This window comes from [Clostridium] celerecrescens 18A, assembly GCF_002797975.1.
Taxonomy (GTDB): domain Bacteria; phylum Bacillota; class Clostridia; order Lachnospirales; family Lachnospiraceae; genus Lacrimispora; species Lacrimispora celerecrescens.
On record NZ_PGET01000001.1, the window covers coordinates 3,114,261 to 3,229,603 of the forward strand.

Annotated in this window: 95 protein-coding genes and 1 riboswitch (2 of these 96 cut by a window edge); of the genes, 13 read left to right on the plus strand and 82 right to left on the minus strand. The window is 45.4% G+C overall.

Translation table 11 applies throughout. From position 1 onward, the window contains the following. Positions 1 to 227, plus strand: partial view of a MurR/RpiR family transcriptional regulator gene (locus tag H171_RS14295; protein ID WP_166433622.1) — the 3' end only. It extends 559 nt beyond the left edge of the window; 227 of the gene's 786 nt are visible here — the last part of the coding sequence; its start codon lies beyond the left edge, outside the window; it ends in the stop codon at positions 225 to 227. 62 nt (positions 228 to 289) lie between these two features. Here the strand turns inward: H171_RS14295 and H171_RS14300 are convergent, their stop codons facing one another. The 9 genes from H171_RS14300 to H171_RS14340 all read right to left on the minus strand — a co-directional run bounded on the left by H171_RS14300 (position 290) and on the right by H171_RS14340 (position 12,422). Beyond that, the gene (locus H171_RS14300; protein WP_100307537.1) at positions 290 to 1,813 is read right to left on the minus strand and encodes a PTS transporter subunit EIIC; all 1,524 of its coding nucleotides are present in this window, start codon (positions 1,811 to 1,813) and stop codon (positions 290 to 292) included. A 109-nt stretch (positions 1,814 to 1,922) separates the two neighbouring features. Further along, entirely contained in the window at positions 1,923 to 3,248 is a 1,326-nt protein-coding gene (locus H171_RS14305; protein WP_100305753.1) for a 6-phospho-alpha-glucosidase, read from the minus strand. Positions 3,249 to 3,581: 333 nt separating this feature from the next. Continuing rightward, on the minus strand, positions 3,582 to 4,991 hold the full coding sequence (locus tag H171_RS14310; protein WP_100305754.1) for a L,D-transpeptidase family protein: 1,410 nt from the start codon (positions 4,989 to 4,991) through the stop codon (positions 3,582 to 3,584). An 84-nt stretch (positions 4,992 to 5,075) separates the two neighbouring features. Next, positions 5,076 to 5,960, minus strand: a complete 885-nt coding sequence (locus H171_RS14315) for a DMT family transporter (RefSeq protein ID WP_100305755.1) — start codon at positions 5,958 to 5,960, stop codon at positions 5,076 to 5,078. A gap of 497 nt (positions 5,961 to 6,457) precedes the next feature. Next, complete coding sequence (locus tag H171_RS14320; protein ID WP_100305756.1) at positions 6,458 to 7,495, minus strand: NAD(P)H-dependent amine dehydrogenase family protein; 1,038 nt, start codon at positions 7,493 to 7,495, stop codon at positions 6,458 to 6,460. 110 nt (positions 7,496 to 7,605) lie between these two features. Next, on the minus strand, positions 7,606 to 8,460 hold the full coding sequence (locus tag H171_RS14325) for a MerR family transcriptional regulator (RefSeq protein ID WP_100305757.1): 855 nt from the start codon (positions 8,458 to 8,460) through the stop codon (positions 7,606 to 7,608). Positions 8,461 to 8,731: 271 nt separating this feature from the next. Further along, the gene (locus tag H171_RS14330; RefSeq protein ID WP_100305758.1) at positions 8,732 to 9,460 is read right to left on the minus strand and encodes a ChbG/HpnK family deacetylase; all 729 of its coding nucleotides are present in this window, start codon (positions 9,458 to 9,460) and stop codon (positions 8,732 to 8,734) included. A 17-nt stretch (positions 9,461 to 9,477) separates the two neighbouring features. Next, on the minus strand, positions 9,478 to 10,803 hold the full coding sequence (locus tag H171_RS14335; protein WP_100305759.1) for a family 4 glycosyl hydrolase: 1,326 nt from the start codon (positions 10,801 to 10,803) through the stop codon (positions 9,478 to 9,480). 5 nt (positions 10,804 to 10,808) lie between these two features. Then, positions 10,809 to 12,422, minus strand: coding sequence for a PTS transporter subunit EIIC (locus H171_RS14340; protein WP_100305760.1), 1,614 nt, complete (start codon positions 12,420 to 12,422; stop codon positions 10,809 to 10,811). A 183-nt stretch (positions 12,423 to 12,605) separates the two neighbouring features. On the opposite strand from H171_RS14340, the gene H171_RS14345 reads away from it, so the two are divergent. After that, positions 12,606 to 13,379 (plus strand): MurR/RpiR family transcriptional regulator, encoded by a 774-nt coding sequence (locus H171_RS14345; RefSeq protein ID WP_100305761.1) that lies wholly within the window; start codon positions 12,606 to 12,608, stop codon positions 13,377 to 13,379. Between the two features lie 148 nt (positions 13,380 to 13,527). On the opposite strand, the gene H171_RS14350 is transcribed toward H171_RS14345, so the two are convergent. The 21 genes from H171_RS14350 to H171_RS14455 form a co-directional block, all read right to left on the minus strand. After that, entirely contained in the window at positions 13,528 to 14,271 is a 744-nt protein-coding gene (locus H171_RS14350) for an ABC transporter ATP-binding protein (protein ID WP_100305762.1), read from the minus strand. Between the two features lie 68 nt (positions 14,272 to 14,339). Beyond that, on the minus strand, positions 14,340 to 15,350 hold the full coding sequence (locus H171_RS14355; protein WP_100305763.1) for an ABC transporter substrate-binding protein: 1,011 nt from the start codon (positions 15,348 to 15,350) through the stop codon (positions 14,340 to 14,342). Positions 15,351 to 15,372: 22 nt separating this feature from the next. Next, positions 15,373 to 16,134, minus strand: a complete 762-nt coding sequence (locus H171_RS14360; protein WP_100305764.1) for an ABC transporter permease — start codon at positions 16,132 to 16,134, stop codon at positions 15,373 to 15,375. After that, a complete protein-coding gene (locus H171_RS14365; protein WP_025231669.1) occupies positions 16,103 to 16,399 on the minus strand; it encodes a thiamine-binding protein in 297 nt (98 codons plus the stop codon). Before H171_RS14365 ends, H171_RS14360 begins: the two co-directional genes overlap by 32 nt. 63 nt (positions 16,400 to 16,462) lie before the next feature. Beyond that, a riboswitch (TPP riboswitch) is annotated at positions 16,463 to 16,575 on the minus strand. A 23-nt stretch (positions 16,576 to 16,598) separates the two neighbouring features. Then, positions 16,599 to 17,201 (minus strand): HD-GYP domain-containing protein, encoded by a 603-nt coding sequence (locus H171_RS14370; protein WP_100305765.1) that lies wholly within the window; start codon positions 17,199 to 17,201, stop codon positions 16,599 to 16,601. Between the two features lie 52 nt (positions 17,202 to 17,253). Continuing rightward, positions 17,254 to 17,745, minus strand: a complete 492-nt coding sequence (locus H171_RS14375; protein WP_100305766.1) for a transcriptional repressor — start codon at positions 17,743 to 17,745, stop codon at positions 17,254 to 17,256. A 39-nt stretch (positions 17,746 to 17,784) separates the two neighbouring features. Further along, positions 17,785 to 17,922, minus strand: coding sequence for a FeoB-associated Cys-rich membrane protein (locus H171_RS14380; protein ID WP_100305767.1), 138 nt, complete (start codon positions 17,920 to 17,922; stop codon positions 17,785 to 17,787). 58 nt (positions 17,923 to 17,980) lie between these two features. Further along, positions 17,981 to 20,164 (minus strand): ferrous iron transport protein B, encoded by a 2,184-nt coding sequence (feoB, locus tag H171_RS14385; protein ID WP_100305768.1) that lies wholly within the window; start codon positions 20,162 to 20,164, stop codon positions 17,981 to 17,983. A gap of 70 nt (positions 20,165 to 20,234) precedes the next feature. Continuing rightward, entirely contained in the window at positions 20,235 to 20,453 is a 219-nt protein-coding gene (locus H171_RS14390) for a FeoA family protein (RefSeq protein WP_100305769.1), read from the minus strand. A gap of 15 nt (positions 20,454 to 20,468) precedes the next feature. Next, on the minus strand, positions 20,469 to 20,684 hold the full coding sequence (locus tag H171_RS14395) for a FeoA family protein (RefSeq protein ID WP_025231665.1): 216 nt from the start codon (positions 20,682 to 20,684) through the stop codon (positions 20,469 to 20,471). A 252-nt stretch (positions 20,685 to 20,936) separates the two neighbouring features. Next, the gene (locus tag H171_RS14400; RefSeq protein ID WP_100305770.1) at positions 20,937 to 22,997 is read right to left on the minus strand and encodes a M13 family metallopeptidase; all 2,061 of its coding nucleotides are present in this window, start codon (positions 22,995 to 22,997) and stop codon (positions 20,937 to 20,939) included. Between the two features lie 89 nt (positions 22,998 to 23,086). Further along, the gene (gene rpsA, locus H171_RS14405) at positions 23,087 to 24,184 is read right to left on the minus strand and encodes a 30S ribosomal protein S1 (protein WP_100305771.1); all 1,098 of its coding nucleotides are present in this window, start codon (positions 24,182 to 24,184) and stop codon (positions 23,087 to 23,089) included. Beyond that, complete coding sequence (gene ispH, locus H171_RS14410; RefSeq protein ID WP_100305772.1) at positions 24,165 to 25,016, minus strand: 4-hydroxy-3-methylbut-2-enyl diphosphate reductase; 852 nt, start codon at positions 25,014 to 25,016, stop codon at positions 24,165 to 24,167. The genes rpsA and ispH overlap by 20 nt, the downstream gene beginning before the upstream one ends. Beyond that, complete coding sequence (gene cmk / locus H171_RS14415; protein ID WP_100305773.1) at positions 25,007 to 25,702, minus strand: (d)CMP kinase; 696 nt, start codon at positions 25,700 to 25,702, stop codon at positions 25,007 to 25,009. The genes ispH and cmk overlap by 10 nt, the downstream gene beginning before the upstream one ends. Then, positions 25,699 to 26,955: a BaiN/RdsA family NAD(P)/FAD-dependent oxidoreductase gene (locus H171_RS14420; protein ID WP_100305774.1), complete on the minus strand. Its 1,257-nt coding sequence runs from the start codon at positions 26,953 to 26,955 to the stop codon at positions 25,699 to 25,701. Before H171_RS14420 ends, cmk begins: the two co-directional genes overlap by 4 nt. Positions 26,956 to 27,099: 144 nt before the next feature. Continuing rightward, entirely contained in the window at positions 27,100 to 28,599 is a 1,500-nt protein-coding gene (gene pap / locus H171_RS14425) for a polyphosphate:AMP phosphotransferase (RefSeq protein WP_100305775.1), read from the minus strand. 26 nt (positions 28,600 to 28,625) lie between these two features. After that, positions 28,626 to 29,747, minus strand: a complete 1,122-nt coding sequence (locus tag H171_RS14430) for an aldo/keto reductase (RefSeq protein WP_100305776.1) — start codon at positions 29,745 to 29,747, stop codon at positions 28,626 to 28,628. Positions 29,748 to 29,978: 231 nt separating this feature from the next. Continuing rightward, a complete protein-coding gene (locus H171_RS14440; protein ID WP_100305778.1) occupies positions 29,979 to 31,310 on the minus strand; it encodes a 6-phospho-alpha-glucosidase in 1,332 nt (443 codons plus the stop codon). A gap of 11 nt (positions 31,311 to 31,321) precedes the next feature. Further along, positions 31,322 to 32,929, minus strand: coding sequence for a PTS transporter subunit EIIC (locus H171_RS14445; protein ID WP_100305779.1), 1,608 nt, complete (start codon positions 32,927 to 32,929; stop codon positions 31,322 to 31,324). 248 nt (positions 32,930 to 33,177) lie between these two features. Continuing rightward, positions 33,178 to 34,842, minus strand: coding sequence for an alpha-glucosidase (locus H171_RS14450; protein ID WP_100305780.1), 1,665 nt, complete (start codon positions 34,840 to 34,842; stop codon positions 33,178 to 33,180). Between the two features lie 86 nt (positions 34,843 to 34,928). Then, a complete protein-coding gene (locus tag H171_RS14455) occupies positions 34,929 to 35,843 on the minus strand; it encodes a helix-turn-helix transcriptional regulator (RefSeq protein WP_100305781.1) in 915 nt (304 codons plus the stop codon). A gap of 212 nt (positions 35,844 to 36,055) precedes the next feature. Between H171_RS14455 and H171_RS14460 the strand changes: the two genes are divergently transcribed. The 6 genes from H171_RS14460 (at position 36,056) to H171_RS14485 (ending at position 44,164) form a co-directional block, all read left to right on the plus strand. Continuing rightward, entirely contained in the window at positions 36,056 to 37,873 is a 1,818-nt protein-coding gene (locus tag H171_RS14460; RefSeq protein WP_100305782.1) for a sensor histidine kinase, read from the plus strand. A gap of 1 nt (position 37,874) precedes the next feature. Beyond that, a complete protein-coding gene (locus tag H171_RS14465; RefSeq protein WP_166433623.1) occupies positions 37,875 to 39,410 on the plus strand; it encodes a response regulator in 1,536 nt (511 codons plus the stop codon). A gap of 107 nt (positions 39,411 to 39,517) precedes the next feature. Then, positions 39,518 to 40,795: an ABC transporter substrate-binding protein gene (locus H171_RS14470; protein WP_242976965.1), complete on the plus strand. Its 1,278-nt coding sequence runs from the start codon at positions 39,518 to 39,520 to the stop codon at positions 40,793 to 40,795. A gap of 24 nt (positions 40,796 to 40,819) precedes the next feature. Continuing rightward, positions 40,820 to 41,698 carry a carbohydrate ABC transporter permease gene (locus tag H171_RS14475; RefSeq protein ID WP_330404250.1) on the plus strand — a complete coding sequence of 293 codons (879 nt, stop codon included), beginning with the start codon at positions 40,820 to 40,822 and terminating at the stop codon, positions 41,696 to 41,698. Next, the gene (locus H171_RS14480; RefSeq protein ID WP_100305785.1) at positions 41,698 to 42,528 is read left to right on the plus strand and encodes a carbohydrate ABC transporter permease; all 831 of its coding nucleotides are present in this window, start codon (positions 41,698 to 41,700) and stop codon (positions 42,526 to 42,528) included. Before H171_RS14475 ends, H171_RS14480 begins: the two co-directional genes overlap by 1 nt. A gap of 16 nt (positions 42,529 to 42,544) precedes the next feature. Beyond that, positions 42,545 to 44,164, plus strand: a complete 1,620-nt coding sequence (locus H171_RS14485; RefSeq protein ID WP_100305786.1) for a glycoside hydrolase family 13 protein — start codon at positions 42,545 to 42,547, stop codon at positions 44,162 to 44,164. A gap of 117 nt (positions 44,165 to 44,281) precedes the next feature. Here H171_RS14485 and H171_RS14490 read toward each other — a convergent pair whose 3' ends face one another. From H171_RS14490 to H171_RS14505, 4 genes are all read right to left on the minus strand, one after another. Beyond that, the gene (locus H171_RS14490; protein WP_100307539.1) at positions 44,282 to 45,019 is read right to left on the minus strand and encodes a MurR/RpiR family transcriptional regulator; all 738 of its coding nucleotides are present in this window, start codon (positions 45,017 to 45,019) and stop codon (positions 44,282 to 44,284) included. Positions 45,020 to 45,194: 175 nt separating this feature from the next. Continuing rightward, on the minus strand, positions 45,195 to 46,514 hold the full coding sequence (locus tag H171_RS14495) for an aspartate kinase (RefSeq protein ID WP_100305787.1): 1,320 nt from the start codon (positions 46,512 to 46,514) through the stop codon (positions 45,195 to 45,197). A gap of 121 nt (positions 46,515 to 46,635) precedes the next feature. Next, complete coding sequence (locus tag H171_RS14500) at positions 46,636 to 47,217, minus strand: hydrolase (RefSeq protein ID WP_100305788.1); 582 nt, start codon at positions 47,215 to 47,217, stop codon at positions 46,636 to 46,638. Positions 47,218 to 47,262: 45 nt separating this feature from the next. Beyond that, positions 47,263 to 47,730, minus strand: coding sequence for a DUF523 domain-containing protein (locus tag H171_RS14505; protein WP_100305789.1), 468 nt, complete (start codon positions 47,728 to 47,730; stop codon positions 47,263 to 47,265). Positions 47,731 to 48,200: 470 nt separating this feature from the next. Between H171_RS14505 and xdh the strand changes: the two genes are divergently transcribed. The 4 genes from xdh to H171_RS14525 all read left to right on the plus strand — a co-directional run bounded on the left by xdh (position 48,201) and on the right by H171_RS14525 (position 54,381). After that, complete coding sequence (gene xdh, locus H171_RS14510; protein WP_100305790.1) at positions 48,201 to 50,819, plus strand: selenium-dependent xanthine dehydrogenase; 2,619 nt, start codon at positions 48,201 to 48,203, stop codon at positions 50,817 to 50,819. A gap of 86 nt (positions 50,820 to 50,905) precedes the next feature. Further along, positions 50,906 to 51,937, plus strand: coding sequence for an XdhC family protein (locus tag H171_RS14515; RefSeq protein ID WP_100305791.1), 1,032 nt, complete (start codon positions 50,906 to 50,908; stop codon positions 51,935 to 51,937). Positions 51,938 to 52,079: 142 nt separating this feature from the next. Next, entirely contained in the window at positions 52,080 to 53,285 is a 1,206-nt protein-coding gene (locus tag H171_RS14520) for an FprA family A-type flavoprotein (protein ID WP_100305792.1), read from the plus strand. A 187-nt stretch (positions 53,286 to 53,472) separates the two neighbouring features. Further along, entirely contained in the window at positions 53,473 to 54,381 is a 909-nt protein-coding gene (locus H171_RS14525) for a LysR family transcriptional regulator (protein ID WP_100305793.1), read from the plus strand. Positions 54,382 to 54,415: 34 nt separating this feature from the next. Here the strand turns inward: H171_RS14525 and H171_RS14530 are convergent, their stop codons facing one another. The 28 genes from H171_RS14530 to H171_RS14665 form a co-directional block, all read right to left on the minus strand. Beyond that, positions 54,416 to 55,453, minus strand: a complete 1,038-nt coding sequence (locus H171_RS14530; RefSeq protein ID WP_100305794.1) for an ABC transporter ATP-binding protein — start codon at positions 55,451 to 55,453, stop codon at positions 54,416 to 54,418. After that, positions 55,450 to 56,421: an ABC transporter ATP-binding protein gene (locus H171_RS14535; protein ID WP_100305795.1), complete on the minus strand. Its 972-nt coding sequence runs from the start codon at positions 56,419 to 56,421 to the stop codon at positions 55,450 to 55,452. The genes H171_RS14530 and H171_RS14535 overlap by 4 nt, the downstream gene beginning before the upstream one ends. A gap of 20 nt (positions 56,422 to 56,441) precedes the next feature. Continuing rightward, the gene (locus tag H171_RS14540; protein WP_100305796.1) at positions 56,442 to 57,296 is read right to left on the minus strand and encodes an ABC transporter permease; all 855 of its coding nucleotides are present in this window, start codon (positions 57,294 to 57,296) and stop codon (positions 56,442 to 56,444) included. An 11-nt stretch (positions 57,297 to 57,307) separates the two neighbouring features. Then, the gene (locus H171_RS14545) at positions 57,308 to 58,228 is read right to left on the minus strand and encodes an ABC transporter permease (RefSeq protein ID WP_100305797.1); all 921 of its coding nucleotides are present in this window, start codon (positions 58,226 to 58,228) and stop codon (positions 57,308 to 57,310) included. Between the two features lie 36 nt (positions 58,229 to 58,264). Next, complete coding sequence (locus tag H171_RS14550; protein WP_157803165.1) at positions 58,265 to 59,851, minus strand: ABC transporter substrate-binding protein; 1,587 nt, start codon at positions 59,849 to 59,851, stop codon at positions 58,265 to 58,267. A gap of 30 nt (positions 59,852 to 59,881) precedes the next feature. Further along, on the minus strand, positions 59,882 to 61,240 hold the full coding sequence (locus H171_RS14555) for an enolase C-terminal domain-like protein (protein ID WP_100305799.1): 1,359 nt from the start codon (positions 61,238 to 61,240) through the stop codon (positions 59,882 to 59,884). Between the two features lie 138 nt (positions 61,241 to 61,378). After that, the gene (locus H171_RS14560) at positions 61,379 to 62,707 is read right to left on the minus strand and encodes an enolase C-terminal domain-like protein (protein WP_100305800.1); all 1,329 of its coding nucleotides are present in this window, start codon (positions 62,705 to 62,707) and stop codon (positions 61,379 to 61,381) included. A gap of 191 nt (positions 62,708 to 62,898) precedes the next feature. Continuing rightward, positions 62,899 to 64,797, minus strand: coding sequence for a sigma-54-dependent Fis family transcriptional regulator (locus tag H171_RS14565; protein WP_100305801.1), 1,899 nt, complete (start codon positions 64,795 to 64,797; stop codon positions 62,899 to 62,901). A 259-nt stretch (positions 64,798 to 65,056) separates the two neighbouring features. Beyond that, positions 65,057 to 65,956: a dihydrodipicolinate synthase family protein gene (locus tag H171_RS14570; protein ID WP_100305802.1), complete on the minus strand. Its 900-nt coding sequence runs from the start codon at positions 65,954 to 65,956 to the stop codon at positions 65,057 to 65,059. A gap of 45 nt (positions 65,957 to 66,001) precedes the next feature. Next, positions 66,002 to 66,892, minus strand: a complete 891-nt coding sequence (gene garR, locus H171_RS14575) for a 2-hydroxy-3-oxopropionate reductase (protein WP_100305803.1) — start codon at positions 66,890 to 66,892, stop codon at positions 66,002 to 66,004. 187 nt (positions 66,893 to 67,079) lie between these two features. After that, positions 67,080 to 68,942, minus strand: coding sequence for a PrpR N-terminal domain-containing protein (locus H171_RS14580; protein WP_100305804.1), 1,863 nt, complete (start codon positions 68,940 to 68,942; stop codon positions 67,080 to 67,082). A 114-nt stretch (positions 68,943 to 69,056) separates the two neighbouring features. Beyond that, the gene (locus H171_RS14585) at positions 69,057 to 71,093 is read right to left on the minus strand and encodes a beta-galactosidase (protein WP_100305805.1); all 2,037 of its coding nucleotides are present in this window, start codon (positions 71,091 to 71,093) and stop codon (positions 69,057 to 69,059) included. A 77-nt stretch (positions 71,094 to 71,170) separates the two neighbouring features. Then, positions 71,171 to 71,977, minus strand: coding sequence for a carbohydrate ABC transporter permease (locus H171_RS14590; protein ID WP_242976966.1), 807 nt, complete (start codon positions 71,975 to 71,977; stop codon positions 71,171 to 71,173). Further along, on the minus strand, positions 71,970 to 72,863 hold the full coding sequence (locus H171_RS14595) for a carbohydrate ABC transporter permease (RefSeq protein WP_100305806.1): 894 nt from the start codon (positions 72,861 to 72,863) through the stop codon (positions 71,970 to 71,972). Before H171_RS14595 ends, H171_RS14590 begins: the two co-directional genes overlap by 8 nt. Before the next feature lie 24 nt (positions 72,864 to 72,887). Beyond that, positions 72,888 to 74,204 carry an ABC transporter substrate-binding protein gene (locus tag H171_RS14600; protein WP_100305807.1) on the minus strand — a complete coding sequence of 439 codons (1,317 nt, stop codon included), beginning with the start codon at positions 74,202 to 74,204 and terminating at the stop codon, positions 72,888 to 72,890. A 120-nt stretch (positions 74,205 to 74,324) separates the two neighbouring features. Continuing rightward, a complete protein-coding gene (locus tag H171_RS14605; protein WP_157803166.1) occupies positions 74,325 to 75,254 on the minus strand; it encodes an AraC family transcriptional regulator in 930 nt (309 codons plus the stop codon). 148 nt (positions 75,255 to 75,402) lie between these two features. After that, positions 75,403 to 75,915: a ferritin gene (locus tag H171_RS14610; protein ID WP_100305809.1), complete on the minus strand. Its 513-nt coding sequence runs from the start codon at positions 75,913 to 75,915 to the stop codon at positions 75,403 to 75,405. A gap of 216 nt (positions 75,916 to 76,131) precedes the next feature. Continuing rightward, complete coding sequence (locus tag H171_RS14615; protein ID WP_100305810.1) at positions 76,132 to 77,535, minus strand: serine hydrolase domain-containing protein; 1,404 nt, start codon at positions 77,533 to 77,535, stop codon at positions 76,132 to 76,134. Then, on the minus strand, positions 77,528 to 78,913 hold the full coding sequence (locus H171_RS14620; RefSeq protein ID WP_100305811.1) for a transglutaminase-like domain-containing protein: 1,386 nt from the start codon (positions 78,911 to 78,913) through the stop codon (positions 77,528 to 77,530). Before H171_RS14620 ends, H171_RS14615 begins: the two co-directional genes overlap by 8 nt. Before the next feature lie 64 nt (positions 78,914 to 78,977). Beyond that, positions 78,978 to 80,048, minus strand: coding sequence for a dipeptide epimerase (locus H171_RS14625; protein WP_100305812.1), 1,071 nt, complete (start codon positions 80,046 to 80,048; stop codon positions 78,978 to 78,980). A gap of 26 nt (positions 80,049 to 80,074) precedes the next feature. Next, on the minus strand, positions 80,075 to 81,070 hold the full coding sequence (locus H171_RS14630) for an ABC transporter ATP-binding protein (protein WP_100305813.1): 996 nt from the start codon (positions 81,068 to 81,070) through the stop codon (positions 80,075 to 80,077). Beyond that, positions 81,070 to 82,059 carry an ABC transporter ATP-binding protein gene (locus tag H171_RS14635; RefSeq protein ID WP_100305814.1) on the minus strand — a complete coding sequence of 330 codons (990 nt, stop codon included), beginning with the start codon at positions 82,057 to 82,059 and terminating at the stop codon, positions 81,070 to 81,072. Before H171_RS14635 ends, H171_RS14630 begins: the two co-directional genes overlap by 1 nt. A 13-nt stretch (positions 82,060 to 82,072) precedes the next feature. Further along, positions 82,073 to 82,984 (minus strand): ABC transporter permease, encoded by a 912-nt coding sequence (locus H171_RS14640; RefSeq protein ID WP_100305815.1) that lies wholly within the window; start codon positions 82,982 to 82,984, stop codon positions 82,073 to 82,075. After that, entirely contained in the window at positions 82,984 to 83,916 is a 933-nt protein-coding gene (locus H171_RS14645; protein WP_025231623.1) for an ABC transporter permease, read from the minus strand. Before H171_RS14645 ends, H171_RS14640 begins: the two co-directional genes overlap by 1 nt. A gap of 68 nt (positions 83,917 to 83,984) precedes the next feature. After that, positions 83,985 to 85,613, minus strand: a complete 1,629-nt coding sequence (locus H171_RS14650) for an ABC transporter substrate-binding protein (protein ID WP_100305816.1) — start codon at positions 85,611 to 85,613, stop codon at positions 83,985 to 83,987. A gap of 264 nt (positions 85,614 to 85,877) precedes the next feature. Further along, positions 85,878 to 88,043: a protein translocase subunit SecF gene (gene secF, locus H171_RS14655; RefSeq protein WP_100305817.1), complete on the minus strand. Its 2,166-nt coding sequence runs from the start codon at positions 88,041 to 88,043 to the stop codon at positions 85,878 to 85,880. Positions 88,044 to 88,081: 38 nt separating this feature from the next. Next, entirely contained in the window at positions 88,082 to 88,510 is a 429-nt protein-coding gene (locus tag H171_RS14660; RefSeq protein ID WP_100305818.1) for a hypothetical protein, read from the minus strand. Between the two features lie 131 nt (positions 88,511 to 88,641). Then, positions 88,642 to 89,217 (minus strand): MarR family winged helix-turn-helix transcriptional regulator, encoded by a 576-nt coding sequence (locus tag H171_RS14665; RefSeq protein ID WP_100305819.1) that lies wholly within the window; start codon positions 89,215 to 89,217, stop codon positions 88,642 to 88,644. A gap of 285 nt (positions 89,218 to 89,502) precedes the next feature. Between H171_RS14665 and H171_RS14670 the strand changes: the two genes are divergently transcribed. Continuing rightward, entirely contained in the window at positions 89,503 to 89,982 is a 480-nt protein-coding gene (locus H171_RS14670; protein WP_100305820.1) for an AraC family transcriptional regulator, read from the plus strand. A gap of 149 nt (positions 89,983 to 90,131) precedes the next feature. Here the strand turns inward: H171_RS14670 and fsa are convergent, their stop codons facing one another. The 20 genes from fsa to H171_RS14770 all read right to left on the minus strand — a co-directional run. Continuing rightward, positions 90,132 to 90,785 carry a fructose-6-phosphate aldolase gene (fsa, locus tag H171_RS14675; RefSeq protein WP_100305821.1) on the minus strand — a complete coding sequence of 218 codons (654 nt, stop codon included), beginning with the start codon at positions 90,783 to 90,785 and terminating at the stop codon, positions 90,132 to 90,134. A 34-nt stretch (positions 90,786 to 90,819) separates the two neighbouring features. Further along, positions 90,820 to 91,194, minus strand: coding sequence for a VOC family protein (locus H171_RS14680; protein ID WP_100305822.1), 375 nt, complete (start codon positions 91,192 to 91,194; stop codon positions 90,820 to 90,822). A gap of 10 nt (positions 91,195 to 91,204) precedes the next feature. Beyond that, the gene (locus tag H171_RS14685) at positions 91,205 to 91,843 is read right to left on the minus strand and encodes an RpiB/LacA/LacB family sugar-phosphate isomerase (protein WP_054790654.1); all 639 of its coding nucleotides are present in this window, start codon (positions 91,841 to 91,843) and stop codon (positions 91,205 to 91,207) included. Continuing rightward, a complete protein-coding gene (locus tag H171_RS14690; protein ID WP_100305823.1) occupies positions 91,840 to 92,775 on the minus strand; it encodes a transketolase family protein in 936 nt (311 codons plus the stop codon). Before H171_RS14690 ends, H171_RS14685 begins: the two co-directional genes overlap by 4 nt. Positions 92,776 to 92,779: 4 nt before the next feature. After that, positions 92,780 to 93,592 carry a transketolase gene (locus H171_RS14695; protein WP_100307541.1) on the minus strand — a complete coding sequence of 271 codons (813 nt, stop codon included), beginning with the start codon at positions 93,590 to 93,592 and terminating at the stop codon, positions 92,780 to 92,782. A 34-nt stretch (positions 93,593 to 93,626) separates the two neighbouring features. After that, positions 93,627 to 94,634, minus strand: a complete 1,008-nt coding sequence (locus tag H171_RS14700) for an ABC transporter permease (RefSeq protein ID WP_242976968.1) — start codon at positions 94,632 to 94,634, stop codon at positions 93,627 to 93,629. After that, a complete protein-coding gene (locus H171_RS14705; protein ID WP_100305824.1) occupies positions 94,628 to 96,136 on the minus strand; it encodes a sugar ABC transporter ATP-binding protein in 1,509 nt (502 codons plus the stop codon). The genes H171_RS14700 and H171_RS14705 overlap by 7 nt, the downstream gene beginning before the upstream one ends. Positions 96,137 to 96,188: 52 nt before the next feature. Next, positions 96,189 to 97,178, minus strand: a complete 990-nt coding sequence (locus H171_RS14710) for a sugar ABC transporter substrate-binding protein (protein ID WP_100305825.1) — start codon at positions 97,176 to 97,178, stop codon at positions 96,189 to 96,191. A 533-nt stretch (positions 97,179 to 97,711) separates the two neighbouring features. Then, complete coding sequence (locus tag H171_RS14715; protein ID WP_100041241.1) at positions 97,712 to 98,407, minus strand: FadR/GntR family transcriptional regulator; 696 nt, start codon at positions 98,405 to 98,407, stop codon at positions 97,712 to 97,714. Between the two features lie 212 nt (positions 98,408 to 98,619). Then, complete coding sequence (locus tag H171_RS14720) at positions 98,620 to 101,760, minus strand: alpha-mannosidase (RefSeq protein ID WP_100305826.1); 3,141 nt, start codon at positions 101,758 to 101,760, stop codon at positions 98,620 to 98,622. A 20-nt stretch (positions 101,761 to 101,780) separates the two neighbouring features. Beyond that, a complete protein-coding gene (locus tag H171_RS14725) occupies positions 101,781 to 102,602 on the minus strand; it encodes a carbohydrate ABC transporter permease (RefSeq protein WP_100305827.1) in 822 nt (273 codons plus the stop codon). 12 nt (positions 102,603 to 102,614) lie between these two features. Further along, the gene (locus H171_RS14730; protein ID WP_100307543.1) at positions 102,615 to 103,493 is read right to left on the minus strand and encodes a carbohydrate ABC transporter permease; all 879 of its coding nucleotides are present in this window, start codon (positions 103,491 to 103,493) and stop codon (positions 102,615 to 102,617) included. 238 nt (positions 103,494 to 103,731) lie between these two features. After that, positions 103,732 to 105,153, minus strand: a complete 1,422-nt coding sequence (locus tag H171_RS14735) for an extracellular solute-binding protein (RefSeq protein ID WP_100305828.1) — start codon at positions 105,151 to 105,153, stop codon at positions 103,732 to 103,734. Between the two features lie 292 nt (positions 105,154 to 105,445). Beyond that, entirely contained in the window at positions 105,446 to 106,702 is a 1,257-nt protein-coding gene (locus tag H171_RS14740) for an ABC transporter substrate-binding protein (RefSeq protein WP_100305829.1), read from the minus strand. A 3-nt stretch (positions 106,703 to 106,705) separates the two neighbouring features. Further along, on the minus strand, positions 106,706 to 108,217 hold the full coding sequence (locus H171_RS14745; RefSeq protein ID WP_157803167.1) for a response regulator transcription factor: 1,512 nt from the start codon (positions 108,215 to 108,217) through the stop codon (positions 106,706 to 106,708). Between the two features lie 22 nt (positions 108,218 to 108,239). Then, positions 108,240 to 110,066: a sensor histidine kinase gene (locus H171_RS14750; protein WP_166433624.1), complete on the minus strand. Its 1,827-nt coding sequence runs from the start codon at positions 110,064 to 110,066 to the stop codon at positions 108,240 to 108,242. A gap of 270 nt (positions 110,067 to 110,336) precedes the next feature. Further along, positions 110,337 to 112,250, minus strand: a complete 1,914-nt coding sequence (cooS, locus tag H171_RS14755) for an anaerobic carbon-monoxide dehydrogenase catalytic subunit (protein WP_166433625.1) — start codon at positions 112,248 to 112,250, stop codon at positions 110,337 to 110,339. A gap of 95 nt (positions 112,251 to 112,345) precedes the next feature. Then, positions 112,346 to 112,966, minus strand: coding sequence for an undecaprenyl diphosphate synthase family protein (locus tag H171_RS14760; RefSeq protein WP_100305833.1), 621 nt, complete (start codon positions 112,964 to 112,966; stop codon positions 112,346 to 112,348). Between the two features lie 287 nt (positions 112,967 to 113,253). Further along, positions 113,254 to 114,951, minus strand: coding sequence for an FAD-dependent oxidoreductase (locus tag H171_RS14765; protein WP_100305834.1), 1,698 nt, complete (start codon positions 114,949 to 114,951; stop codon positions 113,254 to 113,256). A gap of 28 nt (positions 114,952 to 114,979) precedes the next feature. After that, positions 114,980 to 115,343 carry the final stretch of a cation:dicarboxylate symporter family transporter gene (locus tag H171_RS14770; protein WP_100305835.1) on the minus strand. The gene runs 1,025 nt beyond the window's last position, so the window shows 364 of its 1,389 coding nt (coding positions 1,026-1,389); its start codon lies off the right edge, out of view — the gene reads right to left on this strand; it ends in the stop codon at positions 114,980 to 114,982.

A 115,343-nucleotide genomic window follows, 5' to 3' on the forward strand; every position in this document is an offset into this window, starting at 1 on the left:
AGGCCCGCGGCACCATTACGATACTGCTCACCTGTGAGAAGGACAGTCCTCTGATCCCCTACAGCACCTTCGCACTCTGCACCAATGACAGGAATGAGGAGTACCGTCATGTAGATATCAATCCCAGACTTGGAATCCTGACGATTGTCCAGCTTCTGATTGAACTGGCCGCCAGGATCAGACAAAATTCCCAGTCAGACGGTGATCCATTAGATTCCCAGTCTTAACGAAATAAGAAAGCTGCCCCGTTCCATGTTTCCCATGGCCGGGCAGCTTCCTCTTTGTTTCTTTAATATTTTAATACTTCCCTTACATTTGATGCAATTCCTTCCACCTTCGGTCCATAAATCACCTGGATATGTGTATCACTGGTGCGGACAATTCCCATGGAACCTGTTTTCTTTAAAAGTTCATCACTCACCATTGCCATATCTTTTATATCCACACGAAGTCTGGTCAGGCAGTTGTTCACCGTTGTGATATTACCATATCCGCCAAGTCCCTCTATGATTTTCGATGCGAGGGCTTTTTGTTTTTCTTCCATAGTGCTCTCCGAAACATCCGCCTCCTGCTCTTCGTCAGATACATCGATGGAAAGCTGTTTTCTCGTCAGATAGCTTTTAAATACAAAATAATAAATGACGGAGAAGAACGGTCCGGTAATGATCACCCAATACCAGCGGGATCCTGGCTGGAATACGCCCCAGATCAGGAAATCGATCAGACCGCCGCCAGTATTGCCGATAATAACCTTAAATGCCGACATCAGCAGGAAGGACAGGCCGCCCATTAACGCATGGAACAAAAACAGCGGCGGTGCAATAAACATGAATGAGAATTCCAATGGTTCTGTAATGCCTGACACAATGCTGGCTGCAACGCCTGCAATCATAAGAGCCTTTACTTTATTCTTTTTCTCCGGAGGAGAGGTCCTGTAAATAGCCAGTGCTGCTGCAGGAAGGCCAAACATCATCATCGGCATTTTGCCCTGTCCTAAAAATACCGTAAACGGCCTCAGTTCTGAGATGTCTACCTTGTCAACGAATTGAAGGAAGATATTTAAGCATCCTTCCACTCCTTCATAGGTTCCACCAATGGAGGTGGTACGGAAAATACCGTTTAATACATGGTGCAGACCGGTAGGAATCAGCAGCCGCTCCAGGAATCCATAGCCAAATACACCGACCAGTCCTGTAGCGGATATCAAACCTCCCAATCCGTCAATGACCATGGAAACCGGTGACCATAGGATCGGCGCGGCAAGACCCACAACTGCCATAGCCATAATAACAACAATGGCAACAAAACGTTTTCCTCCATAAAAGGAGATTGCTACCGGAAATGTAACTTTATGATACCGGTTATGGAGTGAGGCAGTCATGATACCTGCAACAATACCTGCGACCGCGCCCATATCCAGGGTTTCTACTCCCAGAATCGTGGATATCTTTAAAGCGCCAAAATTCATAAAACCGGAATTAATCATACATGCCGATGCCACCAGAAATGTATAATAACCGATGAATCCTGCAAATGCCGCTATTTCCTTTTCCTCCCTCGCCATTCCAAAGGAAATGGAAATGGAGAACAGCACCGGGATCAATGTAAATACAACACCTGATATTTTATTTAAAGTAGAAATAATGAAATAAATAAGCCCCTGCTGTAAAAACGGAACAGCCGACTGTACCTGCGCTTTCATAAGCGCAGAGGTTAACCCCAAAACGATACCGCATGCGGCCAAAGCAGCAATCGGCATCAGCAAACTACGGCCGAGAGCCGAGAAAAAATTCATTGCCCTGTTTTTTTTCATGATAATATCCTCTCCCATCACAGGCTACCCTGCAACGCTACATCCTGTTTTCTTATGATTCTCCATAGGAGTACATTTCATTTCACTCCCGCCAAGTTTTTGCTTCCCCTTATTTTAACTCCGGCCACATTCCTTTATTTGCTTCAATCAAAGCATCCAGTACCTTTCTTGCTTTCTTTGCATCGCCTATCAGCCTGTTAAGGGTAAATGCCTCCAAAGCCTTCTGATAAGAATTCTCAAAATAAGCATCTACAATCAGCTTCTCACAGGATACCTGGTTCACCAAAAGCCCCAGATAGAACTGTGGAATATTTCCTACTCTCATGGGGCGTGGGCCATTTGCTCCAAGTTCGCATACAACTTCTACCATGGCATCGTCCTGCATATTGGCTATCGCACCGTTGTTCTCAACAATCAGGATATGCCTGTCATTTTTATTAAAAGCAATGGATTCCGCAACCTTAATCATCATTTCGGCATGGGCATCGGAGATCTCATCAAACTTATCTCCCAGCTTTCCTTCTTTGATCACCTGGGCACATTCCCTAAATACCCGTTTTTCTCTCCCCGCCATAACCTCATCCGCACGGGTAAAATCAGCATCCAGATGACTGGCCTTATATTCCGGATATAAGTAATACTGGTCATAGGTGTTGGGCAGAAACTCCGGGAAATCTTCCATGATTGTCTTTACCATTCCGTAAGTATCCAGCCAGGACTTATCTCTCTGTTCCGCATCCTGGGGAAGGAAACCGTTCTGGGCAACCATTTCCCTGATCTTTGGAAGTAAGTCTTCACCCGTATGAACGTCATACATATGGGTGAACCAGCCATAATGGTTCAGTCCAAAGTAAACCGGGTCTAAATCCTCCCAACTGCATTTTAAAAGTCTGCTGCAGGAACGTACCACATTCTCCGGCTGGTCGCAGATGTTTAAGATTCTCTTGTCATCCGGAAATTCTCTGCGGAGCGCTTCCGCAACAATTGCTGCGGGATTGGAGTAGTTTAATATCCATGCATCCGGTGCATAGGTGCGGATATCGTGTACGGCCTTGATCATATCCACACAGGACCTGAGACCATAGGCCATCCCTCCTGCCCCGCAGGTTTCCTGCCCGATGATTCCCATGCTCAGCGGAATGTGCTCATCCTTTGCACGCATCGGAAGCCCTCCGGAGCGCATCTGCATAAATATGAAATCCATTCCCTCATAAGCTTCCTTAACATCGGTTGTGTAAGAGAAATCCAGCTCCGGAAATCTTTCCTTAAACAGAATCTCACCATACTTCCCAATGGGTTCCTGGCGGTCGTTGTCGATGTCGAACAGCACCAGCTTCTTTAAAGGGAACTCCTCTTTAAGTCTGACAAAGGACTTTAAGAAACCCAGTGTAAAAGTGCTTCCCCCTCCAACGATGCATACGTTAAATGTTCTCATTGTTTTTCTCCTTTTCCGCTTTTTTACTTATCTTTATCTGATGGCCTTATGATACTTCATTTCATTTAACGTGTAAATAGTTTCACATGCATACGGATAAGATCCCGTATTTCAACATTTATTACTCTTGTAGTAACATCTTTCACTCCATAATAATTATGATTTCTATCAAAAATAATGCCTGCATTAAGTGACGGGGATTCTGAGCTAAGGCCATTTGGAGATAAAAAACGGACTCCGGAGAATTCTTCAGAAGTCCTATTAAAAAAGCCGGTTCGGATATAATACCCGAACCGGCTTTCGCATCGTTTCTCTCTTTTTCATGAACATGACTTAATAGTGACAGATTACGGGGATTCCGGAATAAACAAGACCATATAAAGCCTTTGCCTTATCCGGTGGAAGGTTGATACAACCATGGCTTCCCTTTGTCTGATAGATATCTCCACCAAACCTGCTTCTCCAGTTTGCGTCATGAAGACCGATCCCTCCGTTAAACGGCATCCAGTAATTCACATGGCTTTCATATTCGTAGGTGCCATCCGCTTGTCTCTTTCCCCGCAGGATTCGATCTGTCTCCTTATTGTAAAGGGTGTAAATACCCTCCGGAGTTGTGTACTTTTTAGAAACATTTCCTGTGACACACGGAGAATCCCAAACCAGAACACCACCTTTATACATATAAACATGCTGGGCCGCCATATCTACCTCCACATAATCCCCGCCCCAGGCATTGCTCCGGTTAGCCACTGTCTGAACATACTTCGGTTCTCTTTTCTGGCTTTGCCCGGATTGTATGATAGCAGCCAGTGCAGCGGTTTCTCCTGCCTGATCTATCTTCTGACCATAGGAACCTGGAAGAAGACGAGCTTTACCATCTGTAACACGAAATGCCCGTTCCTTGCCTACAGTATCATACTTGTCCGCCAGAGCCTTTATGTAAGCCGAAGTCTTGTCTCCTCTTACGTTGATCACTTCTCCCGTCATCCCCGATATCCAGGAACAGATTTCCTCTCCTTTTAAAACCTCCGACTGGTCTCCTAAGGTATAGGTGATTTCCATTTCCCTGACACGGTTGAGAGCATCCCGCTGGGCGATCAATCCGGTATCCATTGAGGTGACGGTTACGGTGTCATAACAGCCTGATTCCTCAATATTTATTTGGGGAAGTACTTCATTTAATGCAGCCTTGACGGTTGCTTCCAGTTTTTCTAGGTTTACGCTGTTCCCCTGTACTTCCGGCAGGATGGCAAAGGGGACTCCCTGCTGCCAGTCAGAAATCCGGGCATTCGTTGTAGCCATAATACCCTCACCGCTTATACATGAAAGAGAATTCAGCTTTTCCTTTAACTTCCCTTCGTCATAACTGACTGCTCCCTTTTGGCTATAGGTATTATCAGCTGCAGGGCCAGTCACCCGCCCAGAAGCGTTCTGCTCTTCTAAAACCGTCTTAAGCCCTTCCGCAAAAACTACCTGATAGCCGATATCAGGACCGTTTATGACCTCTGTCACCTCTCCCTTCTCCTTGATGGAAAGGCGATATTCCCTGCCATAAAAGCCTTCTATTTGTATCTTCGCTTCCTCGACTGTCATTCCTCCCACAGAAACTCCGTTTATTTTGGTTCCCGGGACAAATTTAGTAGTGTCATCTGCCAGTGCAGTCGTCGTCCCTGCAAACATCAATATGACTGCCAGAAGGACACCCTTTCTCATCGTACCTGCATGACTTCCTTTTCTGCTCATTTACCATGAATCCTTTACTAAATATTTGGAAATTAATTCCACAATTTCTAGGTTATCACTATTTTAATAGAATCACAAGAAAAATCATTCCCCAATTTTCTCCACCCTGGAGTACAGCAGTACACCGCCTATGGTGATCAGGCCTCCGATAATTTGTAAAAGTGCCGGAAGCTCAGCAAAAAGGAACACCGCAAATATGGCCGCAACCACCGGCTCACAGAGCTTGGATGCCGATACAAAAGAGGGAGACAGGAATTTTAAGCACCAGCTGAAAATACTGTGTCCAAGAAGGGTAGAGAATACCGCCAGAAGAAGCCCTACCACCACAGAACTCATCCCATAACCATGGAAAGGAATTCCGGCCGCTACCGTAGATATGCAAAGCACCAATGCACAGAAGAAATAGACAATATAGGTGTAAGATATTGTCGACATTCCTTTTCTCACTTCCCGGCCGATCAGGGTATAGACGGCAGAGAAAATTGCCGCTGCCAGGGCAAGCCCGTCTCCGGACAAATGATCCCCTCCTGCCGAATAATCTGAAAGAGCTATAAGCAGACTGCCGAATACGGTAATGGCAATGCTTATAAGGGCAGTTTTTCCAATCCTTCCTTTTAAGAACACGACAAATCCCAAAGCCACCCAGATGACCTCCGTACAGACGATTGCCGTCGAGCTTGCCACAGAAGTCTGCTTTAACGATTCAAACCATGACGTAAAATGAAGAGCCAGAAATATTCCACTCACTGCACATAATGCAATGGTCTTCCCATTCGTTTGTTTCAGCTCCGCCCTGACCTGGGCTTTTCCAAATACCACCGGTGTCATAAGCCCCACCGTCCACAAAAGCCGGTAAGCAGCCGTAACCACGGAGGGTGCATCGGAATATTTGACAAAAATCGCAGAAAGGGATATTCCTATGACACCGATTGCGATCATGATCATGGGATGCTTTTCAAGAACTTTCATTTTTCTTCTCCTTTGTTATCCTGTATCAATATATGCCTCCTGATTATAGCATCACTTCCGGTATTGTCAAAGCATTATAAGGAAATAGAGAAAATCCATGTTTGCTGATCCATATCATTTTTATCATGTTATTTCGATTGTCCATTAGGGTTCATTGTTGTATTCTGTTGATTATTAGGGTTTTTCAACTCTATTCATGCATAATTACTTATATTTCTACATCCATCTATTATATATCACTCATCATTCGTCACGTAAAAGGCTTACTGGGCCTTCCGTTTAAATATGGAGATGATCCACCTTGTACTCCCATAGCTTTGAGCGGCAGGAACAGCGGGCGAGAAAAGGGATAACTTTTTCCTATCAGACTACCATGCCCGTTCTGTCGAAGCCGTCTATGTTAAAGGACGCAAAGAATCCGCAGAGTCTGATTTCTCTGCGGATTCTTATTTATCTCTGATTCTTATTTATCCTTAATTCTTATTTAACCATAATTCTTAGCTTTCCAGATATAAATTCATTGGATAGGACAAGTACTGAACATCGTCAAGCTTTTCAACCGTTACAAACCCTGCAGGAGCATTCAGTATGGTTGGAATGCGGTTTACAATGTCCGCACAGGTATGCTCTACCGTAGCCGGCTTCTTTACAAAGAAGGTAGTGTCCGGCTCTCCAATGATTTTCCAGTCACACATGTCACCGTCATCCGGGCCGTAAACCTTGCCGATGCACTGGGTTTCAATGACCGGTCCCTGGAAGGTTTCCGTAGTTACAACCGCACTCATGCCAATGCAGTTTCCCTTGGGGATCGTAGCTCCCAGAGTTTCGGAATATAAGTCTTTATCATAAAAGTAAGGAACGCACTTCTGTGTCTGGGATTTGATGGTCCAACCCATCTTATTGCACAGCGCTTCGTTGGAATTCCATACGTAGGATGGCTCCAAAGTGGTTGGATGGGCAATTTTTTCTTCGAATTCCTCAGGAGTAAGGCCTGCGCCGTGAGCCTCGGCAAGAGCCAGTCCGTAGTCTTCCACGTTATAGCTGACTGCCCCCTCTATGCGGTCGATCCGATGTACACCGCCTGCCACACAGCCAATCATATTGATCCAGTAAATATCCTGCATTCCTGCTCCAACGATGGTACATCCGTTTTCTTTTGCCAGCCGGTCCAGACGGTTGGTAATGGCGGATGCAGTGGTCCATGGATAAATGGCTTCCTCACAGGTCGTCACCACATTGATTCCTCTGGAAACACATCTCTCGAAATGAGGGTATACATCATCCATAAAGCTGAACAGGGTCACGACGGCGATGTCTGCATCGCACTCGTCAAGAACCGCATCTGCGTCGCTTCGGATGGGAACACCGATTTTAAATCCAAGGCCGACAAATTCACCTACATCCATGCCTACCACATCAGGGTTCACATCAATGGCGCCTACAATTTCTGCGCCCTTTTCATATAAATATCTTAGAATATACTTTGCCATTTTTCCGCAGCCATACTGTACCACACGGATTTTTTCATTATTCATCGTCGTCGTCATCCTTTCTATATAAGAACCTGTTATGGAGCCAAGCTCCTGATGCATTTATTATAAAGGTTATAGATGGTATCAGGTCAATGGAGCATAATCACCAAATATCATGACATACGGACCGGTACCTGAAGGCGCAGAAACATACCTCTTTCCTTATAGTCAAGAGGCATCTCAACAATGACTTCGCAGATGTAATCTCCGATTACCGTGTAGTGATTCTCTTCTATGGTCGCCAGCAGACGGTCAATATATTCTTTTTCTTTAGAAAATCGGTCACAGTATATGCAAAGATAGGAATTGGCCGGTATGACGGTAATCAGTTCTTCCTCAACGTATTCCTGGTCAACGAACACGAACACCTGGGTGGAATACAGGTTTCGCTTCATAAAATTCTCCCGCTTTAATATGGTCCCTGCATTGGCAAAGTAAAAAGGAGATATCTTACGGGCTCCCATATCTTCCTTTAAGCTTCGTAAAAGACGTTCGTATTCAGCGATCTCGTAGTCATAAAAATTAGTTTTCGTCTCTTTTACATACATCCGGCGTTTTTGTATGTACTCCATAACAATGGCACCATCGGGAGGAGCCGCTTCATAGCGGTCATAGCTGTCAAGAGTCCGTTCAATGGCGCGCTTTTGAAGATTAAGTTCCACTATTTTCTGGTCAATGGCATCCCTGTTCTCCCTGAGCAGCTGTTTTACCCGCCCCATATCCCACTTTTTCATGTGAATCCGGATCTCCTTTAAGGGCATCCCTAAGGCTTTCATGTACCTGATCATGTCAAGCTGGGCGCTTTGGCGAATGTCATAGTAGCGGTATCCGGTGTTTTCATCCCTGTCTACGGGAGAAAACAGACCTTCCCGGTCGTAAAGTCTCAGGGTCTGCTCTGATATGTGATTGATTTTAGCCATTTCTCCGATCGTCATTTTTTTAACATCAAAATTTGTCAATTTTATCATATTCATCAATCTCCGTAGTCAATCATGATGGTTTCTCTCTTTATTATACAAAATTAACTTGATACTTACAATAAGGTTTTTGATATTTTCTTCACATAGTTTAAGCAAAAAAAGCGTGCTGAAAATATGAGTCTGCGAGGCCGTCCGCAGCAGACTATTTTTAAGGCGCAAAAAATCCGCAGAGTCTTATTTCTCTGCGGATTTTCATTTATCCTTAATTCTTAGCTTTCCGGATATAATGCATTGGATCGGAAAACTCTCTGTTACAAGATCACAGCTGACTGTAATTGATTAATTCGACCGAATATTTTTGCAGCATATCTTTTGTCTTTCTGCTGACCAGGAAATCCAGTTCTGCAAGGCGCTGCAAATTATAAGAGGAGGATTGAAGCAGATATGAGTCCACATAAGCCGGGTGGCTCATCAGTTCTACATATGGCCTGGAAGAGATATCATCCATATGTTCATATACATAAGACAGGCCCGGTTCCCCATGGTACGTGCGGAATTGTATAAAATCCACGTGGGGAAAGCCTGATATATCGTGGTTTCTAAGAGGCAGCCGGTATTTTTCAGCGAGTGTCCTGGCCACAGCAGCCATAACAGGATTGCTGTCTGTTGTAAATAAGTGGGAATCCAGATGGGTCGGTCTTTTCCCCATTACCTCCACAAACCGTTGGTATTGCGCCTCCAGCTCATTAAGGATATCTTCCGGCAGATAATTGTGGGAGGTGGATAGATTTCGTGGCTTAATAAAAGACCCGTCTTCTCCGGTCAGGGTTCTTCCTTTGGTAAGGGGCTGCCCAAGGGCGATGTTTAAGTGCAGGCCGACTCCCAGTGAAGGACATTCTTTTGACAGGCCGGCAGCGTGCCGGAAGCCTGGAGTATTGGTTAATAGTGTAGTGGATGTAAGTACCCCTTGCAGATGAGCATCTATGATCCCATAATTGACAGCCCGGCTATAACCGAAGTCATCTGCATTTATAATCATTTTACACATAGATACAATCCTTTCTATCAGGTAAGTTGGGGCCAATAACCTTTGTTTTCTTCCATCAGGCGGTCAAGGATCTTTCTCGCTTTCTTGGCGTCTGTGACGGTACGGTTTAACGTCAGCGCCTGCAATGCTTTTGTGTAACTGCCTTCAAAATAAGCTTCACAGGTCAGGCGTTCGTAGGCGTACTGGTTTTCCAGCAATGCTTTATAAAAAACAGAGACAGGTCCGGTATGGAATGGTTTAGGCCCGCGGCTGCCCAGCAGGCAGGTCACTTCCACGACTGCATCATCCGGCAGGTTCTCAATGATTCCTTCATTTTTAACCATTATAATATAGTACGCGTTTTTATTTAAGTATATAGCTTCCGCTATGGAAAGGATCATATCACCGTGAGCCTCATTTTTTACTACATGGATCCCTTCCAGACTGTTTTGACTGACTGCTCGGCGGCATTCGGAAAACACCTGTTTTTCACGGCCATCCATGACCTCGTTTGCTCTGGTATAATCCGGGTTTAACTTGGATGCCTTGTACTCTGGATAGATATAGTATTGGAGGTAGGTGGAAGGCACATACTCATCAAAATCTTGAACCATATCCTGAACCAGTGCATAAGTATCCAGCCAGGAAGGATCGCGCTCAGCGGCATCGGCAGGCAGAAACCCCTTATCCTTTATCCGCTCCTTTAGATGGGGCAGCAAATCCTGACCGTTCTGATTGTAAAGATGGGTAAACCATCCAAAATGGTTGAGTCCAAAATAGGTAGGTTCCAGGGATTCAGCCGGCACATCAAGCAGCTTGGCGAAAGAATGTATCAGGTTGATTGGTTGGTCACAGATATTGAGAATCCTTTTGTCATCAGGAAACTCCCGCTGCAGGCCGTAGGCTACGATGGCGGCTGGATTGGTATAATTCAGGATCCATGCATTCTGACTGTGTTTACGCACATCCTTTACAATTTCGATCATGTCTTTTAAGGAACGGATCCCGTAGGCAAAACCGCCGGGACCGCAGGTTTCCTGACCTAGCACTCCGTATTCCATGGGGATTTTTTCATCCTTTTCCCGCATATGATATCCGCCTGTACGGATCTGGACCATAACAAAATCGACGGAGTCATAGGCCACATTTTTGCTTGTTGTGTAAGTGACTTTTACATTAGGCGCGTGCAGTCGGAATAGCAGCTGTGCATATTCTCCAATAGGAGCCTGACGTTCTGCATTCATATCATAAAGAACCAGCTCTGTGACCGGGAGAGTATCCATGTGGCGGATAAATGCATTCAATATTCCGGGGGTCCATGTGGAACCGCCTCCCACGATCGTAATTTTTAACTTATGTTTCATTCTATTTAATCCTTTCCTGTATGCTTCGTGTGATACAATGCTTTCACATCTCTTGCAATGCTTTCAACCTTCAACCCGTAGATGACCTGTATTTGATTGGCAGAAGGACAGACAATGCCTGTTGCACCGGTTGACTTTAAATTGTGCTCCTGTACTAGGGACATATCCTTGATGGTAACACGCAGTCTGGTAAAGCAGTTGTTGATTTCACCGATGTTTTCTCTGCCGCCTAAGTATTCCAGTATCTGTTCCGCCAGCTTTGTACCGCTTCCGGAATTTACAAGTGCTGTTTTTTCGTCTTCTGTATCCGTCACTTCATTTCTTCCGGGAGTTGAAATATTAAACTTTCGGATCAGGTAGGTAAAGCCGTAGTAGTAGATAGCTGCCATACCGATGCCGATCAGTACCACAAGGTACCACTTGCTCTGTGCACCCCGGAAGATACCGAAAATCGTAAAATCAATCAGTCCTGCCTGAACGCCCCCAACACTGGAATGGAGCATAGCAGCCGTCATATAACCGATCCCTGTCATGATTACATGGAACAGGAAGAGCACCGGTGAGATAAACATAAAGGAAAATTCCAGCGGCTCTGTAACTCCCGTAAGGATTGAAGCAGTAACGCTTGCGGAAAGCAGTGCCTTAACTCTTTTTTTGTTCTGATCATCCGCAGACCGGTACATTGCGAAGGCAGCAGCCGGAAGGCCGAAGATAACGATAAGGGAGTGCCCCTGTCCTACGTAGCGCGCGCCCATCTGAAATACATCATTTGGGACCCGGCTGTTTGACGCAATGGCAGTATTAAAAATATTTAATGCACCCATAACAGTCTGACCATCTATGTCTGCTGTTCCGCCTACCGGTGTAAAGCGTACCACCTGGTTAAGAATATGATGAAGGCCGGTGGGGATCAAAAGCCTGTTGGCTGCACCGTATACAAATGGTCCGAATACGCCAATGGAGTTGATCCAGTTTCCAATCAGTCCGATGAATGTGTTAAAGAACGGCCAGATGAAGTAAGATGCGATTCCTGCCAGCGGAATGGTGATAATGGTAATCAGCGGGACAAAACGTTTTCCACCGAAAAAATTAACGGCACTTGGAAGTGTGATCGTGTAGAACCGGTTATGCAAAGCGTTTACAAGAAGTCCTACCAGAATGCCTCCGAATACATTCATGCGGAGTGTGAAATATCCCAGCATGGTCTCATACTTAGCATTTACAATGGTTGCATCCACCTGTGACATCCCCTGTTCCATAAGCTTAGTGATGCTGGTGGATTCAGCGGTAATGCCTTTCAGTCCCAGAATGTAATTTAACGTGTAATGAAATACAAGGAAGCCCAGGACAGCGGAAAATGCCGCGGTCGGTTTTTCATCCTTTGCCATGCCTATGGCGATAGACATACAGAAAAACAAAGGCAGGTTTCCAAATACCAGTCCAGCCAGCTTACGGATAAAACCAATAAAATTCTGGACGTAAACAAGATTCGCAAAAGTTTCCCCTACAATTGCGCTGTTCTGCATTGCTGCTGCAAGACCGCTGAATATACCGGCGACTGCTATCGTAGAAATGGGCAGAAGCAGCGATTTTCCAAATTTTTGCCAAAACTCTTTCATTTAAGACCCTCCGTCTCCTTAATGTAATGATTTCAATACCGGTATGAAATTATAGCTTTATAATAAAGGATTAATTTTGATTTACAAGTGTTTGGAAGTATATTATTATTTATATACGAAAAGTATAAATAAACACAAAATGTGTAATATTTCACATCATGAGAAAAAGGCTCCGGAGGGTGTATGATGAATTTTTTTGACCAACTGTCAAACAGGGGAATAAAGCTGAATCCTACAGAAGAAAGAATTGTAAATTATTTGCTGGAACATTACGGCATTTTACAAGATTTAAAAATTGCCAAGGTGGCGGAAGAATTATATCTTTCACCCAACTCCATTGTCAGGCTTTGTAAAAAGCTGGGCTATCACGGGTTCAGTGAGTTGAAATACCAGATCATACATGACCGGAAACAGTACGGAATAGAGGCCGCTGAGCAGCAGACCTCTGTTATGGACAGCTTAAAACAGACACTGGCCATTAATTCCCGGCAGAACATTGAGAAAACTGCAAGGCTGATTTATGAAAGCCGCCAGGTGATATTTTTTGCACTGGGCCTTTCCAGGATCGTGGCTTTGGATCTGGCTAAAAAGCTTGAACATTTGAATAAGATCATTATTGTCCCTGATGACCGCGATAACTGCATCTTGTATGCCAATAATCTGACACCAGGACAGATCGCTTTTTTCATCAGTTATTCCGGAAGCACGGATATCATATGCAAGCTCTCCTACATTGCCCAGACCAGGGGAGTTCCTATCGTTACGCTTACAGGAATGAGTCAGAACCCGATTTCCGGCAGCAGTGTGGTAAGCCTGTATGCCTATTTTAGGAAACTGAACTTCAGGGATGCCGATATTACATCACGGATTGGTTTTTACCTGGTGACGGAATTGATTCTGGAAGAATATATGAAGCTTTTTCGTTTGGAACAGCAGTTAGAGGATGAAATAGATTAAGAAACAGATTAAAATATACAAATCAGTTAATTACTATGTATATAAAAGGATACCAAGTGCTTGAAACACTCATTCACAATAAAGCTATTGATATTTTTTTCACATGATTCAAACAAAAAACAGCGGGCTTTTAAAAGCCCGCATACAATCAAATCCCTTCCAAATGCTTTAAAATCTCCCTCTTATATTCCAGAAATTCCTTAGAAATATTAAAATCCTTATTCCGTGGTTTGGGTTCCTTTATGATGATTTCCTTTGTAATTCTGCCGGGAGATCCCGTCAGCATACAGATGCGGTCTGATAAAAGAATGGCCTCATCAATATCATGGGTAATAAAAAGGGTGGAAAGATGAATGTCATCCATCACCTTTAGATACCATTCATGCACCCCACGCTTGGTCATCATGTCAAGAGCGGAAAATGGCTCGTCAAGAAGCGCGATGCGGTTGGAGAACAGATACGTCCTTAAAAGGGCTGCCCTCTGCCTCATACCGCCGGATAGCTGGGAAGGGTACTGTTTCTCCGTCCCCTCCAGTCCAAACTGCTTGAAATATTCTCCCGCCTTTTTCCTGGCCTCTGCTTTCTTCATGCCCTTAATAAGAAGGGGAAGGGCCACATTGTCCACGATGGTGCGGTATGGAAGCAAAAGGTCCTTTTGCAGCATATAGCTGACAGCCCCCGGTTTTCCGGTAATTTCTTCACCATTCAGATACACATGTCCATCATCCGGCAGTGATAGACCTGCAATGATATGAAACAGTGTGGTCTTTCCTCCTCCGCTGACTCCAAGAAGTGATACCAGCTCCCCTTCCTTAAGCTCTAAGGATACGCCTTTTAAGACCGTCTTTTCATCAAAGGATTTTGTAATGCCTTCCACCTTTAAGTGTGTCATGGTTCCTCCTTTATGTTTGCAGGCTTACCTGCATCTGACGAATGCTGCAAAAGTCAAATCCACTAAACTTACTGAGGCAGATAATCATTTGAAAATCCGGCATTTTCCGGAATCTCAGGATTTGAAAGACCATTCTCATTCAGCCAGCCATAAAACCTGTTCCACCGTTCCGGATCTATATATCCCCACGCTTTCGCATCCGCCTGATATTTATCCGCCAGATATTTCTGGCTTTCCATCACCAGCTTTTCATCAAGCTCCGGTGCTGCCTTAAGTAAGATACCGGCTGCCTCCTCCGGGTCTTTTTCTGCATCCTCATATCCTTTGCTCACAGCCCTTAAAAAAGCTCTGGCTGTCTCAGGTTCCTGCTTTAGGAAATCATTTCCTGCAATAATGACCGGCGTGTAATAATCAAACGCCGGATTTAAATCTGCAAATGCAAAGTAATCCGTATCAAGGCCTTCTACTTCCATTTTGACGCCTGCCCATGCATAAAAGATCCAGATGGCATCCACTGATTTTGATTTTAATGCGGAAACCTCATCAGTAACAGTGCTGGGTATCAGCTGCACTTTGGAAAAGTCGCCTCCACCGTCTACTACCACGTCTTTTACCATGGCCTTTTCCACCGGAATATCCCAGGTGGCATATTTCTTTCCTTCCATTCCCTTTGGAGATGCCATCCCCTCGCCTTTTCTGGAAATTATACCGGAGGTGTTATGCTGGATGACCGCTGCCACTGCCGTTATGGGAAGGGCATTTTCCCCTGCCAGAGCCGGAGCCATGGAGTCCTGAAAGGACATTCCAAACTGGGCCTTTCCGGAGGCCACCAGTACTGCCGCTCCATCCTCCGGAGGCTGAACGATTTCTACCTCAAGCCCTTCAGCTTTAAAATACCCCTTTTCCTCAGCCACATAAAGTCCGGTATGGTTGGTATTGGGAGTCCAGTCCAGAACAAATGTTACTTTTTTTAAATCCGATGAATTCGTATTTGCTGCCTGTTTCCCGGTCCCCCCGCAGGCAGTGAGAATTGCGGCAGCCGCTGCCGCCATTAAGATTGCCAAACCTGTTTTTTTCATATATTCCTCCAATTGTGTCATATCACTGATTATTCCATGGCATGCATTTTTTAGAAAGCACGTCCACCCCTTTCATAAGAAGAAGGCTGATGGCCGATATTAGAAAAATGACCGCAAACATCTTATCAAAGGCAAAGGATTTTTTCACCCGGGTCATGTATACACCCAGTCCGCCAAAGCCTCCCAGCCATTCGGAGATGACCGCCCCGACCACGGCATAGGAAACCGAGATCCGAAGACTTGCAAAAAACTGTCCCATGGCTCCGGGAAGCTTGATATAGCGAAATATTTTGACTCTCCCGGCTCCCATGGATTTTAAAAGGTTCACCGCATCCGGATTCACTGACTTAAAACCGGTAAGCATGCCCACGGTAATGGGAAAAAAGGTGGTTAAGACAATTAGGATCACCTTAGGAGCCATTCCGTAGCCAAACCACAATACCAGAAGAGGGGCAATGGCTACCGTTGGAACGGTCTGTGTAAGAACGATAAGCGGATAAAAAGCCCGGTAAAGTCCTTCAAAATGATCCATGATCACAGCGATCACAAATCCGGTTGCCACCCCCAGGAAAAGCCCGGTAAACGCCTCGGCAAGGGTGATGCCCGCATTGACTGCCAGTATCGGAAATTCCGTGGCTAATGCCCTTCCGACACTGATGGGCGAAGGGAGCAGAAAGCGGTCCACAAGACCGAAAGAACTGATCCCCTGCCACAAAACCAGAAGCGAAATAACCGCAGAGCAGGACCAAAGCTTACTTGTGATGCTTTGTGACTTTCTTTTCAATGGTTAGTACCTCCCCTTCCGGCCGGTAGGTGACTTTGATATAAGCGGCAACAGAGGGAGCACCTGCCCTTATGGCAATGTGCTGGCATTCTTTAACAATGTCCATCAGTTCATCATAATCCCCTTCAATGGCTGTTTCAAAAGGCCCTACATAATAGTTCAGTCCTGTACTCTTAATATAATCGATCACCTGGTCAACAATACGGATCAGTTCCTCATCATTCTTTGCCTCAGGCAATGTTTGGATCGCTACGCTTGCATTCATGTCTTTTCTCTCCTTTTATCATTAATAGAAATCAAAAACCCGCCCGGATATCCGGGCGGGTGAACAGGCTTAGCCTGAAAGCTTCCTACGCTGGCATTATCCAGATCAGGTTACAGGGTTTAAAGCAATGCTGCCTTATCTCAGCCGGACTTCCTCCAGCACCCCTTTTAATTTTCATTGCAAGTATACAACGGTACGGTCAGAAAGTCAAGCGCCCCCAATGCTTTAATGCCAGGGCCCCGATCACCGGATCGTACATTATTCCCAAATTCTTTTCAATTTCTTTATAACAGTGCTTCAAAGAATAAGCACTCCGGTACCCCCGGTCTGAGGTCATGGTATCGATGGAATCACAGATGGCTATGATCCTGGCTCCCAGAGGAATCTCCTCCCCCTTTAAGCCTTCCGGATACCCGTTTCCGTCAAAACGTTCATGATGGTACAGGACAATATCTTTCAGCTCCTTTAAATGACGGGATTTGCTTAAAATATCAGCTCCTATCCTTGGGTGCTTTTTCATACACTCCCACTCAGCCTCGGAAAGCTTATCCGGTTTATTTAACACAGAGTCCGGAACTCCGATCTTTCCAATGTCATGAAGGTGGGCAGCTATATGTATTTTTTCTATCTCATCTTTATCAAGCTCCAATAACTCCGAAAGGGTCAGCGCCATATCGCTCACCCTTTGGGAATGCCCTGCGGTATAGGGATCTTTGGCATCCAATGCACTCACTATGCACTCGATGATTTCATGATAATCAATGCCACCTGTGCATAACTTAAATTCTGATCCTCTATTCATAGGTTCCTAAACCCGTTCCTTTAGTTGGTTATCGTCAACTTCATATCAAATATCAGATGCAGTCTGCGTTTTCACATTCACAGGGTCTGACAATGATGGAGGATATTTTCTGACCGTCCAAGTATCCGCATGCGGCAAGGCCGGCCTGAACCACTGAGTTCCAGTTCTTTGCAGAAAGCTGATAGGTGGTCTCATCGTCTAAAACTACAGTACATGCCTCCTCCATGGGGCAGGTTTCCGAATAAACGACCTTATACATGTTCTTTCTGCTGATGGCTCCGATCTCCTCCAGGATATTGACCATCCGGTAGACGGTCGCAGCGCCGATCGTTTCGTCAACGCCTGATGCCTTATAATAAATCTCCTTGCAGCTGGAGCATTCATGCTCCAATATGATATCTAACAGCGTACTTCGCTGCTTTGTGATTCTGCAGCCCTTTTCCTTCAGCTTTTCAATGATCAGCTCTTTCTGCATTCTCGTCCTGTGATAGCTTCTGGAATCAGGCGTTTTTCTTTTCTCATTGATGTTCGTTAATTTCTCCATTTGCGCGCCTCCGCTTCCTTCTTCCAGCTGCCGCCTCTCTTAATGGCAATGGCCTCCGCAATGTTTACAATCTCCGCCGCACTGAATGGATTTTCCGTTCTTTTTGTCAATGATCATGCTTCTTACCGCCAATGACACCAGCCCGGCAACAACGATAAAAACAACCAGTGTTCCCATAAAGTACCTCCTTATATTTTGAGCCTGCAGATAAGGTGCAGGCTCTCATGGGGCAAGCCTATTTTGCTCCTGCCACTTTGTTTAAATGAATGTTTGATGCCTTTAGTTCCTTTGACGGCCTTACCAGCAGGTAAATGAATCCTGCAATCAGGGCAAAGGCAACAATAGTAAAGATTCCAAAAGTTCCTGTGAGAACCAGGGATCCAATCTGGAAAACGCAGAGGGATACTACATAAGCCAGAAGTGTCTGATATCCGACGGCAAACCAGAACCATCTGATATTGTTCATCTCTCTTTTGATGGCTCCCATAGCAGCAAAGCATGGGGCACAAAGAAGATTGAATATCAGAAAGGAATAAGCTGCCAAAGGAGTCATGCTGCTTGCAAGCGTTCCCCAGATTTCAGATCCATCTTCTGCAACTTCCGCAAAACCGAAGAGGATACCGAACGTACCAACTACGTTTTCTTTTGCAATCAGTCCGGTGATGGCTGCAACCGCAGATTTCCAGTCACCCCAGCCAAGAGGTGCGAAGATCCAGCTAATTGTGCCTCCAACTGCCGCAAGAATGCTGTGATCAAGTTCCAAAGCGTCTAACATCCTGAACTGGCCGTCAACCCAGCCGAAGTAGGAAGTAAACCAAACAAAGATAGTTGCTAAAAGAATAATGGTACCTGCTTTTTTAATAAAGGACCAGCCGCGTTCCCACATACTTCTTAAAATATTTCCAACGGTAGGCATATGGTAAGCCGGAAGCTCCATAACAAAAGGTGCCGGATCTCCTGCAAACATTTTTGTCTTCTTTAAAATAATTCCTGAGCAAACGATGGCTGCTATTCCTACAAAGTAAGCACTTGGAGCCACCCATGCTGCTCCGCCAAACAATGCACCTGCAATCAAAGCGATGATGGGAAGCTTTGCCCCGCAGGGAATAAAGGTAGTGGTCATGATCGTCATCTTACGGTCACGGTCATTTTCAATGGTACGGGAAGCCATAATTCCAGGCACACCGCAGCCGCTTCCGATTAACATCGGGATAAAAGACTTGCCGGAAAGACCAAACCGGCGGAAAATACGGTCCATGATGAAAGCAACTCTCGCCATGTAGCCGCAGGCCTCCAAAAACGCAAGGAAGATGAAAAGCACCAGCATCTGAGGTACGAAACCAAGAACAGCGCCGACACCGGCTACAATTCCGTCAAGAATCAGTCCCTGCAGCCAATCTGCACAGCCTACAGCAGTTAAAACGCCTTCTATAACAACCGGCACACCGGGAACTTCCAGGCCAAAGAAACTAAAGCCCTCTCCGAATACGCCGTCATTGGCCCAATCAGTAGCCCAGGTTCCAACGGTTGTTACAGAAACATAATATACAAGAAACATAACCAGCGCAAAGATAGGCAGAGCCAGGAAGCGGTTTGTTACGATCCTGTCGATCTTATCAGAAATTGTCAGCTTTTCTACTTTATTACGGGTAAAACACTCATGGATAATGGATGAAATATAAACATAACGCTCATTGGTGATGATGCTCTCGGTGTCGTCATCCATTTCTTTTTCGATCCGGGTGATTTCTTCGGATACATCCGGCACATGCTTCATCTGGGTCTGGATCTTATTATCTTTTTCTAAAAGCTTGATGGCAAAGAAGCGCTTCTGCTCTTCCGGAATCTCATTCCCCAGCTTATCTTCGATAGAATCCAGAACAGACTCGACTTCTGGTGCGAATTTATGGACCGGAACCGTATTGTTTTTCAGATTAGCCAGGGCTACGGCCTTTTTTGCTGCTTCCTGGATGCCGGTTCCCTTTAATGCGGAAATCTCCACGACGTCACAGCCCAGCTTCTGGCTCAACTTTTGGATATGTATCTTGTCTCCGTTTTTCTCAACAATATCCATCATGTTGACGGCCATGATCACCGGAATCCCCAGTTCCATAAGCTGTGTGGACAAGTATAAATTTCGCTCAATATTGGTTCCGTCTACGATGTTCAAAATCGCATCCGGACGGTCAGTGATCAGATAATTTCTCGCTACCACCTCTTCCAGGGTATAGGGAGAAAGTGAATAAATGCCGGGAAGGTCCATGATGATCACATCCTTATGGCCTTTCAGCTTTCCTTCTTTCTTCTCTACTGTTACGCCCGGCCAGTTCCCCACAAACTGATTGGATCCCGTAAGCGCGTTAAACAGTGTTGTCTTTCCGCAGTTTGGATTACCTGCTAATGCAATCTTAATTGACATACTCTACCTCTTTCTGCCTGTCAGCACCTGATTTATCAGATATTAGTCTAAACTAACTTATTTGCAAAAATTACTCTACAAGAATCATTTCCGCATCCGCTTTCCGCAGGGATAATTCATATCCTCTTACCGTCACTTCAACCGGATCCCCAAGGGGAGCAACTTTTCTCACGTAAATGTCAACACCTTTTGTGATTCCCATATCCATGATCCGCCTCTTGACCGGTCCTTCCCCGGTAAGCTTTGTTACCTTAACTGTTTTTCCGCATGGAATTTCCTTTAATGTCATTGTCTTCCTCCCTCTCTATTCCACCAGAATCTTATTGGCCATATCTTTGCCGATAGCCACTCTGGAATCCTTAACATTCACAATCATATTTCCGCCCATTTCAGAAACAACCGTCACAACTCCTCCGGACACAAAGCCCAGATTCTCTAAAAAGCGTCTTGTTTCCTCCTTACCGCCTACCTTGCGGATCACATTCGGTTCGCCTGTTCTCACCATTGTCAGAGGCATCATCCATCATCTTCTTTCTTTTTCATATTGCCCTTGTATTTGGGACAGGGGCCAGTTCCCCAATGCGGGACGTAAAGGTGTATCTATGAAATGTTTTTTAATATTATTAATGAGAATCATTCCCATTACGCAATAGTTAGTATACACTAACGCAGGGCAGTTGTCAAGATTTTTGTAAAATCTTTTTGTCCATCATAAAAGAAAAGCTGCAGCAAAATAACAAAACCATTTTGCTGCAGCTCCTCTTATATTGTTTTACCAGATTTTCACTCGCTTTTGGGGCGCCACGTACATGGCATCTCCCTCCTTTATTTCCGGATAAGCTTTATAAAAAGCGTCGGTAGCGCTAAGCACTGCATTAACCCTCACCTTAGCTGGAGAATGAACATCCGTGTTTAGCCTCCTGATCATGCTCTCCGGCGTATATTTCGCTGCCCATATGGTTGCAAACTGCTCAAAAACCAGTTTTAGGCTCTCTGCATCATCACCCACAATGGAGGTGATGCAGGCCATGGAGCCGAGATCCGCGATATTCTCATTTAAAGTCTGTGTTCCGTTTACGTGACGTCCTTTATAACCTTCCTGCCCTTCATAGTAGGCCACCACCTGGTCCGCCAGCTGCCGGAATTTGGCTCTGTCCTCATTGGTCCACCATACATGATAATTTCCATTTTCGTCATAAAGAGAACCGGAGGAATCAAAGGCATGGCTGACTTCATGGGCAATGACCGTTCCGATCCCTCCCAGATTTGACGCATAATCCTTGTCAGCATCATAGAAAGGAGCCTGCAATATGGCGGCCGGGAATACGATTTCATTTCCAGTAGGGTTATAATAGGCATTCACCGTCTGAGGCGTCATGCCCCATTCCGCTTTATCCACCGGTTTACGGACCTTTTCCCTGTTCACAGCATTTTGAGCCTTTGTGAGGGAAATGACATTATTGATTAAGTTCCCCCCTTTTTCAACTGGTGTAATGGTGGCTTTTACATAATCATTGGGCCATTTATCCGGATATCCGATCTTAAGGGTCATGTTATCCAGTTTTTTAATTGCAGCTGACTTTGTTTCTTCTCCCATCCAGTCAAGGCCCATAATCTGCTTTTTATAATTCTCAAGGATATGGCGTACCATCTCTTCAATGGCCGTCTTATCTTCTTTCGAAAAACGCTTTTCCACATATAGCCTGCCGAACTCAAACCCAAGCATATTCTGGGTCCTTTCACTGGCCAGCTTCTGGTCTGTCTTTCTTTCCTTAATTCCATTCTGGGTATTATTCCAGTCCTGATAATTATCTCTGATTTCAGGAGTAAGATATGGTGCAAAATCATTCACCAGGCAGAATATGGAATAATTCTTTAAAACAGGGAGATGATTGTTTGTCAGGTACTTACCGATTTTTTCCATCTGCGTCTTCTGGGTTACTATTAAGGTATCAACATCGGTCAGTCCGGCTGACGAAAGATAAGAGTCGGCTGCCCCTTCCGGAAGCAAACCCTTTATATCCTTCATGGAATAGGGGTTGTATATGATATCAGGGTCATTTTGCTGGCTTAAGGGAAGGGCACCTGCGGCCAGATCCTTCTGGAGTGCCATGAGATCAGCAGCAGCCTTCTCTGCCTCCACACGGCTCATGCCCGTATATTCCAGGGTACTTCTAATATAATCCTGGTACTGGTCCATCAGTTTTGCCTGGGTCTTATCCTCAAGCGTTTCCTTTCCCGGCCCCAGGTCCGCCCCATCCACATACAGGGCGTACCGGCTGGAATCCTTCATATCTTCCATCCACTGTACCGTAAGAATGCTGTTTACTCCAAGATCACCATAGATGTTTCCTACTGCTTTTAGATATTCATCAATGTCCGAGGCATTCCTTAATTTATCCAGATAGGGCTTAAGCTGACCAAATCCCGCTTTTTCCCGCCCTTTCATATCCAGGGCTGTTAAATACAAGTCCGCAATTTTCTGCTCCAGGGAACCTGGCTTTGCCTGTTTCCGGTTTTTTACAGCGTCTTCCAATACCCCTTCAAGAACATCATAGGAGTCCTTTTCCAGCTGATAAAAATAACTCCATCCGCTGGAATCCTTTGGTATTTCCACCTGGTCCAGAATTTGCTGGTCCACATAATCATAATAGTCATCCTCCAGCCGCACGGCCTCTGACTCATCCGCTGCAGCACTTCCCGCTTCTCCCTGAACGTTAACCGGCTGGGCTGCTGTCTGCTCCGGAGGTGTCTCCATCTTCTTCCGGCACCCGGTCAGGAGAAGAGACAGCATAAGAACGGCTGCCAGACAGAACTTGATCCTGTTTTTCATATTGTACCTCACTTCTTTCTACAGGTTTTTTTGCACTAAAAAGGAAGTGGATCTCTCCACTTCCTTATAAGTTCTATCTTCTATTATGCTTAAACTTCGTCAGAATATACTGCTCCGTCGTCTGCAGCCTCATCCTGTGACTGAAGTACTTTAATGCTTAAACTGATTTTCTTTTCGCCTTCGTTGAAATCAACCACTCTGGCTTCGATTTCCTGGCCGATTGCCAAAACATCAGCAGGTTTATCCACATGCTCCTTGGAGATCTGGGATACGTGAAGCAGTGCATCTACGCCTGGCTCCAGCTCAACAAATGCGCCGAAATCCGTCATACGTGCAACTCTTCCGCTTACTACGTTGCCTACTGCATATTTTGTAGAAGCATCCTTCCACGGATTTGTCTCCGGGAACTTTAAGCTGAGGGCGATCTTATCACCGTTGATATCCTTAACCAGGACTTTGATTTTCTCTCCTGCCTTGAAAGCTTTCTTCGGGCTCTCTACTCTGCCCCAGCTCATCTCGGAAATATGAAGCAGACCGTCAGCACCGCCAAGATCAATAAATGCACCAAAATCGGTTACATTCTTGATGGTACCTTCTACCACATCACCTGTATGGATTCTATCAAATAATTCCTTCTGCAGTTCAGCTCTTCTTGCTACCATGATCTGCTTTCTGTCGCCGATGATTCTTCTTCTCTTAGGGTTGAATTCGGTAATGACAAATTCAATCTCCTTATCTGCATACTTGGATAAATCCTTCTCATAGCTATCGGATACCAGGCTTGCAGGAATGAAGACTCTTGCTCCCTCTACAACCACACTTAAACCACCGTCAAGTACCTGCGCAACCTTTGCAATAAGTACTTCGTGGTTTTCAAATGCTTCTTCTAATCTCTTATTGCCTCTGTCTGCTGCCAATCTCTTGTAAGACAGGGCTACCTGGCCTTCGCCATCGTTTACCTTGATGACTTTGGCTTCCATCTCTTCACCAACCTGTACAACCGTTGTAAGATCTAAATTCTGGTCATCCGTGTACTCGCTACGCGGAATGATGCCGTCGGACTTGTAACCTATATTCAAGACGATTTCATCTTCCTTTACGTCGATGACTTTACCAGTGACGATCTCTCCTGTACGTATAGTTTTCAATGATTCTTCTAACATTTGTTCAAAACTTAACTCTGACATTAGTATGAACCTCCTCGATAATATAATTCGGGGTTGAAGCCCCGGCTGTAATACCTACGCTGCGCACAGAATTTCCACAATCAGGATCTAAATCACCTAGTGTCTGGATATAGTAAGTGTTCTTACATTCCCTTCGGCATATGTCGTACAGCTTCTGGGTATTGGAACTACTTTTTCCGCCTATAACAATCATGGCATCCACTTCTGAAGCTATCCGCTTTGCTTCCACCTGTCTTTCCTGTGTTGCATTGCAAATCGTATTTAAAACAAGTATATCATACCGCGTTTCAGAAATTTTTTCAACTAAATCTTGAAATTTATTGTAATTAAATGTCGTCTGTGATACAATACACAGCTTTTCCCCTTCCGTTAGAGGTAATCTTTCCACTTGCTCGGGTGTTTCCACCACTAAAGTATTGTCATTTCCCCAGCCTTTAATACCTTCCACCTCCGGATGGGATTCATTCCCGATGATAAGAAGCCGCCTTCCTGCCTGATTTTGCTCCTCGGCAATCCTGTGGATCTTCTTCACATAGGGACAGGTTGCGTCTACAATCTCGATTCCGTTTCGCTCCATGATCTCATAAATCCGCTTCCCTACACCATGGGACCTTATGACAACGACTGCGTCCCTGACCTTCTCAAGCTCCTCTTCCGAATGAATGACCTTTACTCCCTTTTCCTCTAAATCACGTACCACTTCCTCGTTATGGATGATGGGGCCATAGGTATAGATTGGTTTGTCATCTCGTTTCAGCTGTTCATAAACCTGTTCCACCGCCCGCTTTACTCCAAAGCAATACCCGGCGGATTTGGCAACAATCACTTCCATAGGTTCCCTCCTTCTGCTTTTCTTTCCTGAAAAAGTGCAAGAATCCTGTCCACTACCTGAGGAATGGTCATGGAGGAAGAATCCAAAAGGACTGCATCCTCTGCCTGCTTAAGGGGAGAATTCTCCCGGTTCATATCCCGGTAATCCCGTTCAATGATATCCTTTTCTATGTCATTAAGGCTGCATTCTTCTCCCTTTGCCTTAAGCTCCTCATACCGCCTTCTCGCCCGGACCAGGCTGTTTGCCGTTAAATAGATCTTTAAGTCCGCCTCCGGAAGCACACAGGTTCCGATATCCCGGCCATCCATAATGACATTTTCTTCTAAGGCCAGATTCTGCTGAAGCTCCACCAGTTTATTTCGCACCGGCATGTAAACGGAGACCGCAGATGCCATGGCGCTGACCTCCTCTGTGCGGATCAGTCCAGAAACGTTTTCTCCGTTTAAGATCACCTGCTGCATCCCGTCCTCATAGGAAATGGTGACCTTCACCTCTCCGGCCGACTTTGAAATCGCTTCCTCATCACCTGCCGGTATCCCATTCCTTAAAAAATGCAGTGCCATAGCCCGGTACATAGCTCCCGTATCCACGTAAACAAAATGAAGCTTTTCTGCAACAGACCTTGCAATGGTGCTCTTTCCTGCCCCGGCCGGTCCGTCGATGGCTATATTATAAACTTTTTTCATCCTTTGAATTTCTCCTCTCCGGCAGCACTTCCGGCCGCCCATCCCGTAGACCAGGCGATTTGTAAATTAAAGCCTCCGGTCACTGCATCTAAATCCAGCACTTCTCCGGCGAAATAAAGGCCGGGAAGAAGCTTGGATTCCAGGGTGGAAGGGTTAACCTCCTTAACAGATACACCGCCCTGGGTGATGATTGCTTCATTGTAGCCCCGAAGTCCTGTAAGCGTCAGAAGAAAGCCTTTGGTTGTTCGGACAAGACGCTGGCGTTCTTCCCTTGTAATCTCATTGACTTTCTTATCCGGCGGGATTTTGCTTCTATCCACCATGACCGGCACAAGCTTGGAAGGATACAAATGATCCAGGGAATTCTTAAACTGCTTGTTTGCGGCCTCTTCAAAATCCCGCAGAATCCTGGTGTCAAGTTGTTCATCGGTAAGAGCCGGCTTTAAGTCAATGGAAAGAGTCAGAGGCCCTTTCTTCAGTTCCTTTACCGCATAGCTGCTGGCGCTTAAAAGTACCGGACCGCTGACCCCGTAATGGGTAAACAGCATTTCCCCGAATTCCTTATAAACCACCTTTTTTCCGTTTAATATGGATGCCTCCACATTGCGCAGGGATAAGCCCTGCAGCTCCTTTACCACCGGCTCCTCTGCCACAAAGGGAACCAGGGCGGGAGAAAGAGGGGTAACCCTATGACCTGCTTCTTTTGCCAACTCATAACTGTCTCCTGTGGAGCCGGTGGCCTGATAGGACAATCCGCCGCAGGCTACGATCACGGAATCTCCGTACACCTTTGCCTTTTTCCCGACCTCTTTTATTACCAGCCCTAAAAGGGCGCCATCCTCTATCAAAAGATTCTCCACCTGGGTTTTGTAATGGATGGAGACTCCAAGATCTAAAAGCCTTTTTGTAAGGGCCTTAATTACATCCGATGACTTATCAGAAGCCGGAAACACCCGGTTGCCCCGCTCTGTCTTTAAGGGACAGCCAAGATCTTCTAACAGGTCCATCATCTCAAAATTGGTAAAGCCGTAAAAGCTGCTGTAAAGGAATTTGGCATTGGTTACTACGTTTCCGAACAGCTCCTCTGTATCACAGGCATTGGTCACATTGCAGCGTCCCTTGCCGGTGATATATACCTTCTTTCCAAGTTTTTCATTTTTCTCAAAAATGTGGACGGTACCGCCCTTCATGGCTGCTGCTATTCCAGCCAGCATCCCTGCAGCGCCACCGCCCACGATTAAAACCGTATTCATGCCTGTTCCTCTTTCTATCCCTGGATGGGATTTCCTCTTTTGCCCACGCTAATTGGGCATTAAGGAATAACCTACAGGGTATTTTCTCCTGCTTTCGATTACTATTTTTCTACTTTACACGAAAAAGAGCGAAAAAACAAGCGGTCATGAATTTTTCTTACTTTTTTTTATCTCTGACTCCAAAGCCTCCACAACGGTTTTTAACACCTTGATCCTGGCATAATACTTACAGTTTGCCTCCACGACCACCCAGGGAGCATAGGTGGTGGAAGTCCGTACCAGCATCTCGTTGACCGCAGACTCATACAGATCCCATTTTTCCCGGTTTCTCCAGTCTTCCTCCGTGATCTTCCACTGCTTGGACGGATTTTCCTGACGTTCCTTAAAGCGTTTTTCCTGTTCTACCTTATCGATATGGAGCCAGAATTTAATGACAACGGCTCCGGCATTTGCCATGTGGTTCTCCATTTCGTTGATCTCCTGATACGCCTGCTTCCACTCAGACTCTCTGCAAAAACCCTCGATCCGCTCAACCAGGACCCTGCCGTACCAGGTCCGGTCAAAGATGGCAATATGGCCTGCTTTCGGCACATGACTCCAGAAACGCCACAGGTAATGGTGGACCCGTTCCAGATCATTGGGAGCCGAAGTGGGATATACCTTATAGCCTCTGGGATCAAGATGGCTGGTCAGACGCCTGATCGCTCCGCCCTTTCCTGCCGCATCCCAGCCCTCAAAGCCCAGGACTACAGGGATCCTTAACCGGTATATCTGGCTGTGAAGGGATTCCAGCTTTTCCTTTAGCCGTCTCATCTCCTTCTTATACTCTTCCTTTGTCATGGTCTTTGATAGGTCCACACCGGATAAGACTCCGCTCTGGTATTTCTCCGAACGGACCGGCACCTCTTTTTCTTTTCTCTCTCCCCTAAGCTTTCTCTGCCTAATGGCATCCTCTAAGCAGTCCGCCACCTGTGTGATGATTTTTGCGGAGGCATACTCCCTGTCAGTGCCTTCAATGATGGTCCATGGGGCGTAGTCCATATCTGTCCGTTGAAGCATTTCCTCGGAGATTTCCAAAAAGCGGCCGTATTCCTTATTCCTTCTCCAGTCCTCTTCTGTCACCCGCCAGCTGGTTTCCTTCGAGGCTTCCAACCGGTTAAACCGCTTCTTTTGCTCCTCCTTAGAAATATAGAGGAACAGCTTTATGATAACCATACCGTCATCGGTCAGCTGGCGCTCAAAGGACTGAATATCCTGAAAAGCCTCTGGCAGAGCCGTTTCCGGGATCTTGCCTTCAAACCGTTCGATGGTCACCTGCCGGTACCAGCTTCTGTCAAAGAGGGCGATTCTGCCCTGGGCCGGAAGCTTGGTCCAGAAGCGCCATAAAAACGGGCGCATCCGTTCCTCTTCCGTTGATTTATCATTGGCATAAACATCAAAACCTCTGGGATCCAGCGCCTGAATCAGACGGTTGATCTGGGTGCCCTTTCCTGATGCTCCCATGCCCTCGAACACGATCATGACAGGAATTCCTGCCTCCTTGCACTCCCGCTGCAAAAGGCCCAGCCTTTCACTCTGCTTAGTTTTAGTGTCTTTATAGGTTTCTTTGTCTATTTTTTTCGATAAATCAAGTTTCTCCAGCATAAACCGTCCCTCCTTTGTTTAAACAGTTAAGCCTGAAGCTTTGCAAACACGTGAGCAACTTCTGGCATAATCTCACTGATCTTAATCATCTGCGGACATTCCTTTTCGCAGTGATGACATGCCTTACAGCCTTCCGCCTTTACAGGCATGGCCTCGTATCCGGCCTTTGCCTCACTCTCTTTATGGGCGGCTGTCATGTTATAATATGAGAAAATCTCCGGGATCTCCAGACCAAAGGGACAGGGAAGGCAATAACGGCATCCGGTGCAGCCTACCAGGGCCATGGAATCAAAGATTTCCTTTGCCTCTTTATAAACCTGTTTCTCTTCCGGCTTTACCATTCCGATATGGCTGCGGTCTGCATAAACCAGATTTTCCTCAAGCTGCTTTTCGTCGCTCATTCCGCTTAGAAGAAGGCTCACTTCCTGCTGGTCCCATAAAAAATCAAGGGCGTATTCCACAGTGGATTTTTCCTCAGGGAATACCTTTTTTACATGTTCCGCAGGATCAGCCAGCTTTCCTCCAAGAAGAGGTTCCATGACAACCACCGCAAGTCCTTTGTCTGCCGCAGCCTTCAGTCCCTTAACTCCGGCCTGATGCTCTAAATCCACGTAGTTATACTGAATCTGGCAGAAATCCCATCCATCATAATAATCTAGGATATCCTGAAATACATCATATGAATCATGGAAGGAAAAACCAAGATATTTTATTTTGCCTTCTTCCCTGGCTTTTTCCATGCGCGTTACAAGATCGAATTTTTTGACCTTATCTTCAAAACGATCCCTGCTTAAAGCATGAAGCAAATATAAATCTATGTGGTCTGTCTGAAGCTTTTTAAGCTGCTCATCTAGGACCTCATCAAAATCTTCGGGCTTTTCAAGCTTCCATACCGGACATTTGGTAGCCAGATATGTTTTCTCCCGGTAGCCATCCCTTAAAGCGTTTCCCACGATCCTTTCGCTTTCTCCCTGATGGTAAGGATATGCCGTATCGATATAGTTCACTCCTTCATCAATGGCATGGCGGATCATGGATACCGCCCGTTCTTCATCCACCGTTTCCTCCTGAAGAATCGGAAGTCTCATGGCTCCAAACCCCAGGGCCGATACCTTAATTCCTGTTTTTCCAAAATCACGATATTGCATAATCTTCCTCCGATTTATATGTATTACGGCTTTTTCTGCCCGCCGTTCTTACATTTATTGTATCATATATCAATCCTGTACCAAAGACTTTTTTCTTAATCCGAAGAATATAATGTCTGGAAAAAGGATCAAACGAAAGCGCCGCGGCAATACTGAATTTCAGTACTCCGCGGCGCAATAAATACTCCCACGTTATGCGATATCAGAGCCGGATCTGTTCTGATAATTATTTTAATTTAACTCAGGCCAGTAATCCTTGTTCGCCTCAATCATTTCATCCAGAATCTGCTTTGCGGCCATTGCTGATGGTATGGTCTTATTTAATGTAAATGCTGCCAATGCTTTGTCATAGCTTCCTTCTATTGCTGCCTCTACGATCAACTTTTCGCAAGCCTCCTGCTGCTCGATCATTCCTTTAAAGAAAGTCGGGATTTCCCCTACTCTGGTAGCTTCCGGTCCTTCGTTGGTAATATAGCAGGGAATTTCTACCATGGCATCGTCTGGTAAATTTTTAACAGCACCATTGTTCATGACCATAACCAGATGACGTTTCTTTAAATTAAATGCCAGGCTCATCGCTACTTCAACGATAAATTCCCCATGAACACCGGTAAAAAATGGAGTCATATCTATTTCTCCGGTTGATTCATACTGTTCTGCTGCCTGGAAAATCCGTTTTTCCCGTCCATCCATGACTTCATTGGCTCTTGTATAGTTCTGATCGGAATGTTTTACAATCTCATCCCCTAACAGATAGTACTGCATATAGGTGTTGGGCAGATAATCCGGGAACATTCTCATTAAATTCTTTGCATTGTCAAATGTGTGTTTCCAGGATGCATCATTATGCCGTACTTCACTTCTGTCATCCGGAGGCATATAGCCATGTTCTCTTACATAAGCCTTTAATTCTTCCGTCCGGTCCTCTTCCCCGACACGGATTTTTGTAAACCAGCCAAAATGATTCAGTCCAAAGTAATCCGGCACAATGTCTTTTCTGTCACAATCCAAAATGTTAGCCATGTTTCTCATGATCGCTACCGGCATATCACAGATATTTAAGATTCTGGCATTTGGCCGGAGTTTATGCATTGCTTTTGCAACAATGGCCGCCGGATTTGAATAGTTTACGATCCAGTAGTCTTTGCTTGCATATTTTTCACAATAATCGATGACTTCTACCATCGGATAAATGGTTCTTAAGCCATAGGCAAGGCCGCCTGGTCCGCAGGTTTCCTGACCAACTACCCCATATTTTAAAGGGATCTTCTCATCAAGCTCTCTCATATGATACAATCCGACCCTCATCTGGGCAAAGATAAAATCTGCATCCGTAAACGCTTCTTTTGGATCCGTTGTAAGAACCAATTTCACTCCCGGATCAAACATCTCAATCACCTTTTTTACCAGAACTCCAACTTTGTCCTGGCGTTCTTTGAAATTATCATAAAGTCTTAATTCGGAAAGCTTAAATTGATCCTTCTGATCCAGAAGGCTCTTAACAATCCCCGGCGTATAAGTACTTCCGCCGCCTACAATGACTAATTTAAACGTTCTGTTCATAGTGATTCCTCCTATTTTTGTGATTCCATCTTCTCTAATGCATCATCCACCAAGGTTCTCATTTTAGAGACGCTAAGACCGTAAACTACCTGGACATCATTTCCCTTTTTCATAATACCGGCTGCTCCGGTGCCCTTTAATGCCTCTTCATCAATCCTTGAATTGTCAGCAACTTCTACTCTTAACCGGGAAAAGCAGTTTTCCAGACTTAAAATATTTTCTTTCCCGCCTAATGCTTCTACGATGATCCTGCCCTGGTTCAGCCGGTCTTCCTCAGTCTCGCTGTTTCCGGACTGTTTTGCCTTTAATTCTTTTTTTACTGCTGCTGCATTGGCATTTAAATCCAAAGCCATATCCGTATCATCCTCTTCGCGTCCCGGAGTTTTTAAGTTCAGCTTTTCAATCATAAACTTAAAGACAAGGAAAATCACAAGGATCTCAACAAGGCCGACCAGCACATACAAAGGCCATAAGGTTCTGCCGATTCCTGCCGGAAGATTTAATACCAGGAAATCCAGGATTCCATTGGTGGCACAGACACGGACACCGATCAAATAAACAACCATCTGAAAAAAGCCATCCAGAACGGAATATACCAGCCATAATAAAGGAGCAGCAAAAATAAAGGTAAATTCCAGGGGTTCCGTAATTCCGGCGATCACAGCAGTTAAAGTGGCCGGGATCATCTGAGCCTTTAAGTTCGCCTTTTTCGCTTTCCTTGCTGTTACATAGAAAGCCAGTGCCACACCGATAATCCCAAAAGTCTTCATCAGGCCATAGGTCAGGAAACGGCTGGTATCCGGCATCATTCCGGCTGTGGGATCACTTAACAGTGCCAGGAAGATCGGCTTTGCACCAATCACATTTTCTCCGCCGATCACCGCCTGTCCGCCAACCGCAGAATAAAGGAACGGCGACCAGATTAAGTGATGCAGACCGGTAGGGATCAGGAATCTGTTTAAGAATCCGTAAACAAATACACCTGCTGCACCGGCAGTACTCATAAAACCGGTCAATGCGGATATTCCGTTTGCTACTCCCGGCCACACATAAGTCACGCCAATGCTTAATCCTGCAATTACCGGAATCATGATCATGTAAACAAGCTTGCTGTTGCCGTAAGGAGCGAATCCTCCCTTAAACTCGGTATCACAATGTTTGTTGTGAACAATTGCCACCAAAACGCCGATGATCATTCCAAGAAACACGCCCATATCTGTTACATGAAAGCCTAACTGAATCGTCTGGCCCGTACCATATAAGGCACCGGCGGTTGCCCCTTCCACCATCTTTCCTGACAGCTCCAGCCACTTGCTGTTGGCGCCTAAAAACATGATGTATGACATCAGAGCCACAAAAGATGCATCTGCTTTTTTCTTTTTTGCCATGCCATTTGCAATTCCCACACAAAATAAAATACTTAAATTCCCCATAATGGAATTCAGCATACTGTTAAAAAATTTGCCAACCGTCCACATCAGTCCACCTTCTGAAACAAATGCGGTATTGGTCATGATCGCAGTTAAAGCAATCATCATACCTACGACAGGCAAAAATAACACTGGTCCAATCATTGCTTTGGAAAAGCTTTGCATGGATTTTACTACTTTATCCCTCATCTCTTATTCCTCCATATATAGTTGTTTACACTGGTAATTACCTTGTGGTGGGATTTTATCATACTTGAATACAAATCAAAATATATTCTGTATTATTCACAACATGTTGACCGTATAGTGAACATATTTACTTCGGTTCCTTGTATATTTTAATACCAGATCAAAATGAGATATGAAAAAGCGTTGATACTCTATTCTAAATACGAAATGAGTATCAACGCTATCCTAATTTACTTCAATGATTCCTGTTAAACTTCCATTACAAGGAACTGCCAGCCCTTTAAATGAACCCTGGCCCCGTCGTAAGATACTTCCTGATAGTTATTGATCAGAACTGTCTTATGTATCCGGGGAAGTATGACATCCTGTTCCTCTTTTTGAAAATTCCCAATGATAAGAAGTGTTTCCGGCCCTTTCCGGTAGTAAGCCATAATATTTTTTTTATCCTCAAGAACAGGTTCCAGGTTTCCATAGATTATGGTTTCCTTCCATCTGGGATGTTTCCTTAACTGGATCAGCCTTTTATAGAACATGAAAACCGAATGATCATTGTTCATCTGGTCAGACACATTGATATCCCTGTAATTAGGGTTCACCTTCAGCCAGGGGGTGCCGTTTGTAAAGCCAGAATTGGCCGATGCATCCCACTGCATGGGAGTTCTTGCATTATCCCTGCTGTAGCGGCTTACAATGCGAAGCGCCTCTTCCGGTGAGTGCCCTGCCTCCAGAGCGGTCTGGTACTGGTCAAGGGTGGCAATATCATCCACTTCATCAATGCCGGAGAAAACCGTATTTTCCATACCGATTTCCTGTCCCTGATAAATAAAGGGGATTCCCCGGAGCATAAAGTTTAAGCCGCCAAGCATCTTTTTGGCTTCCAGGCTGCATTCTCCTTCCGGAAGGTAATGGCTGACTCCTCTTGGCTCATCGTGGTTTTCAATGATGTTGGATAAAAATCCGGTAGTCCCCACATGCCTTTGGGCTGCAAAACAGCAATGCTTATAATCTTCCGGAGTAATCGCTTTGGCATCATACCAGCCCTTCTCACTTCCGCCGAATATGGTTTCATTAAAATCGAATTTACTGGAAAAGTAACCATTTTCACCGATAAAGGATTCTAATTCTTCCGGCTTTTCATCAAAGACCTCCCCAACAGTAAAGGCATCATGAGGAGTAAAGCAGCGGTCCCGCATTTCGCTTAAAAACTCACCGACTCCATTGGCTTGGGACAGCATTTCCTGGATGCTGCATAGACCATCTTCCCGGTCCGGTTCATAATCCTGTAAGGGAAGGGCCTTTTTTATATTAATGATCGCATCAATCCGGAAACCGCCCAATCCTTTATCCAGCCACCAATTGATATTTTTATAAACTTCCTCACGGACTGCTTCATTTTCCCAGTTTAAGTCCGGCTGTTTCTTATGGAACGAGTGAAGATACTGCTTATTGGTACCGGGAATATCGCTCCATACGGAATTTCCAAAGTAGGAACGCCAGTTGGTAGGTGATTTACCGTCCTTTTTCTCACGGATATAAAAGTAGTTTCCATATTCGCCATCCGGATCGGCACATGCCTTTTTAAACCATTCGTGCTCGTCGGAGCAATGGTTAACGACCAGATCCATGACGATATACATCTCCCGTTCTTTCGCTTTCTTAATGAGTTCCTCCATATCCTCCATGGTCCCGAACCTGGGGTCTATGTTGTAATAATCGGCAATGTCATATCCCTGATCTGCAAAAGGGGAAACGTAAATCGGGGAAAGCCATAGGATATCCACACCTAAGTCCTTCAAATAATCCAATTTACTGATAATCCCTTTTAAATCTCCAATACCGTCCCCATTGGTATCCAGAAAGCTCTTTGGATAAATCTGATAAGCTGTCTTGTCATGCCACCATTTCTTATTCATCGTATGTCAACCTCTCTTTTCAGTAGTAGCCTTATTCTACCTCTCAGAACAAGATTTGTCTTACACTTCTATGATTAAAAAATTCACTATTTTGACTTTTCTTTCCGATATTTTAAGGGAGTCATACCGGTATACCTCCGGAATATTTTCAAAAAATTTCCAAGGTTAAAAAAACCGGAATCCAGGCATATGTTCATGACCGGGAGGTCAGTGGTTTCCAGTAAATTGATTGCCTTCCGGATCCGGTAATCATTGATGTATTCGGTGGGAGTCCTGCCAAGGGCCTTTTTAAAAAAGCGGCAGAAGTACTGTTCATTCATATTGGCAAGGGAAGCAAGGTCACGGATATAAATCTTTTCCCTGTAATGGTTCCTGATAAAGGTAATGGAGGCTTTGATCAGCTCTACCCGCGTATCCGCATTGCGGTGGGAATCGGAATACAGGTGGAACTGGTACAAGGTGGCAAGCATTTTAAGAAGGGAAGCTTTGATCTGAAGCTGGGAGATCACAGCTTCAAAAACGACTTCCTGCTGCCCTAAGCCTTCCTCTCCTCCAAAGGAATCCGTCACATTGGTAAAACAATCCAGGATAGAAGCATAAGACGGATGATCTGGCTGAAGGCATCTGGGAAAGGATAGCTCATTGTTTTTTAAGGGATTGATTAAATACATCTGAGCGGAATCATAAGCGTCAAAGCTTAAAAGCCCCGGCTGAAACACGATGGCATGCTCCTCTTTTAAACTTTTGGATTCACTGATGATTCCGTGAAGCTCCCCCGGATTGATAAAAAAAATACATTCATCCTTGATTTCATAGGACTCCATGTTGACTAATAAGCGAAAGTGCCCCTTAAGGAAGTGGATCATTTCAATTTCCTCGTGCCAGTGGTGCTTTACTAAAATGCCCTTTTGTGCTGATTGTGTCCGGTAGATCCCACAGGGAAAAGAACTGGTACCATGGGGACGTCCCTCTTTTAATTTGGATTTTATCTCTGGATTCATGATTATCCTCATTTCCCGGCCGTATTTATGCCTTTAAGTCAAGCGGATATTTGCAATCCGCTTCGCTGCCTGATTCGTTGAATCATACGGTATATTACGTGTATCATAACACAGGGAGGGAAAGGGATTCAAGCAAAAGCATACTGGTCAAGAAGTTATGTTTATAGTACACTTAGTAACATAACCCAAGCCAGAATACCAGGAGGAATACAATGATCAGACGATTCCGCAGATTATCTTTTCAGTCCAAAATACTGCTTACCTATTTGCTCTTACTGCTGTTTACCGTGGTTATTTTTGCCATCTGCTATATTCAGGGGGTCTCTTCTGCCCTTACCTACAACATTGAATACATGAAACAGTCGAACCAGCAGAAAAACATGAACTTAGATATTGCCATGGGAAATAACAGCTCCTTAAATCTTCTGCATCTCATCGATCCCAAGATCAATGTCATACTCCATGAAAAATCCAGCAATATGACCCCCAAAGACCGTTATGAAAGGGACTATTATATGCAGACCGTTCTTAAAATGCTCACGGTCATCAATCCCCATGTACAAAGAATAACCATCCTGACTTCTGCAGGAGACACCTATTGCAGCATAAATAATATTTCAAAGGACTATATAGGAAACGCACGGAAGACCATCGCTAGCGTCGCCTGGAAAACAAAGAGCCAGAAATACTATACAATCCCTTATCCCCAGAAAATAGGGAATACCGGCTATTCCCTGGTAACGGTATACCACCAGCTTTCGGATATCGGTGAGTATAAAACCTATGGATATCTGCTGGCAGACTTGGATTTTGGGTCCATTGCAAAAGATTTTAATTCCACAGACGCAGCCGACGGTCTGGCATCTTCCTTTGCTATTGTATATAAAAACCAGGTCATCTATAATTCCAGAAACGCCCACATCAATCTGGAGACCGCCCTTTCAGAAAAGGAAAAGCAGGAGGCCTTTCCTCATCTGGAGCAGATTGAGGCCTCCGGAAAGGGATCAGGGGAGCTTTCTCTAAATGGTACTCTCTGCATTGCCGCTGTTTTAAAAAATGAATCCACCGGCTGGTATCTGGTGCAGTATATCCCAAAGCACCTGCTGATCAATACCAGCATGGAAAGCATGTTAAATGTCATGGCATGGGTGATGCTTATCCTGACTGCAGCCGGGATTTTAAGCCTCATATTATCCAAGCAGGTCAGCCGGCCGATTAAAGCACTGGCAGAAACCATGAACCAGGCAAGGCAGGGAGAAGTAAAGCTTTTAACAGGATTACAGCCCAGGGAGGATGAAATCGGCAACTTAATTGAAATTTATAATGAAATGGGAAAAAGGATCAATGACAGCATTACCAAACTGTATATTATGCAGATCAATCAAAAGCAGGCAGAGCTTAAAATGCTTCAGTTCCAGATCAATCCCCACTTTCTGTATAATGCGCTGAATACGGTTACAGCCATTGCAAGGCTGGAAGAAATTGAAGAAATCCCTGCAATTACAGAAAGTCTGTCGGATATGTTCCGCTATAACATAAAAGGGACTGATTTTGTAACCGTAAAGGATGAAGTGAACCAGCTGAAAAACTATATCCGCATCCAGTCCATCCGGTTCCCCGGGCGCTTTGCAGTGAAGTATGATATCCCCGAGGAATACGAAAATAATGGAGTTATTAAATTCATCCTGCAGCCTATTGTGGAAAACTCCATTCAACATGCATTTAAGGAAAAACGGGACCAGGACTATTTAAAGATATCCGTATCACCGGATTCGGAAGATTACCTTTTGATCTCCGTGTACGATGACGGCTGCGGTATGACAAAAGAGAGGGTGGATGAATTAAACCATGCATTATGGAATACAAAAGCCAATACCCTGCTGGGAGAGGTTGGAACAGGCATCGGGTTAGCCAATGTAAATGCAAGGCTTAAAAACTTTTATGGAGAAGATTGCGGAATTGTGGTGGAAAGCCGGTACGGAAGCTTTACCTGCATTCACATGCGGATTAAGAGGAATAAGGAGGGGTAGAATGAAGGTCATCATAGCAGAAGATGAATATTATGCAAAAAAAATGCTCGTTAAGCTTTTAACTAATATGGATATGGATATCACCGTTTGTCTGGAAGCCGAAACCGGGAAGCAGGCAGCAGATTATCTTGCCGGCAAAGACGCAGATCTTGTGATCACCGATATCCGCATGCCGGAAATGGACGGGCTGTCCCTTGCAAATTATGTGGAAGAACACTGCCCGGCAACAGATGTGGTTATCGTAAGCGGCTACTCGGATTTTAACTACGCCAGGGAAGCCATGAAGTATGGGGTCCGGTATTACCTTACCAAGCCGGTAAAGCCAGAGGAACTGGAAAAGGCTATATGGGATATTACAAAAGCCAGAGAAGAAAAGAGAAGGCTGCTTGAGAAGCAGGTGGACCGGAGGCTTTTGCAGGAATCCCTCCAATATGTGAATATCTCCGGCATTCTGGCTAACCGGGCCCTAATGGAAACCTTCCGTGATCTGTGCGGCGGACAGCTAAAGGATCGCTCCTACCAGATGATCTTATTGCAGGGGAAACAGCGTATGAGCCGGGAGGAGGCAAAGAAGCTGGCGGAATTCTTAGAATCCGCATCAGACCATGCCAATATCCAGGTCTTTTACTTCCAGCAGCCGGACGAGGTGATTGCCATGAAGTTTGGCGGGCAGGAGGTACTGTGGGATCAAAAGCTTTACCACCGGCTGAAGCAGGAACTTCCTCAAAAGGAAATCGAAATCACATGTGGCATCAGCAGGCTTTACAAAGGGGAAGAACTGCTTGGAGACGCTTACCGGGACTGTGTTTATGCCATTAACGGAAGGCTGCTTGATGATAAGACCAGAGTGTTTGAATATGAACCGGAGCTGTCCATGGAACAGATCCTGACACAGCAGGAAGAACTGTCAATCTACGAAAGTGTGATGAAGGGAAGCTACCAGCAGGCAGAAACTTCTCTCCGTCAGTTCTTCTTTAAATGCACGGAAGGAAGCTGGAATGTATATTCCTTATACAGCGGTATCATGCAGATTTTTTCCGTAATCAGCAGAGCCTATTGCAGCAGGGAGGCTTCTTCTGAATCAGAAGAGATAAACCGGTATCTTTTGTTTTCCTTCAAATCAGATCTTTATCAGTTCCGTACCATGGAAGAGCTTGAGCGGTATATGTTTAAAATACTGGAAAACACCTGCGGCTCCCAGGAGGAAAAAGGAAGCATCATCGAGGAAATTAAGAATTACGTATCCCTTAACTTCCGGTACGAGATTTCCTTAAATGAACTGGCAGCCCATAAGTATTTTATGAATTCCAGTTATTTAAGCCGACTGTTCAAATCAGAAACAGGGTTGAATTTTTCCAGATACTTAATCACCTACCGCATGGAGCGGGCAAAGGAGCTATTAAAAAATACAGTTTTTAAGATAAGCGAAATCGCTGATTATGTAGGCTATAATGACACCTCCTATTTTATCCACACCTTCAAACGCCTTTATCAGATGACCCCCGAGCAATACCGCGCCCAGGAAGAAAAAAGGTAAAAAATGTTTTACGAAACATCTCAGATACCTTATATAGGCGGTCATGTTTTGTTTTGTATAATGGAACTACCAAATAACAGGAAACAGAAAGGGCGAGGAAGATGTATATGAAAATGAAAAAAATGTTGGCAGTTGGTTTGACCTGCTCCCTGGCAGCGATGCTGGCTGCAGGATGCAGTGAATCAGGCAAAACCTCAGGTAAGAGTTCCGATTCCGGAGTGACACATCTGGAGTTTTTCTCTTCAAAGATGGAAAATGTATCCACCATGCAAAAGCTCGTGGATAAATTCAACAAACAGAATACTGATGTTCAGATCACCTTAAATTCCCCGGCAGATGCGGGAACTGTATTAAAAACCAGGATGACCAAGGATGATCTGCCGGATATCATCGCCTATGGCGGCGATAACATCTATACGGAACTTACAGAAGCAGGAATCTTATTGGATTTAAGTGATCAAGAGGTTTTAAAGACCATAAACGATTCATATATGCAGATGGTCTATGATATCAATGGGGATAAAGCAGAAAAAGCATACGGCATCCCGTTTGCTGCCAACGCTTCCGGTATTATCTATAATGCAGATCTGTTTAAAAAAGCAGGTGTAACCATTCCGGAGACCTGGGATGAGCTCATTGAGGTATGCGAAAAGCTGTCCGCAGCAGGCATCCAGCCCTTTGAATTAAGCTTCAAGGATAGCTGGACCATCTTACCCTCCTGGAACTCTCTGGCACCTGCAACACAGCCTGAAGGCTTTTTAGAGGCAAAGAAAGAAGGAACAGCAACTTTCCTTGGCACCCATGAAGAAGTTCTGGAAAAATACAGCAAGCTGGTGAATTATGCCCAGACAGACTTTATGGGAACTTCCTATGATGACGGCAACCGCAGCTTTGCGAGTGGTGAAGCTGCAATGCTGATTAACGGCGTGTGGACCGTACCTGAAATCAAAAAAACCAATGAATCCATCAATCTTGATATGTTTGCTTATCCGGCAACCAATGATAAGAATAAAAACAAGGTTGTATCCGGGATCGATGTCATGCTTATGGTGACAAACCAATGCAAAAACCCGGAAGCCGCCAAGCGTTTTGTGGCATTTATGCTGGAACCGGAAAACAGTCAGCTTTATATAAACGAGCAGTTTGCATTTTCTCCGGTAGAAGGCGTTGTACAGGAGGATGCTTCGGTGGCCGGCCTGGCAAAGGATATTGCTGATGGAAAGGTTACGGATTTTGTAGACCATTATTATCCCAACGGTTATAATCTGTCCGCTATTTTATCCGAGTTTTTCTTAAATAAGGCAAATGGCATGGATGAAAGCGAAAACATAGCTGCAACACTGAAAAAGTGCGATGAACAATATGATATCCTCAATACCCGTTAAGCCTGGTAAAAGGAGGATAAGGCATTGAATAAACATAAAAGCAACCATATCAGTCCAGCGTTCTATCTCATGGTAGTTCCTGTGGCAGCACTATTCTTTTTACTTCATACGGTCCCCTTTCTAAAGGGTATCTTTTACAGCTTTACCAACTGGAAGGGTTATGGGAGCTGGGAATTTATCGGGTTTAAAAATTTCCTGCAGTTTTTTAAGGATCCTACCATAAAGCAGGCTTATGGCTTTACCTTTCAGTTTGCACTTTCCGCCACTGTCCTTGTTAACGTGTTAAGTCTGGCGCTGGCATGCGGTCTCAATGGGAAAATTCGGGGAAAGAATCTTTTAAAGGCGCTGTATTTCCTGCCATATATGCTGGGCACTCTGATCATCGGTTTTGTATTTAACTTTATCTTTGGCAATATCATTCCGGGATTTGGAAAATTAGCGGGGATCCCCGGACTAAGTGTAAATATCCTTGGTACCAGCAAAGCATGGCTTGGGGTTTTGTTCGTGACTGTCTGGCAATCAATGGCCTTTAACACCATGATCTATCTCTCCGGCCTTCAGACGGTGGATAAGGATATCTATGACGCGGCATCCGTTGATGGTGCCGTTGGCCTCCAGCGGTTCATCAAGATCACCTTCCCGCTGATTGCTCCCTTCTTTACCATCAATATGGTATTGAGCGTTAAGAGTTTTCTTATGGCATTTGACCAGATTATGGCAATGACAGGGGGCGGGCCTGGAACTGCGACCACCACGATCTCCATGTTGATTTATAAGAGAGGATTTGACGGCGGACAGTTTGCCTACCAGTCAGCCAATGCCGTTATCTTATTTTTGGTTGTGGCATCAATTTCCGTATTCCAGCTGAAGATCTTAGAAAAAAGGGAGGCGAAAGTAAACTGATGAAAGAGAAAGAAAAGACCAATTGGCTCCTGACGATCCTTCTGTCAGTAATCGCTGTTTTCATGATCCTGGGCCCCCTTTATATCACTGTGGTGATCGCCTTGAAATCACCGTCGGATATGGAACATATACTGGCTCTTCCGACTTCCCTGCACCTGGAGAATTTTTCCAGGGCATGGGAGCTTACCGATTATCCAAGAAAGTTTTTAAATACATTTTTTATCACAAGCATCAATCTGGTGTTTACCATCCTGACCAATTCCATGGCGGCTTATGCCATGATACGGAATAAGGATAAAAGCAGATTTTTCAATCTCATGTATTATTATTTTATCAGCGCCATGTTTATCCCTTTTAATGTGATTATGCTTCCCCTGGTAAAACAGGCCTCAGCCTTTCATCTGGATAACATCTATGGCATCACATTAATTTATATTATATTCGGACTGCCCATGAATACGTTTCTTTATTCAGGCTACATCAAATCCCTGCCTGTGGCATTAGAGGAAGCGGCGAGGATCGATGGGGCGGATACGTTCCAGACCTTTTGGAGCATTATATTTCCGCTTCTTAAGCCCATGAGCGCTACGGTTGCAATCCTGTCCTTTATGTGGACCTGGAATGACTTCCTGATGCCCCTGGTATTGCTGAGCGATGCAAGCCAGCAAACCCTGCAGTTGGCCCAGTATGTGTTTAAAGGCCAGTTCTCTACGCAGTATAATCTTGCCTTTGCCTCATATTTAATGGTGCTGCTGCCAGTTTTAGCTGTATATGTATTTTGCCAGAAATGGATCATTGCAGGAGTGACCAGCGGTTCTGTAAAAGCTTAACGGAAGGAAGAAGAAAATGGACAGAAAATGGTGGAAACAAGCGGTTATATATCAGATTTATCCCAAAAGCTTTCAGGACAGCAACGGGGATGGAATCGGAGATCTTCAAGGGATTATCTCCAGACTTGACTATTTGAAAGAATTAGGGGTAGATGCGCTCTGGCTCTCCCCTGTCTATTGTTCCCCACAGGATGACAATGGTTATGATATATCCAATTATCAGGATATAGATCCAATGTTCGGGAATTTAGAAGATATGGAAGAACTGATTGAAAAAGCGGGCAGCCGTGGGATCCGGATTATCATGGACCTTGTTTTAAACCATACTTCCGATGAGCATCCATGGTTTATAGAGGCGAAAAAAAGTAAGGATAACCCCTATCATGATTATTACGTGTGGAGGGATGGGGTGGAAGGAACTGCTCCCAATGGACTAAGAGCCGCTTTTGGAGGCTCCGCCTGGGAGTGGGTTCCGGAGCTTGGACAATACTATTTCCATCAGTTCTCAGTAAAACAGCCGGATTTAAACTGGGATAACCCAAAGGTTCGTCTGGAGATCCGGGATATGATCCTTTGGTGGATGGAGAAAGGAGTCGGCGGGTTCCGGCTGGATGTCATCGATTTAATTGCCAAGGAGCCTGACCGGATGATCACAGCCGACGGTCCAAAGCTTCATGAATTTATACAGGAATTAAGCAGGGAGACCTTTCAGAAAGGAGATTTAGTCACCGTAGGAGAAGCATGGAGTGCAAATCCGGACAATGCCGTTCGTTACAGCGATCCGGATGGCAGTGAGCTTTCCATGGTATTCCAGTTTGAGCATATCTGCCTTGACCAGAAAAAAGGCGGAGAAAAATGGGACTTAGCCCCTCTTCCATTCCTGGAATTAAAGCGTGCCTTATCCACCTGGCAGGAATCCCTTTACTTAAAAGGCTGGAACAGCCTGTTCTGGAACAACCATGATCTGCCGAGAATCGTATCCCGCTGGGGAAATGATAAGGAATATCGGATCGAATCTGCCAAAATGCTGGCAATCCTCCTTCATGGAATGCAAGGTACCCCCTATATTTACCAGGGCGAAGAACTTGGAATGACCAATGTAAGATATGATATGGAAGACTACCGGGATATTGAAACGTTAAATATCTATAGGGAAAGAAGCGAAGCCGGATATAAAGAAGCGGACGTCATGGAATCTATCTATACAAAAGGCCGGGATAATGCGAGAACACCGATGCAGTGGAATCATGGCAAAGAAGCCGGATTTACGGCTGGAACTCCCTGGATCAAGGTGAATCCAAACTATCCGGAAATTAATGCAGAGGCCGCAATGGCAGATGAAAACTCTATATTTCACCTTTACCAGAAGTTAATTGGATTAAGAAAAACCCACGGCGTATTCGTAGATGGGAAATACCGGCTCCTGATGCCTGAGGATCCCGATGTATTTGCCTATACCCGTACGCTGGAAGATACTATTTTGCTTGTAATTTGTAACTTTTACGATAAAACAGTTCCATTGCAGCTGCCGAAAGAGCTAGACCGTGAGAAAAAGCAGTTAATCATTTCTTATATAGATGAAGGCCTGGCAAATGTACTCAGGCCGTATGAAGCCAGAATGTATCTGATCGGGTAAGTCCCCACCCACCACTTATGCCTTTCCGGCATTGAAGTGGGGGATCTACTTGATGAAAAACAAAAGAAGAGAGCCGGAAACGGCTCTCTTCTTTTGTTTTTCATCAATGGGCGTCTTTTACTGGCACTCATTCAACTCTTCTAATACCTGGCTCATTAAATATTCAAATACCACAATCACTCTTGCATAAAAATAATTGGACTGCAGATTCCGGTCATCCAGCGTCTTATCATCCAGAATCGGAATATTGACGGTAGACGAGCGGCCAATATAATTGCTCTGCTCTCCTGTAAAAGATATGATATCCACCTGATTTTCATTTGCATAGTCAACAAGCTTTGCAATGGTATCTGTTTCCCCGCTCTTGGAAACCACGATAACAAGTGATGCACCAAGACGGTTTTTATCATATACTGCATAGGCATTGGTCTTAATGACCCGGAAACCGGTTACCAAAAGCTTACGCTCCATATATTCCGCCAATGGGGAGGAAAATCCGGTGGCAGATACCAAAATAATATCATTTCTGTGCTTTTTTAACCGGCTCATAAAATCATTTAGTAATTCATCTGGTATATCGCTTATAAAGCTGGTAATATCCGACAGTCTTTCTTTATTTTTTCTATGACTTGTAATCATAAAATTAAGACGGTATATCATATCGGTATATCCGGTATATCCCATCTTTTTTGACAATTTGATGATCGTTGCAGCAGATACAAAATTTTGGTTTGCAACTTCCCGCACTGCCATATGAAGTACCTGTTGATTATTTTCCAGAATATAATTCAATATCTGGGTTTCCGTTTCTGTCAGCTTATATTTATCCGCCAGTTTATAAACATCAAATTTCATAAGTCCGCTCACCTTACTCCCTTCCGTTTTATGATATCCCCTGATGTCAATATCATTCATTCCAAGGCCCATCAATCGGTGACCTCAGAAAGCCCCTTTTCTTAAACTATACACTTAAGGCGCACAAGAAAAAAGACAGGCTGTCAGGTACTTCCTTTCAGCCTGTCTTTCTGTCTTAGACCTCTGTCGTGATAAATATATCATAGATCGCCTTGATCGCTTCCTCAAAGTCTGCGTTCTTTACGCCGATGATAATGTTGAGCTCACTGGATCCCTGGTCAATCATTTTTACGTTTACCCTGGAATGGGCAAGGGCCGAGAAGATTCTTCCGGCAGTCCCTCTGGTCGCCTTCATGCCACGGCCCACCACAGCAACTAACGCCAAGTCTGATTCCATCTCAAGGAAATCTGGTTCTACGGCCCTGTGGATGCCTGCAATGACAGATTGCTCATAATCTTCAAATTCTGACTGATGGACAAAGACGGTCATGGTATCGATTCCTGACGGCATATGCTCAAAGGAAATGCCGTACTTTTCAAATACCTCAAGAACCTTTCTCCCAAAACCAACTTCCGCATTCATCATGGCCTTTTCAATGTTAATGGAACAAAAGCCCTTTTTACCCGCAATTCCCGTAATGGTATAATGAGGCTTTCTGCAGGTGCTCTCCACGATTAAGGTTCCTTTGTCATCAGGCTTATTGGTGTTCCGGATGTTGATTGGGATTCCTTCTTTTCTCACCGGAAAAATAGCATCCTCATGGAGGACACTGGCTCCCATATAGGCAAGCTCTCTTAACTCCCGGTATGTAATGGTCTCGATGACCTCAGGATTCTTGATGATCCTGGGATCTGCCACCAGAAAACCGGAAACATCCGTCCAGTTTTCATACATATCCGCATGAATGGCCTTTGCAACAATGGAGCCTGTTATATCGGAACCGCCTCTGGAAAAGGTCTTTATGGTCCCGTCTTCCTTTGCTCCGTAAAAGCCCGGGATCACAGCCCTCTCCACATGCTCCAGGCGCTCTCCAAGTTCCTTATTGGTAAGCTCTGCATTAAAATTACCGTCTGCATCAAAGAAAATCACTTCAGCTGCGTCAATAAATTCGTAGCCTAAGTATTCCGCCATCACCTTTCCATTTAAGTACTCTCCTCTGGAAGCCGCATAATCACGCCCTGCCTTTTTAAGGAAATTTTCTTCAATGGTCACAAACTCATGATCCAGATTCAGATTAATGTCAAGTCCGTCAATGATCTCCATATAACGCTCCTTGATTTTCTCCAGAATCTTTTTATAGCTTTTTCCATCTGCTGCCTCATCATAACACTGGTACAACAGATCAGTTACCTTTTCATCCTTGTCATGTCGCTTGCCAGGCGCTGATGGCACCACAAACCGTCTGCTCTTGTCCCCGCGGATGATCTCGCCAACTTTCTTAAACTGCTTTGCGCTGGCCAAAGAGCTTCCTCCGAATTTCACAACTTTTTTCATAGGCATATCTCCTCTGATACAGGTTATCATTACATATTTAACGGAAATAATATCCTAATTGGTATCACCTGTCAAGTATTTTTCGATAATCATGCATAATTTTCCATTTTTATGCATAAAATTACTCTTCCATTTCCCGGTTTATCTTCTCTTCGCAGGAACGCATGGCAAGGATGGTTTTTTCAAACAACTCATCAAGAGTCCAGCCCAGTTTCTCCGCTCCTGACGCAATCACTTCCCTGGAACAGCCTGCTGCAAACCTCTTGTCCTTAAATTTTTTCTTAAGGCTTGAGACTTCTAAGTCCATAACGCTTTTTGAAGGACGCATCCTGGCGGCTGCTCCAATGAGTCCGGTCAGTTCATCTGCAGCAAACATGATCTTTTCCATCATATGTTCCGGCTCTACCTCAGAACAGATACCGTAGCCATGGCTGCATATGGCATGAACCAGCTCTTCCTCCGCCCCGATTTCGGAAAGAAGCTCCGGGGCCTTTTTACAGTGTTCCTCCGGAAACTGTTCAAAATCCACATCATGAAGAAGCCCTGCGATTCCCCAGAATTCTTCCTCTGATCCAAAACCCATTGCTCCTGCATACCAGCGCATTACCCCTTCCACGGTCAGACCGTGAAGGATATGAAACGGTTCCTTATTATATTTCTTAAGTAACTCCAGTGCCTGTTGTCTTGTGATTGCTGTTTTCATAGCATCTACATCTCCTTATCTGTAAATTTTAAGCGTTTTGTCTCCTTACAAGGACCCTATGCGGCTTTCTCCTGACACATGGATTCCATTCTCTTCCAAAAGCCTTGCGGTCACACCGTCTCCTGGAACCTTTGTCCCTGAAAACGTCCCGTCATAAATACACCCATGGCCGCAGGACGGACTCCTCTCCTTTAAAATCGCCCGCTTACAGCCATATAGCCTGGCAAGCTTCAAGGTTTCCTCTGCTCCCTTAAAAAAACTGTCTGTCACATCTTTTCCTGAACGATCCACCACTCGGATCTCATTGTGACCGTCTGTTACAGATTTAACAAGCTGCTCCGCAGGCTCTCTGGGTGTCTCTAAACCTCCAAGCTGCTCCGGGCAGACCGGTATGAAATTGTATTTCTCTATAAGTCCGATAAGACCCTCCTGTCTGCCGTTTCCGCCGTCATAGCGGCAATTGACTCCCAACAGGCAGGCACTCACCAGTATGTTTTCTTTTTCTCCGCCCATCTTTTGCCTCCTTTTTCAGACTTCCTCCACATCTTTTTGTAAAAAAACATCCTCCAGGCAAAAGCCCAGAGGACATCAATTCTTAGTCTCTTTTTATTATAACACACGGATTAATTTTTGCAATATTTTTGAAGTTCAAAATTTTTTTTCAGTATATAAAAATTTGTTTGAAAACCCAGAAAAACGCCTTTATTTTCCAGCTCTATTTATAGATTTTATCTATAAGTAAAAGCGAGGAAACCTCCTGTTTAAGCGAAAAAACGCATGTTCTAACTTTTTTTGTATGTAACTAAAAATTTTTTATATTTTAATGGAATATCAATTGTTTTTGTAACGTTTATATGTTAAAATGTATGAGAAAGAAGAATCACAAACGCCATTTTTAACAAAATTATGCAAGAGAGTATTGTTAAAAACAATGTGCGGAATTATATAATATCAACTAAGAATGAAGAGAGAGAGGTTTTGTCATGTATGTAGTAAATGTCAACGGCAAGGATTACCAATCAGAAGAAGATTTAACATTAATGGATTTTCTCAGAAACAGACTTGGTATCACTTCCGTAAAAAACGGTTGTAAGGAAGGCGCCTGCGGTACATGTACAGTAATTGTGGATGGGAAGACGGTCCGTGCCTGCATCTTGAAATTGTCCAAACTGGAAGGCAAAAAGGTACAGACCATAGAAGGATTCACACAGAGGGAACGGGATGTCTTTGTCTATGCCTTTGCGGCAGCAGGCGCCGTACAGTGCGGTTTTTGTATACCGGGCATGGTGATCAGCGGAAAATGCTTGATTGACCAGAATCCCAACCCAACCAGAGATGATGTAAAACAGGCGATCCGTACAAATATCTGCCGTTGTACTGGATATGCCAAAATAGAAGACGGTATTTTGCTGGCAGCAAAAATGTTCAATGAAAATTTAGAGGTTCCTGAACTGAAGCAGACTGCTGCTATAGGAGAAAGAACCTGCCGTGTGGATGCAGAAGCAAAAACATTGGGCACCGCCAAATATGCGGATGACTATTATCTGGAAGGCATGCTTTACGGAAAGAACGTATTCACCAAATATGCACGCGCTAAAATAAACGGAATCGATACCAGCAAGGCTCTTGCAATGCCCGGCGTAGTCGCTGTCTATACGGCAAAGGACATCCCTGGAGACAGGTATATCGGACATCTGGCACATGACTGGCCCGGTATGATCGATGTAGGCGAAGAGACAAAATGCATCGGCGATACTCTTGCTATCGTAGTAGCTGAAACGATGGAACAGGCATTGGCAGCATCGAAAGCTGTAGAAATAGATTGCGAAGAATTAGAGCCAATCCGCTCCCCAAGGGAAGCTATGGTACCAGGCGCTCATCAGGTACATGGCGAAGGCTTTATGCATTTTGGCAAGTTCAGAACTCCTGTAAATAACCTTCTTGACCACGAAGAGGTAAAACGGGGTGACGCAGAGACAGCTCTTGCAAATTCCAAGTATGTTGCAGAAGGCACCTTCTATGTTCCGCCAACAGAGCACGCGTTCATGGAACCGGAAACTGCTGTTGGCATTCCTGACGGCGATGGTGTTAAGGTAATTACCGGAGCACAGGGTATTTATGATGAACATCACGAATTAAGTGCATATCTTGGCCTCCCTCTGGAGAAAGTAAGAATTCAGAGTGCTTTTGTCGGCGGCGGCTTCGGCGGAAAGGAAGATATGAGCGTTCAGCATCAGGCTGCTCTTTGTGCTTATTTATCAAAGAGACCTGTAAAAGTATCCTTCTCCCGTCAGGAAAGCATTAATTATCATCCAAAGCGTCACGCCATGGAAATCTACTGCAAGATCGGCTGTGATGAAAACGGTATTATCCAGGGTATGAAGGCAAGGCTTCTCTCTGATACGGGAGCTTATGCTTCTCTGGGCGGTCCGGTACTTCAAAGAGCCTGTACCCATGCGGGCGGACCATATAATTACCAGAACGTGGACATTGAAGGAGATGCTTACTATACCAACAATCCGCCAGCAGGTGCATTCCGCGGATTCGGCGTAACCCAGTCCTGTATGTCAACAGAAGCTTTGATCAACCAGTTAGCAGAGCAGGCAGGAATTTCCGGCTGGGAGATCCGTTACCGCAATGCCATCAGACCAGGCCAGTCCCTTCCTAACGGTCAGATCGCCGATGAAGGCACCGGTATGGTGGAAACCCTGGAGGCAGTAAAAGCAGATTTTGAAAAATATGAAGCAGACCCAAATTATTTCGTGGGAATTGCATCTGCCATGAAGAACGCAGGAATCGGTGTTGGTCTTGCAGACGTAGGCCGCTGTATCTTAAGAGTACGTGACGGAAAGGTTGTTACAGGCTCTTCTGCTGCAGCTATCGGCCAGGGACTTCAGACCATAACCTTACAGATGGTCTGTCAGACCACAGGTCTTGAACCGGAACAGGTAATCGTTGGACATCCGGATACAAAATACACACCAGACTCCGGAACCACAACCGCATCCCGCCAGACCGTATTTACAGGTGAAGCAATTCACATTGCCGCAATGAAACTAAAAGAGGATTTGGATGCAGGACTTTCCTTAGGTGATCTGGAAGGCAAAGAATACTATGGCGAATTTGATTTTAAAACAGATCCTATCGGCAGCGACAAACCAAATCCGGTAAGCCATATTGCCTATGGATATGCAACTCAGCTTTTTGTTCTTGACACCGAAGGTAAAGTTGTTAATGTAATTGCAGCTCACGACATAGGCAAAGCCATCAATCCTCTTGCCGCAGAAGGACAGGTTGAAGGCGGTGTTGCAATGGGTCTTGGCTATGGACTGACAGAGGACTTCCCATTAAAGGACGGCATTCCTCAGGCTAAATTAGGTACTTTAGGCATCTTTAAAGCACCTCAGATGCCTCCTGTTGACGTAAGGTTCATTGAAAAGAATCCATCTGATGTAGCATTTGGAGCAAAAGGTGTTGGCGAGATCGTATGTGTTATGGGAGCTCCTGCTTTGCAGAATGCTTATTTCAAGAAGGATGGTGTATTCCGTTACAAACTTCCTTTGGATAATACATTCTACCGTAAACCAAAGCCAGCAAAATAAATAGTTACCAGAATACCCAAAAAAGGGCGGAATGTATACCGCCCTTTTTTATTACAAAAGCGCGAGGCAGCAAAAGGAGTACTCATATGACAGCAGGTTTTTATGAAGAATTAAAAAATGCCGATAAAAACACGAACTTAATCAGCTTGACAATCGTCGAAGGAAAAGGGCTAGGAGGCAAAGCCCTGTGGTCGAATGGAGAAATCATCTGCAGGCAGGGAGTTGAAAATGCGTTTGATGCTTTTTCAGAGGATTTAAAGAGCATAGACAAAACCCAGACCATAAAAGCTCAGGACAGCACTCTGTACTGTGAATTTGTCACAGGAGAAAAGTACATGGTGGTATGCGGGGCCGGTCATATTTCCATTCCAATCATAAGAATCGGAAGGATGCTTGGATTTCATGTTACCGTGATTGATGACCGGTTATCTTTTGCCAATACCGCAAGAAAAGAGGGGGCTGACACTGTTATCTGCAAGCCTTTTGGGGAAGCCTTACAAGAGATCGAGGGAACCGCCGGCCACTACTTTATCATTGTCACAAGAGGTCACCGGTATGACCAGGACTGTTTATCTCAGATCATCGGCAAAAAAAATGCCTACATCGGTATGATCGGCAGCAAAGTCAGGGTAAAGCTTGTAAAGGATTTTTTAGCAGACGAGGGAATCAGCAGAGAGCTGCTTGACCAGGTTTTCACGCCTATCGGACTAAAAATCAACGCCCAGACCCCGGAAGAAATCGCCGTGGCAATTATGGCGGAGATCATTCAGGTAAAAAACGGAAGTAAAAATAGCTTTGGCTATCCAAAGGAAATCCTCGACGTTCTCACTTCCGTGGAGTTATCTGACATGCCAAAATCCCTTGTCACCATCGTTTCCAGAAAAGGCTCCGCTCCCAGGGATGTAGGCTCAAAGATGGTAGTCATGCTTGACGGCAGCACCATTGGGACCATCGGAGGCGGCTGTGTGGAATCTGAGGTGTGCGCAGCAGCAAGAGAAGTTGCCAGAGATAAAAAGCCGGTATTAATGAAGGTTGATATGACTCCGGGCAACGCAGAGGACGAAGGCATGGTTTGCGGAGGCATGGTAGAAGTATATATTGAGCCGGTTTTAAGCTGATCACATAAAATGGCCTTTCCATCGGATATTCGCAATCCGCTTCGTTACTTGATGAGTTTAAAAAACACAATGACATTTTCTTAAATATATAGTATACTTTTATGGATGGATTAGTACGAACGAAAGAAAGGAAGGCTGCACCATGTATTGTGTAAAAACTATTAAAGATGATTTGTTCTGGGTTGGAGGAAGTGACCGCCGTCTCGCCCTGTTCGAAAACGCCTACCCCATTCCGAAAGGAATTTCCTATAATTCCTATGTCCTGCTAGATGAAAAAACCATTCTTTTTGATACTGTTGACCGGGCGATCACCGGACAGTTTTTGGAAAATGTGGAAGCAGTCCTTGGAGGACGAAATCTGGATTATATCATTGTAAATCATATGGAGCCGGACCACTGTGCCACTTTGGGCGAAATGGTCAGAAGGTATCCGGATGTAAAGGTGATCTGCAATGCCAAGACAATTCCGATTATCAACCAGTTTTATGAATTCGGCGTTGATTCCAGAGCTGTCGTCGTGAAGGAGGGGGACACGTTCTGCTCCGGCAAACATACCTTTGCATTTTATATGGCCCCCATGGTTCACTGGCCGGAAGTAATGGTCACCTACGATACCACGGACAAGGTTCTTTTTTCAGCCGACGCCTTTGGTACCTTTGGTGCAATGAACGGAAACTTATTTGCAGATGAAGTAAATTTTGAACGGGAATGGCTGGATGAATCCAGAAGATACTATTCCAATATTGTAGGTAAATACGGACCGTCCACCCAGACTCTTTTAAAGAAAATCGCTGATCTGGACATTCAGTTCCTTTGTCCTCTTCACGGGCCTGTATGGCGTTCCGACATTTGCTGGTATATCGATAAGTATTTTAAGTGGAGCAGCTATACACCGGAAGAAAATGCTGTGATGATCGCATATGGTTCCATCTACGGTAATACGGAGAATGCCGCCAACATCCTGGCATGCCGCCTGGCAGAACGCGGAATCCGCAACATTGTCATGTACGATGTATCCAATACCCATCCGTCTGTGCTCATATCAGAAGCATTCCGCTGCAGTCATCTGGTATTCGCTTCGGCCACCTATAACGGAGGAATTTTCAGCAGCATGGAGCACCTGCTTATGGATATGAAAGCCCATAACGTACAAAACCGCACCGTTGCCCTTATGGAAAACGGTTCCTGGGGTATCATGGCAGGCAAGAAAATGACTGAGATCCTTTCAGAGATGAAAAACATGACCATACTGGATCAGACCATCACCATCAAATCTTCTGTAAAAGAGGATCAGCTGGCTGAAATCGGCGCATTGGCCAATGCCATCGCAGAATCTATGACAATATAAAACAAGTAAGAGCAAGGGAAATGGCAAAAAACCGCCAGTTACCTTGCTCTTTTTGATACAGAATTGTCATTATATGGGAGATATGATATAATTTTAACTAGTGAACTCATCAAATAGCAAAGTGGATTGCGACTATCCGATTGACCCGAAACCCAGAACCTTTCAGACATACAAAGGAGAATCCGCCATGGATACCCGTTATCTCAGTTATATTTTAACCATAGCCCAAAAACAAAATATGACAAAGGCTGCTGAAGAACTGTTTGTTTCCCAATCTACCTTAAGCCAGTACCTTTCCAAGCTGGAAAGCGAGCTTGGCACGCCACTTTTCTTTCGGAGCAAAGGCCGCCTATCCTTAACTCCTGCCGGGCAGCTTTATATTCAAGCAGCCGAAGAGGTAATATCAATTAAAAATATGCTTTACCAGAATATACAAAACTTAGATAACAGAGGCCATATCACGGTTGGTGTCACCTCCCAATTCGGGTTAAAAATGCTGATAGAGATCATTCCCGCCTTTAAAATGCGTTATCCGGAAGTTACCATTGAAATCTCTGAAACAAGTCTGCCTGCTCTTATAAAGCTTATATTGGAAGAAAGCATTGACTGCGGAATCATGGCACTCAATACGACAGAACCTTTTTCACCGGATCAGGTTACCATATTGCGGGAAGAAGAGGTACTATTCTCCATTCCGGCCTGCCATCCTTACCGAAAAAAGAATCCGGAACATCCCATAAAAATCAAAGATTTTGAAGAAAATTTCGGAGACGAGAACATCCTTCTTTCCAAGAAAGGCTCCACCCTGCGCTATCTTACGGATGCCGTTTTGGAAAAAGCCAACTGGATTCCCCGAACCGTATGCGAAACCAACAGCATATCCGCGACCAGAAGCATGGTTGCCATGGGAATCGGCGTCACTTTTATCGGAGAATCCTGCGCCAGCGAACGGGAGCTGGTTGCCTATTATTCTGTTTCTCCCCGTCTCACAAGGCTCAATGCCCTTGTCACAAGAAAAAACTGGATTCTAAACCAGGCCGGGGCCAGCTTCTGCGAAGATATAAAGAACTTTTACAATAAAATGCCCTATGGCTGAAGTTTCCCATAGCCACAGGGCATAATTTTATATATTATTTGGGCTGTATCTCCGTTTTATTCATTGCAGCCTGCTCCTTCTCAGCCGCCGCTCTGGATTCTTCCCAGAAATGACAGGCCACGCAATGACCCTTTTCCCCTGTTTCCCGAAGAGCAGGAGTTTCTTTTTTGCATATATCCTGCGCCATCCAGCATCTGGGGGCAAACCGGCAGCCTTCCGGCGGATTAAGAGGGCTTGGGACATCTCCCTTCAGCACGATACGGGACACCTTTTTACCGATCTCCACCTTTGGAATGGCTGATAATAGGGCTATGGTATAGGGGTGTACGGCATTATGAAAGATGTCGTCAGTTTCCGCACTTTCAATAATCTGTCCCAGATACATGACGGCAATGCGGTTTGAAATGTGACGTACCACCGATAAATCGTGAGAAATAAAAAGATAGGACAAGCCTCTTTTTTTCTGCAGATCCATAAGCAGATTGATGATAGTAGCCTGAATGGATACGTCGAGGGAGGATACCGGCTCATCACAGACAATAAATTCCGGTGATAAGGATAATGCTCTGGCAATTCCCACGATCTGGCGTTTTCCACCATCCAGCTCATGAGGATATTTGTTCAGCAGATCCCTTGAAATTCCGCAGTCATCACACAGCGCTTCTATTTTATCATCTTTTTCCTTGTCAGAACCGATCTTATGGATCTTATAAGCCTCTTTCAATATAGAACGTATGGTCTTCCGGGGATTTAGAGAAGAATAGGGGTCCTGGAAAATAATCTGTATGTTAGAACACATTTCTAACAGCTCCTGCTTTCCCGCTGCCTTAAATACATCCTTTTCCCCGTATATCAATTCTCCTCCTGTCGGCTTGTGAAGTCTCATGATTACGTTTCCAACCGTGCTTTTTCCGCATCCTGACTCTCCCACCAGACCAAGAGTCTCTCCCGGATAAATATCAAAGGAAATATTATCGACTGCATGAAGTTCTCCCTTTCCCTTGATTTCAAAATACTTTTTAAGATTTTTAACCTGAATCAGAGGTTTTCTTCCATTGTCTATTCCATTCATATTTTGACCTCCCCGGCTTTATGGCAGGCCACATAATGATTCTCACCTATCTGAAACATCTGCGGCGCATGTTCTGAACATCGGCCCGAGGCTTTCCCGCACCGTTCATGGAACGGACAGCCTGAGGGAAGATTTTCCGGATTTGCTACTGTTCCGGGAATAGAGGCAAGCCTTTCCCTTGGCCCCGTAAGCCTGGGGATGGAACCGAACAAGCCAATGGTATAGGGATGAGAGGGACTGCTGAATACCTCTTCCACAGAGCCATACTCCACGATGATCCCCGCATACATGACAGCAACATTGTTGCAGATCTCCGCTATAATGCCCAGGTTATGGGTAATCATCAGCAGAGAGCTGTCATACTTGACTAATAGCTCTTTGATCAGCTCCAATATCTGGGCCTGTATGGTAACGTCCAAAGCTGTGGTGGGCTCATCTGCGATCAAAAGGGAGGGGTTGCAGGCCAGGGCGGCGGCGATGCCGACTCTCTGTCTCATGCCTCCGGAAAACTGGTGGGGGAAATCATTCACCCGGTATTTGGCTATTCCCACCACTTCCAACAGCTTGCCGGCCTCATTCACGGCCTCCTTTTTGCTTAAATTCTTATGCTTCTGCAAAACCATGCCGATCTGTTCCCCTACCGTAAATACTGGGTTTAAAGACGTCAGAGGATTCTGGAATATCATGGCTACCTTATCGCCTCTCATGTTCATCAGCTCTTTTTGAGACATTTTGAATACGGATTTTCCCTCATACAGAATATCTCCGCCAGTCACCTTTCCGGCAGGCTGGGGAATTAAATTAAGCATTCCCAGGGCCGTGGTCGTCTTACCGGCGCCTGATTCTCCAACCAGTCCAAGTGCTTCTCCTCTGCCTATTGTAAGATTAACCCCGTTAAGAGCATATGCTACGGCACGACCCGTCTCAAATTTTACTGAGAAATCTTTAATCTCAATTAATTTTTCCATCTGGATTCTCCCTTTCGTGGTTAATTCTTATTCTTCGGATCCAGTACGTCACGCACACCGTCACCTAAAAAGTTAAATGCCAGCACTGCGATCATAAGCGCTGCCCCAGGTGCTACGACGACCCACGGAGCTGTTGCCAGATACTCTCTGCCGTCTGCGATCATAACTCCCCAGGAAGGGGCGGGAGCCGGGACTCCAAGTCCCAGGAAGCTTAAAGAGGACTCCGTAAGGATGGTGCGGCCAAATTCCTGGCTCATGACAATGATAAGCTGTGTCAGTACATTGGGAAGGATCTGGGTAAACATGATCCTCTTCTTGGAGGAGCCTAAAACCTGGGAAGCGTGAATGTACTCCATATTCCGGATTCCCATAACATTGCTCCGCACCACTCGGGCATACTGCACCCATCTTGTAAATACCAGAACCAGGATCAGATTGCTGGTGCTGTTTCCCAATACAGCCATAACTGCAACTGCCAGAATCATGGGAGGAATGGACACCTGAATATCGCTGAATCTCATGATGACTGTATCAATAATCCCACCGAAAAAACCGGATATGATTCCAAGGATGGTACCGATAATGGCCGTGGTAATAACCACGGAAAAGGAGATCCATAACGAAACCCTGCTGCCAACCATCAGTCTGGATAAAATATCCTGCCCCAGAGGATCTGTTCCCAGAATGTAACCGCTCCAGCCCTTTGAGAGACCATCAGGCATCTTTAACCGGAGCGTCAGATCCGAGGCTATGGGGTTATGGGGCGCTGCCCAGGGAGAGATCAGTGATACGAAAATAATAAAGGAAACCAATACCGCTCCTATGACGAAAAAGTTGCTTTTCCGCATTCTTCTGAATAATTCTTGTCTGCTCATTCAAATCCCCCTTAGTTAAAGTCCATGCGCGGATCAACAATGGTATAGATAATATCTACCAGCAGGTTGACCAGTACAAAACACGCAGATATTACCAAAAGAACGGACTGCACCAACGGGAAATCCCGAAGCCCAATGGCCTGGACCGTCAGAGTGCCAATTCCCGGCCAGCCAAATATCTGTTCCGTGACAACAGCTCCGCCCAGGAATGTGCCGACCTGCAGGCCCACAACCGTAATAACCGGCAGAATTGCATTTCTTAAGGCATACTTCATGGTAATTTCCCGGTTGCTTATCCCCTTTGCAAAGGTTGCGGTAATGTAATCCTCCTGGAGCACGTCCACCATGCCGGACCGCAGCATACGGGTGATGAGGGCAGCCATCTGCATGGCTAAGGAAGTAGCCGGCATGATGACAAATGCAAAGCCTCCGTATCCCATGGCCGGCAGCCAGCCAAGCTTAACCGCAAAAAACAGGATAAAGATAAGCCCTAAAACAACACCTGATATAGACTGCCCGAGAAGGGCAAATATCATGGCAAACAAATCTATGACAGACCCCCTCTTCACCCCCGCGATAATCCCCATGGGTATGCTGATGAGAAGGGCGATTCCCATGGCTACCAGTGTTAAGTACGCGGTAGCCGGCAATCTCTGAAAGATCAGCGTGGAATTCGGCATTTTATAAAATAAGGAATTCCCAAGATCTCCCCTGACAACTCCTGTTATGTAGCTGAAATACTGTACAGTCAGAGGCTTGTCCAGTCCCATTTCTATTTCTTTTTCTCTGATCTGCTCCTCTGTGGCATCATCGGAAAGCATCAGACGGGCCGGGGAACCTGGTGTAAGCTTTAAAAGCCCAAAGGTTAAAATGGATACTCCAAACAGGACAAAAACCGTATATCCCAAACGTTTCATGATAAATTTAAGCAAAACTGTATCCCCTTTCAAGATGTATTCCCTTAGTCATTAGTTTGCGGATTTTGATATTCTGGAATAATCAAATACATTGTCGATCCTCAGTCTTAAGCCTGTAATGCCTTCCCGGTAGGCGAGAGTCGTCACCTGCTGGTAAAGAGCCAGATGAGGCGCTGCCTCCGCCCATTCGATAGCAAATACTTCTTTTAAGAGCTGCTCACGCTTTACAGGATCGCTTTCCTGCTTCTGTTCCAGAATCTTTGTATTCATCTCATCATTGACATATCCTGACTTATGGGCATCGTTTAACCATCTCTGGGTGATTACGGAATCCGGGTCGCCTGCCGGAAATGGATATCTCTGAATGTATAAATCATAATTTCCTGCAGCACGTCGTTCCTGGAAGGCCGCATTTTCCATGATCTCTAGATTCACCTTAAATCCTGCTTCTGAAAGCATTGCCAAAACTGCCTGTGCTACCTCTTTATTTCTGGCGAATACGCCGGTAGGTGCGATGAAGGATATTTCTTCTCCTGCATAAGCGGTTTTAGAAAGCAGGTCTTTTGCCATAGCTACATTGTATTCCGGAACTTTGGCGTTTTCCTTATCATAGCCAAGGACTCCCTCAGGGCTGGGCCAGTCGCTTGCCGCTCCGCCTCCTGCAATGGACTGCACGAGAAGCTCTCTGTTTAACGCGTGATTTACTGCCTGTCTGGCATTTAAGTCCTCAAAGATCCGCCCGTCTGTACAGCGGAATCCCAGATGAACGATGGCAGAGCCTAAAATCTTTTCCACCTTTACCCCTTTTACGCTTGACAGCATGTCCGCCTGTTCCACCGGCACTGCATCGATCATATCTAAGTCGCCTGTCTGAATGCCGGAAACACGTGTGGTATCTTCAATGACCGGACGGTATATGATCCTGTCAACGTTGCTCTTGTCATCGCCCCAATCCCAGTAATCCTCGTTGCGGACAAATTCTGCATCCTGTCCTGGCGTCCATTTGTCAGCGATCCAGGGTCCGGTTCCAATGGGCTTGTTTGACTCGTTAAACTCAAACAGGGCATCCCCTTTTTCTTCCAGTGCCTTAGGCGGAAGCATGGGAGTGTCGATTAACTGGTTCAGCAGAGCACCCCAGGGTTCTTTCAGCCTGATTACAGCCGTATAAGTATCCTTGGCTTCCACACCTTCCAGAGAAGGCCAGAATGCCGCCTGGACCAGGGTAGGATTGTCGATCATCCGCTTTAAGGTCGCTACTACCGAATCCGCATTGAACTCTTCTCCGTTGTGGAATTTAACTCCTTCCCTCAGTTTAAAGGTCCACTCAAGCCCATCCCCGGATACGCTCCATTCGGTGGCCAGTTCCGGCTGTATGGAGTTATTCTCCCCGTAAGGATTCACAAGGGTGTTGTAGGTAAGTTTGGAAAGCATATAGGCATTGGTTTTGTTCTCATTCAGCGGATCCCACTGAGTGATGTTATTTGGCCCTGCAAAAACAAACCTGTTTTCTGCGGCTGCCTTCTGGGGGCTATTGGTCCCGCTGGCAGCGGCACCTCCTCCCGTGCAGCCGCTCATCAGTGCCATACTTAAGCAGAGCGCCATACAAAGTGCCTGTTTTTTCAAATTCCTTTTTTTCATAAAATACCCCTCCATTTAATATGTATTTTTTTACCTTACCAGTGCAGGACTTTTGCAGTCATACTTCCAGCCAGGTATGAGATACTGCATTGCCATGGTGTCATCCCTGTCATGACAGGGAAGGCTGTTATACAGATCATTGGCCTCCATGACCCGTTTCATATTCAGGCTGACTCCCAGGCCCGGCTTCTGGGGAACCTGTAAATATCCGCCCTTAATGACCGGTGTATCCTCCAGCAGATTCTGTCCATCCTGCCAGATCCAGTGGGAGTCAAGTGCCGTAGGATTTCCAGGTGCTGCCGCTGCCGTATGGGCAAAGGCTGCCAGTGTGATATCAAAGTGGTTGTTGGAATGGCTGCCCCAGGTCATGCCCCAGTCATTTAAGATCTGGGCCATCCGGACGCTCCCTCCAAATCCCCAGAAATGAGGATCTGCCAGTACGATATCCACAGATTTTAAGGCAGCAGAATGGTAAAACTGCCTCCAGTCCGTCGCAATCATGTTGGTGGCTACCGGGAGGTTTACCGCATTTTTAAATTCCGCCATCACTTCCCTGCCGGAATATCCGGATTCCGGACCGCAGGGATCTTCTATGTAGGTCAGGATTCCTTCCATGGGCTTGCAGATTTTAATGGCTTCCTCAAGAGTCCATGCTCCATTAGGATCTATGTTGATCCGCCCTTTTGGAAAAGACTTTTTAAGGGCACGGATTGCTTCCATCTCCTCTTCTCCTGTAAAAACACCCCCTTTTAGCTTGAAATTTCCAAATCCATACTTTTCATGGAGCACCTGGGCCTGCTCCACGATCCGCTCCGGTGTCAGCATCTCCTGGCGGCGAAGCTTAAACCAGGGATCACTGCTGCCCCTTTCATCCAGATAATCAAGATCTTTACATGCCTTTTCTTTCTCACTGACATAGAACAGATAGCCCAGGGTTTCTACCTCATCCCTCTGCTTTCCCTCCCCCAGCAGCTCGCACATGGGAAGTCCCAAGTGTTTTCCAAGCAGATCCAAAAGCGCACACTCAATGGCCCATTCCGCCTTTACTACAAATTTCAGCTTACTGATATCCAAGGTCTGTATTCCTTCTCCATCATCCTCCTTTGCCCGGCTGGCAGCCTTATGGATGCTGTTTAATATTGTCCGGTATTTTCCGATTGGCTGGCCCAACACCAGAGGAATGCAGCTTTTCAATGCTTCACAGGTGTAATCTCCCCCATGGATCTCACCGATTCCCGTATGTCCGGCACTGTCCTTTAAGATCACCAGGTTTCTGGTAAACCAGGGAGCATGGGCTCCGCTTAACGTCATCAGCATGCTGTCATATCCTGCAACGGGTATGACCTGCATCTGTGTTACCACTGGTGTGCCTTTTTGTTCTATATCCATTCAATCCCTCCGTTTGGCTATATTGTTCATTTTTATTCTCAACTAGCCCATTGATATATGCATTATATCAACGAAAACTCGATACATCCAATTGCTAATACCGATTGTATCATAAGAATTTTTCATGCCTGGATTCCATTACCGGACCAGGCAGGGCCTTTTCGGATCAAATTTCCAGCCGGGTATCAAATACTGCATGACCACGGAATCGTCTCTTCCGCCCAGGCAGTGATCCAGATATAGCTGATGGGCTTTTTTCACCTGTTCCATATCAACCTCCACGCCAAGGCCCGGCTTCCCAGGAACCTCAATGCAGCCATCTTTGATGCACAGGGGTTCTTTTGTCAGCCGTTCCAGTCCCTCCTGCCAGATCCAGTGGGTATCCAGGGCATTGTAGTTTCCCGGTACCGCCGCACCCACATGAGTGAACATTGCCAAAGAAATATCAAAGTGGTTATTGGAATGCGATCCCCAGGTATAGCCAAAGTCATGGCACATCTGGGCCACACGCACAGAGCCGCTCATGGTCCAGAAATGGGGGTCCGCAAGAATGATATCAACCGCCTGGCATTCCAGGGCATGGCCCACTTCGCGCCAGTCTGTTGCAATCATGTTGGTGGCTGTGGGGAATCCTGTCCTGCGGCGGAATTCACTGACGATCTCTCTGCCTGAGTATCCGCCTTCCGATCCGCACGGGTCCTCGCAGTAGGTCAAAATCCCCTCCATCCCTTTCACATACTCAACCGCATCCTCAAGGAGCCAGGCGCCGTTGGGATCTAAATCAATGCGGGCTTCAGGGAATGCCCTTTTCAGTTCCCGGATCACCTCCATCTCTTCCCTTCCGGACAAAACGCCCCCTTTTAATTTAAAATCCTTAAACCCGTATTTTTCTTTGACCGCCCTGGCCGCAGCCACGATCGTTTCCCCGGTCAGGGCTTCTTCATGGCGGAGGCGGTACCACTCCCATTCAGCATCAGGTTCCGAATCATAAGGCAGGTCTGTTTTATTCCTGTCACCGACAAAGAATAAATATCCAAGCATCTCTACCTTATCCCTCTGCTTCCCGTCTCCTAAAAGTTCACACGCCGGTACTCCAAGATATTTACCCAGAAGATCCAGACAGGGGGCTTCAATGGCCGTCAGCACATGGACTCCTGTGCGCAAGTCAAAGGTCTGGTTTCCTCTCACATCTTCCTCCCCCCTTGATTCTAAGTGAGCTTTCACATTTAATAAAGTGCTTTTATACTCCCCTATTTTTGTCCCCTCTACAAGAGGAATACACTCTGAAAGGGCCTGGGTGATCTTTTCACCTCCCGGCACTTCCCCCACTCCTGTCTCGCCGTTTTCCCCATGAAGGATTACGATGTTTCTGGTAAAAAACGGGGCATGGGCTCCGCTTAAATTCAGTTCCATACAATCTTTTCCGGCTACAGGATAAACTTCCATTTTTGTGATGATCGGTGTCATTCTAATCTCTCCTTTTCTTCATCCCTTTTCTGACCTTATGGAGAATTATATTCTTATTTTAAGCAGCTATCTATTGACAGAAATACCAACCTTATTCCCTCTCTCTTGTAACCTTTATTTTTCTTTCTGATAATGAAAAAGAGATTGCAAAAACATTGCAATCTCTTTCAATAAACAAAAGTCCCTTCCTGTTACAGCTCATATTTACTTCCAATTCCATACCGCTTCATCTTCCGCCACAGTGTGGTGGTGCTGATCTTAAGTTCCTCCGCCACCATGGTTCTATTGCCCTGGTACCGGTCCAGGAGTCCGGCAATGCGTACTGCTTCAGGACTCTTTAACAGCACGGGCTGAATCCTTCCGCTCTGCTCCCTGATAAGAGGGTAAAGCTCCTGTAAAAGGTTTTTTACCATCCCTTCCTCCACCCGCCTGCGGGGAGCCGTCAGAATCAGACGTTCACAAAACATCTCCAGCTGCAGCAGATTTCCTTCCCAATCATACTCTTCCATGGCCTTTAAGGCAGTCTCACTGATTTCCACATATCTGGAATAGGCGGCATTGAACCGTTCCAGATACAGGTGGATCAGCCTGGGAATATCTTCCTTCGTCTTCCGGAGGGGAGGAAGCTCGATCTTAAGGGAAGAAAGGAGGAAATATAAATCTTCCCGGAACAGGCCATTCTTTAAAAGCATAGCCAGTTCTTCTGAAGTGGTGACCATAAGCCGTACCGGAAGGGCTCGTTTCACCATGGAATTATTACACCAGAACTGCTTATCATGGACTGCCTTATAAAGCAGATATTGTGTCTCTAAGGACAGCTTATCCACTTCCTGAAGAAGGACCGTACCATAAGAAGCTATTTCCCAGGCCCCTTTTCTGCATTCCTCTGAAACGCCAAAGATGACCTCTCTTTGCTCCTGAGGGGACAGGGAGCCGCAGTTGACATTTAAAAAAGGGCCTCCCTTTTGGGGGCTGTTATTATGAACAGCTTCTGCAAACACCTCTTTTTCTGTTCCCGTTTCTCCGCATATCATCACCGGGCTTTTGGATATTGCATAGGATCTTGCCAGTTTCATACACCGTTTCATCTCAGGAGATTGCCGAAGGATATGGTTGAAATTACGGCTGGCTATGTATCCGCTTGCCAGTTTGGTCTCTGCAGCCTCAGAGTCCCTGCGTTCGATCCCCCTCATCTTATGGCAGGTCAGGATTGCTCCGCTAAAATGCCCGTCATACTGAATCGGCGCTCCCACCACCATAAGAGGCTGGTCCCCTATGGAAAAGGAGGTGGAATAAAGCTCCTCACTCCCTCTTAAGATCCCCTCGATCCCTTCTGTATCGATTCCTCTGATCACCTTATCAATGGGAAAACCCACCACCTCTGAGGCAGGCTTTCCCATCAGCTGTTCAATCACCCGGTTCACCGTCACGATTTCTTTATAAGCATTGATTTTAATGATGCCGCTGAAAGAAGTATCAAGCAGTGTCTCGATCTGAGCCTCATTTTGCTTCTCCATTTTTGCCAGGTCTATCATATGGATGGCCAGGCCAAGGGCACTGCGGATGGATTCTTCTCCTGTTTCAATAAACAGGCTTGGAAAGCCGATCTCAAAAGCCGTCTGATTGGCCTTCACTCCCCCGATAATCAGATCAACCCCGTCCGCAACCGCCTGACTTACCTTCCTTCTAGTCTCCTCCAATGCCTTCAGTTCATAAAAACGGAGACCGCAGTCAAATAATTCTTCTAAGTGGTCCAGACTGTCAAACATATTCTTAAATGCAACGATCCCGATTAAGGGGTGTTCCTTTTTCAGCATCCTCTTTGCTTTTAAGATCATCATACCAATTTCCCGGATAGTGACTGGCATTTCCACCACAGGGATGTTGGTATTCTCTTTAATAAGGGTTGCCTGAAGGCCTCTGGCAATAATTATGCGTACTCCGGCCGCCAAAGCCTCCTGTGCCTCCACAACCGCATTTGCATTTTCCACAACCTTTAATATCTGTACCTCTATTCCCTCTTTTTTCAGTACATTCTCCGCAAACTCCAGGATGGTCTGCCTGGGCAGAAGAATCCCGATCTGTTCCATAACTGTCCCCGCTTCCTATCCCCATAAAAGTCCTTTGACAGAACTTTCACACTATGTCCAGATACACTTTTCTGGCTGGCGCAGAAAAAACCGGTCAAGCTCCTCCCTGTCCGATTGCCGGAACCAGAGTTTTATCGGGCAATGCCACCATTTTTTCCATTTGCCACCCCTCCAATCAAGTTATATACGCCCCTGTATGGATGTTCAAAACAGGCCGGCGTCTCATCAGAGCCGCCAGCCTGTCCGCTGATCGTATTAATTACAGAAGCCCTGCGGTTTCCATTTCCTTTTTTATACGGGCTAATACAGGGCCTTCCGGGGTCGCAAGATTGGGCTTATAGGGAATACCTACGTTTCTGCCCCTTAAATTAGCCATGTCCTTTGCTGCTACCGGGAAACTTGCAGGGTCCATGGACAGACGGACCGGATTCAGCTTAAACTGTGCCTCCAGGGAACCGCTTAAATCACCTGCAATGTATTTATTATAAATATCCGTAATCAGCTCCGGCATAAAATTAGCCGCAGTACACACCCCTCCTACTGCGCCGTGGCACATGGAGGCATACAGGAGGGTATCCTTTCCTCCAAATACTTTAAACCCCTTGTGGCGGGTCCTTCGGATAAACTCAGCGGTCTGGGTAATATCCCCGCTGGTGTCCTTCATGCCCACAATATTGGGCACCTCCACAGCCAGACGCTCCACCAGATTTCCGGACAGAGTGTATCCCACCCGGCCCGGGTTGTTATAAAGAAGGACAGGGATCTCAGGAACAGCTCCTGCAATTGTTTTAAAATGCAGATAAAGCTCTGTCTCCGTAGGCTTTAAAAACATCGGCTGCAAAACAGAAACCCCTGCTGCTCCGTTTTTCACCGCCATCTCTGCAAGGCGGCAGCATTTTTTCGTGCTGATGGCGCCAATGCCAAAGTAGACGGGAACTCTTCCGGCAGACTGATGGATCATGATGTTTAAGCCCCGCTCCATCTCGTCTTCCTCTATAACATAAAATTCTCCGTTGCTTCCATAGGCCAGGATTCCAAGAACGCCTCCGTTAATGACGTAATCCACCTGTTCTCTTAATTTTGCTTCATCGATCCTCTCATCCTCATCAATGGGAGTGAGAATCGGAACGATAACTCCTTTAATAAAATCTGTATTCATTTTTTCCTCCAGGGCTGCATGTTTGCCAATACGGTCATTTCAGTTTTAGTTTCCCGGTTTTACAATTGTATTGGCAACCTTTTCATAATATTTTACAATACTGGAGTGGTCTTCTTTCTCAAAGCCATCCGCTTTCAGCCCCTGCATGATCTCCATTAACTGTCCGGTTAATGGGGCTGGTGAACTGACGGCATGGGCCGCATTTAGGGCATTGTTTAAATCCTTGATATGCAGCTCAATGCGAAAGCCTGGGTTAAAGTTTCTGTTAAGTATCATAGGGGCTTTTGCCTCCATAACGGTGGAGCCTGCCAGACCGCCGCGAATGGCCTGGTATACCAGTTCCGGATCAGTTCCGGCTTTTTTTGCAAAGGTAAGGGCCTCAGATACTGCTGCAATATTCACGGCTACTACCATCTGGTTTGCCAGCTTTGCCACATTTCCTGAGCCAAGCTCTCCGACATATACCACAGAGCCTGCCATTACCATCAGCATATCATAATATTTATCAAATAACTCTTTCCTGCCGCCCACCATAACAGATAAGGTTCCGTCAATGGCCTTTGGCTCTCCGCCGGATACCGGTGCATCAAGCATATCAATTCCCAGCTTTTCTAACTCCGCACCGATGGCTCTGCTCTCCGTAGGATCAATCGAACTCATGTCTATGACCACAGTGCCGGACTTTGCTCCTTCTGCAACTCCGTTCTCTCCCAGAACCGCAGCTCTTACATGGGGTGAGTTGGGCACCATGGTGATAACCACTTCACTTTGAGATGCCACCTCTTTTCCGTTTGCCGCTTCCGCTGCGCCGCAGGAAACTAAATCTGCCACAGCCTCCTTGTAATAATCAAAAACAACCAGCTCATGACCTGCCTTTACCAGGTTCTTTGCCATAGGCCTTCCCATGATTCCCAATCCGATAAATCCAATCTTCATTTTGCTCTTCCTCTCTTTTCTATTTTGTCTGTAAGCAGCCGATGGGATCTCCCATCACTGCCCTGATTATAGGAAATATGGAAGACCATTGCTATGGGCGGATTTACCGAATGCAGGAAGGTTTCCTGTACAAACCGCCTATGGTTTCATTTTTATTTCTAATTCATTTCACATTTATTTCAAATGACTATTTCAAATGATACTTCTTTCTCTTTCTCCACAGAGTTGTCTTGCTGATACCCAGGGCCTTTGCAGTTTCTTCCCGGCTACCTCCAAATCTTAAAAGAGTTTCTGCAATCTTTTTTGCTTCTTCGGGAACAGGCTTTTCCCCGGCATGGTCCTCCTGGTCCTTTCCCTCCTGCGGATTATGAGAGCGGGGATACAGCTCCTTTATTACAAGTTCTGTAAAACCTTCATCAATACTCCGTTTATTTGCAGTAAGGATCAGGCGTTCGCAAAAGCTCTCCACCTGAAGCAGATTACCCTCCCAGGAATAATTAAGCAGCAGCTTCCTGGCTCCATGGGTCAGTACATGGAATCTGGAATAATGTTCACAGCAGCTTCTGAGGCTTTCCGTAAGCTTCCGTTCCAGATCCTCCTTCCGTTCCCTTAACGGTGGGATCCTCACTGTCAGGCCGATCAGAAGATAATAGAGGTCTTCCCGCATTGCTCCGTCTTCCGCCAGTTCAGACAAAGGCACATCAGTGGTAACCATGACCCTAACATCGGCCCCCGGATCCCTGACCCCGTCTTTTCCAAGACGGCTTTTATAACGGATCAACTGGCAGAGCCGGTACTGATTAGATCTTGTAAGGCACTGCACCTCTTCTAACAAAAGAGAGCCTCCCTTTGCCTGAGCAACTGCTCCCTTATCTCCGAAGATCATGTCAAACTGTCCTTCATCCCCTATCCCATCGCAGGACAATGCCACAAACGGGCCATCCTTTTGAAGGCCAGCGTTGTGAATGCTTTGGGCCAGAAGACGCTTTTCCGTTCCAGCTTCCCCTTCAATCATAACTGCTTTTTCCGACAGGGCATATAGCTTTGCCAGGCGTAAACATTCCTGCATTGCCTGGGATTCCTGAAGGATATCATCAAATTCCCCCAGGGCAATAAAGCCCTTTGCAAGGCTCTTTCCTCTGGAATCCGGTTCCAGAGACCGGCGTTTTTTCATGCGGTGGCAGGTGAGTATTGCTCCCTCTGTCCTCTGGTCAATGACCACCGGAGCCACAACGGCAAAAACAGAAGAGCGGTTGATCTCCATAAACAGGGAATAGGGCTCTTTTCCAAAGTCTTTTCCAAGCTCCGGTAAGATCTCAGAGGCAGCTTTTCCAAGAACTTCTTCTTTCTTTATCTGCAGGATATCTTCCATCATGGGATTTAAGTCCATAATGGTCCCGGAAGCATCAAGCCTCACCACGCCGCTGAACGAGTGGTCCAAAAGAGTTTCAATCTGAGCTGCATTCCGCTTCTCGATTCCCATGGCATAATCCATGCTTTCGGCCATGGATAAGGCATTTCTTAAGGAGTCCTCGGTATTGGATAAAAACAGGGAAGGGAGTCCGGCCTCCCCAGCTATGCTCACCGCCGTATCGCCCCCAATGATCAAATCCACCTTATCACTTATGGCCTGCCTTGCCATATCCTCAAGCAAATGACTTTTGTCCGCAAAATACGTCCTCATTTCAATCCCATATATAAGATCAAAATAAGACATATCACAAAACATATTCCGAAACCCCACAACACCGATAACCGGAGTTTCGTTCTTTAAAATCTGCTTGGCTTTATTGACCAGAAGAGCCATTTCCTGAGCAGTGATGACGATTTCCACCACCGGAATATCTGTATACTGCTTCATCAGGGAAGCCTGGAGCCCTCTGGCTATGATAATGGAAGCCCCGGCACCAATGGACCGCCTGGCCTCGGAAACAGCATCTTCCGTTTTAATTACACGCATTTCACTGATCTCGTATTTCTTTTCCTGGAGAATGTTGTGCGCCTGATGTAGCATTTCTTCCCTGGATACAAGCAATGCAATCTTTCCCATGTGGATTCCTCTTTTTCTTATTGCCTTTGAGGCTGTAAAATGATTGTTTCTTAGAAAAAGCTTAGCATAAATCAACACAGCTGGCAATTAAGAAATTTGTTAAAACACCTTCTCTCAGTTCTGGTGCAGATCTCTTCTAATAATCACCGTACCATAGGATTCTATTTCGCCCGTTCCTGAAATCTCCCCAAGCAGAACCGTTCCCTCTGAAAGGCAGTCCAAAAGCTTTTGCTCCAGCGCAACCGGTTTTTGGCTGAAATTCTGCAAAATCAGATACTCATACTGTTTCGATTCCCTTGACGTCACTTCAACCTCTTCCGGTATCAGCCCCTCCACAAGAGGCTGGATTCCGGCTTCACAAGTCACCTTCCAAAATAAATCATCATAAAAATCCTGCCCGGCATCCGCGCATACATAAAAGGCAGTTCCATTCCCATAGTGATTTTTTGTAAGGGACGGGTATCCCTTATAAAAATCATTTTCATATACCATAAGGGCTTCTGCTCCGTTAAGCCGCACCAGTTCACAGAGATTACGGCACTCATACCGGTCTCCTTTTTCTCCGGATGCAGGAATCATATAATTGTTCTCCCAATCATAAAGACCATCGATTTCCGTGCTGCGAAGCCCTACCACTTCCCGGAGCCCATGGGGAACGCCTCCAAGAAAGCACCGGTCTGATTCATCCACAATTCCGGACCAATAGGTAGTTACCAGCTGTCCGCCATTGCGGACAAATCCTTCTATTTTCTCCTCAATCCCGCTGCGGTATAAGTAAAGCATGGGAGCGGCCACGAGCTGGTAATCCTCCAGGCCGTCATCCATGGTAATCACATCCACATTAAATCCCAGCTTTTTTATAGCGCTGTAGACCTTTACACAGGTCTCATGATAATAAAGTCCTTTATTTCTGGGGCCTTGTGCATCTTCCATTGCCCAGCGGTTTTCCATATCATAGATCAGGGCTGCTTTAGGCCGTACTTCTGTCCCGGACAATTCCCCCAAAAGGGCAAGCTCCTTTCCTATGGAGCTGATCTCCTCAAATACTCTGGTGTCTGTCTTTCCATAATGGTCAATGACAGCTCCGTGGAATTTTTCAGAGCTTCCCGGGCTTTGGCGGATCTGGAAATACAAGACACTGTCCGACCCGTGGGCAACTGCCTGCCAGGAAGCCAGCCTTAAAAGGCCTGGTTTTTTTAGCTTACTGACTCCCTGCCAGTTTGTGCTGCTTGGGCAGGATTCCATGAGCAGAAACGGTTTCTTCTTTAAGCTTCTCATGAAATCATGCTGCATGCCATTGTCCCTGGCCGTAAGAATCTCCTTTTCTTTGTGCCACAAAGGATAAGTGTCCCAGGAAACCACGTCCACTGCTTGAGAAAGTTTCCGGTAATTAAGTCCCTGATAGTCATACATAAAATTAGTGGTAACAGGCTGCCCGGCTCCCGCTTCCCGCAAAGATGCGGTCTCCCACCGGATAAAATCCATGGTCTGATCCGTCACAAACCGCTTCCAGTCCAGATTTAATCCATGTACCATGCTCTCTCCCATGGCGGAGGGACTTTCCACCTGGTCAAAGGACTGATAGCCGTGGCTCCAGAATGCCGTGCACCAGCTCCTGTTTAAGCGGTCGATGGAACCATACCTTTGTTCCAGCCATTTCCGGAACGCTTCCTGGCACAATGGACAGTGACACTCACCCCCGTATTCATTGGAAAGATGCCAAAGAAGAACTCCTGGATGAGAGCCAAACTCCTTTCCCAGCCTTTCATTGATCTGTTTTACCTTTTCCCTGTATACAGGAGAGGTGTAACAATGATTGTGACGTCCCCCAAAACGCTGGCGCCTCCCAGCATCATCTACCCGGAGGACCTCTGGATATTTGTCTGAAAGCCATTTGGGACGGGCACCGGATGGGGTACCCATGATGGTGTATATTCCGTTTTCATAGAGCTGGTCCAGCCGTTCCTTTAGCCAGGAAAACTCAAACTTTCCTTCCTCCGGCTCCAGAAAGGACCAGGCAAACATCCCCATGGTAACCGTATTAATCCCGGCCTTTTTCATATATTCCAAATCCTTTTCAAGGATCTCAGGCTCTTGAAGCCATTGCTCCGGGCTGTAATCCCCTCCGTGCCATATGCTAAATTTTTTCATATTTTATTACTCCTTCATAAGAATGCCGCAGCCGATTCCATATCCGGAAGCCGGCCGCGGCATCTGATTTGATTTCTTTATTTTACTGCTCCTGTGATACCTTCTGCAAAGCTTCTTTGCAGCAGGAAGAAGACGACTACCGTGGGTATGGTGCAGACCAATACGGCCAGCATGAGGATTCCATAATCGGTCACATATCCTTCCGTTAAGTTGGCCACGAGCATTGGCATGGTAATGCTGCTTGCATCGGACATGATCACCTTAGGCCAAAGGTAACTGTTCCAGGCGCTCATAAAGGTAATAGTCATAGCTGCCGCATAGGTGGAGCGCATGGTAGGAAGAAACATCCGGCAGAAAATCTGGAACTCACTTAACCCGTCAAGTCTTGCCGCCTCCATGATATCCGATGGAAAGGATCTTGCGCTCTGGCGGAACATCATAATCAGAAACGGGGTGGATATGGTAGGAAGAATAAATCCCAGGGTACTGTTTAACAGCCTTGCACTTGAAAACATCCGGTAAAGGGGAATCATAGTGGCTGCAAAGGGAACCATCATGGCCAGCAGGATCACGCTCATGACCCGGTCCTTTGCCTTGTCATGAAAGACTTCAAATCCATATCCAGCGATGGAACAGACCAGCAGGGAGATAAACGTCATAATAATGGAATACTTAAAGGAATTCCCAAGGGCTGTGGCAACATTCTGGGAAGCAAACAGCTTCTTCACATTGTCAAAAAGTGCCGTTCCGAATATCAGGGTCCCTCTGGACACATCCACGCTTTTATTGGTAGCCGCAACCATCATCCAGTACAGAGGAAACACTGAGATGACAGAAACAATGGTCAAGAATGCATATGCAAAAAACTTTTTTCCCTTAGTCACGCTTATCACCTACCTTCAGCTGTATAAATGCAAGAACTGCCACCAGAATCAGGATCAGGTAAGACATGGAAGCTGCGTACCCGAAGTTTGGCACATACTTGAATGATACATTATAAATATAGTGGGACATGGTAATAGTGGAATTGGCCGGTCCGCCGTTGGTTAAGTTCACGGACTCATCAAACAGCTGCAGGGTACCGTTGGTGGACATGATAGCCGTCAGCAGAATGGTGGGCTTTAAAAGAGGAATCGTAATCCGGAAGAAGGACTGAAACGGAGAGGCTCCGTCAATTTTTGCCGCTTCATACACGGAATACTCAATGTTTTGTAAGCCGGACAGATAGAACACCATGTTATAGCCTGTCCACCTCCAGATCAGGGCCAGGATAATTACGATCCTGGCAGAATTCGGATGACCCAGGAAGTTGTATCCTGTGGTCAATATCCCAAGCTTTATCAAAACGATATTGACCAGCCCATCCACTGCGAACAAGGAGCGGAAAATTACTGCATAGGATACCAGGGAGGTTGCACAGGGCAGAAAAATCGCAGTACGGAAAAGCCCTTTAAACCGCAGGTCTTTATTGTTCAGCAGAGAAGCAAGGACCAGAGCAGAAATAAGCATGATCGGAACCTGTATGATCAAGTAAATAAAATTGTTTTTTAGTGCCTGCATAAAAACAGGATCCTTGAACATTCTTACATAATTGGTCCCGCCTGTCCACTTCATTGCCGCGCCGATTCCTGTCTGAAAGGAAAGGAACAGTGCCTGGATCATGGGCAGAAAGCTCATAACTGCAATCAGGATGACCGCAGGTGTTAAAAATGTCCAGCCCGCAAGGCTCTGCTTCTGGCCTAAGGACAGCTTTTTCTTTGAATTTCCCACTGAAATGCCTCCTCCCACTTATTTTTATTTACCCATTGCAAACTTAACTGTATCTTCTGCTGTTTTAATCTCTGAATCAATATCAGCGCCTGAGACTACATGCGTAATGGCGGTTGCAACCGCATCACGGGCCTCATAATAATAAACACCTGTATTATTGGAAGGAACCTTTGATGCAAACTCTGTGATCTGTGCATATACCGGCTTTCCTCCAAAGAATGCCTGTGGTTCTCCATAAACCTTGCTGTCCGCTGCCGGAAGATAAGTTGCCAGTGCACCGGATTTTGGAAGAATGGTTTCATAGAAAGGAACACTTCCTGCAAAGGTCTTTGACAGGAAATCTGCCGCCAGTTCCGGATTCTTGCTTCCGGCAGTTACTGCCCAGCTGGATCCTCCGTTGTTGGAATAATTGGTTGCATCGCTTACTCCCTCAAGCTTCGGAATATTGGTAATCGCCCAATTTCCGGACTGGTCCTCTGCGGTCTGAATGCTTGCCATGATCCAGCAGCCGTTGATCGTTCCTGCCACAGTGCTGTTTGTCATAGTTCCAACATACTGATCCCAGTCATTGACTTCCACAAGCACGCCGCTCTTAACAAGGGAAACATAGGTTTCGATAACCTTTTTCAGCTTGTCATTTCCAACCATGCTTGGGTTCCCGTCTTTATCAAAGAGGCTTCCACCTGCGGACTGGAGCATGATCATGATCAGATCGGACTCTCCTGCTGTACACGATAACAGTGGTTTTCCTGTCTTTGCTAAAATATCTTCACCCATGGACTGATACTTGCTCCATGTAATATCTGTAAAATCTGCATCCGTATATCCGGCTTCTTTTAATACATCGGTACGATAGGCTGCAATTGCAGCTCCGTTATCAAAGGGAACTCCATAGTTCTTCCCATCTACAACAGAGTAAGCAGTTTTAGCAGTTGGGAACTTTGAAAAATCAACTCCGTTTCCGGTTAAATCCTTAAAAGCGTCAGGATAACTGATTACATTCTTCTGAAATGCATTATCCTGCATTAACAGAATATCAGGAAGAGTATCCAGGTTTTTAGAAGTAGCCGCCGTCGTCAGCTTGGTCTGCACGTCAGCCCAGGGCGTTTCCACTACATTCAGCTTGAAATCCGGATGATCCTTCTGGTACACCTTAGCCGCTTCTTCCATGGCATAAATGTTAAATGCAGGATCCCAGCACCAGACAGTCAGTTCGTTTGCCTTAGCCCCATCTCCTGTCTTCCCTCCTGCATTCTGTCCTGCACCGCCAGAACTCCCGCAGGCTGTCAGGGAAGCCATCATGGCTCCGGCCAGTATTATGGATGCAATTCTTCTCTTCATAGCAAAACTCCTCCTCTTTCATAAATAGTTGGCTTGTATGATAAATTCATTATACCAATGTTTTTTGATTTAAAGTCTCTAGATTCAATTAAAAAACGCGCATAAACGATCATTATTCCCTTAATCCCAGCCTTTTTGAGCGCTGATTCTGTAATGGAGCAGCTTTCCCTCATAATTTTCTTTTGATTTTTTCCATTGATAAGGGGAAATATTTAATATTTTTCTAAAATTCCGGTTAAATGCAGAAATTGAAGCAAATCCCGACTCCTCCCCAACCTCTTCCATGGATTTCCCTGTCTTTTTCAACAGTTCACAGGCATTCTGAACCCGGATTAAGTTGATATAGTCCAAAGGCTTCATATTCATTCCCTCTTCAAAAACGCGGCGGAAATGGCTTTCGCTCATGTTGCAGGCCTCTGCCAGACTGCTGACCTTTATTTCCTGGTGATAATGCGTGGCAACATAATCCAGGGCACCTGCTAAAACGGCGTCACTGCCCCTGCCTCCAACGATCCGCTCCTCATCATCGGAAAGCCGCAGAAGTTCCACCACAAAAGCATTAAGATAACCCCGTATGCTGTCTTTGTAATAAGGCTTTTTATGGCGCACTTCTTCCATAATCCCCAAAATCAGTCTGGTCAAGGAGGGATTGTCCTCTCCTGGCAGAAGGTATCCGGTACGATGGAGCCTCTTTAATATGGTGCTTTGGAGCACCGGGTCATGGCCGTATACTTCAGATACTGTTCTTTCCAGATCAATGTACATCCACTCCCAATACCCCTTTGTCCCATCCACAGTGTTCGTGGTATGAGGAAGCCTTGGCGGTACGATCATCATGGAATGGCTGGAAAAAGGAAGGTGTTCCTGCCCCAGGACCACTTCTCCGTCCCCCCAGTGGCAATATCCGATTTCCATAAGATCGTGAAAATGAAGGTATTTGATATCTTTCCCATATTCCCGGATCCAATCCTCCCCCAATAGAGCCAGAACCACTTCCGTCTCCGGAATCACATAGTAGCGCAATTCCACCTTCTCCCTTTGTTTTGCCACAAACATCTTCCCCCCTTTGGCAGATAATTTCTAAAGCAGCCGCCGTTTTATGCGGTAAAAATAGAAAAAGCATCCCCTGCCATGAAATTCTATCCTATCATGGCAGAGACTGCTCTTCTTTTGAATAATGGTTATGATATCGTGTAGATTAAATCACCAGGGAGGGCGGCGTATAAACCCTTGCCGTCAACTCCGAATCCAGCAAATATAGTCCCTTGGGATCACTTCCAAATAAGTCATATCTCTTTATAATCTCGTCCGTATTTTTTTCCTCTTCATTCTGTTCTTTTACGAACCAGTCGAGAAACTGCATGGTACGGAAATCTTTTAATTCATAAGCAGCTCCGTAAATATCATGAATGGAGGCCGTTACCTTCACCTCATGTTCATAAGCGGCCATGGCCGGCTGGCGGAAATCCGTGTAAACAAGATCAGGAGCCTTTATATCTTCCAGTACCACCTTTTCTCCATTATTAAGTAAATAATTCATAAAGAGCATGGCATGATCCCGCTCTTCCTGTGTCTGGATCTTAAACCAGTTAGCAAAACCGTTTAAATTACTGTCAGCATAATAGTTGGATATATCCAGATAGATGTATGCCGAATATAGTTCAAAATTGATCTGTTTGTTTATTTTGGCAACTATTTCTTTATTTAACAAAATCTACGCCTCCTTTTTCTTTGTTTTTTATTGATTACTTCCAATCAGATTACATTGAATGCATTAAGCTCCTCTGTAAAATGATTTATTTTATTCTAACATCTTTTACCAAATTATTCAATGATGTAATAAGAATATTTTATTTCACATAACGTCTGATAATATTCCTTTTTGATATGATTTACTTATGCATTCGGCAGTCTGATCCAATCCATATCAGATTTTTGGATAGATCCTACTCCCGCATCTGGCCCCCCATATCCCCCGTTTCTCATCATTAAGAATCTGTACAAATCCATCAGAATACTTCCCCTTTATCATAGCTATATGAGGGCTTACAGTGCATACCTCTTTCTTCTTTCCATTCATTGTCATGGCCAGCTTTCCTTCCTCTGACAGGCTCAAGGTAAAGCTCTCCCCTTCTCCCATAACATAGTCTCCCGATACGGACCTTATAAATGATTCACTCCACACATATTCCTGGTATTTCACCTGGGGGGCATGAGGGTCTTTCCCCTGATACATGCGCATAGCCCCGTCTGCAATCACTCCAGCGGAAACATCCATGGTATTGCATAGAACGATGATTCCGGCCTCATTGTCATAGGACCAGGACATGTTGGAGGACACGCCTGGAAGGCTTCCTCCATGTTCAAGGACATCCAGCCCCTCCATGGACTTCCTGCATAATCCATAGCAATACCAGCCTCCCGGTCTGTAATATTGCCGCGGCTTGCACATTTCCCTTATGGAATACTGAGAAGCAACTCGGGTTTCGTTTAATCCCTTTCCTTCATTTAGGTACATGCAAATGTATTTAAGCATATCTGAAATAGTGGATTTCATGGCTCCGCCGCCGTTTAAAACAAAGGCATTGTCATGATAATCCCTGGTCGCTCTGCGTACTCCGTCTTCCGTCGTATATAGTAAAGAAGAATTTTCATCCTTGGCTGGCTTTATAAAGTCGCAGAAGCTCCTTTCCATTCCTAAAGGAACGATGATGTGTTTCAATAAATAATCAGCAAAGGTGGGCTCGTCCCCATAATTTTTCACGATATCTGACAGAACCCCAAAACCGTCGTTGCAATAGCTCATCAGCTCTCCAGGCAGCCCGATTAAATCCGTCTGATCATCCAGGCGTGAGGCTACTCTTTTTATTCCCTCCTCGGCAAGAGCGTTCACATAAGCCAGGTCTCCTGCTTCAGACTCCTGAAGGCCCATATCCTTTGCTACCTCTTCCACCAAGATCCGGGGCTGGGGGAAAAAACCGCCGCTGTGGCATAGCAGATGCCAGATTTTCACCGGTGCTTTCTGGTTTTTGTTTGTATAAGCCGGAACATATTTGCTGACGGGATCAGACAGGCTTAACACTCCCTTTTCTGCCAGCTGAAGGATGGCAAGGCTTGTAAAGGATTTTGTTATGGAGGCGAGTCCAAAAATCGTCTGGTTATCAATTGGAAGCTTCTGCTCCTCATCACGGTAACCGAAGTATTTTTCATACTGCACCTGGCCTGCCTTGTCCACGATGGCTACTGCAAGCCCTGCCGCTCTCTGGGCGGTCATGATCTCCTCCACCAATGCTTCAAATTTCTGTTTGTTTTCCTCTGTTATTCTATTCATTTGTTTTATCCTGCCAGTCTTCTATAAGTTCAGTCACCTGTTCTGCCTGAAACTCCAAAAAGCTTAGTCCTCTGTCTTCATATTCCACTTCGCCCCTTTGATTGTCAATAGGGTCTGCCCGGAAATATTTTCTAGGTGGAATGAATTCTGACTGGGTGCCTCCATTGGCTGCCATGCGGTAAATATCCAGGTTTCCAAAGTAATAATTCCAGCGATCCACCTGCCCCATACGGTATGCACTGCCGCCAAAGGAGGGGTCTGCATACAGCCAGCCATATGGCTCTATGTAAAATTCCGCCCAGTCATGGCAGCCGGTATACACTTGGGATGCGTGAAGGCCCGACTGCCATCTGGCAGGAATCCCGGCCATACGGCACAGAGTGATAAAAAGTATAGCCTGGACGCCGCAGTCCCCCTTTAGATTCTTTGCCGCATATTCGGAAATATTATCAAGCCCTGCATACTCCCGCACAAACGAATACTTTACCCTGGTAGTGATGAAATCATAGATTTTTCTTGCAACAAGGGCAGGGTTATCCTCCCCTTCCCGTATTTCTTCCAAAATTTCCTTTAGAAAGGGAGTGAATAGAATATGGGGCGCTTGTTCCTCTGTATAAAATTCCGGTTGGGCAGCCGCTGCCTTCTTCGGATCCACCTCCACATAATCCACGGTATTTAAATAGCTGTACCTGACATAAAATTCCTGATCCTGCTTTAATTCCGTTTCAAAGCAAAGAGTTCTTTGTTCTGCATCTTCCGGTGCGATTGCAGTAATCTCCGGAGAAGCCTCAAGAATTTGGATATCCTTTACCTGTCTGCATTTGCGAGGGATAGGAATATGGACTCTTACCATTTCTCCTACCCGTTCAGACTCTTTGTTAATCCGGATGGAAGCCCTTATGACTATCTTAGCCTTTCTGCTTCCATGTTCTTTCATATAGGATACGTTGTCATTCAGCATCTTTTGCCGCAGGATACCTGCATCATCCTCTTCCCCTGCCTTCAGCCTCATTTGATAATCAGGTCTGGTCTTTATGATATTATCCAAAAACAATTTATGGAAATGAATCTCCCCATTGATATAAATCCAGTCAGCCGCAGAGGACCTTACCAGCTCATCAAGTTCACCTTCCATGACGTCTGAAAACGTCCGGCTTAACAGCTCCGCTGCCTCCTGCTTTTTATAGGGATACTCATTCTCATCCAGGATACCTATGATTTCCTTTTCCAGTTCCAGCCGCTTTCTCATGCATTCCGGCAGATAACCGGAAAGCATATGGCCGATGGCTGCTTTTGCCTCTTCTAAACAGCCTGCATTTTTAAGACGTAAAATATCATCAGGCAAAGGAATCTTTGCCCATGAAATATCATTGATCATAAGCTATACCTCCATTGTAATATGGTGGTACCGCAGCCCTTTAGCCACAATACCACCAGCCATGTTATTTTAAACCGATAAACCCGAAGCCAGGTTCTTCCGGAAGCACCAGGGTCTTAGTACATTCCGTTCCTATGCCACCCTCAAAAGGCAGATTGGACAGGGAAAAAGTTGCATCCAGATCCGCTCTGGTTATGTTCCTTACCGCAGCCCCCAGACTGGCAGCGGCAGTAATGCCAATATTTGTTTCCTCCGCCATGCAGCCCAGCATGCATTCGATACCTGCTGTCTCACAGATGGCATTGATCTTTAATGCTTCCCGGATGCCGCCGCATTTCATCAACTTGATATTAAGCACATCAATAGCTCTCCGTTTAGCAAGCCGCAGGGCATCCTTTGCGTTAAAGCAGCTTTCATCGGACATGATAAGGACTTTACTGTTTTTCGTAACATATTCAAGGCCCTCGATATCCGCAGCCTTCACTGGCTGTTCCACCAGTTCGATATCATATTCATTCAGGCGTTCAATAATCTGAAGGGCTTCCTTGGCGGACCATGCCTGATTGGCATCAATGCGGATCTTCACATCCGGCCCAACCGCTTCTCTGATCGCCTTGATCCTGGCTACATCCTCCTTAAGTCCTGTGCCCACCTTAGTCTTAATGGTATCAAAACCATTTCTCACATGAGCAGCAGCCTTTTCCGCCATGATTTCGGGTCCATTGATTCCTACGGTAATGTCGGTTTCTATTGTATTCGAATAGCCGCCCAACAGCTTGTACACAGGAAGGCCGGCCTTTTTTCCCAGGATATCATAACAGGCAATATCAATGGCAGTCTTTCCGCAGGGTGCATGGGCCGCAGCCCGGTCAAGAATCCAATAAACCTTTTCAAGATCCGTAGGATCGGTTCCAAGAAGGGACTGTTCAAAATGCTTAATGCTTTCCACAGTACCCTCCAGATTTTCTCCTGTTATCAATACACCTGGAGCACCTTCTCCATAACCGCTGAATCCTTCATCCGTTTCCACCTTTACTACCGCGCTTATGGCATGGGTAATGGTTCCCAGGGATATATGAAACGGTTCTTTTAAGGGTACCTTTACTGTCTTTACATTAATACCTGTAATTTTCATGTTCATTAACCTCCGTACATACTCTGTTATTTATTCCATTCTCCTGCAAAATGACATGCGCAGCAGTGTCCGTTTCCGTAGTCCTTCATCTCCGGTGCTTCCTTCCCGCAAATTTCCCTGGCCATAAAGCACCTGGTATGGAATACGCAGCCGGAAGGCGGATTAGCGGGGCTTGGCAGATCACCTTCCAGGATGATCTTCTCCCTCATAGTGTGGCGGTCCGGCACCGGAATTGCCGATAGCAATGCCTTTGTATAGGGATGGAGCGTGTTCTGGTACAAATCATCCTTATCGGAAATCTCTACTATATGTCCCAGGTACATGACAGCAACCCTGTCAGAAATGTGTTTAATGACGCTTAAATCATGGGAAATAAAAATATAAGCCATTCCCATCTGCTTTTGGAGCCTGCGCAAAAGATTAATCACCTGTGCCTGAATGGATACGTCAAGAGCAGATACCGGCTCATCGCAAACCATAAGCTCCGGCCGCAGTACAATAGCTCTTGCAATGCCGATCCTCTGTCTCTGTCCTCCTGAAAATTCATGGGGATACCTATTATAATATTTTGTGTTAAGTCCCACGATTTCCATGGTTTCCAAAACTCTTTTTCGTATCTCTTCCCCGCTTGTTTTCCACTGGATTTCCAAAGGCTCTGCTATGATATCACCGATGGTCATACGGGGATTTAAGGAGGCATAAGGGTCCTGGAAAATAATCTGCATTTTGCTTCTGCTCTTTCTCAGTTCCCCGCTCCTCAGCTTCATAAAATCCTGGTCCTCAAAGACAATCTCACCCGCCGTAGGTTCGAGCAACCGAAGCACAGAACGTCCCATGGTGGACTTTCCGCAACCAGACTCCCCTACCACGCCCAGGGTTTCTCCGGGATACAATTGAAAATTTACATCATCCACAGCTTTAATATACACCTTTTTTCCTGAGAAGGGGGAAGATTTTGCCGTAAACCATTTTTTTAAATGTTTCACCTCCAACAGGGGCTTTCTCGTCTCCTGGCTGTCCATTATACCTCCTCCTTCCATTGTGATTCGTATTTAAAACATCGGATCTTCCTGCCGTCCTTTTCCGTGAGTTCCGGCATCCTTTCCCCACATATGGGTTTTGCATATTCACACCTTGGACAAAAGGCGCAGCCTTTCGGCATTGAATCGTAGCTTGGAACCATGCCCTTAATGACAGGAAGCTCTTCCACCTCCCCATCCAGCCTGGGGATACAGTTCATAAGGCCTTCCGTATAGGGATGCATGGGATGATCAAAGATCTCATCCGTGGTCCCCTGTTCCACTACCTTTCCCGCATACATAACCATGACATCATCTGCCACTTCGGCGATTACCCCCAGGTCATGAGTGATCATCATGATGGAGGCGCCTGTCTTTTGCTTTAATTCATTTATCAGATCCAAAATCTGTGCCTGAATTGTGACATCAAGAGCTGTCGTCGGCTCATCACAGATTAAAAGCTCCGGATTGCAGCAAAGAGCCATGGCAATCATGACCCTCTGACGCATGCCTCCGGATAGCTGGTGAGGATACTCATCGATCCGCTTTTCCGGCAAAGGAATTTTTACCATGCGAAGCATCTCTATGGCCTTTTCACGTGCCTGCTGCCTGGATATTCCCGCCTCATGAATGATCAGGGCTTCCATGATCTGCTGTCCTACGGTGAACACAGGGTTTAAGGAGGTCATAGGCTCCTGAAAGATCATGGCAATCTTCTTCCCCCGGATCTTTCTCATCTCATCTGGGGACTTCTCTAAAAGATTTTCTCCCCGGTAGATAATTTCTCCTCCTTCAATCCTTCCCGGAGGAGTCTCTAAAAGCTGCATAATGGACAGGGAAGTAATGCTCTTACCACATCCCGATTCCCCTACAACTCCCAGGGTTTTTCCCTGTTCTATGGAAAAGGAAACATCATTCACTGCCTTTACCACGCCTGCATCTGTATAGAAATATGTTTTTAAATTTTTAACTTCAATTAATTTATTATCCATTGTTACCTCCTAATCAGGCTCTAAGCTTGGGATCCAGGGCATCTCTAAGTCCATCTCCAAAGATATTAAATGCTACAACCGTCACCATAATGGCAATTCCAGGCACGATGCTGTACACCGGAAGGAAGCTGATAAAAGATTGGGCAGAACTGATCATGTTACCCCAGCTTGGAGTAGGCGGCTGGATACCAAGGCCAAGAAAGCTTAAGGAAGCCTCATACATGATGGCATTGGGGATTCCCAGGGTCACGAGCACTATCACCGTTGATAAGCAGTTGGGAATCAGGTGCTTTGTAATGATCCGGAAGGAGGTACCGCCGCTGGCCTTGCTGGCTTCCACATACTCCTTTTCCTTCAGCTGCATGACAGAGCCTCGGATCAGTCGTGCGGTTCTCACCCAGGTCAGAAGGCCAAGGGCTATAAACAGGTTCTGGAGGCCCTGACCCATAAAGGTCATAATCGCCATGGCAAATAGAAGATCCGGGAATGCAGCAAAAATCTCCATGATCCGGGATATCAGGGTATCCACCACACCTCCGAAATAACCTGCAATGGCTCCAAGCGTGATTCCGATAACAGATGCAAGGATCTGAGCCAGGATACCAATGCTTAAGGATACCCTGGTTCCATAGATCAGACGGGATAAAATATCTCTTCCATATTCATCTGCACCCAGAAGATGCTTGGATGAGGGCGGTGCCAGAACCGAGGCATAGTCCTGGTAAGTTGGATCATAAGGGCTTACAAAAGGCGCAAACAGGGCCAGCAAAACAAGGAAAAGGATCACTCCCAGGCAGAATAAGGCCGCTTGATTCTTTTTAAGCCTCTTAAAGCTGTCCTTATAATAGCTGGAATACTCCATCTCACCATTCAGGAGCTGTTCTTCAAATTTCTTCTGTTTTGTAAAAATACTTAAAATCTTCATTAGTTCGCTCCTTTCCCATAGCGGATTCTTGGATCAATAAATGCATAAGAAATATCCACCAGCAGATTTACGATTACAAATACGAATGCAATATACATCACAGTACCTTCCAAAAGCGGCAGGTCACGGTTTGACATGGAATCTACCGCCAGCTTCCCGATTCCAGGTATGGAAAAAACTCTTTCAATTAACATAGATCCTGTCAGCATATTTCCAAGCTCTGTACCAACCAGCGTGATGATGGGAATCATGGCATTTTTCAGGGCATGCTTCATAATGACCAGACCTTCCTTTACTCCCTTGGCCCTTGCGGTTCTGATATAATCCTGCTTGATCACATCAAGCATGCTGGTGCGGGTGATACGTGCGATGCTTCCTGCATAGCGCGTGCCAAGTGCAATACTTGGAAGGATAAAAAATACAGGTCCCTCAAAACCGGAGATGGGAAGCAGGTCCAGCTTCAGGCCGAAAATGATCTGAAGAATGATGGCAATCCAGAATGATGGTGCAGATACACCAACTATGGAAATGGTCATAAGCACCGAATCGATCCATTTTCCCCGGTTAATGGCGGCGGCCATACCACAGGCCACCCCCAGGACCACAGCAAATAAAAAGGACATGGAGGCCAGCTTTACAGTTACCATAAAGCAGCGCACCAGGGCCGTTGTCACGACTTCTTTTGTAAAATAAGACTTGCCGAAATCCAAATGGATAGCACCCTTTAAAAAATTCAGATATTGCTGGGGCAGGGACACATCAAGCCCAAGCTCATGACGTACCCTGGCAATGGTCTGCGCATCTGCCCGCTTTTCAAGCATTAACTCCACAGGATCTCCCGGTACGACCTGGAGAAGAATAAAAGTAATAAGACTTATCCCAAACAATACTAACAATGTCTGGAACAGTCTTTTCGAAATATATTGAAACATATGGTTCCCCTTTTTCTTATAAAAAGGGAGTGGAAAACCACTCCCTTAAGTCACATACTCCAATTGCATTATTGTTGGATATCAGCGTTAGCGTAAAAGTTTCGGAATGTTGAATCCATAACAAGTCCTGTAATCTTTGGGTTTAAAAGATAACATTTAGACTCATTGTATATAGGTGCAATAGCATAATCCTCTCTTGAGAGAATGTGTTCAGCCTTTACATAAATTTCCTGGCGCTCTGCTTCATCCGAGGTCTGCACACCGGCCTCCATCAGTTTCTTAAATTCCTCGTTGTGCCAGAAGCTTGAAGATCGGTCTGTACGGGAATCACTTACCGGATACAGCATGCTGTCCGGATCGTTGTAATCCACATACCAGTTGCCCACTCCGGCATCCACGCCGCCGGATTTTTTCATATCAGACCATGCCGCTGAATCAACCTGTTCAATTGTAACGTTAATGCCTGCTGCCTTTGCCTGCTCCTGGAATGCGGTGGCAATGGGGATAGAGGTGGCATATTTTGTGTTTACCGTAAGCCGGAGGTCATATCCATTTGCATATCCTGCCTCTGCAAGAAGAGCCTTTGCGCCCTCTGGATCGTAAGCAAATTCCTCCTGGGAATCATCATGTCCGATGATGCCGGCAGGAATAAAGGAGCTTGCAGGCTTTGCAGTGCCATGGAAAATACTCTCACAAATCGCCTGTCTGTTGATGGACATGGAAATGGCCTGTCTTATTTTAGGATCGGAAATAGACTTAACATTAAAGGTCATGTAATATCCACCGATCGGCTGGAACATATGCATCTGATCTTTTAATTTTGGATCTGCCTGATAAACCGGATACATGTTTGTCTCCACATCCACGTAATCTATATTTCCCTTCTGGTATTCCAGAACCTGAGTATTGGCATCCTCAATGAACTTATAGCTTACACCGTCAAGCTTAGGGGCATTGCCGTAGTAGCCGTCAAATCTTGAAATCTCCACGCCCACGCCCGGGGTATAGCTGTCAAACTTAAAGGGGCCGGTACCGATCAGTTCTGTCTTTCCCCAATTATCCCCTGCCGCCTCACAGGCCTCTGCAGGATATATCCCGCAGTATGGAGTGGATAAAACAGAAACAAACGGCGTATAGACCTCTGACAACGTAATGGTAAAATGAGTATCATCAATGACTTTGATTCCGGTCAGCTCATTGGCAGAACCGTCTGCCAGAGCTTCATAGCCTTCCACCTTTTCCAAAAGGCTTCCCATGCTCTGCTTTTTTACAACCCTTTCCAGAGAGTACTTCACATCAGAGCTTTTCAGAGTTTCCCCGTTATGGAATTTAACTCCGCCGGTCAGTTCAAAGGAATAGGTAAGCATATCATCAGACAGCTCCGGCTCCTTAGCTAAAAGTGTTGGAACCACCTTTCCTCCATCAAGGGTCGTAAGAAGGGATTCCACCACATTATCCGTAACCTTCATGATAAGGCTGTATGTATATTGCTGCATATCATATGCAACCTGGGGATCCACTGCCGCTACACGGAGGATCTTTGCTCCTGTGTTTTCAGCCGCTGCGTCGGAGCCTGCCGCAGCCGTTGTTTCAGATGTTGTGGGGGAAGGGCCTGAAGAACTTCCGCAGGCGGATAATGCAGCCGCCATGGAAACAGCCAAACCCAGCGAAATAAGTTTTTTGATGTTTTTTTTCATAATTCCTCTCCTCTTAAAGTGCATAATTATGTATTATTCTGTAATAGCTACTTTCTTCAGTTTAATGACGCTACGTGTATTTGTCAATATTCTCCGGTATGCCAATAATGTATAATTATAATTCCTCAGTGTTATACCTATGAAAAAATCCAGGCTTATATTTCCACATATACATAAGAAAAGGCCGCTGCTTTGTCCCCGATTCCTCAGTGACAAAGCAGCGGCCTTTACTGGCTCAAAAAGCGCTTTTTACTTTTTAACTTTTTACTTTTTTACTTTTTTCTTCTCCCACATAGCCCAGAGCGTACCAGCCACGCAAATGGATGAGTAGCATCCGGTCAGGATACCAAAGAACATTGGAAGTGAAAACTGCAAAATAGACCCAATCTGGAAATAAACCGAAGCCGCCAGAATGATAAGCACGCAGATCCCCGTAGTACAGGACGTATTGATGGATCTTCCAAGGGTTTGGGAGGTACTTACATTTACCAGCTCATCGACCGGCATTTTTGAATCCTTCTTTCTGTTTTCACGGATTCGGTCATAGATAACGATGGTATCGTTGATGGAATAACCGATGATCGTTAGGACAACCGCCACAAAGGCATCATTTAACGGAATCCGGAACAACACGAATACAAAGAATACCACAGCCACATCATGGATCAGTGCGATCAATGCAGTAACTCCTGCCGGAAGACCGGATATGGCAGAGAACCGGATCCAGACGTAGATAACAATGAAAAGCAGAGATAATATAATGGCAACCACTGCGTTTTTCAGTGCTTTCGCTCCGATATAAGGCTCAACCACATAGGTCTCTGACAGCTTTGCATCTACCTTGTCGGAGGTGCTGTTTATAGCATCCGTTACCTTTGTCTGATCTTCCGGAGACATACCCGCATTTCCTGCAAGTGTGACGGAAAGTCTCTTAAGTCCGGTCATGTTATCTTCCTTGATCTGAACCGTAACCGGCCGGTTTGTCTGCTTCTCAATAGCGGCCTGGATCTTACCGGTTTCCGCTTCGTCTGATACGGAATAGCTTAATACCGCACCTCCGGTAAACTGGGTATCCAACTTTACTCCAAAAACGAAGCAGCCTGCAATTCCGGAAAGAATAATCACCCCGGAGATGATACCGAAAATATATTTCTTCTGATAGAATGGTATGATTTTTTTATCTTTTCTGATCCGGAACCATTTATTATCATTCCATGGATTATTCTTAATCAGGGATAATAAAAGCTGCTTGGAAACAGAAACACCTACCAAGAGGTTCACGATCATACCGATTAGTAAAGTATAACCAAAGCTCAGCATGGTACCTGAACCTAAAAACATCAGGATCACTGCAACAATGGCTGTGGTCACATTTCCGTCTAAAACAGACGAGAACGCATTTTTATATCCGGTCAATACTGCGCCTTTAACAGAAATTCCCTTTTTTAGTTCATCCGAGATACGTTCTGAAATAATAATATTCGTATCCACCGCCATACCTATGGTAAGGATAATACCGGCGATACCTGGGAGGGTTAAGGTATACTGGGGAATAGATACAGCAAGCATCTGCAGAACCGTTTGCAGAACCAGTGTAACACAGGCAACGGCACCTGGCAGCTTGTAAAATACAAGCATAAACAAACAGATCACTAAAAACGCAGCCATTCCTGCATATATCATGATCGATAAAGCATTGTTGCCAAGAGAAGGGCTTATGGTGGAGAAATTGGTGGTCTTAAGGGAAAATGGAAGAGAGCCTGCATTGATCTTCTCAGCCAGATTCTTTGCATCATCATAATCCTGCATTCCTGTAATAACGGCCTGTCCGCCTGATATCTTAGTCTGTACCGTCGGGCTGGAAATCAGATCCTGATCCATGTATATGCTCATCCGTTTTCCGATCAGCTTCCCTGTCGCATCTTCAAACAGCTTGGAGCCTTCTGCGTTAAAGCTAAGAGCTACCTGATAGCTCTTGATCCCGTTGTTATTTGCGGTCTCAGGGGCTGCGTTCTGCACATCTTTTCCCCGAATCAGCACATTACCATCAGGATCCCGGAATGTAAGCTCTGCCATCTCACCTAACTCCGCAATGGCCTCCTCCGGGTTAAAATTGGTCTCCCCGGATTTCCATGGGAACCGGACGATGATATATCCTCCGTCCTTATCCACAGTCACCTCGCGGTCAACGATATTCTGGTTATCCATACGGGTCTCTATGACCTGTCTGGCTGTATCAAGTTCCTTTTCTGATGGGCTGCGGTCAAGTCCCTGGGGTTCAAAGACTGCTTCCACTCCTCCGCGGATATCAATGCCGTAACGCATTTCACGTACGCCCTTAATACCGCTTCCGGCCCCAAATGCCGCAACATAAATGAGAGCCGCAATTACTATTAAAATTGCAGCAAGCATTTTCTTTCCTGGCTTCATAGGTTATCCTCTTTTCTTATTAATATTTTAAATACTTTTTAAATTTCAGCCCTTACTCCTTTCTCACCATCCGAATCATGGATGTACCTGATCAGATACTCTCTGCCGGCAGCCCCCTCCTTCATCAACATGGTTCGTTCCGACCATAAAACAAGCGGGGCAATCAGGAATAATTCTTTGACCACCAGATACTTTAATGGTAAGATTCCGATTAAGTACCTGCTCCAGGCATCAACCAGAGTTTCACCCGCAGCCTCTTCCTCTAAGGCCCCCGGAAATTCAGCGACCGCGTCATTCTTTTTCGGATGAGTATATCCCTTTGGCAGGGCCTGCGTTATAATCAAAAGGGCCTGTCCAGGATTCCAGTCCATGCCCAGCACATTCAGTTCTCCAAAAAGCAAAGCAATACAACATAACAGTGCCAGTATCCGGCTGACAGACCTGGTTTTCTTTACCTGGTATTTCAATGGTACTCCTCCTGCGGCAGCCGCATCATAAAACATAATAATCGGATGATATCCTGTTGCATTGTACTACAATTTTTAGCGAAACACAACCCTGGTCTTATGGAAAATGCCATATTCATGGCGTAGTTTTTTCAGGACAGAATTTTTTTCAGAATTTGTTCCAGCGAACCTTTTTCTTCCTCCGTGAGCGGGGAAAAAATACTGTCATTTTCCCTCTTCCACTCCCCCATATGTTCTTTGGCCGCCTCGAATCCCTTACCGGTAAGTGAGATCTTTATGTCTCTTCCTTCCTCCTGCTTCCGGCTGACACAGCCCTTTTTCTCCAGCTTTTGCAAAGCTTCCTCCAGTTCCTTAAAAAGCATCCCGGAATTTTCCTTAATCTCCTTTTGTGTCAGGTCACCTTTTTCAGCCAATTCTGCCATTATATAAAGCCTGGCCCCTTTCCCGCCCTGCTTCCTGGCTTTTCGCTCAGGCAGCAGAAGGCTGACATTCTGAAAAAGACGCATCAGCCTGAGTTCAGACTGGATATCTTTCCATTCATCTGTTTCAGGAACCATGGCTGTTTCCTTTTTTCCTTCTTTTTCCTTCTTTTCTTCCTTTTTTCTCTTTTCTGCTAATGCTCTTCCCTTTCCGCAGTGGGGAGCTTTTAAAGAACAATGTCTTTTGCAGTATGGGCAGTGCTCTTCTGAAAGTATATCATTTTTCATTCCGGTTCCTCCATTTGTGATTTTTAAAATCATTTCCCAATATTGCAATGCTTACCATTCTCCTTAAATCTCCAGTAATGGCCTTGATCCGATCCGTTACCATTACAATTCTCCTAACTATTTTATTACTACTTTTTTATTTATGCAAGAGTAAGATCCTCGAGGCTACTGTTACGGGTACCATTAGTGAAATTGTACAACTTTTAAAAATTCAGTTGCAATTCATTTTATATCATTGTACTGTGAAAAAGGATCGGTCCTAATACAAGGAAAGAAGGAAATACAATGACTTTTAAAATAGAACAGATTGCCCCCTGCTCCATGGCTTATATCAGGCATACCGGCCCTTATGGTCCGGGCAATATAGAGACCATGGAACGTTTAAAGCACTGGGCAAAGTCCAGGAATTTATTGAACGGCCATTCCGTAATTCTGGGTATCGCCCAGGATAATCCCCAGATGATATCACCCGAAATGTGCCGGTATGATGCCTGTATCCTCCTGCCGGACGGATACCCTGATTGTGGCTCTTTTGAAGACTCTTCCACTGAAAAAGAGGTTCACATAGGCAGCATCACCGGAGGCAGGTATGGAGTCTTTACCATAGGCCATACAGCCGAGGCAGTTAAACAGGCCTGGGAAGAAGTTTTCCAGCGGCTTTTTGCAGAAAGCTATATTCCTGATTCTTCACGGCCGATTTTAGAGCGTTATAAGTCAGAGCTTATAGAGCGGCACCTTTGTGAAATCTGTATCCCAGTTCTTTAAATCCTGCTGGAAGATTCAGCACGGTAATAGCTTATGAAGCAGCCAGAAGGTCCCCGTGAAGTGCTAAAACGGATGGGTCCGATAGCCAGAAAAGAAAACAGAAAGAAAGGGCGAAGCCTGAAAAGACTTCGCCCTAATCTGCTCTACTGTTATTCACCAAATACTGCTTTATAATCCGCCTTGAATTTCTCAATTCCCTGATCGGTCAGCGGGTGCTTTACCATCTGTACCAGTACACTGTAAGGCACGGTAGCAATGTCGGCTCCTGCCTTTGCACAGTCAATGACATGGATCGGGTTGCGGACGCTGGCTGCAATGATTTCTGTCTCAATTCCGTGTTCCTTAAAAATATCCATGATGTCACAAATCAAATCAATACCCGGCATGGAGATGTCATCCAGACGGCCTAAGAAGGGTGAAACGTAGGTTGCGCCTGCGCGGGCAGCCAAAAGTGCCTGAGCAGCAGAAAACACCAGTGTTACATTGGTCTTGATTCCTTCTGCAGTCAACACCTTAACGGCTTTTAATCCTTCCACGGTCATTGGGATCTTAACAACCATATTGGGATGGATCGCTGCGATTTCACGGCCCTCTGCGATCATGCCTTCTGCATCCTCCGTTGTCGCTTTCACTTCTCCGCTGATGGGTCCATCCACGATAGAAGTGATTTCTTTGATGACTTCAACGAAATCCCTGCCTTCTTTGGCAATCAGGGAAGGATTCGTGGTAACACCGCAGATGATGCCCATATCGTTTGCTTTCTTTACGTCTTCCGTATTTGCTGTATCGATAAAAAATCTCATGGCAATTCTCCTTAAATGTTATATTTATTCATAACTAGCCAACTTTGCAAAATTCAATCTTCTCTCCATTCGGTCCCTGAAAAAGAAAGAAGCGATTGGTGAGAGGGGCAAACATCTGGTTGGATTCTATTCCATCGGATAAAAGTTTATGTCCCTGGGCCACGATTTCCTTGTATGCTTCATCCAGGTTCTCGCAGGTTAAGGCTATATGATCGATGTTTCCGATGGGCTTTATCTCCTGGCGTCTTGGATAGAATTCTATGACACAGGTCCCGCATTGCAGCATTCCCCGGATTCCTCCATCCACCAGTCTGGTAAATCCCAGATTCTCGTAGAAGGCTATGGTTGCTTCCGGTTCATCCGTGGGAATTGCCACATGGGCAACTCCCGATGGTTTATTTTTCAGCATAAGAAACCTCCTATGCCAGCAGGCTCTTTACATATTCAGCAATGGATTCATCCTTGCAGTTTGCGAAGAACAGTTCACCAAACTTCTCGCCGCCAACGGCTCCCTTTACCAGTTCCTGGTCAAGTCCCTTTAAGCAGGTCAGGATATCCTTTAAGTTATTTTCTCTTACCACATCTAAGATTTTCTTATTTCTCTGCTCCGGAATGGCTCTCTCTCTTGGATATCCCTGTCCGCTTTCTTCAGAGAATAGTTTTTCAAATGTATATTCAAGATTCAGTTCTGCACCCCAGCCAAAGCCTTTTGCAAACGGCATGGCGATCGCATTGCCGTCGTTGATCTGTGCAAACATATACCCGTCGCTTGGATCACACACATGACCGCAGATCACGCCCGGGAAGCTGTTTAATGCCAGCATGGCACCTTCGCCGGTTCCGCATCCGGTAATTACATAATCTGCTGCGCCGGAGTTTAAAAGGATGGCTGCCAGGATTCCGTTCTGTACATAAGTCAGGGAATTGCTGTCCTCAGCGGAATACATGCCATAGTTATCCACTGTATAGCCCTTTGTATCTGCAACCTTCTTTAAGCTGTTGTAAATCATTTCGTTTTTAGCCGCCTGGCTGTTCTCATTAATTAATGCGATTCTCATGCTTCCAACACTCCTTTTATCTGATTATATACTTGTTTCTCACTCAGTCCGTATTCCTCTAAAAGCTCTTCCGGTTTTCCGGACTGGCCGAACCGGTCCTGTACACCGATCTTCTTAAATGTTACATTACAGCTGTTTTCCAGAAGAACATCACCAACTGCATCTCCAAGACCGCCGATGACGCTGTGTTCTTCCACGGTTATTACATTCTTACACATCTCAGCATATTTCAAAATGCACTCCCTGTCAATAGGCTTAATGGTATGCATATTGACAACAGTGACGGATTTTCCTTCTGCCTCTAGCTTCTTTGCACATTCCAGTACGGTGGACACCATGATGCCGCAGGCAAATACCACTGCATCCTTACCTTCTTTTAATACGTTAGCCTTTCCGATTACAAAAGGCATATCCTCTTCAAACACCGGACTTGGAAGTCTTGCCAGACGAAGATAAGCCGGTCCCTGCATTTCTGCAACTGCCTTTACGGCGCGGTGGGTTTCGCTTGCATCACAGGGAACGATCACGGTCATGCCAGGAATTACCCGCATAAGAGCCATATCTTCTATGGCCTGGTGGCTTCCGCCGTCTTCCCCAAGTGTGATTCCGGAATGGGTCATACCCAGCTTTACATTAAAATTAGGGTAAGCAACACCATTTCTTACCTGCTCATAAGCCCGTCCGGCACCAAATATGGCAAAGGTACTGCAGAAAGGTATGTATCCCATGGTAGAAAGGCCCGCACTCATATCAACCATGTTTGCTTCTGCAATGCCTGCATTAAAAAACCGTTCCGGGAACTTTTCTGCAAAGGTCGCAGTCATGGTGGCATGTGCCAGATCCGCATCCATTACAACAACTTTCTCATTTGCTTCGCCAAGTTCAGCAAGCGCTTCCCCATATGCCACTCTAATTGCTTTCATTTCACTCATGTCATTAACCCTCCAGTTCCTTTAATGCCTGCTGTCTTTCTGCTTCACTTGGTGCCTTACCGTGCCAGCCTACCTGGTTTTCCATAAAGGAAACGCCTTTTCCTTTTACAGTGTGCGCCAGGATGCATTTTGGCTTTCCTTCCATGGTGCTGATGGAGTATGCTGCCAGAACTTCTTCCAGATTGTTACCGTCCGGAAGTTCCAGTACATGAAATCCAAAAGCTTTAAATTTGGAAGATAAATCACCGAGGGACATAACCTGTTCATTGCTTCCGTCGATCTGAAGACCGTTGTTATCAATGATGATCGTAAGATTGTCCAGATGATAGTTGGCTGCTGCCATGCATGCCTCCCAGACCTGTCCTTCCTGAAGTTCTCCGTCTCCTAGCAGGGTATATACTTTTGTATCCTTATTCTGAGCCTTTGCCCCAAGTGCCATTCCTACGGCAATGGAGATTCCCTGTCCCAGAGAGCCGGTGGAAGCATCGATTCCGGGAACCTTTTTTGCATCCGGATGTCCCTGAAGAATGCTGTGGAGCTGACGGAAGTTCTTGAACTCTGCTTTGTCAAAAAAGTCCATCTCACCTAATACCGCATAATAGCAGGGAGCTGCATGTCCCTTGCTCAGTACAAAGCGGTCCCGGTCCTCATTGTCCGGATCCTTTGGATCTACCCGCATCTGTGTATAAAACAGTGCTGCCATCAGCTCTACCGCTGATAAAGAACCGCCTGGATGGCCGCTGGCCGCATCAGCTGTCATATTAATAATATCCTTTCGGATATCCCTGCATTTCCCTTTTAATTCCACAATATCCATCATGTTCTTATGCCTCCGTCTAAATTATGTAATATTACTTTTTGAGGGAACCTCTCTTTTTTAAGTAATCCACGTATACCGCTCCAAGGATTACGCATCCCTTTACTACAAACTGCCAGTAGCTGCTTATCTTTAGTAAGTTCATACCATTATTAAGAACACCGATGATCAACACACCGATCACGGTTCCGCCCATTGTACCGATACCACCGTTAAAGCTGGTGCCGCCAAGTACGGAAGCTGCGATTGCATCACGTTCAAAGCCTTCTCCTACGGATGGCTGACCGGAATACAGTCTTGCTGCCAGAACCACACCGGCTAAGGCTGCCATCACACCACTGATGATAAATACCCTTACCTGAATCCATCTGGTATCAACACCTGCGTACTTGGCTGCTTCCTTGTTTCCGCCGGTGGCATAGACATGACGTCCAAAGGAGGTACGGTTCATAATAAAATAAAGAATTACAAATGCAACGATTACAAATACAACCGGAATGGGAATTCCAAGGAAGCTTCCTACTCCCATGTTGTTGAATGTTTCGTTATTGGACTGTGCGGGCTGACCGCCTGTTAATATGTAGCTGACACCTCGTACGATAATCTGCATGGATAAGGTTACGATAAATGGCGGCAAAGTTGTGTGGGAAATAACATAACCATTGAAAAGGCCGATGACCGCACCAAATAATAAGGGGATCAGAAAGCAAAGGATTACCGGAAGTCCCGCATTCCCGCAGCGTACGGCGATAACACCGGCAGCCGCTACAACGGAACCAACGGATAAGTCAATGCCGCCGCAGATCAGCACGCATGTGATACCGAATGCTATAAAACCATTGACACATACCTGACGCAATACGCTGAGCAGGTTATTTTTTACAAGAAAGGTATCGGTTGTAATCGATAAAATAATACACAGGAATACCAACGCGATCATGGCCGCCATGTTGCGTTTCAGCCAGATCATAAAGGGATTGGTGTTCCAGAGGCTTGGTGCTTGTATCTCAGATGTCTCTGATTGGTTCTTCTTGCTTAACATGTTGTATGTTCTCCTCCCACTGCAAATGACATGATCGTTTCCTGTGTAGCTTCCGTCTCCTGCTGGTCTAAGATTCCGGCCAGATGTCCTTCCCTCATGATAGCAACCCGGCTGGAGTTATTAATGATCTCCGGAAGTTCGGAAGAGATCATGATAATGGAAACTCCTTCACTGGCCAGGCTGTGCATCAGCTTATATATTTCTGCCTTTGCGCCTACATCGATCCCTCGGGTCGGCTCGTCCAGAATAAGTACTTTCGGCTTTGCTGCCAGCCATTTGGATATAACGATCTTTTGCTGGTTACCGCCGGAAAGCTCTCCTGCCGTCTGTTCCACGGAGGCCATCTTAATAGAAAGCTTCTGCTTGAACTCATCTACAATATTCGATTCCTTTTTCTTGTCCACTCGTAGCTGATGTATAAATTCAGAAAGCACCTGGAATGTCAGATTGGTTGCAATGCTATGGCTAAGGAAAAGCCCCTGCTCCTTACGCTCTTCCGGCACCAGTGCGATGCCTGCTTTCATTGCATCCCTGGGTTTACTGATGGTAAGCTTTTTCCCTTCCAGCCAGATTTCTCCTGACTGAATGCTGTCAATGCCGAATAACGCCAGTGCCAGCTCGGTACGCCCCGCTCCTACCAATCCTGAGAATCCAAGTATTTCCCCTTTTCTCAATGTAAAACTGATATCAAATACCTTATCTGTTGTTAAATGTTTCACTTCCATGATGACGTCCCCGCCGATGACACGTTTGTTTCCATACATGTTGTTAAATTCACGGCCTACCATCATGCTGATTAATTCATTTTCTGTAGTTTCTTTTGTATCTCTGGTTCCTATAAACTTACCGTCACGGAGTACCGTTACCGAATCACAGACCTTAAAGGTCTCTTCCATACGATGAGAGATGTAGATCATCGCTACTCCGGCTTTTTTTAAATGGTCGATCTGTGCAAACAGATTGTCTGTTTCGCTTTTTGACAAGGATGCTGTGGGTTCGTCCAGAATCAGGATTTTTGCCCCTTCATTTACTGCTCTTGCAATTTCTATCATCTGCTGCTGTGCTACGGATAACCCCCGAATCAGCATCCCAGCATCCAGATCCAGTCCCAGCGCATCAAGAGCCTTCTGCGCCTCATGTTTCATTTTCCGGTAATCCACCAGCTTCAAATGGTTTTTGGGTTCCCGGCCAAGAAAAATATTTTCTGCAATTGTCATCTCAGGTATGTTGGTGATTTCCTGATGGATAAAGCTGACACCATACTTGCGGGCATCGTCTACGGTCTTTATGGAAGCTTCCTTCCCGTCCATGTAGATGATGCCCGAATCAGCACTGAAAATTCCGCCAAGTATTTTCATCAAGGTGGACTTTCCTGCGCCATTCTCTCCCATAAGAGCCCGGACTTCTCCGGGCTTTATGGAAATACTGACTCCGTCAAGTACTACATTGCGACCAAACGCTTTGGTAATATCTTTCATTTCAAAAACATATTCATTTGACATGTTTTTAACACTCCTGTTCTGCATTCTTCGCTACGGGTCAACACTTTACGGATTACTGATCTACGTTCTCTCCTGTAATAATAGACATTGGTACAACTACCTTCTCTTCAATGGTCTGTCCGGACAGAAGACGGTAAGCTGTTTCGATACAGGTTGTACCGATTCCTGCCGGATCCTGTGCTGCAGATGCTACCATTTCACCGGCACGGATAAAGCCTTTTCCTTCATCAGAACCGTCTACGGAAACAACCTTGGTTGCATCTAAGCGGCCTGCTTCTTTAAGAGCTGCGATGGCACCGCGTGCTGTCGGATCATTGATGGTGAATACACCGTCGATAACTGGGTTTGCGTTGATAAAGTCTACCATGATCGGCTGAGAATAATCGGACTTTGGCTTCTCAACGTCTTTGGTCTGAATGATTTCAATGTCTGGATACTTCTTTAATTCTTCTTCAAAACCGAACTGACGATCGTAGCAAACTTCTGTGGTACTATATGTAATTTCTACTACTTTTCCTTTACCGCCTAAAGAGTCTGCCAGAGCCTGTGCACACAGTTTTCCGGCTTCTTTATTATCAGAAACAACCGTACACTGAACCAGTTCCGGGTTCTTTACTGAGGTATTAAATGCAATGACAGGTATGTCAGCTTCCTTGCATGCTTCAAGGGTAGCACGTACTCCTTCAGAGTTGATCGCGGAAATACAGATAACGTCACAGCCCTGGTTGATCATATCTGCTACGTCATTCATCTGCTTATTCTGGTCACCGCCGGCATCCTGAATGATCAGTTCATCCTTTGATCCGCTAAGAGCTGCCTGCATGGCATCCTTGATCTGGATAAAGAACACATTGGTTAAATCCGGTGCAGATACACCGATCTTAATGGGCTCTCTGGTTTCCTCTGCTTTCGCTGCGGTTGTTTCTGAACCTGAGCTTGCTGCTGTTGTTTCCGTTACATTGCTTTCCTTTGCAGTGGAACCGCAAGCGCTTAAAGATAAGGCCATCATGGCTGATAATACAATTGCAGTAACTTTTCTCATAATAATCCACCTCTCAACATTTTTTCATTCTTTTGTAGCATACTTTGATTTGTTTTTGTTTTTATACCCTAGTTTTTGTTACAAATGTTTAAACCATTGTATGATATCATTCTCTATTGCGTTCCCGGGTTTGCATTTTTGTCTGCTGTCATACAATATCGCAACTAAATAATACATTTTTTATTGAATTTTGTCAATAGTATTTTTAAAATTATGCAAAACTAACAAAGGTCTGTCATACATTTCCCCACTCAGATTGTATTACATCTTTACCATATTCTGGTATTTCTCCCCTTCGGCCAGGATTTGGTATATATTTTCCTTCCCGAATCTTCTTATTATTTCGCTCTGGTTCTCTTTTAGGCAGGGTAGAAGTTCATCTATTAAAGTTATCTTTCCGTAAAATCAATTCCGGTGGTTCAAATTAAAAAAAATCAGCATTTTACCCAGTTTTGATGCGATACCAGATTTACATAAAAAAGAGCAGCTGAACGATCTTATTCCATTCGTTCTGCTGCTGCTTTTTCTACCTCTTATCGCTTAATAATGACATTCAAATCCGTGTTGATCAGGGAGATATGCCTCTTTGCATAAAGCTCCGATACCTCTTCGTCCCGCGCTTTTAAAGCTTCTACTATATTATGATGGGCTTTTATGGCATTCTGGGCATTTTGCGGTACCTGGAATGTCTTTAACCGGAAATCCCGGATGCACTCGTCAATCTTTCTGCTCATAAAAATCAGCATCTTATTTTTGCTGGCTTCCACGATCTGCCGGTGCAGCTTCTCATCATATTTTGCCATCCCGGCAATGTCCTCTTCCTCTACTGCACGGATAAACCGGAAATGGATCCGTTCAATCTGCTCAAGCTCCGCATCAGTGGCCCGCTTCGCTACGATCCTTGCACATAAGGGTTCCACGGCACTTCGGACTTCGATATAATCCTTTAATTCCACTTCATTTTTAAGGAACCATTCTGCCAGCTCTTCCTGACCCAGCTCTTTTTTACTGACCAGAAATGCTCCTCGTCCAGGTTTGATCTCCACCAGGCCACGGGCCTCTAGAATACGGAAAGCTTCTCTGACTGTACCACGCCCCACCGTCAGCTTCTCACACCATTCTTTTTCCGTAGGCAATTTTTGCCCGACTTCTATTCCGTCTGCTGCAGCAAATTCCTTCATACTGTTTACCACCTGCTGCACGATCGGAATTCTAGAAACCTCTTCCATTTATTCACACTCCCTCTTCTTCAAATTCATCTTTCGTCTAATATTCCATGATGTCATACAATCATTGTATCACATTTGAAAAAAACTGCAAACATAAACATTATTTTTTCTATTTTTTTCATACCCATCAGACAATCCAGTGGAGTGAATCTATTAAAAAAGGCCAAAGCAGAGACTTAAAAAAGCCTGCTGCTTCAGCCTGTAAAATAGGATTACCGGAACGTAACCTTCCATGTTTTGATCTCATAAGGATGAATTGCAAAAGAAGCGGTTCTGTCCTGATAGGATACCTCTGCCTCTTCCTCTTCCAGCATGTTGCATTCCATGATTCTCTGAATGTCCATTCCAAAGGTCATATTCCCGATGGTCCGTCTGTTGTTTGTCTCATAAAAGCGAAGGATGAGTTCATTCCCCTTTTGTGACTGCTTCACAACCTCAATGACAACGTTATCGGCATCCGCTTTTACCAGAGAAAATGCTCCGGGCAGCTGTCCTCCATCTTTCTCTTTTACAAGAGCTGTCATTGGATTATTCATGGCATAAGCCTTTTGTATTGTTTTTGCCGTTTTCCAGTCGCCCTTGTGAGGGTAGATGGAAAATACAAAGCTATGGTGTTCTTTATCTGCATCCGGGTTTGGATAAGTTGCCGATTTTAACATAGAGATTCCGATCTCACCGTCATGGACGTGACATCCGTACTTGCAGTCATTGATCATGCTGACTCCATAATCATCCTCTGAAACATCGATCCACTTATGCATGCATACCTCAAATTTTGCATAATCCCACATGGTATTGTAATGAGTCTTCCTTTTTACATTACCATACTGAATCTCAAAAGTAGCTTCGTCCGTATGAATATCAACCGGGAGAATTGACTTTAAGAAGATATGGTTCTCCTTCCAGTCGATCTCATTGCGAATAATAATTTCCGGACTGTTGTATAACAGGGAGATGTACTGTTCAATGACAGAGTCCAGATATCTTCTCTTTACACAAATTGTAGCGCGGACCGGGCCGTTTTCCACAAGTTCCATGCTGTTTACGTCTGTAATCTCCCAGGACTTTTCTACATAATAGTTGTTTACATCCCAGGCATCATAGTTGTGGGGTCTGTCTTCATAGGTCATCAGTACGTTGGCATGCCTGTTTTCTTTCAGCACTTCCCGTTCATTCTGCTTATCATAAATCGAAGAAATCTGCCCGTTTTCATGGAAGGTCACGGAGATAAATTCATTCTCCAGATGCCTCTCATCCGCTCTTAAGCCGGTATCACAGCTTCCTTCCCGCAGTTCAAAGGTCTTATAGCCCTTAGAAGGAACCTTGGAAGCACAAAACAGCCAGGAGCCATCGCCTGCCTTCTGCGCAGGAAACAGGATCTCTCCATCCATTACCCCTAAGTTCACCATATATTCCGGAGCTTGAAAGGATACGGCTCCCTCCCCTTCAAAACTGTTAGGATTAAATACCACCAGATTATCCTTGTGGCCAGACACACCCTCTAAAACATTGGAAAGGGCATGATCCACAAGCTCCCTTCCGGATTTCCCTATTGCTTCATATTCCTTTTTGGAATCCTCATATACCTCTTTAATGGAAGATCCGGGAAGGATATCATGGAACTGGTTTCTTAAGATCACTTCCCATGCATCCTCAATGGTCTCCCTGGGATAAGGATTCTGGTTTAATACTCCATCTAACATAGAGTAAAATTCTGCATTTTCAAATAAAAATTCTGATTTCCGGTTGAACTTTTTATTTCTTGCCATAGAGGTATAGGTGCCCCTGTGATATTCCAAGTATAATTCTCCGACCCAGGAAGGCAGATATTTTTTTCCTCTTACTTCTTTATCCAGCTTTTCAAAAAATGCCTTAGACGTACTCATCACAGTCTTTGGACAGCCTGGTATGCCCGTTTCAATTCTCCGCTGGTTTTCCAGCATATCTTTGGTAGGGCCGCCGCCGCCGTCTCCGTAGCCAAAGGACATTAAAATCTCATCATTTAGATATTTCTGGCTGTATCTGGCCCAGGCTCCTTTTACCTGGGAAGGATTTATGTATGCGTTATAGGTAGTGAAATGCTCGGTTTCTGTTCCGCCTTCCTCAGCTGCCTTATGATAGTCACGGCTTGGGCTGAAGTGGGTTAAAATCCTGGTTCCGTCAATTCCTTCCCACTCAAAGGTGTCATAGGGCATTTTATTGAATTCATTCCAGCTGATTTTCGTAGTCATAAAATATTTGATGCCGCATTTTTTCATGATCTGAGGAAGGGCGGCGGAATATCCGAACACATCGGGAAGCCATAAAATCTCATTGTCCTTCCCGAATTCTTCCCTGAAAAATTCCTTTCCATGAAGGAACTGGCGAACAAGGGACTCCCCGGAGGAGAGATTGCAGTCTGCTTCCACAAACATGCCGCCTTCTGTCTCCCATCTTCCTTCTGCAACACGTTTTTGTATCTCTTCATAAACCTCGGGAGCATGCTTCTTAACATATTTATAAAGCTGGGGCTGGCTTGACATAAAGATGTATTCCGGATACTGTTTCATCAGCTCCAGCACCGTGGAAAAGCTTCTTACCGCCTTATCCTCCGTAACCGCAAGGGTCCACAACCAGGCTACGTCAATGTGGGTATGGCCCACGCAGTAAACCGTTTCTTTGCTGTTTCCGCTATATTTATTATAAAATTCTTCCCTCATGTATTGCCGGGCTTTTTTCAGGCTTTCATAATATTCTTCCGAATATTCCTTTCTTAAGTCCAGAAGATTTAAGGATTCATTCACTGCATGAATGATGGAGAGATAAGCACTGTCACTGTCAGGAAGAAGCCTGGCGACCTGATAAGGAACAGAAATATCATAATAATACTGCTCTGTTTCCCTGTCTAACACCTTTATCCTGGAATCCATGACAAGCTTAAAATTCTGATCCCCGGTAAATGCGGATAAAACGATTCGAAACGTCTCACCTGGTTCTGCCTTTTCCGTCAGCAGTACCTCCCTGTGATTGACGTCAAGCCCCTGCCGCCTGAAACCATTGACATAAATGGTAAACTGGGGATTAGTGGCATCCCACAGCCCTTCTCTTCCGGTTTTTAACTCGTACACCACCCATTGATCCTTAAAATCCTTGGGAATGGTAATGACTGTTTCAAACCAGAAATATTCCCTGTGGCCACCCCACAGTTCTGCACTAGTAAGTTCCTCCCAGTCATCGGTACGAAGGTCCTGGACATTTAAAAAGCGTTCTCCGGATTTTAACATCCGGTAACTGGTGACAGGAACTTCTTTCGCATAGATAAGCTCCTTAAGATCTTCCACCAGTTTTCCAATCCGTTCTTTGATCAGTATCATTGTAATCTCCTCCTTATGCATCAGCCTTTGGCTGCGCCGGCCATATTAAAGCCCTTTGACATATAATTTTGTGACAAAATATAAAGGAATATAGAAGGAATGGCATAGACGGCCGAGTATGCGGCCAACTGTCCATATATTATCATACCATGCTGTCCGAAAAATTGATATAGGGTTACAGATGCCGGTAATTTATTTAGAGTCTGCAATAGGATATAGGGTATAAAAAAGTTGCCCCAGCTCCCTGAAAAGGTAAAGATGAAAACTACGCAAATCCCCGGAAACATTAAGGGAGCGATGATTTTTTGTATGCTTGCCAATGTGGACGCGCCGTCTACCCAGGCCGCCTCCTCCAGTTCTATGGGGACATTGTCCATAAAATTTTTCATGAGCCAGATTCCATAAGGCATGGAGGTTGCTGTCAAAAATAAAATAAGGCCCAATGTCTTGTCATACAGGCCAATGGTCAGGAACATCTTATACACCGGGACCATGACTGCCGTTATGGGAAGGGAGGTCATAAATAAAATCGTATATAAAAATATACTTTTATAACGAAGTTCATATCTTGACAGGGGATAGGCTGCCAGGCCTGCAAATAACACCACCAGGACCGACTGTCCAAAAGAAATGAGCAGTCCATTGGCAAATGCCCTCTGATTGGTCTGACTGGACAGGATCACCTTGTAATTATCAAGGGTCCACTGAGTGGGCACCTTCACCGCCTGAGAAGCGTTGCCGTCAAAGGAGGCCAGCACGATCCAAAGCAGGGGAAGGACAAATATAACTGCTAATAAGGTCAGCACCCCATAGGGCACCGTTTTTCTTAATTTCCAATACATGAAGCACCTCCTCTAGTCCTTTCTCATAACTCTTGTATAGAAAACACTGAGCACAATCCCGATCACAAGCAGAATCATGGAAATAGCTGTGCCGTATCCCAGCTGCTGGGAAATAAATGCCTGCCGGTACATAAAGATGGGAAGGGTCAGGGTTTTGGTTCCAGGTCCCCCGCCAGTCATCATGTAGATCAGCCCGAATACGCCCAGGGTTGATAAGGTATTCAGCATGGTATTTGTAGCTATTGTGTTCTTGATGCAGGGAAGGATGATCCTGATCATGGTCTGAAAAGGGCCTGCTCCATCCACCTTTGCCGCTTCCTCGATATCCGCCGGTACCCCATCTAACGCTGACTGAAAGTTCATCATGGAAAATGCAGTCCCATGCCATATGTTTGCTAAAATGACCGTTGCCATGGGAATGGCAAATAAGAATTCCACGGTGGGAAGGTGAAAAAAAGAAAAGATCTGGTTTAAGGTACCTTCATCTCCGAAAAAAGTGCTGCAGCATAAGGCTACAACCACCTCCGGCATGATCCAGCCTGCCAGGAAAACAGGACCTACGATCCCCCGGAAGATCCTGTTTCTGTTTCTCATGTTAAGGGCGATGAGAAAACCCAGGACCTGCTGTCCGATCAGGCTTCCAAGGAGAAAAACAAGGGTGTTGACAATGCTGATGCGTACGGTGCGGTCCTTAAACATGCTGACGTAATTGGACAGGCCGATAAATTTAAGCTGTTTTGCATTCTCCCCTGATAGAGCCAGGTTTGTAAAGGAATAATAAACAGTCAATAAAATCGGCATCACAAAAAATATAAGTAAAAGGACCATAGAGGGCAGAATTAATACTGATTTTCTTGCTTCCGCAAACAGCCGGCTGCTATTTTTATTCATGGTTTCCTCATTTCCGCCCTGCTTTTCAGGGCATATAGGTATCCCTGTAAGGGGTTTCCTCATTTCCGCCCTGCTTTTCAGGGCATATAGGTATCCCTGTAAGGGGCTTCCTCATTTCCGCCCTGCTTTTCAGGGCATATAGGTATCCCTGTAAGGGGCTTCCTCCGTTTGGATAAAAACAGGGAGAGCCAGGTGCTTTGCTATTGCACGTTAGCCCTCCCCTTCAAATCCTGAACGTTTATTTTGTCACGGTATTATCTGCGCCAACGCTGTTCGTCACATCTGATTTATACTGCGCCATTGCATCCTCAGGACTCGTACCAGATACAACCGATTCCACCATAGTCTGGATATGAGTAGTGACCGTTGAATACTGGCTGTTTCTTGGCCTGTAGAAAGCTCCGGATAAAAAGCCGGTGCACTTTTCCATAAAGGGCTGGGAAGCGTAGGTAGGATCTGCTGCAATATCAGTTCTGGTTGCAATATTTCCCTGGGCAATGATGGTATCCAGATAAATATCATAGCTCATGCAATGCTTGATAAAATCCATAGCCGCATCCTTCTGATCGGAAAGCTGTGGTATGGATAATGCCCAGCCGCCTGACATGGTGATGCTTCCCGGTTTCTGCCCCTCAGAGGTGGGCATGGCTGCGATGCCAAGCTTATCCATGTATTCCGGCCATGGAGCCGATCCTGTTTCCTTGTAATTTCCTGTCATCCAGTATCCGTCTAAGGAAATGGCAAGCTTGCCTCCCGGTAAGTATTCCCTGGAAGCAATGTTTCCTGCTTCTCCGTTTAACACCTTGGAAAGGGATGGCCCGTATCCTTCCTTATATATGGTGTTGATAAAATTCAGGGATTTTAAAATGTTTTCGCTGGATGCGATCCATTTGTCATTTTCATCTAAAAGCTGTTCTCCGGTCCCGTAAAGAAGCATTTCATAGGTCTGCATGGAGGTGGCTTCTCCGCTTGCTACTCCTGAATTGCACCAGAAAGGCACCACATCCGGGCATTTCTCCTTAATAACCTTGCAGGTATCCAGGATCTCCTGCCAGGTTTTTGGCTGCCACTCCGTATCTAAGCCGGCTGCCTTAAATATGTCCTTGTTATACCACAATCCACGGGTATCGGTACAGTAAGGGATCCCATACACGCTGCCGTCACTGTATGTAACACCATCTACCAGAGGTCCGTAGAAGGTCCCGTCATTCCATTCCTTATAGTCCTTTAAGTAGGCAGAAAGATCGGTAAGATAACCGGCTGCTACGTCAGAGGGAAGCTGGAACGTATCTTCGCAGACAATGTCCGGAGCCGTATCCGCTGATTGAAGTGCAAGCGCCACCTTTGCAAAATAATCCCCTTCTGAAGCAGTAATGGGGGCAATGTCAAGTTCAATGGAATCCTTTTTATCGTAAGTCTCATACGCATGCTCAAACCAGTTCTTTAAGGCATCGCTTCCACCATCCCGGAAGGTGATGGAAATTTTAGTCTTTCCTCCTGTGCTCTGGGTTTCCGCTGTTTTTCCGGTTTCCCCGGAAGCTGCTTCTGTCTTTCCCTGGGCTGTTGTTTCCGTCTTTGCCCTGGAACCCTGGCATGCTGCCAGGGAAAGAATCATGGACGATGCAAGCACCGCTGCTGCAACTTTCTTCATTTTCTTCATAAAACCCTCCCATCTCTTATTCGCCTCCCAGACTTCCTGGGAAGAAACATATACCTGTAAGGTAGTATCTTAGTCTACGCGGGCAACGAGCCGGATAAATATGCTTGCATGCTTATTCGGCGACTGCCGCGATAGCTATAAGTAACCCGTGAAGCGTGATCCTTATAGTGGTTAAGAGAATAATAGCATAAGAAAGTTTTACAGAGTATTCCAAAATTTTATAAAAGGGGTATAATTTTAACCTCAACAAGGAGTGAAGCGGATTGCGAATATCCGATTGACTCTTTTTCGCCTACCTTTCTAGAATGGCGTTCCTGATGTCACCCTGAAGCCTTTTAGAAACCTCCTCCGGTGTCATGCTCTTGTCTCCGAGAAAATCCGTTAGATTCCCTGCAATTCCATCTGATATGATAAACCATGTGGTGTAGGCATTTTTTAAGATACTCTGTTTTCTCTCCCGTTCCACAAATTCATCCGGAAGACCTCTTACCAGCCCGGGATTTACCTTTATATCCGTTCTTACGGAAAGGCAGTAGGTATTTTCGTAATAGCTTTTTATCACCTCCCTGGATGTAAGATAGTCCAGCAGTTTTATGGATTCTTCCATGTCCGCCGTTACTGTGATCCCGATGTTGTCTCCCTGCAGCAGATAAGTCTGCTTCTGGATATAAGGGATTTCCGCGATTTTATACTTACACTTCCTGTCCGAATTCTCCAGTATGGACATGGAGCTTAGCTCTGCAATGGCGATCTTCACATATCCCCTGGAAAACGCCTTCATTAGCTCCTTCTGATTCCAGTTGATCACATCCTGGTCTATGATCCCCTCATCCCTCATATTGCCAAGCATTTCATACAGTTTCATGCAGTTTTCCGTATCCAGGCTTCGCAGAGTTCCTCCTGCAGAATAGATCATCTGCAAAAAACTGGAGGCGATATCCTCTTTATTCTTCATGGCAAAACCGAAATTATAGGTGCCAAGGGTACTGGTTTCCCTGCACAGCTTAAGAAGCTCTTCCATCGTATCCGGTATGGCTGCATCATGCTTCCTCAAATGATCCTCATTATAAAATACCACATAGGGGTTGCTGGTAAAGGGTACGGAATAGCTGATGCCGTTTACTACCGTGCTGCTGTATGCATTCTTTAGATACAAGGAGGCTCTCTCCGCTGTCATGTAATCGGACAAATCCCTAAGTATTCCCATGGACTCAAGGGCAGGCGTCATGACGTTCTCACAGATGATCAGATCAGGGAGGTTATTCTGATCCTTATCAATACACAGCTGCTTTTGAAAGCCGGACTGAGAGACATACTGGATCCTGACCTCCGGATTCCCTGGCAGTTTAGAATATTCATCCACAAGCTTTTTTAAATAATCGCCGCTTTCATCCTCCTCGCTGACAGCCATAACCACAAGCTGGTCCCTTTTATCCTCCTCAGCTGCCACCTCATTGGATTCTCTGTAATATTTTAATATTACGCTGATCAATAAAAAGGAGACCAGCAGCCATAAAGAGATCAGAAGTTTTTGTACAGTCCTGTTCATATCTTAGAATACCTTTCTATAGTCTGAGGGCGACACTCCCATAATGGAACGAAATACCTTATTAAAATACTTCGTATCCTTATACCCCACCATTTCAGCTACCTCATGGATCTTATAATTGCCCGTCGCCAGAAGCTTTTTTGCAATGCTGACACGGAATTCCCCTAAAAATGTACAAAAGTTGATCCCCATTTCCCTGGTAAACAGCTTGCTTAAATATTCCGGTGTGATCCCCACCAGATCAGCCGCATCGGAAAGCGATACATCCTTATCATAATTCTGCCTTATGAATTCGATCACATTTAAGATCATGCCATTGCCGGTCAGAGCATCCTTTTCCCTGTCATCTGCAACCATATCAATCACTTTCCAGTAATTGTTCAAAAAGATTTCCCTGATTCCGGTTTTCATCATATCGTTTAACAGGTATTGGTAGAGGGCCTCAATGTCTTTGTTTTTCATCAAGTCCCTTGCGGTATTTAAGGAAGCCATAACAAAACGGACGGTATGGTTTTTGATCACCTTAGGCTCTTCCCTGCTTTGAATGACCATCTCCTCAAATTTCCTGGCATTTCTTCTGATTCCTTCCTTGTTTCCATTCCTTATGTCCCTTTTCACTCCCCGCTCCAAATATTCCGGATATTCCACCCGTTCAAAGGACAGATTCTTAACCAGTTCCCTGTCAATGACGCACTGGTCCTGAAATACAAAGGTATAGGAAAGATATTCCTGCATCTGCTTTAAAGTATCTTTAAGACTGGATAAACTTCCAAGTTCCCCGTAGCTGATGAGAAATTCTCCCTTCTCCTTCAGTTCCTTCAATATCTGGGTTTTAAATATGGCCTTTAAATACTTCACGTTCTGGCCGTCTGAAATCATGACAAGAATCTGTTTTTCATAGGGAAGCTTAAAGATGAAAAAGCCGGTCAGACAGATTGCGTCAAGGCTGTCTTTAAGGACTTCCGTCATCTGGTTCGTCGTATCCTCCAGAATGCTTTCTGACTGGATCAGAAACATGGAAATTACCTGGTCCTTTTGCTTTCGTATCTTTTCAGCAAATTGCTTTTGAACCATTTCCTCATCATTTCCGTCTCCCGTCAGGATGGAAAACAGCAGCTGTTCCGCGGAAACCTGCTCCACCTTATTCTTTGATAACTTTTTCTCTACGGTCCCAAGGACCTCTATGATGTCCTCCACATCAAGAGGTTTCAGCAAATATTCAGCTACGGATAACTGTATGGCGCGCTGGGCATATTCAAACTCCGAATACCCGGTCAGAAGAACTGCCGCCGTCATAATCCCTGCTTCCCTGATCTTGTGGATCATGGCCAGTCCGTCCATCTTTGGCATATTGATATCCGTTATAACCACATCCGGATGCAAAGATAACACTTTTTCAAGCCCTGCCTCTCCATCGCTTTCCCCTGCAACCACTTCATGTGACGTATACTTTTCAATGATTTTTATGATCCCGTTCCTTGTGTTTGGTTCGTCTTCCACAATTACCACTTTCATGCCCAAGTATCGTTCCCCCTGTCTATTCTTCAAACAAAATCTCAGCCGTTATTTTGGTTCCCCTGTCATTTGATTCAATAAAGAAATGCCCTTCTTCTCCATAATAGTATTTGATCCTCATAATCACATTCCGTACCCCGATACTCCCCTCAATGGTGCCGCTTGAATAATCATAGTGATTCAGTTCCCTGACCAGTTCCCCCTCCATGCCTTTTCCATTGTCCTCCACTTGAACCACCAGATGCTTATCTCCCATTTTTCTGATAGATACCGTAAGCATATCCTGTCCGTTATCGCCTGGAAACCCATGGATAATGGCATTCTCAATGAGAGGCTGGAACAACAGCTTGTGCATCTTTAAATCCAGGACCTCCTCATCCACATCCATTATGCAGTGGAAGGAAAAGGAAAACCTTTGCTGCTGGAGAAAGATATACTGCTTTAAATAATCAAGCTCACTCCTCACACTTACCACACCATTGCTTTTATGTACGCTGTAACGCAGAATGGATCCAAGATTTTTAAGCATTTTGCTGATTAAGAACTGTTCATTTTCTATGGCCATCCAGTTGATGGCATCCAGGGTATTATAAAGAAAATGAGGGTTGATCTGGGCCTCCAAAGCCTTTAATTCCGCATTTTTCTCTCGGAGAAGGGCTTCCTTTTCCATCTTTCCAGACTGGTCAATCTTTTGTACCATATGATTGAAGTGCCTTGCAATCTTTCCAAACTCATCCCTCCAGGTGTGCTCGATCTGCACCGTATAATCCCCCTTATAGGCTCTGTCCATGGCAGAGGTGATCTTTTCAACACAGACCTGTAAGGAACCTGCAAACTGGATCATAATAAGAATGCTGGTAATGATGATCAATATCGTAAGCAGAATGATCACCTCAAAGATATATTTAAAATCCTTTAAAGGCTCTCTGTAATCCCGGAGGCTGACCAGGACAAACTGGTTTTTTAACACAGGCTTTGTGTAAATGCTGTAAAATCCATTGTTCATGATCTGATGGGCTTCCACCGCCTGTCTGATCTTAAGTTCCGGCTGGGAAAACAGCTCCTCTTTGCAGTCTTCCCATTCTTCAAAGATGCCTGTCCCAATTAAGTCCGCCCTGGTACTGGAAAGGATGCTTCCATTGGCATCGCAAAGAAAGGATACATTGAATTCGCTTTCGTTTTCCTGGGAATAGGTTTCCCGGATATTGGTTTCGTCAAGGCAGATCAGTATGCTTCCAACCGTACCTTGTCTGTAATTATTAATATCAGCAATCCGGTGACCCAGATAGATGATATTTCTTTTTGTCCCGTTTGCCTCCTCCCGGTTTATGACATTGGAATAAACGGTCTGGGTGTTATGAAAGGTCTCATCAGTCACAGCCAGCCAGCTTTTATCTTTTTCCGGAAAGCAATAGCTGTCCATGGTGCTGTTGGTAATGGAATCATACAGAATGCATTCCTTTTTTTGTGTCACCACCGCAATCCCTAATATTTCCGGATGAAGATAGGAGATATTTTCCAGATCTTCTTCCAGCTGCTTCTTTAACAGATAATAATTTCTGGAATCCCACACATTCAGCTTTTCCAGCTTTAGGGCATATTCATTTTCCGTATAAATAGACATGATGATGCTGTCATATTCGGAAAAGAAATCTTCCAGCCCTTTCTGGGATAGCTTCATATTGCTTTCCACCAGAATATCCATCTGCTTTTTTATGGTGTTGGCGGCAATGATACAGGTTATGATTTCAATTACCATGACAGGGACGATCGAGACAAAAAGCAGGATGATCAATGTCTTTTTGGCAATCCCCCATCCTCTGTATCTGTTTACCAAATATTTGATCAAGCCATGTTCCCCCTTTGTTAATTTCTTCCAAATCTCTTCTTTTTTTGTATTATAACATAATTTATAAATTAGAATAGGATTTTCAGCCGGTCCGGAACAAAAAGAAGACCTTAAACAGTTATGAAATGGAAACATGGTGGCTAAACACCAATTCTGACTGCCCAATACAAAAAGAAGGCTTCTGTAAAAACGCCGAAGCCTTCTTTGTCTGCAAAGTCATTTATTCTTGTCTTTTCATCTTACAGGGTCATTTCATTTTCCGCTTGGAATCTAATTCAAGCCCATGTTCCGTCTTTTTTTCATGATGTGGTCTTCAATATCATTGGCTACCTGTACCGGGTCATCACCTAACGCCACTTTGCCTCCGGTCAGGCTCTCCACATCTTCTGTAAGCAGTTTTACAAGCTTTGGTGCGCCGGTGATAAATGGAGTGGGGGAAAGATGGGTATAGGCCCCGTATGCTATGGCAAATAAGCCATCTATAGTGGCCTTCTGTTCCATCCACTCCGGTGCAGTCACCGCGATGGGCAAATCAGAAATATCGGCATCCAGATGGTCGGCCAGGGCCGTTACAAGCATGGAAATTCTTCCTGTATCCGTGCAGGTTCCAAAGCTTAACACAGGAGGGATCCCCAAAGCCCTGCACACTCCCTGCAGACCTTCTCCGGCCTGATCGATGGCTTCTAAATTGCACATTCCCGCAACCTCTAATCCATGGTTTCCGCACCCCCCTGCAACTACAAGGATGTCTTTTTTAATCAGTTCTTTTGTTAAATTTACCGTATTCCAATCCTGAGGTCCATTTCTTAATGTGGAACAGTTTGCCAGGGCAACAATTCCTTTTAACTGTCCATTTGCAATGACATCCACCAGATTATTTAAATCATTTCCGATTGCATTTAATACTGCTTCCGTGGAAAATCCGGCAATGGCTTTTTGCTTGTATTTTGGAACCATGGGCTTAATCTGGTCATGCCTTTTCTTAAAGTTCTCAATGGCAACGTTAATGCACGTCTCCGCCATTTCCTCTGCCTTGCCCGGATAATATGGCATCTTATGCTCTGTGCCGGGAACACCGATAATCGTGCTGACGCTTACAAGCGCTACCTGATATTTTTCCGCATATTGATCGATGGCAGGCGGAGAACAGTTTTCTTCCATTACAAATGCATCCACCGTCCCTGTTGCTAAAAACGGTTCAATGGATAACCAGTTACCCATAAGGCCCACAAACACATCATCCATTTCAAATCTTTGCAGCAATTCTTGTCCGGTCTCAATGGAGCCTACGATATGAATTCCCTTTGCTCCGGCCTGCCTTGCCATATCCTGATACTTCTGCATCCTTGCCTTCTGTAAAGCAGCAACTCCAATCCAGGGCTGATGTCCATTAAATGCAATATTTACGTAGTCAGGATCCATAATTCCCAAATCCACATCCACTTCATGAGGCATCGGCGTTCCAAATAGTATATCCTGGGTCATTTCGAGGCCAATCTGCGCAGTATAAATCGTGGATAGACCTAAGCGCAGAGCTTTTGTTGCCAGGGAAACGTAATCGCCATCTACGTTGGTAAGGCAGCTTGCAATGCTGTTCTGTACTTCGTGTTCAACGCCTGATGGGTAAATGTGTAAGTCTTCCCAAATCTTTTTTCGTTTTTTCGGTGAAAAGACTTCTACCATAACACTTTTCTCATCAGGGCTTATTTTCATCTCCCGGTCAAGAAATTCTGCAAGGCTTACAGCCATCTGGTTCACATCCTGGTTTGTATTGATCCCTGTTTTTTCACACATCCATTTTAATTTGTTAACGTCCGTAATCTGAAAAACAGTATTGCCTTTTCCTGTTTCTTTTAAGGTCCGGAAGGCCTCGTAAGCATGATGGGCATAGGTGGCAGCTCCCATAATGTTTCGCATAAGAAGATTTCTCATGGCCATGGCATCCGGGCCAATTCCGCAAACACCCTTTTCCGGCCCCTTCTGTTCATTGATTCTGCAAGGTCCATTGGTACATAATTGGCAGCTTAATCCCTGCAGGCAAAATTTGCATCGTATCTTTTCCTGCTCGTCCCATCTGGAAAATACGCTAGATAATCCGTCATCCCTTATCCTCACCAGCATCTCTTCCACGGAGTCATGATAGCTTACCCGTCCTTCTGTCTTTTCTAAAACCGTCTCTGGCATAATTACCTCCATTAAAATATCATTCAGTCAGTAGTATGCCAAATTTTAGAAACCCTATTCTATTTGCATCGAATCAGACGGTCCGCTCCAAATCATTAACCTCCCAGAGTCACATCCTGCCTGGAATACCATTCAATGGCATCGTATACGTGCTGAGGCGTAAAATCCGGCCAGTAATCATCGATCACATACATATCTGAGTAAACGGACTGTACCGGCAGGAAACCGGACAGCCTTCTGCGGCCTCCCCACCGGATCACCAGATCGATCCTGGAAACATCGGCGGTTTTTAATTTAGGGCCTATGGCTCCGTCATGAAGTCCCAGATCCCACTCCCAGCTGTAATTGACTAGAAAATTGATCTTCATTCCTCCATTGCCGAACTGGTGCCTGTTGGTATATGGCTTCAGCTCCTCCGGAAACATTGACGTTGTTTTTCCCAGAACCAAAAGCTCGGCATCTTCCTTAGACAATTCCTCCACGGCTTTTACGCACGCCTTCGAAAAGGCTTCCCTCTGGATTGAGGGACGCTTTGTATTGTCCACGGTAAAGCCGTAAAAGGTCATTTCATTAATCCCAAGTTTTTTGCAAAGGTGGTAAAGGACCATTCCAGGGGATATTCCATTGTCATACCCTGCCTCTTTCCCCATTCCTTTTCCAAGGGCCCAGCGGCGGTTGCCGTCTGGTATGATCCCGATGTGCTTTGGAATTCTCATATACGTTCCTCCATTTTTCCTGCTATATTTAAATTATATAGAAAGTATAGCCAATTTTTTCTCTTCCATAATTCTCCTTAAGTAAATCTTGTTGGATGCAGGAGATGTGGAGGAAATGTTCTGGTATCTGGAGATCTAGCAATACAGCCTGGCAGAAAATAAGGACATCGGGAAAGCGGAAGAGAATTGCTAACGCTTAATTGAAAGAAATGAATAGGTGAATGCCCCATAAAAACTGACGGCATGCCCCTCTTCCCAGGGCACACCGTCCAACTCTTAAATGACTTTTATAAAAAATTATATTCCGTTAGTATCTTTTCCCGTCCTGTAGTCATATCCGTAAAGTATTCATAAAAACTGATTCCCAGGAAGGAGCCAGAAATGTTTATGATATTGTCAAAACCGCGGCCCTTTAACGCCATAGCTGCATTATAGCTTCTCTGGCTGGTCCTGCAGTGCAAATATACCGGCCTGTCATGAGGAATTTCTGATACACGCTGCCTGAGTTCACCTAAGGGGATATTCACGGCTCCAATGAGATGACCCATCTCAAACTCGTCACGGCTTCTCACATCGATGATGCATGCTTTGCTCTCCACCAGTTCACGCACTTCACTTACATGAACCTGTTTAAGGGCACCGTGCAGGACATTGAGTGCCACCAGCGCAGCCAGATTAACCACATCCCTTGCTGTGCCGAACACCGGTGAGTAGCAGAGTTCCAGTTCTTTTAAATCCTCTAGTGTTCCGTTCATGGCAATAAGGGTTGCGATAACATCGATCCGCTTGTCTACATTGCCCTTGCCGATGGCCTGGGCTCCCAGGATCTTTCCCGTTGGTACCTCAAATACAAGCTTAAAGTGCATAGGAGAACTGCCGGGCATCAGGCCTACCTTATCCATGGCCATAGTGTAGACCGAATCGCATGGTATATTATTTGCTTTTGCAGTTCTCTCATTCAGGCCTGTAGCAGCAGCGTTCAACTGGAACAGCCTGACAGCGCAGGAGCCAATGACTCCGTTATACCTGGTGAACATGCCATACATGGCATCAGCGGCTGCCCTTGCCTGGCGAAGAGCCGGACCAGCCAGAGGAAGCCTGGTCGGTTTGTGGGTCAGACGCTGGTAGACCTCGATGGCATCGCCCACTGCATAGATATGAGGGTCACTGGTGCGGTAATCCGGCGTCACCTTGATTGCACCGGTCTCACCGATTTCCAGCCCTGCCTGCTTTGCCAGCTCTGTCTCCGGCAGTACGCCAATGGAGAGCACCACTGCATCGCAGGGCAGCTCCCTGCCTGAGTTTAAGATCACCTTATCCTCAGTGATAGCCTTAACGCCGTCACCTACAGCCAGTTCCACGCCCTGATCATAGAGCTCTTTTTGCAGAATCTGGCTCATATCATTATCAAAAGGTGCCATGATCTGACCGGCAGCCTCTGCCACAGCTACCTGCTTACCTGCAGATTTCAGATTTTCTGCCACCTCAAGGCCGATAAAGCCGCCTCCTATTACAACCACACTGCAGATCTCTTCTCTGGCAACATATTGATCCAGCTCTGCAATATCATTCACATTGCGCACTGTAAATACATGAGGAAGAGACACTCCCTCGATTGACTTCGGCCGGATCGGATATGATCCTGGCGATAGCACCAGTTCATCATATGATTCTTCATATTCCCGGCCGGATACACTGTCTTTGATCCGTATTTTCTTAAGGGTGCGGTCAATGCCGCACACCTCACTGTTAACACGCACCTCGATATCATAGGAATTCTCAAATCCCTCCGGCGTCATCAGAACCAGATAATCCTTATCCTCCACGGTCCTGCTTAAATAATAGGGAAGTGAGCAATTAGAAAAGGATACATGCTCTCCCCGTTCAAATATGGTTATGGACGCATCTGCATCCAGACGCCTGATTCTGGCTGCGGCGGACGCACCGCCGGCAACACCTCCCACAACAAGAACACGTTTACCCATGATCACACTTCCTTTGTAATTATTTTCTTTATGAATCTCCTTTTGCTGAAGAAGGCTTCTTCTCCAGGTTCAGCGACTTGTCATTATACACTGTCATATCTATATTATTGGTCAGTTTTGCAGCTACCAAACCGGTCACCATACCATCACTGACATTCAGGGCAGTTCTGGCCATGTCGATCACAGGCTCAATTCCTACCAGCAGACCTGCAATACCAACCGGGAGTCCAAGTGCGGATAACACGGTGATACCTGCAAAGGTTGCGCCGCCGCCTACACCGGCAATACCAATGGAAGCAAACGTGATGATGACTACCATCAGAATAAAGAAAGAAGGGGTAATTTGCTGGCCCACAGCAGGAGCCACCATGACTACCAGCATGGCAGGATAA

Bases quoted from the DNA above. Each gene is read 5' to 3' on its own strand.
- H171_RS14480 (WP_100305785.1), top strand. From the start codon at position 41,698: ATGAAAGAGAAAGAAAAGACCAATTGGCTCCTGACGATCCTTCTGTCA.
- H171_RS14585 (WP_100305805.1), bottom strand. From the start codon at position 71,093: ATGAAAAAATTTAGCATATGGCACGGAGGGGATTACAGCCCGGAGCAA.
- cmk (WP_100305773.1), bottom strand. From the start codon at position 25,702: ATGAAAAAAGTTTATAATATAGCCATCGACGGACCGGCCGGGGCAGGA.
- H171_RS14310 (WP_100305754.1), bottom strand. From the start codon at position 4,991: ATGAGCAGAAAAGGAAGTCATGCAGGTACGATGAGAAAGGGTGTCCTT.
- H171_RS14695 (WP_100307541.1), bottom strand. From the start codon at position 93,592: ATGGATATTGTGGAATTAAAAGGGAAATGCAGGGATATCCGAAAGGAT.
- H171_RS14760 (WP_100305833.1), bottom strand. From the start codon at position 112,966: ATGAGAATTCCAAAGCACATCGGGATCATACCAGACGGCAACCGCCGC.
- H171_RS14555 (WP_100305799.1), bottom strand. From the start codon at position 61,240: ATGGATATAGAACAAAAAGGCACACCAGTGGTAACACAGATGCAGGTC.
- H171_RS14355 (WP_100305763.1), bottom strand. From the start codon at position 15,350: ATGAAAAAAACAGGTTTGGCAATCTTAATGGCGGCAGCGGCTGCCGCA.
- H171_RS14485 (WP_100305786.1), top strand. From the start codon at position 42,545: ATGGACAGAAAATGGTGGAAACAAGCGGTTATATATCAGATTTATCCC.
- garR (WP_100305803.1), bottom strand. From the start codon at position 66,892: ATGAAGATTGGATTTATCGGATTGGGAATCATGGGAAGGCCTATGGCA.
- H171_RS14380 (WP_100305767.1), bottom strand. From the start codon at position 17,922: ATGGGAACACTGGTTGTTTTTATCGTTGTTGCCGGGCTGGTGTCATTG.
- fsa (WP_100305821.1), bottom strand. From the start codon at position 90,785: ATGAGATTTTTTATCGATACAGCAAATACGGAAGACGTAAAGAAAGCA.
- H171_RS14470 (WP_242976965.1), top strand. From the start codon at position 39,518: ATGAAAATGAAAAAAATGTTGGCAGTTGGTTTGACCTGCTCCCTGGCA.
- H171_RS14375 (WP_100305766.1), bottom strand. From the start codon at position 17,745: ATGGAGAAATTAACGAACATCAATGAGAAAAGAAAAACGCCTGATTCC.
- H171_RS14680 (WP_100305822.1), bottom strand. From the start codon at position 91,194: ATGCTGAAAAATAAACCATCGGGAGTTGCCCATGTGGCAATTCCCACG.
- H171_RS14320 (WP_100305756.1), bottom strand. From the start codon at position 7,495: ATGAATAATGAAAAAATCCGTGTGGTACAGTATGGCTGCGGAAAAATG.
- H171_RS14440 (WP_100305778.1), bottom strand. From the start codon at position 31,310: ATGAACAGAACGTTTAAATTAGTCATTGTAGGCGGCGGAAGTACTTAT.
- H171_RS14670 (WP_100305820.1), top strand. From the start codon at position 89,503: ATGACTTTTAAAATAGAACAGATTGCCCCCTGCTCCATGGCTTATATC.
- H171_RS14540 (WP_100305796.1), bottom strand. From the start codon at position 57,296: ATGAGCAGACAAGAATTATTCAGAAGAATGCGGAAAAGCAACTTTTTC.
- H171_RS14735 (WP_100305828.1), bottom strand. From the start codon at position 105,153: ATGAAGAAAATGAAGAAAGTTGCAGCAGCGGTGCTTGCATCGTCCATG.
- H171_RS14315 (WP_100305755.1), bottom strand. From the start codon at position 5,960: ATGAAAGTTCTTGAAAAGCATCCCATGATCATGATCGCAATCGGTGTC.
- H171_RS14515 (WP_100305791.1), top strand. From the start codon at position 50,906: ATGACAGCAGGTTTTTATGAAGAATTAAAAAATGCCGATAAAAACACG.
- H171_RS14340 (WP_100305760.1), bottom strand. From the start codon at position 12,422: ATGAAAGAGTTTTGGCAAAAATTTGGAAAATCGCTGCTTCTGCCCATT.
- H171_RS14630 (WP_100305813.1), bottom strand. From the start codon at position 81,070: ATGGACAGCCAGGAGACGAGAAAGCCCCTGTTGGAGGTGAAACATTTA.
- H171_RS14580 (WP_100305804.1), bottom strand. From the start codon at position 68,942: ATGGGAAAGATTGCATTGCTTGTATCCAGGGAAGAAATGCTACATCAG.
- H171_RS14665 (WP_100305819.1), bottom strand. From the start codon at position 89,217: ATGAAAAATGATATACTTTCAGAAGAGCACTGCCCATACTGCAAAAGA.
- H171_RS14505 (WP_100305789.1), bottom strand. From the start codon at position 47,730: ATGGGCGGAGAAAAAGAAAACATACTGGTGAGTGCCTGCCTGTTGGGA.
- pap (WP_100305775.1), bottom strand. From the start codon at position 28,599: ATGCTGGAGAAACTTGATTTATCGAAAAAAATAGACAAAGAAACCTAT.
- H171_RS14720 (WP_100305826.1), bottom strand. From the start codon at position 101,760: ATGATACTGATCAAAGAACGGATTGGAAAACTGGTGGAAGATCTTAAG.
- H171_RS14710 (WP_100305825.1), bottom strand. From the start codon at position 97,178: ATGAGAAAAGTTACTGCAATTGTATTATCAGCCATGATGGCCTTATCT.
- feoB (WP_100305768.1), bottom strand. From the start codon at position 20,164: ATGTCAATTAAGATTGCATTAGCAGGTAATCCAAACTGCGGAAAGACA.
- H171_RS14430 (WP_100305776.1), bottom strand. From the start codon at position 29,747: ATGCAATATCGTGATTTTGGAAAAACAGGAATTAAGGTATCGGCCCTG.
- H171_RS14740 (WP_100305829.1), bottom strand. From the start codon at position 106,702: ATGAACAGGACTGTACAAAAACTTCTGATCTCTTTATGGCTGCTGGTC.
- H171_RS14490 (WP_100307539.1), bottom strand. From the start codon at position 45,019: ATGAAATTTGATGTTTATAAACTGGCGGATAAATATAAGCTGACAGAA.
- H171_RS14460 (WP_100305782.1), top strand. From the start codon at position 36,056: ATGATCAGACGATTCCGCAGATTATCTTTTCAGTCCAAAATACTGCTT.
- H171_RS14645 (WP_025231623.1), bottom strand. From the start codon at position 83,916: ATGTTTCAATATATTTCGAAAAGACTGTTCCAGACATTGTTAGTATTG.
- H171_RS14730 (WP_100307543.1), bottom strand. From the start codon at position 103,493: ATGAATAAAAATAGCAGCCGGCTGTTTGCGGAAGCAAGAAAATCAGTA.
- H171_RS14530 (WP_100305794.1), bottom strand. From the start codon at position 55,453: ATGAATGGAATAGACAATGGAAGAAAACCTCTGATTCAGGTTAAAAAT.
- H171_RS14715 (WP_100041241.1), bottom strand. From the start codon at position 98,407: ATGGAAGAGGTTTCTAGAATTCCGATCGTGCAGCAGGTGGTAAACAGT.
- H171_RS14700 (WP_242976968.1), bottom strand. From the start codon at position 94,634: ATGTTAAGCAAGAAGAACCAATCAGAGACATCTGAGATACAAGCACCA.
- H171_RS14650 (WP_100305816.1), bottom strand. From the start codon at position 85,613: ATGAAAAAAAACATCAAAAAACTTATTTCGCTGGGTTTGGCTGTTTCC.
- cooS (WP_166433625.1), bottom strand. From the start codon at position 112,250: ATGCCAGAGACGGTTTTAGAAAAGACAGAAGGACGGGTAAGCTATCAT.
- H171_RS14500 (WP_100305788.1), bottom strand. From the start codon at position 47,217: ATGAAAACAGCAATCACAAGACAACAGGCACTGGAGTTACTTAAGAAA.
- ispH (WP_100305772.1), bottom strand. From the start codon at position 25,016: ATGGAAGTGATTGTTGCCAAATCCGCCGGGTATTGCTTTGGAGTAAAG.
- H171_RS14725 (WP_100305827.1), bottom strand. From the start codon at position 102,602: ATGTATTGGAAATTAAGAAAAACGGTGCCCTATGGGGTGCTGACCTTA.
- H171_RS14685 (WP_054790654.1), bottom strand. From the start codon at position 91,843: ATGAGAATCGCATTAATTAATGAGAACAGCCAGGCGGCTAAAAACGAA.
- H171_RS14300 (WP_100307537.1), bottom strand. From the start codon at position 1,813: ATGAAAAAAAACAGGGCAATGAATTTTTTCTCGGCTCTCGGCCGTAGT.
- xdh (WP_100305790.1), top strand. From the start codon at position 48,201: ATGTATGTAGTAAATGTCAACGGCAAGGATTACCAATCAGAAGAAGAT.
- H171_RS14745 (WP_157803167.1), bottom strand. From the start codon at position 108,217: ATGAAAGTGGTAATTGTGGAAGACGAACCAAACACAAGGAACGGGATC.
- H171_RS14535 (WP_100305795.1), bottom strand. From the start codon at position 56,421: ATGGAAAAATTAATTGAGATTAAAGATTTCTCAGTAAAATTTGAGACG.
- H171_RS14350 (WP_100305762.1), bottom strand. From the start codon at position 14,271: ATGACACACTTAAAGGTGGAAGGCATTACAAAATCCTTTGATGAAAAG.
- secF (WP_100305817.1), bottom strand. From the start codon at position 88,043: ATGAAGCCAGGAAAGAAAATGCTTGCTGCAATTTTAATAGTAATTGCG.
- H171_RS14395 (WP_025231665.1), bottom strand. From the start codon at position 20,684: ATGATGCCTCTGACAATGGTGAGAACAGGCGAACCGAATGTGATCCGC.
- H171_RS14400 (WP_100305770.1), bottom strand. From the start codon at position 22,997: ATGAAAAACAGGATCAAGTTCTGTCTGGCAGCCGTTCTTATGCTGTCT.
- H171_RS14325 (WP_100305757.1), bottom strand. From the start codon at position 8,460: ATGATAAAATTGACAAATTTTGATGTTAAAAAAATGACGATCGGAGAA.
- H171_RS14550 (WP_157803165.1), bottom strand. From the start codon at position 59,851: ATGAAAAAAAGGAATTTGAAAAAACAGGCACTTTGTATGGCGCTCTGC.
- H171_RS14455 (WP_100305781.1), bottom strand. From the start codon at position 35,843: ATGAATCCAGAGATAAAATCCAAATTAAAAGAGGGACGTCCCCATGGT.
- H171_RS14465 (WP_166433623.1), top strand. From the start codon at position 37,875: ATGAAGGTCATCATAGCAGAAGATGAATATTATGCAAAAAAAATGCTC.
- H171_RS14625 (WP_100305812.1), bottom strand. From the start codon at position 80,048: ATGAAAATTACAGGTATTAATGTAAAGACAGTAAAGGTACCCTTAAAA.
- H171_RS14335 (WP_100305759.1), bottom strand. From the start codon at position 10,803: ATGAAACATAAGTTAAAAATTACGATCGTGGGAGGCGGTTCCACATGG.
- H171_RS14560 (WP_100305800.1), bottom strand. From the start codon at position 62,707: ATGACACCGATCATCACAAAAATGGAAGTTTATCCTGTAGCCGGAAAA.
- H171_RS14305 (WP_100305753.1), bottom strand. From the start codon at position 3,248: ATGAGAACATTTAACGTATGCATCGTTGGAGGGGGAAGCACTTTTACA.
- H171_RS14370 (WP_100305765.1), bottom strand. From the start codon at position 17,201: ATGAATAGAGGATCAGAATTTAAGTTATGCACAGGTGGCATTGATTAT.
- H171_RS14765 (WP_100305834.1), bottom strand. From the start codon at position 114,951: ATGGGTAAACGTGTTCTTGTTGTGGGAGGTGTTGCCGGCGGTGCGTCC.
- H171_RS14450 (WP_100305780.1), bottom strand. From the start codon at position 34,842: ATGAATAAGAAATGGTGGCATGACAAGACAGCTTATCAGATTTATCCA.
- H171_RS14525 (WP_100305793.1), top strand. From the start codon at position 53,473: ATGGATACCCGTTATCTCAGTTATATTTTAACCATAGCCCAAAAACAA.
- H171_RS14615 (WP_100305810.1), bottom strand. From the start codon at position 77,535: ATGAATAGAATAACAGAGGAAAACAAACAGAAATTTGAAGCATTGGTG.
- H171_RS14640 (WP_100305815.1), bottom strand. From the start codon at position 82,984: ATGAAGATTTTAAGTATTTTTACAAAACAGAAGAAATTTGAAGAACAG.
- H171_RS14445 (WP_100305779.1), bottom strand. From the start codon at position 32,929: ATGAGGGATAAAGTAGTAAAATCCATGCAAAGCTTTTCCAAAGCAATG.
- H171_RS14420 (WP_100305774.1), bottom strand. From the start codon at position 26,955: ATGAATACGGTTTTAATCGTGGGCGGTGGCGCTGCAGGGATGCTGGCT.
- H171_RS14705 (WP_100305824.1), bottom strand. From the start codon at position 96,136: ATGTCAAATGAATATGTTTTTGAAATGAAAGATATTACCAAAGCGTTT.
- H171_RS14620 (WP_100305811.1), bottom strand. From the start codon at position 78,913: ATGATCAATGATATTTCATGGGCAAAGATTCCTTTGCCTGATGATATT.
- H171_RS14570 (WP_100305802.1), bottom strand. From the start codon at position 65,956: ATGAATACAGATTTTATTAAAGGAGTTATCGTTCCGATTCTCACTCCC.
- H171_RS14690 (WP_100305823.1), bottom strand. From the start codon at position 92,775: ATGAGTGAAATGAAAGCAATTAGAGTGGCATATGGGGAAGCGCTTGCT.
- H171_RS14495 (WP_100305787.1), bottom strand. From the start codon at position 46,514: ATGAAAAAAGTTGTGAAATTCGGAGGAAGCTCTTTGGCCAGCGCAAAG.
- H171_RS14600 (WP_100305807.1), bottom strand. From the start codon at position 74,204: ATGAAGAGAAGAATTGCATCCATAATACTGGCCGGAGCCATGATGGCT.
- H171_RS14565 (WP_100305801.1), bottom strand. From the start codon at position 64,797: ATGGAACAGATCGGGATTCTTCTGCCCAGGCAGACCATCCTGGAGTTT.
- rpsA (WP_100305771.1), bottom strand. From the start codon at position 24,184: ATGTCAGAGTTAAGTTTTGAACAAATGTTAGAAGAATCATTGAAAACT.
- H171_RS14520 (WP_100305792.1), top strand. From the start codon at position 52,080: ATGTATTGTGTAAAAACTATTAAAGATGATTTGTTCTGGGTTGGAGGA.
- H171_RS14635 (WP_100305814.1), bottom strand. From the start codon at position 82,059: ATGGATAATAAATTAATTGAAGTTAAAAATTTAAAAACATATTTCTAT.
- H171_RS14330 (WP_100305758.1), bottom strand. From the start codon at position 9,460: ATGTGTAAAATGATTATAAATGCAGATGACTTCGGTTATAGCCGGGCT.
- H171_RS14365 (WP_025231669.1), bottom strand. From the start codon at position 16,399: ATGAATGCAAGCGTAGCGATCCAAACATTGCCTGAGGCAAAGAATGAT.
- H171_RS14345 (WP_100305761.1), top strand. From the start codon at position 12,606: ATGATGAATTTTTTTGACCAACTGTCAAACAGGGGAATAAAGCTGAAT.
- H171_RS14390 (WP_100305769.1), bottom strand. From the start codon at position 20,453: ATGACATTAAAGGAAATTCCATGCGGAAAAACAGTTAAGGTAACAAAG.